Raw genomic sequence first — 115343 nt, 5'->3', positions numbered from 1 at the left:
TATCAAAACAAGCAGTAGAACTTGATATAAAAAGCCTAATACAAAATTTACCTACATCTTCAAATGTAACAAAAGAAAACATAAAAATAAGCTCAGAACTTGTTAATTCTTTTGAAAATGCAAGAGGCTATATGGCAAATTTAGGAGATAGTTTTATAGCTGTTGATACTTGGCTTTTAGCGAATTTAAACAACTCTCCTATAAAAGATGTATTATCAAAATTTTCAGATTTAACAGACATAAAAAAAGAACTTACTATAATAAGAGGAGATAGAAAAATAGACTCTCAAACTAGCGATGAGACCCTTGATAGTCTTGCTAAATTTGGTATAGACATAACACAAAAAGCTAGCGAAGAAAAACTTGATCCTGTTATAGGGAGAGATGAGGAAATTCAAAGAATGATGCAAATTCTCATAAGAAAGACTAAAAACAACCCTATATTACTTGGCGAGCCAGGCGTTGGTAAAACTGCTATAGTAGAAGGTTTTGCACAAATGATAGTAAAAAATGAAGTTCCAACAAGCCTTGCAAACAAACGAGTTGTAGCACTTGATATGAGTGCATTAATCGCTGGTTCAAAATACAGAGGTGAGTTTGAAGATAGATTAAAAGCGGTGATAAATGAAGTTATCAAAGCTAAAAATATTATACTTTTTATAGATGAAATTCACACCATAGTAGGAGCTGGTGCAAGCGAAGGGTCAATGGACGCTGCAAATATACTAAAACCAGCCCTTGCAAGAGGCGAACTTCATACCATAGGTGCAACAACTCTAAAAGAATATAGAAAATATTTTGAAAAAGATGCCGCCCTTCAAAGGAGATTTCAGCCTGTAAATGTACCTGAGCCAACCGTGAATGAAGCATTGCAAATTTTACGCGGTATAAAAGAAAAACTAGAAGTCCATCATAATGTTACAATAACAGATAGTGCTTTGGTTGCAGCTGCAAAACTAAGCAATAGATACATAAGTGGAAGATTCTTGCCAGATAAAGCAATAGATCTCATAGACGAAGCAGCAGCAGAGCTTAAAATGCAAATAGAAAGTGAACCTTATGAGCTAGCAAAGGTTAAGCGTGACATAATGACGCTTCAAGTTGAAAATGAAGCTTTGAAAATGGAAAACAATCCAAAAAATGACGAAAGACTAGCAGAAATTCAAAAAGAGATAGCAAATTTAAATGAAAAGAAAAATGCATTAAATTCACAATTTGAAAACGAAAAAGCCGTTTTTGATGAAATTTCATCATCTAAAAAAAGTATAGACTCACTAAAAAATGAAGCAAATTTAGCAAAAAGAAATGGTGAGTTAAACAAAGCTGCAGAGATAGAATATGGCAAAATTCCAGAAGCACAAGCTAAGATAAAAGAACTTGAAGAAAAATGGGAACATATGAAAGAGAATGGCACTTTACTAAAAAACCAAGTTGATGAAGATTTAGTAGCTGGAATTTTAAGTAAATGGACTGGTATAGATGTATCAAAAATGCTTACAAGCGATAAAGAAAAATATCTAAATGTTGATAAATATTTAAAACAGAGCGTTGTTGGTCAAGATGAAGCTATTTTTGCTCTTTCAAGGGCTATTAAAAGAAATAAAGCTGGTCTTTCTAATGAAAATCGCCCAATAGGTAGTTTCCTTTTTCTAGGACCAACAGGTGTTGGAAAAACACAGAGTGCAAAAGCTTTGGCTAAATTTTTATTTGACGATGAAAAAGCTTTGATCCGTTTTGATATGAGCGAATATATGGAAAAACACAGCGTTTCAAGATTGCTTGGTGCGCCTCCTGGATATGTTGGGTATGATGAAGGCGGACAACTTAGCGAAGCAGTTAGAAGAAAACCTTATAGTGTTTTGCTTTTTGATGAGATAGAAAAAGCTCATAAAGATGTTTTTAATATTTTACTTGGAATATTAGATGATGGTAGAGCTACTGATAATAAGGGCGTTACTGTTGATTTTAAAAATACAATCATTATCTTGACATCAAATATAGGCTCAAATTTCATAATGGATTTACAAGGAAATGATAGAGATAAAGCTATAAAAAATGAGCTAAAAAACTATTTTAAACCTGAGTTTTTAAATAGGCTTGATGATATAATAATATTTAATCCACTAAGCGAGGATAATCTAATTGATATTGTAGATATAATGTTTAAGTCTTTAGAAAAAACACTAGAAAATCGCTCAATCAAATCAAGCATTACAAATGATGCAAAAAAACTCATTGCTTCAGCTGGATATGATAGGGATTATGGCGCAAGACCATTAAGAAGGGCTCTTTATGATTTAGTAGAAGATGAAATAGCTGAGCAAATTTTAAAAGATGAGATAAGAAGCGGTGATGAGATTGTCATAGATGCAAAAGGCGAAGATATAATCATAAAAAAGTATAAATAATGGTAAGTAGTATAGATTTAGGATCAAATACGCTTAGAATTTGCGTTATGGATGAAAATACAAATATCATTAGCTCAAGTGAGGCTATAGTTGGCTCAGCAAGAAATCTAAAAAAAGATGGAAAACTTGATAATGAAGCAAAAAAGCGTATAATATCAGCACTTGAGAAATTTACACATAAATACGATCTTTGCAAAAGCAAAGCCGTAGCAACTGAAGCTTTTAGAATGGCAAGCGATAGCGATGAGTTTTTTAGGGAAATTTATGCTAAATTTGGCATTAAATTTGAAATAATTTCAGGCGAAACCGAGGCAAAACTTACTGGGCTTGCCATAAAAAATAGATTAGAAAAACTTCAAATTTATGATAAAAATGCACTTTTTATAGATTTGGGTGGTGGAAGCAGTGAGATATCTTTTGGGGATAATTTTAAGAGTTTTAAATTTGGTATAGTTACATTTTTTAATGAGTTTAATTCTTTAGAAAAAATGCAAGAAAATGCCGGTTTTGTCGTAAAAGATGCTACTAAATTTATACAAAAATTTAATTTTGACAAAGTTGTTTTAACTTCTGGAGTTCCTACAACTTTGGCTGCATTAAAGCTTAAAATGGACTATGAAAGTTATGACGCAAATTTAGTAAATGGAACAAAATTAAGCTACGAAGAGATAAAAAACGCTATCAATGAAATATCGCTTTTAGATGTAAATTTAGCAACAAAACTGCTAGGAAAAGATAGGCAAATTCTTATGATAGCTGGATGTATTTTACTTACAAATATGCTTAAAATTTGTCAAGATAAAGAATTTATAGTTATAGATGATGGGCTTAGAGAAGGAGTTTGCTTATATCAACTTGCGAAACGCTAATAGCAATTTTAGATTTTTGTAGTATAATCCTTGCTTAATTAAAGGAAGTATAATATGAAAAAATCGTATTTTATAACAGCAACAGATACAGATGTAGGAAAAACATTTGTTACCACATTATTATTAGCAAAACTTATATCTCTTGGCATAAAAACAAGAGCAATAAAGCCAATTGAAACAGGCTTTGAAAGTAGCGGGGAAATACCACAAACTAGCGATATAGCTTCATATATGAGCGTTGATAAAAATAGTTGTTTTATACCAGCTTATACTTTTAAATATCCAGCTTCTCCGGATTTTGCAGCAAATTTGGAAAAAAGAAGCATTGATATAAATAAAGTTTATGATTATTGTATAAAACATATGCAAAGTGCGGATATTACGCTTATCGAGGGAGCTGGAGGTATTTTGGTACCGCTTAATAAAGAACAAAATTTCTCTCACCTTATCAAAATGCTAGGAATTAGCGTAATTTTAGTAGTTGAAAATAAGCTTGGGGCCATAAACAATACTGTTTTAAATATTGAATTTTGTCAAAATAATGGTATAGATATAGCTTGTATTGTTATGAATAAAACAAATTTAAATGATAAAATCGCTCTTAGTAATATAAATTTCATAAAAGAAAAATACGAAACTCCAGTTATAATCGTGCAAAAATATCAAAATAATGCTTTTAAAAATATCATAAAAGATGTGGATTTTAGTGAGTTTTTAAACGATTTAAACATACAAAAAGATGAGTATAAGTTTGATAGTAAATTTGATAAAAACCATATTTGGCACCCATATACTTCTATGCTAGAGCCACTAAAAACATATTTTGTTAATTATGCTTACGATAAATATATTTTTACAAATCAAGGCAAACTAATAGACGCGATGAGTTCATGGTGGGCTGTGTGGTATGGCTACAATAAGGAAAATATCAACAAAGCTGCAATTTCACAAATAAATAAATTTTCTCATGTGATGTTTGGTGGCATTACGCACGAACCTGCCATAAATTTAGGAAAAAAGCTAATTGAGATATTGCCATCGAGCTTAGAGCATATTTTTTATAGCGACTCAGGTTCAGTTAGTGTAGAAGTTGCTATAAAAATGGCACTTCAATATCAGCATAACAAAAACCCTAAGAAAACAAAAATTTTAACCCCTTTTGGCGGTTATCATGGCGACACATTTGGAGCTATGAGCGTTTGCGACCCTATAAATGGTATGCACTCACTTTTTAAAAATACACTTGCAAAACAGATATTTTTTGAAAAACCAAAATGTGCTTATGATGAGCAGTTTAAAGATAGTTTTTTAGATGATTTAAAAATAAAACTAAAAGAGCATAAAGATGAAATAGCTGCTATAATACTTGAGCCTATAGTTCAAGGTGCTGGTGGAATGTGGTTTTACAATAAAGAATATCTTAAATTTATAAGGGATATTTGCGACAAAGAAGATATTGTTTTGATATTTGACGAAATTGCAACTGGTTTTGGTAGAACTGGGGAAATGTTTGCTATGGATTTAGCAAAAGTAACGCCTGATATAGTATGTCTTGGCAAAGCTATAACAGCAGGATTTATGAGTTTTGGCGTAACCATAGCAAATAAAAAAATAGCTCATGGTGTATCAGAAAATAATCTACCTTTTATGCACGGACCAACATTTATGGCAAATGCAATGGCTTGTAATGTGGCACTAGAAAGTATCAATACTCTCCTTAGCTCAAATTGGAAAGAAAATGTGCGAAATATAAGCATATGGCTAAAAAATTCTCTTGAAAAATGCAAAGAATTTGATATAGTAAAAGATGTTAGAGTTCTTGGAGCAATCGGTGTTGTTGAGCTAAAAACGGATGTAAATATAAAACACATTCAAGAATTTTTTGTTAAAGAAGGTGTTTGGTTAAGACCTTTTGGAAAGCTAATTTACACAATGCCACACTTTAACTTCGATAAAAACGATATAGAAAAAATTTCTAATGCTATTTATAAATGTATAAAAAAAGAGGCTTATTTATGATTTTACGATATTTGAAATTTTATAAAAAAGATTAAAAACTTCATCTCTTTTTATGATATAGCTAGTTTTATTTGCTATAAGATGGGCTGAGCTATCCATTATAGTTTCAGCCACTTTAAGACCATTTTGCTTCATCGTAGTTCCAGTTTCCACAACATCTACTATAATATCAGCAAGTCCTACAAGTGGAGCTAATTCAATAGATCCATAAAGTTTGATTATATTTGCAGCAATTGCTTTTTTAGCAAAATATGTTTTTGATATATTTGGCATTTTTGTCGCTACTTTTATCTCAGGAAGTGAGTAATTAAGCTCTTCGTTTTGTCTTATACCAACACAAACTCTACATTTTCCAATGCCTAAATCTAAAAGTCTAACAACTTCTGGCTTATGCTCTTCTAGTACATCAAGACCAACAACGCCAATATCCGCAGCCCCGTTTGTAACATAAACTGGAATATCTTGATTTCTTACCATAAGAAATTTAAAATTTCCTTTTTGAAGTATAAGCTTTCTGTCTTCAAATAAAAAATCATCACTAAAAATTTCGCTAAAAATTTTCAAAGTGTCATCAGCTATTCTGCCCTTTGGAAGTGCAACTGTTAACATTACAATCCTTTTTCTCTTATAATTTTTAACATTCCTCGAAATGAAGCGGTTTTATCATATATAGCTTTGTCAAAAAATTTTATAAAAAACTCGCCGTCTCCGCCTGTAAAAAATACTTTTTTACCTTTTGACATATATTCTACAATTAAAACTATAGGCAATATTGTGCCATAACTAACAGCATTTAATGTATTTTGCGGAAAAGAATCTAAGCTTATTTGTGTATTTAATCCAACATTAAGCCTTGGAGAAATTGAACTATAAGCTTTTTGCAAAAAAGAAAGACCCGGAAGTATAGTGCCACCAAGATGAACGCCTTGATACATAATATCGATAGTAATAGCACTTCCAGCATCCACTATAGCTCCATCGCTTATAGCATAGCAATTTGCTATCCTATCCACACCAAGTCCAACATAATCACACTCTAACTCAAAATATGGTTCTAAGTCTATAAAATTTGAATTTGAAATAATTTTATCTTTTACAGACTCATTTACATTTATGATATATACTTTTTCTTTTGGCACATAAGACATAAAGTTAGCTATATCCATGCTACTTATCTTGCCGTCATCAAAAAAATTTGCGTTTGTATTTCCAATATTACACAAAAGCATAACTTTTCCAACCTTTTTGTTTAAATGCGTTTAGAGTTTTTGAACAAATATCAGAGTTATAAAAACATACAAGTTTTTTGATACTTACACCAGTTTTAATGCAAATTTGAGAATGCAATTCTTCTATAAATTCGAACTCTTTTATTAAAAATCTACTTTTAGCATTTCTGATTAAAACTATGGTATAAAAACTCTTAGTATCTACACCATAATAGCATCTATATGTTCTTTTTTTTGTAAATTTAGAAAGGTCGATATCTTTTAAATTTTTTAAAAGTAACTTTTTATCTTCAAAAAGTTTACAAATTTCTTTTTCCATGATTATTATTTTATTTCTAAATATCTATCATCGTAATATATGCCGTCTTTAGATACAAAACTTCTATTTTCAACTTCATCATCTAGTTTGTAAATTTCTGAATTTTCTAAATTTTCATCAATTTTTATGATATGTCCATTTTTTTCAAGAGCATATAAAAAACCATTTTTTACAACTACATTTGAAAATATAGCAAATGGAAAATCTTTGCTTTTTATTCTTCTTAAATCCAAATCAGCTTTGATTATATTTCCATCTTTTTCAAAAATAAAAACATTGTCATTATATATTTTGATATTTTTTATTTCCCCTCTATGATTTGTTGTTATAGTTGGACTTATCATTATTATTTTTGTTGCAGTTGCAGCAAACATTCTATCTCCTATAACATCTAAATATATAATATTGTTAAAAAATGGCTCATTACTAACAACAACATCTCTTATGATTCTTCCACTTTGTTTTTCTACAACAATAATTTTTCCATCAAGTGTTGGGAAAATTATTAGCGAACTCATAAAATATGGAGGTGCCATACGAGAATCTTGTGCATATGTTATACTAGATTTATAATCTAATAAAATTTCATTTGTATTTATATTTATTAGCTGTATGTCATTTTCGGAGCTAAGAGTAGCAAGCAATTCTCCATCAGTTGCAGCACTAACTATAGCAACTGGAAATTTTTTAGAAAATATAACTTTACCATTATTATCTATAACATAAATTTCGCCATTAAGCTTTGATATGATAAAAGTATTATTTGTATGGTCTAACAAGGATACATTTTTTGAAACTTTTAAATTTTTTTCAATACCATTTAAACTAATAACAGTTCCATCTTCTAAGATGGCTCCATTAATAGTTGTTGAAACTATTTCTGATGGCAATTGAGATGTAAATTTCATTTCACCAGCGACATTTTCTGGTTCAAAATATTGTCTTTTTGTTGTACATCCTGATATAAAAAATGCGCATACAAATACTATTAGTAATAAATTTTTTTTCATTTTCGTGTTCCATTATAGTGTTTTAAATTTTTTATAATTTTTTGTAAGTTTGAATCCATTGGAATTTTTGAAAACTCTATGTCTGCCTTTCCAAAATCACCATTTTTTATAAACTCAAAACCTTTTAACAATGCTGCATAATTAACTAGTAAAGTATCATTATTTTTATTTGTTTTAAATTTAGCCAAATCAATCAAAAATGGGTCAACGCATTTTAAATTTTTTAGCTCTTCTAAATTTGAACTACTATTTGTATCAGATAAAATATACATTGCATACAAAGATGGTGCTTTTTCTTTTAATAGTTCTTTATCGCCTTTTTGCTCTTTATTTTGAAAAAGCCTATTATAAGCTTCATTTGCGCTAATTATATCTGATTCTTTTTTGTATTCAACAAATTTATATATAACAAAAGCACTAAGTGCTACAACTAATATTATGATTATAGATTTAAAATACTTGTGAAAAAATCTCTCACCTTTTATCATATTTTCCAAAAACTGCTCTTCAGAGTTAATTTCTGATTTTATGGACTGTAAATTATCTTTTAAAGCCAATGTCTAATCCTTGCTAATAAAAATTTTGGCTTGATTGTAGCATAAATAATTTTAAAACAGCCATAAGTTAAAGATAAATGTGTTATAATAATTTCAATTTTTTAATATTTAAGGTAAAATATGACTATAAATGACTCTTTATTTACTAAGCTAGAGAAACTAAGCTCTCTTAAAATAAGCGATGATAAACGCCAAGAAATATCAAAACAACTTACTGAAATTGTATCGTTTGTAGAAAATTTAAACGAACTTGATTTAGATAGCGTAGAGCAAACAATAAACAATGTAAACAATGGATTAATACTAAGAAATGACGAACCTAAAAATGATCAAGATACAATAGAAATTATACTAAAAAATAACCCAAATAGTGATGGCAATTTTTTTGTAGTACCAAAAATTATAGAATGACAAGGATTTAAATTTGGAAGAGCTTAACTTAGATTTTGATATAGAAACACTTCTAAGAACAGTTGTAGCACATAGAGCAAGTGATCTACATTTAGTATCTGATAGTGAACCACAAATTAGAGTTGATGGGACATTAAGACCTCTAGATTTGCAAGTATTAAATGGAAAAGATATACAAAGTCTTTGCTATGCATTAATTTCAGATGAACAAAGAAGTATACTTGAAGAACAAAAAGAACTTGATTTTGTCATAGAACTTCCTAATATAGGTAGATTTAGAGGTAATTATTATTATACAGGAAATGGCAATATGGCAGCAGCCTTTCGTATAATCCCATTGGAAATACCTTCTTTGGACGATATAAAAGCACCAAGCATTTTAAAAGATGTCATAAAAAGAGAAAAAGGGCTTATATTGGTTAGTGGACCAACTGGATCTGGAAAATCGACCACACTAGCAGCTATGCTAAATGAGATAAATTTAAAATACCGAAAACATATAATAACTATAGAAGATCCAGTTGAGTTTATACATAAAAACAAAAGAGCTATTTTTTCACATAGAAATATCAGCACAGATACACATAGCTATAAAAATGCTTTAAAATATGCCCTAAGGCAAGATCCAGATATCATTCTAATAGGTGAGCTTAGAGACGAAGAAACTATTTCCATAGCTATAACAGCAGCAGAATCTGGACATCTAGTCCTTGGAACACTACATACAAACTCGGCTATGCAAACAATAAACAGAATAATAGATAGCTTTGAAGCTGGGAAACAAGCTCAAATTAGAAGTATGCTTTCTATATCGCTTACGACTGTAATATCTCAAGCACTAATTCCAAAAATTGGTGAAGGTAGAGCTGTTTGTCATGAAATTCTTATAAATAACTCAGCTATTTCAAATTTGATTAGAGAAAATAAAATTCATCAAATTTATTCTCAAATGCAATTAGGTCAGATTGAAAGCGGAATGGTAACACAAACTCAAAATATGATAAAATTATTAAAAGCAAGACAAATATCAAAAGAGATAGCTTTAAGATACTCAACAAGCCCAAATGAGCTAAAAGCATTAATGGAAAACATATGAGCGTAGTTAATTGGTTTGATGCAATAATACTTGGTATAATTATACTAGTTGGCATAAAAGGTGCTATAAATGGTCTTATAAAAGAAATTTTTGGACTAATTGGTATCATAGGTGGTCTTATATTTGCCACTAGATTTGATGGTGCACAAGAACTTATAAGCACATATTTATATCAAACAGACAATAAACAAATGCTATCATTTATAGCTTTTATAGCCTCTTTTATAGTTTTTTGGTTAGCTTGTTTGATAATTGGAAATATACTTACAAAATTTATAAGAGTAAGTGCCTTAGGCTTTTTTGATAGGCTTGGCGGTCTTGTATTTGGTTGTGCTAAAGTTTTTTTGATATTTTCTGTAATATTTGTGGTTATTACAAACATATATGTGTTAAATTTAAAAATAGAGCCAATTCTTAGAGGAAGTGTAGTATACGAAACAATGCTTGAATGCGGAAAATGGATAATGAACATAAATATAGACAAAATAAAAGATGATTTGAATATTAAAATACAAAATTTAGATGATCAAAATTTAACTCTAGATGATAATATAAGTTTGTATTATGATCAAAACCTAACCAAGGAGAAATAATGTTGATAGAAAATATAGAATACGACACACTTATTGATAATTTCAAAAAAATTTTAAAGGAAAATGGTCTTAAATTTACAAAACAAAGAGAAATTTTAGTAAAAACTCTCTATAAATCCGATGAACACTTCACCCCAGAAAAGATATATTTGCTTATAAAAGAAAAACACCCTGAATTAAACTTGGGCATAGCTACTGTTTATAGAACTTTAAATTTATTAGAAGAAGCTGAAATGGTAACTACAATTACTTTTGGATCGCAGGGTAAAAAATTTGAACTTGCTACAAAACCGCACCATGATCATATGATATGCAAACATTGTGGTCTTATAATAGAATTTGAAGATGCAACCATAGAAAAAAGACAAATTGCTATAGCAAAAGAGCATGGTTTTGAACTTACGGGTCATATTATGCAGTTATATGGAATATGTAAAAACTGCCAAAAAAAGAGAGGTAATAAGTGATTTTTGATACACAATTTGAAGAACAAAGAATACAAAAAATAAAAGATATAAATGATATCGGTATAAATCCATATCCGCATTTTTTAAAAAAAGATATGAATATATGCGAATTTAAAGAAAAATTTATACATATTCAAAATTTAGAAGAAAAAAGAGAGAGTGAAGAAAACTCAGTTACATTAGCTGGAAGAGTAAAACTAAAAAGAGTTGCTGGAAAATCAACTTTTGCAAATATTGAAGATCAAAGCGGAAATATTCAGATCTATTTTTCAAGAGATAGTATTGGCGAGGAAAAATACTCTTTTAGTAAAAAAAATATAGAAGTTGGGGATATAATAACAGTAAAAGGCTATGCATTTATAACTAAAACTGGAGAATTTAGCTTACATGCCAGTGACATAACTTTAGCTTCCAAAAGTATATCGCCACTTCCTGAGAAATTTCATGGCTTAACAGATAAAGAAATGAGATATCGTCAAAGATATCTTGATATGATAATGAACTCAGAAGTTAGGGAAACTTTTGAAAAAAGATCTTTTATCATTAAGATAATTAGAAGATTTTTTGAAGAAAGAGGTTTTTTAGAAGTTGAAACACCTATGATGCACCCTATAGCAGGTGGAGCTAATGCAAAACCTTTTATAACTCATCATAATGCCTTAGATGTAGATAGATACTTAAAAATAGCGCCTGAATTATACTTAAAAAGGCTAGTTGTTGGTGGAATGGAAGCCGTTTTTGAAATAAATCGCTGTTTTAGAAACGAAGGTATGGATTTAACACACAATCCTGAGTTTACTAGCATTGAGTTTTACTGGGCTTGGCACGATTATTTTGAAGTAATGGATTTAACAGAAGAGCTTTTTAAAGAACTTTTAGATAAATTAAATCTAGAAAAAATTATAAAATTCGATGGAAAAGATATTGACTTCTCAAAACCTTTTGCTAGAATTAAATATCTTGATGCACTTAGTAATATTGGCGGAATTTCAAAAGAGATTATAAATGATAAAGAAAAAATACTCCAAAAACTAAGACAAGATGGATTTGAGGCAAATGATAAGCTTGATTTAGGACACTTGCAAGCTGAGCTTTTTGATAACTATGTAGAAGATAAACTTATAAATCCAACATTTATAATTGATTTTCCAATATCCATTAGTCCTCTTTCAAGAAGAAGCGATAAAGATTCAAATATTGCAGAAAGATTTGAGTTATTTATAGCAGGAAGAGAGCTTGCAAATGCATTCAATGAACTTAATGATCCACTTGATCAATACGATAGATTTAAAGCTCAAATTGATGCAAAAAACGCTGGCGATGATGAAGCACATGAGATGGATGAAGATTATGTAAAAGCATTAGGTTATGCCATGCCACCAACAGCTGGTTGGGGGCTTGGAATTGATAGACTTGTTATGTTGTTGTTAGATAAAGTATCTATAAGAGATGTTATACTTTTTCCTGCAATGAAACCAATAAAAAATTTAGATTCAGATTTACAAAAGGAGCAATAATGTCAAATTTAGAGCAATTTGATAAAGAAATTTTTGATCTTGCAAATAAAGAGTTAAAAAGACAGACCTATGGGCTAGAGATGATAGCTAGTGAAAACTTCACTTATCCAGATGTTATGGAAGTTATGGGTTCGATATTTACAAACAAATACGCCGAAGGATATCCAGGAAAGAGATACTATGGTGGTTGTGAATTTGTAGATGGTATCGAAGAAATAGCTATACAAAGATGTAAAAAACTTTTTAATTGCAATTTTGCAAATGTACAACCAAACTCAGGAAGTCAAGCAAATCAAGGAGTTTACGGGGCACTTTTGAAACCAGGCGACAAAATATTAGGAATGGATTTAAGCCATGGCGGACATTTAACACATGGAGCAAAAGTTTCAAGTAGTGGAAAATACTATGAGAGCTTTTTTTACGGCGTTGAGTTAGACGGAAGAATCAATTATGATAAAGTCCAAGAAATAGCACAAATTGTTAAACCAAAAATGATAGTTTGTGGTGCAAGTGCTTATGCAAGAGAGATTGATTTTGCTAAATTTAGAAGTATTGCAGATAGTGTTGGTGCGTATCTTTTTGCAGATGTTGCACACATAGCCGGTTTGGTTGTAGCAGGAGAGCACCAGAGTCCATTCCCACATTGTCATGTTGTAAGTTCAACAACTCATAAAACTTTACGAGGCCCAAGAGGCGGTATAATCATGACAAATGATGAAGAAATAGCAAAAAAAGTAAACTCAAGTATATTTCCAGGAATCCAAGGTGGACCACTTATGCATGTTATAGCAGCAAAAGCGGTTGGTTTCAAACACAACCTTAGCGATGAATGGAAAGTATATGCAAAACAAGTAAAAGCAAATGCTAAAATGCTTGGCAATGTAATGATGAAAAGAGGATATGATTTAGTAAGTGGCGGAACAGACAATCACTTAATCTTGGTAAGCTTTTTAAATAAATCTTTTAGCGGAAAAGATGCTGATCATGCTTTAGGAAATGCTGGAATTACAGTAAATAAAAACACAGTTCCAGGAGAAACAAGAAGTCCATTTGTAACAAGTGGTATCCGCATAGGAAGCCCTGCTCTAACAGCAAGAGGTATGAAAGAAAAAGAATTTGAGTTTATAGCAAATAAAATAGCTGATGTTTTAGATGATATAACAAATGAATCTTTGCAACAAAATATAAGAAAAGAGCTAGAAGAATTGGCTTCTAAATTTATAATATATGACAAGGCTATGTTTTAATGCAAACAATAGATCTTGCGCTTATAAAGATAATAAAAGACCATTATTATATCAAAAGAGATACGATAGTTCAAAAAACAGAATATAAAGGTAGAGTATTTTTTGATAAATTTGAGCGTATTGATGAACCACTTGATTTTAATATCATGCAAAAACATTTAAACAATGAAATCACAGTAGCTCATTCTTTGATAAATAAATTTAATAAAGTTGAAAATATAGTCTTTGATTATAACGGCAGAATGCCAGATAGATTTTGGCACAGAGCGCAGCTTCTTTTTAGAGAAGAAGGATATATGAATTTTACAGCTTATACTACAAAGACACCAGGACATCTACACCTTTATATACACAAAGGACATACTACTTTTGAAGAGGGTTGCCAGATTGCAAATAGACTTTCTATGCTCTTAAATGCCAAAATGATGAAAGAGTGGAAAGTTTTTCCAACTCTTGATGTTCCTAAAGAATTTAATATACTTACACTACCTTATGAGCTTTATCAAAAAGAACGCGGAGCTTCTTGGGCTAAGCATATGTAAAAAGGAGAAAATATGGAAGAAAACAACGAATTAAAAGACTTGGTTTTAGATGACAAAGATGATGGTTCAAATTCTCGTAAAATGAGAAAATTGCTGATTATAATAGCTTCTTTAGTTATTTTATTTTTAATAATTCTTTTTGTTATGAAAATGTTAAATAGCTCAGATAATACAACACAAAATGATAGTAGAATTGTTATACCTCCTGAGATTGAAACAGTTCAAAAAAGCGAACCAAACGATACTATTTTTGAACAAGTTCCAATATTGCAAGATGAAAATTCATCTCAAAAACAAAGTTTTGAAGATATTGTTAAAAATTTAAAAGAAAAAGAAGAATTAAGGCAACAAGCAGCTATAAACAATAAAGATTCATTACCCGCACAACCAGTAGTTCAAAAAGAAGAATCTCCTAAAACACAAGAAACCAAAAAAGATGTAGCTACTAAAACAACAGATGAAAACAAAATAACCACTAAAAAAGATACAACCGCTACAGCTAAAACTGAGGCAAAAAAAGATACTAAACCTATCAAACAATCAGTTAGCATAAACAACAAAACAACAAATACTTCAAAAAGCACTTCTAATGCTAGTGGAGTAAGTGCTGGAACATATATACAAGTTGCATCAGTAACCAAAGTAAATACAAATAGCGAACTTTTTAAGAAATTAAAAAACAACGGATATGATTACAAGGTCTATGAAACAACTATAAATGGTAAAAAAATAAACAAAATTTTAGTTGGATCATATGATAATGCGAAAATAGATGGTGCCTTGAAAGATATACGATCTAAAATAAATCCAAACGCATTTATATTTAGAGTAAAATAATGGATATTTACGCTATATTTGGAAATCCAGTAGATCACTCGATATCTCCTAGACTCCACAATATAGCCTTTTATGATTTAAATATAGATGCTGTTTATACAAGAGTTTGCTTAAATGATGGTTCAAAGCTTATAGAAACTTTCAAATCTTTAAATTTATGTGGAGCAAACATAACAGTTCCACATAAAGAAATAGCTCTATTGCAATGCGATGAGCTCGATAAAATCGCAAAAGCCATAGGCTCAGTAAATACCATTGTCAAACGCTCAAATAAAATCATAGGTTACAATACTGACGCTCCTGGATTTTTGCTATCTATAAAATTTTTTGAAAATTTAAAAAAAGTCCTTATCATAGGCGCTGGAGGGACTGCAAAAGCTATATCTTACATACTAAAAACAAAAAATATAGAAGTTGATATAGTAAATAGAAGCAAAGAAAAATTAGCTAAATTTAGTGATTTTAACTGCTTTACTTGGGATGACTTTAAAATATCAAAGTATGATTTACTGATAAATACGACAAGTGCTGGATTAAAAGAAGATATTTTACCTATGCCAAAAGAACTTTTAGAGCCGCTCATAAAACAAAGCAGATATGCCTACGATGTTATTTACAATAAACAAACCCCATTTTTAAATTTATGCAAAACAAATGAAATAACACATAAAAATGGATTAGACATGTTGCTTTATCAAGCTGTTTTAGCTTTTAATATATTTAATGATGGCAAACTAAACAATGAAAAAATAGAAAAATCTATGAGAAAAGTATTGAATTAAAATGGAGTTACACTTATAACCCCATTTTATTTGGATTTAGTATATTATTTGGATCAAATGCCTTCTTTATAGTCCTAAAAAGCTCCATTTCAGCATCACTAAACGCTAATTTCATATATGGTGCTTTACTTAGCCCTATTCCATGCTCCCCACTAAGTGTTCCGCCAAGCTCTATTGTAGCTTTAAATATCTCTTCTATGGCAGCATAACCTTTTTTAACTTCATCTTCATTATCTTTGTTTACCATCACATTTGTATGAACATTACCATCACCAGTATGACCAAAACAAGGTATTGTTAAACCATATTTTTTAGAAATTTCATAAATTTTAGACAAAAGCTCTGGCAGTTTTGATCTAGGAACGGTTATATCCTCATTTAATTTCAAATTTCCATAGCAAGTTATGGCTTGAGAACAATTTCTTCTAGCAAACCACAAATCAGCACTCTGTTCTTCGTTTTTTGCTATTTTAAAATCTATGCAACCATTTTTACTAAAAACTTCATTTATAACTTTTAAATCATTATCAAGCAAAACTTCTAAATTTCCATCAACATCAGCTATAAGTATAGCTCCCGCTTCTTTTGGCAACCCTTTATTAAATTTATTCTCAACAGCTCTTATACTCAAATTATCTAAAAATTCCATAGCAACAGGAGTAACACCAGCTGCCATTGTTTTATAAACTGCCCTCATTGCGTCATCAACACTTTTAAATACACCCATTGCAGTTTTTTTAAATTTTGGCTTTGCGATAAGCTTTAGCGTAATTTCAGTAATCACAGCCAAAGTCCCCTCGCTTGCTATTAAAATTCCAGCAGTATTATACCCAGCTACATCTTTTATAGTGCGTTTGCCACATCTTATAATATCTCCATTTGGCAAAACTGCCCTTAAAGCCATAACGAAATCTTTTGTTATGCCATATTTTGCAGCTCTCATCCCTCCAGCATTTTCACTGACATTTCCGCCTATTGTAGAGTAATTTTCACTAGCTGGATCTGGCGGATAAAAAAGCCCTACTTTACTTACTTCTTTTTGAAGATTTATATTTATACATCCAGGCTGGACAACTGCTACCATATTTTCCATATCAATTTCTAAAATTTTATTCATATGTTTTTCAAAAGCTAAAATTATCCCACCTTCATGAGCTAAAGCCCCTCCAGTAAATCCACTACCCGCACCACGAGGAATAATTATAATTTTATTTTCATTACAATACTTTAAAATTTTACTTACATCTTCTTCATTTCTTGGAAACAAAACTCCATCTGGCATATATCTTTTTTTAGTCGCGTCGTAACAATACGCAACTCTATGAACATCATCAAAATACGCATTTTCATACCCAACTAAATCTAAAAAATATTTCTTTTGTAAATTAGTTATCATTTTTACTCTTTCAATAAACTTCTATAATAAGCATCATAGTTATTGATCTGTCCACTTGAAAAATCCCAAAAAACAGTATCAATCTTACCAACTCTTGAATAAAAAGGTAAATTATAATAACCTATATGACCGCTATTAAACCTTTTTATAACCTTAAAACTTCCGCAATCTACAAAAACACTCTCATTTTCTAATGCAAAAAATATAAGACCTGCTAAATTTTTATTACACATCTTTCTAAAATCATCTCTGCTTGGATTTGGCTTAAATTCATAGTTTAGATAAGAAGCCAATATGTCTGGGTGTATAAAAGTTAATCTTGTAAAACTATTTGTAACTTCATCATAAATCTCTTTATTTGGAGCTACTATTAAAGATCTGGAATATAAAAAATTCAATTTTACTCGATCTCCAGCCTCAGGTAAAACTCTTGGAAGCGGTAGTGCGTTTTGTTCTAGCATAGAAAAAAGTTCAAACTGAACTTTGGCAGTTAAACCATTTTTTTCTACAACACTAACTCTAGCTATAATGCTTTCATTGTTAGAATCAAAACTATGTATCACAACGCCGCTACTTCCTACAACCAAATCATTACTATCAGCAATGGTGCCATAACCATCCTTTACATCTAGTAAAGTTAAATCAACTTCTTTCATAAAAAAATCAGCACCAAATATAAAATTTACACATAAAATAAGCAAAAATAAAAATTTTTTCAAATTTTTCTCCTAAATAGCATTTTGTATATTATATCTTATTCCTATAAATATTAAAACAAAATATAAAATCTTAGTCTATTGCTTTATTATATATTATGTAAAGTTATGATATACTTAGCTAGTAATTATAAGACTAAATAAAAGGATAAAAATGCATAAAATTATATTTTTTCTTATGCTTTTTTTAACATCAATAAATAGCTTTGCAATAGGATTAAAAGGAATTTATTATACAAATGATCCATATTGTGCAGATAGAAAAGAATTTACAAGAAGAATAGATCCGACTATAGATTTTTTTTGGAACATCAAACCAGCATGTGCTCCTTTTGATAGTATTGGCTCAACAAATGCTGCAAAGAGAAATGACAGTTGGGGTATTGTGTGGAGCGGATATATTAATATACCAAAAAACAAACAATTAATAATTAATCGAGGAACTGTAACCACAAGAGTGGCAGTAGATGAAAATACAAAATTTGATACAAATTCTAATGGTTGTGGTCATCCTTTAGACAATTCAAAAACTTGGTCTTATAATAGCGCATGGGATCCGAATACTAAAAACGGAGTTAAATTAGATAAACTAATTCCAGGATTACATAAAATTAAAATTTATACATATGTAGGAGTACCTGATTGCAACAAAAGATATTTTAGTTTAATGTTTAAAGATATAGATCCAAATGTTCCTATTGAACCTGTCCCAACTGAAAATTTATTTCCATATAAAATGGCAGAAGTATCATTTGAAAAAAATTTTTACTCATTAAATGAACCAAATACAGGTAACAAAATTATAGAAATCCCTATAAATTTAAGCACACAACTAAAAGATGATATAACAATTAAATTTAATACTCAAGATGAAACAGCAACAAACAACATAGACTATAAAATTTTAAACGATACCATTACCATACCAACAAACGAAACAAAAGCGATATTAAAAGTAGAAATTTTGAAAAATTACAAAAATACTAATACTAGAAAAACATTTAATGTCCAAATTTCTCAAATCACGCCATCAAAATCTACAGAAAGCATAACGGGCGAAGAAATAGGAGAAATTTTAAAACAACCATATGATTCAACAAAAATAGAAATAATCAGCAAAATTATGACAGGAGAGTGTCTACAAGAAAATCCGCAAGATAAGTCTCCAGCAGGATTTGGATGGAAAAGAATAAGTGCTTATACATCATCTGGAAAGTATTCTGGTTACAATGATTACGACGCAGAAGCGGATTATAGGAATATAAAAATTGATTGGAATACAGAAGCAAGAAACAACGGCACAAAAAGACTTACTATACATCACGGTGCACCAAGCAAGATTGGGGGAATAGCAAATATAAATTTAGGAGAAGATGGTAAGGGTATAAATATTTCAAAAAATAAAACTGTTATAGAATTTGACTATTATGCTTGGGGCGGAGAAAAAGAACCTTATAGTCCTTATATAGGAGAGATAATACGAAACAAGGTTAGCATTAATACAGAAACAAAAAAGGATGGTGGTTTGGGAATGGCTGTTGTTTTATATGATGCTAGTATAGATGAACCAAGACTAGCTGAGGCTGATTCTATAGATATTCTGCCAGGTCTAGGTTATTTATCTAAAAACACAAAATTTACAAATGGCTTACTAGCAATAGGCATACATCAAGCACAAGATTTCGCACAAAATGCTAATGGTCTAAATGGCGGTCAAAATAATCTTTCAAATTCTATAACTATAAGAGGATCTGTAGATAAAAATGCACCATTTATAATTAGTAAGCAAACAGATAAATTAGGAGATGGTAATCCAAAAACAGATGATTATCATGCTGGTAGATTTAAAATAACACTTGATTCTACCACAGGAAATACACTTATAAGTGTAAGCAGAGATGATAAAATAATTATAGATAAACAAGATATAACATCTTATTTTCCAAAATCTGGAAAATTTAAAGTAGCTTTTGCGGCTTCAACAAAAAGAACTGGATACTCAAATGTTCATCAAATTGCAAATGTAAGCATAAAATCAACCGATTGCTCCTTCTCAAAGCAAGAGACATATACGCTAAAAGTTGTAGAAAGACAATTTGCCCAAGCCCACAAAGCAAATAAGGCAAAATACGACTTTAACTGGCTTTATAATAGCCCCCTTAGAACAAAAATAGCAGGTGGTGCACCACTTCAACCTTATGAAAAAAATAGTAATAAAATTGGATATGAATACTGCGTAATAGGCGCAAAAGTAGAAGAAGGAAATGCATATCCATCTACTCAACCACAAAATGTATATGTAACTTACAGCAAAATAGATGATAAAGAACTTCTTAAATATAAACTAGACAATAAATTTAACGAAGATGATTTAAATAATCTATATTCTAATGAGCAAAATCTTACAACAGGAAACTTTCCAATAAATAATGTTGAAAAAGAAGAATTAGTATATTCTGATGGCAAAGATAACTTGGAGCTAACAACAGATCCAAATGATGTTACTGCAGCTTGCTTTGTTTTGCATAAGAATTTTACATCTAACAACATAACAAGTCATATGTATTTTAACGCTTACGATTTATCTATAAAATCAGAAGATATTTTAAAAGGTATAAAAAGCTCAAACAATCCATTTGCCATAAAACCGGCTGGATTTTATATGACTTTTGAAGAGATAGATTATGCAAATTTTCCACAAAGAACACCAAAACTAGAAATAAAACCAAAGAAAGACTACACGAAAGAACTAATAAAAACAGATGACAATAATAAAATAAATATGCCTATTAAATTTTTTATAAACGATGCAAATATAAGCATATTAGATAGTACAACTATACTAAATTCCAGCAGTATTTATAAAGTAAATGCCACACCTATGGTTTTAAATATATCAAATAAGAAAGACTACAAATATACATACACATTAGCAAATTCGAAAAATACAAACTATTATAATCTCATAGAAGCCACACAAAAAACAGATCCAGTTTATAACTTCACACTTTTAAGGGCTATAACAAACAACTATATGAATTGCGAAAATGATGAAAATTTATCTTTAGGAAAAAATAGCACTATTAATCCCGATATTCTAAGAATAACTTTTAGAGATAGTCAAATAAAATATCAAAATCAAACAGACAGTGTAAAAGAAAATTTAAAAATAAATGGGATATTGATAAATGATAGTAAAGATTTATACCTTAAATATGACAATGTTATGAAATTTGAAAATTTATTCAAAGATCCATACTGGACAGCCATAAATTTCATAGATATTTACAATAACAATAAAAACAAATTAACCGCTGAAGAAAAAATAGCCTTGTCTCAAAACTTAAAAAATTATGGTTATCAATGCAGACCAGACATAGATAGTCAAGATGCATCTAAAGATTTTGTGATAAATAATGAATTTGCAGATGAGCTTGTAGATTGTAGCATACAAGCATTAAATCCAAAATACATTGAATTTATTCCAAACAATTTTGATATATATGTAACTAGAATTTTAAATCAAAGCAATATAAACAAAGAGCCATTAAAAGGTGGTTTTACATACTATAATGACTTAATGCAAGATGTAAATAAAACATATAATAATGATAAAAATAAATTAGATATAGAAAATCAAATGAGTGCAAAACTTCAGCTAATCATAGCAGCATCTGATGAAAACGGAAATTCTTATCCTAATTTTACAAATAGTTGCTATGCAAAAGATATAATTTTAAATTTAAGCTATATTGGGGATAGAAACTTTAAATATAAAGAAAATATCCAAAATAATGATGTAAAAACACTTTCTTCAAAAGAAACATCTCTAATGAAAAATGCCATAACAGCATTTAACACAACTTCTGATAATTACAAAGAAAATGCTCATTTAGAAAAAAATATAAATCAAAAAGATGAATTTAGAAAATACATTAAATATAAAGAAGAAAATTTACTATCCGAAGATATAAAAGATATACTAAAAAAAGAAAGTATATCTTTAGATAAACAAAATTCCCTAGATACTGATAAAATTTCTTTTAATGTGGCTGGCTTTTATAATCAAAAAAGCTCACAAAATTTTTGTAAAGACACAAACGAAACAGAACAATGTTTCATAAAAATCATCTCGCCATATACAACTGATACAGATATAAATAGAGATGAAAAGGAAAATTTTAATACCGATAGAAATTCATATAAAACAAAAAAAGTAAAAAGAGGCGATGTAGAAGAGTGGGATTCTTTCACTTTTGCAGACAAAACCAATGATAAATTTGATGATAAAAGCACTTTAGTACAAATAAGTAAAAATTTCTTTAATGATAACATTGAATTTATAGACAAAGATTACAAAAAACAACCTCTTAAAAGAACTGGAGCAACTTCAGTTATGATAGGATTTAACATAGAAAGAAACGAAACCCCTATGAATCCTACAAAAATTTTTATAAGAGATTTTATACCAAATTCACTTTGGCTTGTATCTGATGAAAATAGATTAGAAATTAAAGATAAAAATGTAGAAGATCCTTTTAATATCCCTACAAAAATTAATATTCATTATTATGACCACGACGATAATGAGAGTGCATTGTTTTACTATGGAAGTGCTTATGCAAAAGATGCAAAAGGGTCACGAGACGGTATAAAACACATCATAGATTATACAGCATATTGCACTAAAAATTGTGATATATTTGATATAAATACAAGCCATAATAACATGGTGCTAATACCACATTGGTATAAAACGCCTGATTATACACCAACCGTAACAACAACTGGTGATATTTATAATTTTACCTCAAAAGAAGGCAGCACAACAACTACAAGCTCGTTAGATAAATACGCACAAAATATAAATATTAAGGCTCCAGATGATAAAAATGTAGATAGTGATACAATAACATTTATAACACCAACATATCTTAAATATCAAAACACATTCGGTGTTGAGTTTATAAAAGACAATGAAAACTTATGGTTTGGAGATGGTTCTGTTGGTTCTGCTGAAAGCGATGAAAGTAAAAATAATGTCGGTAAAGTCTTAGGAACAGATAAAGACAATAAGTTTGATAAAAATTTAAATAAAAACTCAAATAGGATATTTTGGTAATGAAAAGAGCTTTTTCTATAATAGAAGTTGTTTTGGCTGTAGTTATAATGGGATTAAGTATGGTTGCTATTCCAACTATAATCTCTCAAAGCACCATTTCAAATTTACATGCATTAAAACAAGAAGCCATACTTTCATCTAAAATGCAAATGCATTTAATGTTTTCTATGCCATGGGATAGCAACTCAATGGACGAAACAGATGTATTTCCCAGAGTTACATTAACAAATAGCCAAACAGATGGTTTAAAAAATGCTATAGAAGAAAATGGTAATTCTACGCAAGATTACGAAAATAACAAAACTAGACAAAATTTCCCGACTAATGTTTACATAAACAAACAAGCAAGTAAGCCATTAAAAAATAATGACTTAGATGGCTTAAATCATCTTCATGAATACACAACAAATTTAAATATAGAAAGTCCAACCAACAAAAGAGGCATTAGAGATATGATAGTTCCTATAAAAACTAAATTTAATGTTAGCTATATAGATGATAAATTACAAACTGGTAGTTATATAGATGGCACAGATATTAAATTTAACTTTACATCTAATCAAAATACTACAAATACCACAAATATAAAAATGATAGAACTTCACACTTGTTTCATAGAAAATGAAAAAACAGATAAATGCACAGATGATAATAAGAAGATAATCCTAAGAGCTTATAGTTCAAATGTCGCACCATCTCATATCATAACAAGAGAGATAAATTAACATATGAAAAAAGCATTTACTTTAGTAGAAGTTATATTTGTAATAGTTATAATGGCGATTTTAGCTTTAATTAGCTCAGATTTACTAGCAAATGTATATAAAAACTATATACACACTCGCTCTATAAATGAGCTTGAGTATAAAACAGATATATCTTTAGAGCAAATCTCAAAAAGACTAAGCCATAGACTAAAAGGATCTGAAATAGCAAGACTTGTTGACTCAAATAATGACAAATTTACAGATATAATACTATCTATAAAAGATGATAGACCAGAAGATGATAAAAAATACGCACTAGAGTGGATAAGTAAATCATACGAAACGCAAATTTTAACAGATCAAAAAGACAATAAAGTTGGCTGGAGTGGCATTGCTGATTTAAATTTCACCAAACCAACTTCTACAAATGAGACAACTTTCACATCTCCTGGTTCTAAATTTGATGAAACTTTTAAAAATACTTTAAAAAATGTGTATTCTGATAAATTTGGTATATTTTTTATAATAAATCAAAAATCTGATATCAAAAAAGATTTTGGATATATAAATAATTCTCATAATAAAATAGCCTCAGGAGAGATAAAAAATGATAACAATATCACTATAAAAATTCCAGGTAACATGCAAGAAGTAAGCGATATATACTATCTTTTAAATACAGCTTATGCAGTAGTTCCAGAAAACAAGAAAAAGGATGGAATTTACAAAAAAGAAAAAGATAAACAATCAAGAGAAAATTATGATGAAAATATTTTTGATTTATATCTTTACTATGGTTATCAGCCTTGGGAAGGTCAAAATTATACAAATGGAAAAAAAGCTTTATTAGCACAAGATGTTAGTCTATTTAGATTTACACAAACACAAAGTGGAGTTATAGTTATGAAATTATGTATGAGAACTCTTGATACAGATGAGATAGACTTTGCAGTTTGTAAAACAAAGGCGGTTTATTAATGAAAAAAGGTTTTGCACTTATTACAGCTGTAATTTTTGTTGTATTAATAGCAACTATAGGAATACTTAGTTTATCCATAGCAACAAGTAGCGTAAAAAATAGCTCAGATATTTACCTAAGAGAAGAAGCTGAACTTTTAGCCATAAGTGCCGCAGAACATACTGTCTTGGCATTACAAGCTCATGATTTTAATCAAAATTGCATAAATACAATAACCTCAAAATATCCAGATGACAAACAACCGCAATATAATATAAATGTAAGTATAAGATATATAGGAAATAAACTTCCAAAAGAATGCGAAATAGCATACAATGGAGATATAAATATATTTTATAATAATAATTTAATAAGCAAATACCAAGTTGCTATCATTGATGTTATAGTAGAAACTACAGAAAATATAACAAGTGAACCAATAAGATTTCACAGAAGGATTACTCAGCCACTAAATTTTACAGATACAGGTATCAAACTAGAGCCAATTAACAGAAATACTCCATAATTTTTGTCAAATTTATGATATAATCAAATATATCAAATTTAAAGGAGTATAACTATGAATATAAGCATAGTAGGAAGACAGTTTGAACTTACAAAACCCATAAAAGACTATATAGAAAATGCATTTGAGTCTTTAGAAAAATATAATCTTGATATTATCTCAATAAGATGTGTGATTTCCGCAGATGAAAAGAAAAACAAAAAAGGGTTTAATGTAGATTTTGCCATAAATTTAGCAAGGAAAGATACTATCGTTATATCTCAAAAAGATAAAGATTTATACGCAGCCATTGATCTTGCAAGCGAAAGAGCATCAAAAGTTTTAAGAAGAGAACATGACAAAATGACAACTCACAAAAACAAAGATGACCAAAAAGCAAGTATAACGCAAGCAAGTGAAGAAAAGATAGAAGATACAGATGAAATAGTTCCAATGGATCTTGAATTATACAAACCATTAGAGATAGAAGAGGCTTTAGAAAAACTAAAAAATAGCACAGATCAGTTCTTTGTATTCAATGATATGGACGCAAAATTAAGAGTAATGTATAAAAGAAAAGATGGAAAATTTGGACTATACTAATATAAAAGAGTTTGCAATCTCTTGCAAACTCTAAATTTATTATAAAAACAAGCTATTGACACTTTCGTTATTATAAACTCTTCTTATAACTTCAGCAAAAAGCGGTGCAGCCGAAAGAACTTTTATCTTATCACAATCTTGTTTTAAAGGTATTGTATCTGTTATAACAAGTTCATCAAGTTCACCTTTTTCTAATCTCTCATAAGCAGGCCCGCTAAGAACAGCATGTGTACAAAAAGCCATTACGCTAGTTGCACCACGAGCTTTAAGGGCAGATGCAGCTTTTACTATAGTTCCAGCAGTATCTATCATATCATCAACTAAAATGACATCTTTACCATTTACATCCCCTATTATATTCATAACTTCACTTTCATTTGCTTTTTCGCGACGCTTATCAACTATAACTATATCTAAATTTAAGTTTTTTGCTAGTGCTCTTGCTCTTGCAACACCGCCTATATCAGGACTTGCTACTATTGGATTTTTAAAATGTTTATTTTTAACATATTCTGTAAACAAAATAGAACCATATAAGTTATCAACTGGTATATCAAAAAAACCTTGAATTTGTCCAGCGTGCAAATCCATAGTTACAACTCTACTTATGCCGGCTGCTTGCATCATATTTGCAACAAGTTTTGCTGTAATTGGCACTCTAGGAGCTGCTTTTCTATCTTGCCTCGCATAGCCAAAATAAGGCACAATAGCAGTTATAGAATTTGCACTACTTCTTCTTAGTGCATCTGTTAAAACTAAAAGTTCCATTAAATTCACATTTACAGGACTACAAGTTGGCTGTATAACAAACACATCTTTACCCCTTACACTTTCACCAACTTGTACACTTATCTCGCCATCACTAAATTTTTTTATATTAGCTTCACTCAAAGGCAAAGAAAGGTATTTTGAAATCTTTTTAGAAAACTCTAAATTCGCATTGCCAGAAAAAATTTTATAACCGTGCATTTCTACCTTCTATAAATTAAAATTAAACTAAATTCTAACATAATTTTACTTAATTAAATTTTTCATTAAATTTGCTCTTTAAATTCATCAAATTCATTAAGTATTTTTTCTGCCTTTTTTGTTTCTTTATCATGCATAGAATTAAAATAATTAACAATAATTATAGCCAAAATCGAACATATAAAACCAGGAAACAGCTCATATATATATTGACTAAATCCAAAAGCTATCCATAAAATTACAGTAGCTCCGCCAACTATCATACCACTTAATGCAGAAATTGTAGTAGTTTTACTAGAATATAGAGAAAAAAGGAGCGCTGGTCCAAAACTAGCACCAAAACCAGCCCACGCATATCCAACAACTTTTAACACAGTATCATCAAGCATAAATGCTATAAATGTAGCAACAACACCTATAAAAACAACAGCTAGTCGGCTTATAAAAGTTTTAGCTTTGTCGCTTAAATCTTTTTTATAAAATTGAAACAAAAAATCTTGCGTAGCAGAACTAGAACAAACTAAAAGCTGACTAGAAATAGTGCTCATAACTGCAGCAAGAACAGCTGAAATAATAACACCAACTATAAATGGATGAAAAAGAGTAGAACCTAACTGTAAAAATACAGTCTCTGAATCTTGCAAAATAACACCATTTGAACTAAAATATACAAAGCCTATAAGCCCACTAGCAATAGCTCCAATCAAACCTATTACCATCCAAGAAATTCCTACAAATCTTGCTTTTGTAAGTTCATCTATGCTTCTTATTGCCATAAAACGCACTATTATATGAGGCTGCCCAAAATATCCAAGTCCCCAAGCAAGAAGACCAATGATACCTAAAAAACTCTGTCCCTCAAATATATTTAAATGGTTTAAACCCATGTCTGAACTATATTTTTTAATCTCTCCTACAAATGAACTACCATCTGGTATATTTATGTTAAAATAAGCAACACTTGGTATTAAAACAAGTATAGCAAACATAAGAACTCCTTGAAAAGCATCTGTCTCACAAACAGCCTTAAATCCGCCAAAAAATGTATAAACTACAACAACAAAAAGTGTAAATATAGCTCCAAAAGCAAAATTGATACCAAAAAAACTTTCAAATGTTTTTCCCCCGGCTATAATCCCACTACTAACATAAAGAGTGTAAAATACCAAGATTATAATTCCAGATATAAATCTTATTGTTTTTGTGTTATCTCTAAATCTATTTTCGAAAAAATCAGGTATAGTAGAGCTATCTCCAGCAACCTCAGTATATACTCTAAGTCTTTTTGCTAAAATTTTATAATTCGCCCATGCTCCAACGCTTAATCCTATAGCTATCCACACATTACAAAGTCCAGTTGCATATAAAACCCCAGGAAGACCTAATATCATCCATCCACTCATATCAGAAGCTCCGGCTGAAAGAGCTGTTAAAACAGGTCCCAATCCACGATTATCTAAGATAAATTCGTCAACCCCCGCGTCTTTATTGTAATTTCTTTTTCCTATATAAATAAGAATACCTAAGTAAATAACAATAGCTAAATATATATAAAAATCATCCATATTTCTCCTTTTTGTATTTAATTTTTGACAGCTATATTTATACTAGCAAAATAAAAGTTAAATTTTTCTTTATGATAAAATTTACTATTTACTTGAAAACAAGATAAATTAAGCAAAATAATATTAAATTTATTGTAATCTTTTGGTTTATATTCTCTATTGCAAAAAGGCATAAATAATTGAATGAAAAGATTTTAAAATTTATTGTTTTTATACTTATAGCTACACTAGGCGTATACTTTACATATCCAGATGAAATTAGTAGCGACCAAGCATTAAGCTATTTAGAGAGTTACAATACAACGCTCATACTTACAATTGGCGGAATTACTATAGGTATAGTTTTAGGTTTTATTTTAGCTTTTTTAAAATTTATAAATATAAAAATACTAAGTTTTATTATAGATGAATATATAGATATAATAAGAGGAACGCCTGTTTTAATACAGCTTATGGTCTTTAGCTTTGTTGTATTTGCCGCTTGGAGCAACAATATATATGCAGCCATTATAGCTCTTGGATTAAATAGCTCAGCTTATGTTGCCGAAATAGTAAGATCTGGTATAAACAGCGTTGATAACGGACAGATGGAAGCTGCAAGAGCTATGGGACTAGACTATAAAACTTCTATGAAAGAGATTATCTTTCCACAAGCTATAAAAAATATACTTCCAGCACTAGCAAATGAATTTATATCACTTTTTAAAGAAACTTCTGTTGTTGGAATGATAGGAATTTTTGATTTAACTATGAATGCACAAAGCTTGCAAGCTACACTTTTTACAGCAAAACCAATACTTTTTGCTGCGGTGATTTACTATATAAGCGTTAAGATATTCTCTTTTTTAGCAAAAATGCTAGAAACAAGGTTAAATAAGAATGATTAAAATAGAAAATCTTTGTAAAAAATATGGAAATTTATCGGTTTTAAACAATATATCCACAAATATAAAAAAAGGCGAAGTTGTAGCTATAATAGGTCCAAGCGGTGGTGGAAAAAGTACATTTTTAAGATGTATAAACAAGCTTGAAGAGCCAGATAGTGGACATATATTTATTAAAAATCAAGATATAACATTAAAAAGTACAAATATAAACAAAATAAGACAAAAAGTTAGTATGGTTTTTCAACACTTTAACCTTTTTGCAAATAAAAGCGTTTTATCAAATTTAACTCTAGCTCCTATAAAAGCAGGAATTTATAGTAAAGAAGAAGCACAAAGTAAAGCAATAGAACTATTAAGAAAAGTTGGTCTTGAAGACAAAAAAGATGAATTTCCACATAAATTAAGTGGCGGACAAAAACAAAGAATTGCAATAGCAAGAAGTTTGGCAATGAATCCTGATGTTATTTTATTTGATGAACCAACTTCAGCACTTGATCCTGAAATGATAGGTGAAGTTTTACATATAATGCAAGAAGTTGCAAAAGAAGGATTAACAATGCTAGTTGTAACCCACGAAATGGGTTTTGCTAGAAATGTTGCAAATAGGATATTTTTTATGGAAGGTGGAATTATAGCAGTTGATGACACTCCTAAAAATGTTTTTGAAAATCCACAAAATGAAAGATTACAAGAATTTTTAAATAAAATTTTAAACCATTAATAAAGGATGAAAAATGAAAAAGTTGTTTAAATGCTTACTAGCTAGTTTGTTTTTAGCTACATGTATCAATGCTAATGATATTTTAAAAGTTGGAACTAATGCCACATATCCTCCTTTTGAATACATTGATCAAAATTCAAAAATAACTGGTTTTGATATGGATTTAATCGATGAACTAAGCAAAAGAATTGGCTTTAAATATGAGATTGTAAATATGGGCTTTGATGCTTTGATACCAGCTTTAAAAAGCGGTAAAATAGATGCAATAGCTGCTGCGATGAGTGCAACTCCTCAAAGAATTAAAGCTGTAGATTTTACAGATCCTTACTACACAACAGAGAATTTATTTATAAAAAAATCATCTAATGCTGAAATAAATTCAAAAGATGATTTAATAGGTAAAAAAATAGGAGTTCAACTTGGCACAGTTCAAGAAATGGCAGCTAGAGAAATCAAAGGTTCTAAAGTAGTTCCGACAAAAGATATTTTTAACTCAATAATGGCACTTAAAAATAACAAAGTAGACGCAGTTCTTGTTGATAGTTCTATAGGCTATGGATATTTAAATAAAAATGATGATTTGACTGAATTTTTAAAAGAACCAGATGGTAGTGAGGGTTTTTCTATAGCATTTGATAAAAACAAGCGCACAGAATTAATCAAAAAAATAAACAAAGAAGTTGATAAAATGAAACAAGATGGAACATATGAAAAACTTCTTAAACAATATGAATTAAAATAAATTTAAGTATTTTTGTATTAAAAGAACCTGAAGTGTCTGAGATTTATGCAATAACGGATGATATCTTAACTCCAGATGAGACTATAGAAGATCAAGTTTTAGAAATTTTACAAAATGGTATAAAATTTATACAATATAGGAGTAAAAAAAGTATACAAAATGAAGAAATCATCAAAAATCTCATATCGCTTTGCGAAGATTTTAATGCAAAGCTTATCATAAATGATAATGTAAATTTAGCCAAAAAATTAAAAGCTCATGGCGTTCATATAGGAAAAAATGACGCCATGTTAAAAAACACAAAAGAGTTTTTAGGGAGTGAGTTTATAATCGGAGTAAGTTGCTATAATGATATAAATTTAGCCATCAATTCTCAAAATATCGGTGCTAGTTATGTTGCATTTGGCGCTGCTTTTAAAAGCGCGACTAAACCAAATGCCTTGCTTAGCGGCATAGAAATAATCTCTCAAGCAAAAGAAAAAATATCACTACCAATTTGTATAATAGGCGGCATAAACCAAGGCAATATAGCAGATGTTGCAACTAAAAAGCCTGATATGATAGCAATGATAGAGGCTATTTATAAACCAAACTCAATAAAAGAAAATATAACAAATTTAAGAAAGAAAATATATCAATGGACATAATAAGCACAATAATACTTGGCATAGTTGAAGGTTTAACTGAATTTTTACCAGTTAGCTCAACAGGACATTTGATATTAGCCTCAAAGCTTTTAAATTTACAACAAACTCCAACCTTAACATGCTTTGAAGTTTCAATACAACTTGGTTCTATTTTGGCAGTAGTTTTTATATATTTTAGTAAATTAAAACAGGATATAAATATATGGATAAAATTAGCCATAGGTTTTATTCCAACCGGTGCGATAGGTTTTTTACTTCATAAATACATAAAAGAGCTTTTTTCTCCAGATATAGTAGCTTATATGCTTATATTTTGGGGTATTATTTTTATAATAGTTGAAATTTTTAACAAAAAAGAAAAAATAAAAATAACTACAATAACATTAGAGGATGTCAGCTATAAACAATCTTTTTTAATAGGCTTATCACAATGCCTTGCTATGGTGCCAGGCACATCAAGAAGCGGCGCGACAATCATAACTGGACTTTTAGCAGGACTTGATAGAAAAACAGCCGCAACTTTTAGTTTTTTACTAGCAATACCAACAATGTTTGCAGCTACATTTTATGATTCTTATAAAAACAGAGCTATATTTATTGAAAATATGGATAATATTTTTATATTTTTATTAGGTGGAATTGTAGCCTTTATAGTAGCATTATTTGCGATAAAAATATTTCTAAAATTTGTAAGTAAATTTGACTATATACCTTTTGGGATATATAGAATAGTAGTAGGACTAATATTTTTATTATTTATATTATAAATTTCCCAAATTATATCTTTTCTTGCGATATTCTATACCTTTTTGTTCTTCTATCTCTATTCTAGCAGAGTGATGTGGATACAATTTCCTTAAAGTAATGCTCATATAAGCTATAAGTTTTGCATCGGCACTTCTATGACTAGATACTAAAAAAACAAAAAGCATATATTTATTTAGTTCTAGTTCATCTTCTTTTGGTATTTCAAAATTATTTATATAGTATTGCAAAGCTAAAAAAAGATCATTTTTTCTTAAATTATCTTTTGATACAACTGTTATCATATCGTCTATATCTATAGTTTTATCTTTTTTATTTTTAAGAACTTTGTCTAATACATAATATTCATCTTTTTTAATGCTATTTTTGTCATTATCGTTATCAAAAAATGTTATATAAATAACGGCAATGACAAATAAGAATATAATTATAGAAAATATGACAATATAAATAATCGAGTTATTATCATTTTCCAACAACTATCCCTTATAGCTTTTTAGCAAATTTAATGCCTCTTGAAGCAATCAAGGTAATTATAATCATAACCGTAGCTATAATGCCAACAAAATTTGGAACTGGCACAGGATCTCCTGATGCATAAGAGTGCATTCCGCTTAAATAAAAATTTACTCCAAAATATGTCATTATTATAGACCAATATGCAAAAGAAGAAGCAACACCAAAAGCATATTGATTATTTAGCTTAGGAATAAATCTTAAATGCAAAACAACTGCATATACAATTATAGATATTAAAGCCCAAGTTTCTTTTGAATCCCAGCCCCAGTATCTTCCCCAGCTTTCATTTGCCCAAACGCCGCCAAGGAAGTTTCCAAGAGTTAATAAGCTTATACCAAATATCATAGACATCTCATTTATTCTCGTTGCCTCAAGAATATTTCTTGATATTTCTTTATTTTCTTTTTTACCCTGAAAACACATTAAAATCAATGTAAACATACCAAGAAGAGCACAAAGCCCTAAAAATCCGTAACTAGCAGTAATTACAGAAACGTGTATAGTTAACCAATATGAGTTCAAAACAGGAACTAGCGTTGTGATTTGAGGATCAAGCCAACTAAGATGAGCTACAAACAAAGTCACGCCAGTTAAAATAGATGTAAGCGCTATGGTAACTGGGCTTCTTTTTGCAAATATAAGTCCAGATAAAGCCATTGCCCAAGCTACATATATAAGTGACTCATATGCATTTGACCAAGGAGCGTGCTGCGAAACATACCATCTCATGCCAAGTCCGGCAGTAAGTGCTAAAAATAACACTAAATTTAAAAAATATACAAATCTAAAAGGATACAAAACATTTGTTTTTGGTCTTACCATTTTTATAAAAACTACAGCTAGTAAAATAAGTCCGGAAATTAGATAAAAAGGTGACAATCTATCAAATATATTGTATTTATTTAAAAGTAGCTCCATATCTATCTTTTTTTGATCTATAAGAATACTTGCACCATATTTTGATTGATATTCTTTTAATACATTCAGTGCATCATTTGCCTGCTTCCAATCACCAGAGGATTGGGCATCTATTATACTTCTAAAATAATTTTGTAAAATACTAGCAACTTGATTTGATTCTTCTTTAGGAAAACTCATAATAGCGGACGCTGGAGAATACCAAGTATTATTTGGATCATCTATTTTTGGAAAAATTCTAAAAATTTCACCCATAAATACCATATATAATATATTTACCCTTTCATCAACCTTTATCACATCTTTATCAAACATTCCTCTTAATGCTGGGTTTTTTCTATTTGTTAATTCTACAGTTTTAGTTAGCTTATAAGTAAGCTTTCCATCGCTACCCATATTAAAAAAATCACTAAATTTTGCATATTTTGCATTTTCATCAACACCAAGAAGTTTTTTTAATTCTTTATTTGAAATGGCAATCAAAGGAGCTTCTTGCCAATAATCACTATTTAACATCATAGAAAGTATAACTTCTGTTGGACTCATACCATTAAAAGATGAGCTTCTATAAATCTTATTTAAAACTTCATAACCTACAGTATCAAATGGTTTTATTCTACCATCCACACTTTGAACAAGCAAAGATGATAATTCTTTTGCATGATTTTTATCTATACTTGGAACATCAGAAGCTTTTAAATTTACTCCTGCAAATGCCAAAACTATAACAAACATTAAAGAAAGAGTCTTAGTAGCTTCTGAATTTACTAAATTTGCAAGCTTTCTAAACCTACTATAAGGACTTATTAAATTTAAGAAAAAGCCAAGACCTAATAAAAAATAACCTATATAAGTAGGAATTTTACCGGGATCTTTATTTACAGATAGTATAGTTCCTCTTTCGTCCATATCATAAGAACTTTGAAAAAATCTATGCCCATTAAAATCTAAAACATTATTCATATAAATCAAATAATCCATAATTTTATTTCCATTTTTATCGAAGATAGTAATATCACTCGAATAGCTCATAGGAGAATTTGAACCAGGATATCTATCTAGCTTAAATGCGTTTAGATGCATTACAAATGGCATAGTATGTTTTAAAGAGCCAACTTTGGTAACAAACTCAACACCGCCAATATGGGTAGAATAAACCTTTCCATTTGTAAATATAGGAACATCTTGTTTTTCTCCATTAAACTCAAGCTCTCCAATCATAGCATCATTTCCATCATTTGCACTAACAAGCTTTTTTGAAGCGCTTTTAGAAAGAAATTTTGGAGAAAAATTTATATTGGCAACAGTATAAAGCCTCATTTCTTTAAACTCATTTAAAGAGTTGCTTTCAAAATTATCTTTTTTATTTTCGCTCATTATAAAATAAGATACTTTATCGCTTGATGTAAAAAACCATTTATCATCTTTTAATGTAAATTTAACAAACTTATCGCTATTTGGTTCTTTGTTGAATGTAAATTCAACTCCATCAATTATATTTGAAGTATTATTTTCTAAAATAAGTTCATTTGAACTTCCATTTCCAGAAATTATTAAATTTATAATAGGCTTTCCATCTTTACTATCAGTAAAAACAAAATCCGCACTGCGTATATAATCTTTATATTTATATGTAGCTTTTTTGCCATTTATATCTACGCTCATAGAAAAATCATTATCTCCTTTTAGAGATATATGTTTTTCTTCATTATCTTGGTATAAATTCTTTCCATCATCTGCAATCAACTGCAAATAAACAGCGGAAGTCCAAAGCTCGTCAGTACTTTCGCCATTTCTTATGTGAACAACGCCCTCAAAGCCAAAATATCTAGTAATGCCAGCGCCAATTAAAATAATTATAAATGAAAAATGAAAGAGAAAAGATGGCAATTTCTTAAGTGTAATAAGTTTGTATCTAAAAATATTATAAAGCAAATTTACACCAAGTAAAAGTTGCAATAAAGCAAACCAAGTTGCTCCATAAACAGCCGACCAAGCAGTTGGCGTATCGTAATTATTTTCTATTATAGTTGCTGTTCCACAAGATACAGCATAAATAAGAAGCATGGTTATCGCAGATCCCATACCTAAAAAACCAGATATGATTTTATTCATTATATATCCTTAAAATTTGCAAATAAGTTAAGGATAACATTTTTTATTAAATAAAATATAAAACTTGGTAGAAATAAAAAAAGAAATTTGGGAAGATTTAATCTTCCCATAAAGAAAGGAGTTCTAGCTAAACTTCATTTATTGTTCTATTGCACATTGAAATGATACTATTTGAGGATAAACAAACGGCAACCTAAAAAGATATATTCTCACTTTCTGGCACAGGAATAATAATTTTTTTTGAAGAACGATTGCTTTTTTTAACAGCAGGATGTCTTGAATTTGAAGCATTTATCAAATACATTTCAGAAATTCTATTACCTTTTATAATAGCATACACTAAATCTTTTTCATTGTAATAAATTTTTTTAGCATATGCAGTAGCACTTGGCAATTTATTATTTGTAGTATCTATACCTATTATATTATACAGCCAACCTTTATCTGTAAATTGCAAAGACTTGACATAGCCTTTAATCATTTTTGTTTGAATTTGATTTTTTTGAACCTGATTTTGAACGATTGGCTGCTTAACTGGTTTTTGATTGTTTTGTCCAAAAAAGCTACTGCAACCAACCATAAATAATGCTAAAAAAACAGATAAACTAAGCCTGAATATCAAGAGTGTTGCCTCCTAGAGCAGATATTTTTTCATCTATTTTTGCAAGAGCTTTTTGCATTGTCTCTTGTGATATATCTGGAAGTTTTCCACCCCACATTTGTTCTGCTTGCTCGAAACCTCTTAACATACCATCTTTACCTGCTTTTAATTTTTCCAAATCATTTCCTGCACCATTTATAACAAAATCAGCTATTCTCTCAGATGTTTTAGTTATTCCAAAAAAACCATCTTCGCTAACAAGCGCTTTTGCTTCATCTTGGCTTAAAGCGTGGATTGGTTTACCATTATATCCTATTTGAGACAAATCTATACCAGATAAAAGTCCTTTTACTTTATTTGTTGGATTTTGCAAGAAACTTAAAAAATCACCACTATTATCACTGCTTATACCGAATGAAAAACTTTGAAAAGAAAAACTACCGTTTGAAAAACTAAAAGTTTGTGCTTGAAACTGCATAAAATAAGCATTTGAAATGCCTTTTGCACCAATGGAACTTAGCTCACTAAAATGTTTTTTCATCTCTTCTTGTTTTTCTAACTTATGTGAATTTTGCTCTTGTTTATCGACAAGTTTATTCTCTGACTTATTTGTTAAATTTGTAGAAACATCTCTCATATATGAAGCATTTAAATCATTTATTTTCATATCCATTCTCCTTAATGTATTTTATATAAATCGGCTATTTGTAAAATTTATTTAACTAAGCGGTAAAAGCATTTTTTTAAGTATTCTTTTGCCAACTTCAACACCTGGCTGATCGTAGGTATTAATTCCAAGCATAATTCCAGTTGCAGAAGTTAAAAGTTCAAAATAATAAAGCAAATACCCTATATGCCATTCATCTATTTTATCAACCTCAATCAAATCAACGCTTACTCCTTCAGCAATTATAGCTTTTAAACTAGCTTCACATTGCGCATTTAATACATCTTGTAAAGAGTATGAATTTACAAAATCACAATCTTGCAAAAAATCAAATTTAATATTTGGAATGTTAATATTTTGATCATGATTTAAAACTTTTATAAAAGTTACTGTTTTATCTTTTACTCCATCCATAATGAGTTGTAAAAAAGAGTGCTGATCCCTAGAGCCAACTAAACCAACTGGAGTAAGTCCTATGCGTTGATATCCTTTTTTCTTACCAAGCGATTCCGCCCAAAGCTGCACATACCAATCATTAAATTTATCAAATCGATCGCAGTAACTAAACAAAACATTTATAGTTGCATTTTTATGCGTAGCATAGTGATATGCTTTTTGAAGTATTGTGTCATTTTGATCTTCTAAAAAGTTTTTTTTACAAGCTTTGGCACCATCAAGCAAAGAAATAACATCAAAACCACAAAAATACAATGGAACAAGACCTATCATACTAAGCACACTAAATCTTCCACCAACATTTTTTGGTATATAAAAAACAGATATATTATGTTTTTTTGCAAAATTTTCTAGAGGCGATCCTAAATCAGTTATAGCAGCAAAATTGTAACTAAAGTCTTTGACATTAAATTTTTCAACCACACATTTAAAAATAGATATTGGCTCAATTGTAGTGCCAGACTTACTAGAAATTAAAAAGAATGTTTCATCAAAGACTATATCTTTAGTTTTTTTATAAAATTCAAACGGATCTAAATTGTCTAAAAAAATAATTTTCTTTGAACTTTTTAAATTTAGTATCTCATAAACTGTTTGCACACCAAGCGAAGATCCGCCTATCCCCATAAGAACTATTGTTTTAAATTTACTAAATTTATCATCGATTTTTTTTAACACATTTATAGCTTCATAACCAAGTTCTGGCAGATGATAATACCCTATATCTCCAGCATTAAACTCATCATTCATTCTTTTTGAAAATTTATTAATATCTTCTAAGGGAGAAAATTTAAAATAAATTTTATTGTTTACCATATATGTTCTCATAAAAATAGTTTGTAGCTTCTACATAACCTTTCAAAGAACCACAATCAAATCTCTTGCCTTTAAATTTATACGCCAAAATCATTCCATTATTTGCCTGTTTTAAAAGTGCATCAGTTATTTGAATTTCTCCATTTTTCCCAGGCTTTGTTTGCTCTATCATATCAAAAATATCTGGCGTTAGGATATATCTTCCAATTATTGCTAGATTATTTGGTGCTTCTTGTGGTGTTGGTTTTTCAACCATATTCGAAACCATTATCAGATCATCTTCTATAAATTTACCATCTACAATACCATATTTATCAACTTCATCTTTCTCAACTTCCATAACTGCAACTATAGAACAGCGGTATTTTTCGTAAATTTTAACCATCTGAGATAACACACCATCGCCATTTTCATTTATACATAAATCATCTGCTAAAATAACACCAAATGGCTCACTTTTGACGAGTGTTTTCCCAGTATATATCGCATCTCCAAGACCTTTCATATTTTCTTGTCTAGTAAAAGTAAAAGAACAAGCACTCATTAAATTTCGAATCTCTGTTAAAAGGTGCTCTTTGCTTGTCCCTGCTATTTGATGTTCAAGCTCATAACTAATATCAAAATAATCTTCTAAAGCTCTTTTTCCTCTTCCTGTTACAAATGCCATATTATTCATATTTGCCTCAAGTGCTTCATCAACACCATAATGTATAAGTGGTTTTGTTAAAATAGGCAACATTTCTTTTGGAAGTGATTTTGTAGCTGGTAAAAATCTAGTTCCATAGCCAGCTGCTGGAAAAAGACAAGTTTGAATCATTTTAACTCCTTAGTATAATAAGGAATTATAATGAAATTTAGCAAATTTTTTAATTAAATTTAGTTAAAAAGTGTTTTGTAGTAATAAATTTAAATTTAGAGTTTTTTTGGTGCAAATGCACCAAAAAAACTATCCAAGAAATTCTCTTTTGAAGTATTCTTTTGGTGCCTTGCAAAGAGGACAGGCTCCTGGTGCTTTTTTGCCACGATGTACATGACCACAAACTTCACAAACCCAAACATCTTCTTCATCACTTTGGAAAAATCCATCAGCTTCTAGCATTTTTTTAAGTTCTAAATACTCTCTTTCATGCTCAACTTCAACTTTTGCAATAGCATTAAAAAGTCTAGCTATATCTTTTTTACCTTCATCTTCCGCTATTTTTGCAAAATCTGGATACATAGTTGTATGCTCATATCTCTCACCATCAGCAGCAGATATAAGATTTTTATCCATTTTATCTAGTGATAAACCTTGAATTTCATTGTATTTTTTAAATTCCGCTCTAGCGTGCCATTTTTCATTTTCTGCTGCTTCATAAAAATGCTTTGCTATAGCATGATATCCGGCTTCTTTTGCTATATCGCCATACAAATCATATTTATTTCTAGCCATTGATTCTCCGGCAAAAGCTTTCATCAAATTTACAGATGTTAAGTCTTTTGTAACAAGTTCCATTTCTATACCACAACAGGTTAATGGACCTCCACCAACTTCTTGTATTTCTATAACATTTCCACATTTTGGGCATCTATAAGTTTCATACTGTCTCATTAAGTCTCCTTGTAAATAAAATATGCTTTATTATACTAAAATAACCTAAAAACATATTAATTTAATTAGACAAAAACTCTTGTTTTATTTCATCATTGCTCTTTACAACAAGACCTGATCCATGTATGACATTTGGCATACAAGATGTGCAAATATCTACTTTTTCACCATTTTTAGTAGCCAAAATATAAACTATATCGCTTTCTTTATCGCTTCTAACACCACAAACATTGCATATAACTACACCATTTTCTACCATTTAAATTCCTTTATATAAATTTCGCGTAATTTTAATATCTAAAATCAAATTTTTAAATGATTTAAATCAATTTTTATAATTAAATATATTTAATTGTGCTTTTTGTATATCAAATTTGAAAGAAAAATAACAAAAAATAGTTGTAAAAAAAGCCCTAAAAGCGGCACTAAACTAACTATATAAAATACCAAGCAAGATAATTTAAATTCATTTCCACCATCTCTTAACCATAGAATCTCAAAATCATTTTTATTTAATGAATTTGAGCCTACATCTAGTAGCATAAATTTATAATATAGATAAAAAAATGGAATATTTACAACAATAACATTTATCACAGGGATAAATAAAAATGGAATACTGATAAGTAAAAAAATGCAAAATTTAAGTAGTATAATCATCATTAACTTTGAAGTTTTAAAAAAACTAATTCCTTGCAATCTATCATAATGATAGTATTTTTTATTTAAATGATTTGTTGCAATGGGCGTGAGAAATCCAGCAACAATAAGTGCTATAACTACAGAAATAATAACAACAAAAAAAACACCTATCATATAAAATATGGCTATGATAAGCCATTTTGTCAAAGCAAAAGCCAAAATGGAAGTCAAAAGCGGATATTGTGCCTCATCAATGAAAGAAAAATCTCCGCTTTTAGCCCCATCATTTAGCATACTAAAAAATTCTATACCGCCAAAAATCAAAAATCCACCGAGTATTAAAACTGAAACAATAAGCGGCAATGTAGAAAGTAAAATAAATTTCTTAGTTAAAAACTCTCTTAGACTTATTTGAAAAATTTTAATCATTATGATTTTTGATACTCTTTTTCAAGAGCGTTGTAAATTTCACCCTCTTCGATAATTCCACTGTCTAATATAACATTCATTATCTCGTTGTCTTCTTTGCCATTCCAATATTTTTTATATTTTCCCTCTTTATAACCATGTTCTTGTCTGAAACGATTTAAAACATTTTTGCCTATATAAAGCTTAAATAAGACATTTAAATTTACACCGCAACTAAGTGCTATTCTAAAATAATTTGTTAAAATATCTTCTAGTTTATAACTAAATCCGCTACATTTATGAATCAAAGACTCTATATCATTTACTATTTCATAATCAGAATGTGAACCATCAATATAAGATCCATTGCAAAATTTACTAAATCCGCTAACGCTTGATATATGCTCACTTAAAACATCTTTATTTCCAATACTATTAGATGTGTAATATTCAAGCATTAAACTCATTATAAAATGCCAAATATCAACAACTTCTATTCTAGCGTTTTGCATATCAGCACTTTGAGAAATATTTTTCCAATGCTTCCAAGAAAAGCTATTTATCAGTTCTGCACACTCCATATAAATACATCTTTTCCAACTTATGAGTTTTCCATCTTTAGTATATCCGCTCTCCCAATTTATACCACAAGTTTGGTCGTTTAAACACTGCTGCATATCAAGCATAGTTTTTAGCATTTTAATGTAATCCATATTATACAAATCTCCATTTTTTATAAAATTATAACAATTAAATATGAATATTTATATAAATTTAAACATATAAACTAAAACTATCAAATCTTTGTAATAAATTTTCAAAAAGTTTATTTGCATTTTTTAGCATATTTTCATCAGCTTTATTTTGTTTTAGCAACTCATCAAATAGCTTTAAAACATTATCACTAACCATATTTTTATGATTTTCATTTTTTATTTCTGGTAGCATATTTTTAATCTCATTTGCTAAATTTGTATAACTTGAATTACCAAATTTTTCGCCATCTTTAACATTTTGCAAAAACTTTTCCATAATAGGCTTAATCTTACTTAAAGCCTCATTAATCTCTTTTATATCATTTTGATCTATACCATTGTCTTCATACTTAAAATTATATCCATATTCATGGGTTAATGTAAGCTCAGTGAGTTGAGAATTGCCATTATTAGAGCTTTTGAGATTCATAGACTTATTATCATACATAGATAAAGATATATTATCCCCTGAGCTTGTTTTGAAATTAAAATCAAAATTATTCATTGATAGATTTGACATTTTATTGGTTTGCATTTAGAACTCCTTGCTTGCTATGTAAATCGTCAAAAGCTAGTTTTTATTAAGCAAATTTAGTGCCAAAATTTGATAAATTTACAAAAAATATTAAAGAAAAATTATGGATGAAAAAATAGTAAAATTTTTACATAAAATGCAACTACTCACACTTGGCGTGATAATTGAAAATAAGCCATATTTGTGTAGTGCATTTTATGCCTATGATGAAAAAAATTATAAGATAATAATAGCTAGTAACGAACAAACAGCACACATAAAAGCAACAAATTTAAATCAAAATGTATCAATATGTATAGCGCTAGATACAAAAATAGTTGGAAAAATAAAAGGAATTCAAGCTTTAGGTATCATAAAAAAAACATCTAACGAAAATAAACAAATTTACTACAAAAAATTTCCTTATGCCATAGCTTATCCAAGCGATATGTATGAAATAAACCTAACTTGGATTAAATTTACAGACAACACGCTTGGATTTGGCAAAAAACTTATTTGGCAAATTTGACATAAAAACTAAAAATATTAAATTTAAATAAATATACTAATGCAAAGCTATTGTTGTGGCAAAGCATCTTTAATAATCTCTTTTACTTCTTTCATGGCATCTTCATCTTTTTTGATGGCCTCTCTTAATATAAAACTCGCCTCTATAATAGCATAAAGCTCAGGTTTGGTAATCCGCCACCTTTGAAGCGTTCTTGTAGTTATTCTTAAAATTCTTGCTTTGTCTCTTTGTGTATATTTCATAAATTTACCTTTTTTCAAGCAAATTTATCTTTTAAGCAATAAACAATTAACAACGAAATAAAATCGTAAATTTATAAAATATTTAGACTTTATTTCGTATAATAAAAAAATTAATTTAAATAAAAGGTTTTAATATGAGAAATGATTTAGAAATAATAACTCAATTTTATAGGGCGTTAGAGACATTAGAGAAAGGTAATTTACAGAATTATCCAGTTGTATACATATATAGTACTAAAATATTTGTTGAGCTTATGAATAATAAAATGTTTAAAATTTTAGGAGCAAACTCTATAAATGACATGTTTGATAAAATTATAAATATCAATGAAAATAATATTTATTTAAACAAACAAATAACTGATTGCAAGAATTTATATAAAATTTTAGAAGCTTTAAATGATGATTTGACACAATATAATATAGTTAGAAAACTAGATTTTGACATAAGCGAAATAAAACAACAAATAGATAGCTATATGTCAATTTTAAGCCATATTGAAACATTAGAAGAATACTAGGAATTTAAAATGTGGTGGATTATAGGAATAATAATAGTTTTAGTGTTTATTGTATACATTTTAATTTTTAGTAAAGAGCATGAGATATCCAATAACAACAATAATTTATTAGATATTTTAGATAATAAAGAGGATGAATTTATTAATGACATTAAAAGATTACTATCATCGGGTTTTAATATCAAAAATAATTCTAACGAATTTATAAAATTTATATATAAGTTCTTAACAAAGCGCCTTGAGTCATATATTTTAAATCAGAATCATAATAACAATGTAAAAAGCAAGGAAGAATTATCTTTAATAACAATCGGTTGTATCATAGCAATATTATTAATTAATGATATATATGGCAATGAATTAGCTATTAAATACTGCAAAAAATTAGTAGCTAATTTTAAAAATGGGATACTAACAGTAGATGATTTAAAAATTATTGTCGGTAATACTCTAAGCTTAGAAAAAGACTCATCTCCAACTAGAAAAAAAGAGATTTGTTCTCTAATATGCAAACATATAGATGAAGGATTATAAAACTATGCAATTTATATCAGAAAATGATTTTAATATAGATATATCAAATTATCCAAATTTACCAAATGATTACTTAAGTAGAAGTACGGTCTATAGATATATTTGCCAAATGATATTTAATATAGATAAAAACTATGAATTTAAGCGTCAATTTTTTTTAGAATCAGGTGAAAATCGCACAAGAACAATGGGAGAAATTGCTAATATAGCTATCAAAAAATGTAGTGTAAAATATGATAATATAAAAGAAAATCAAATCAGAAATGTTTTTCCAAATTCAAAAATTATAAGTATATTTGATTTTAAAAATAAAATGGATAGTGGCGAAATTATATTTAAAATTTGGGATGAATTTCCATTATTTGTTAAAGAATTTTTGCATAATCAAGTAAATCCTTATCCATATGAAATTACTCCATTTAAGATTTATGCTATATATGAATGTGCAAAATATACTCTTGGCTGCATAAACAATTTATTTAACCATACTGATTTTGAAAGCCTAGCAAAAGATGCAGTTTTTGTAATGAATAATGCACAAAACAAAATATCTAAAAAGTTTATTATAGATTCTGGTTTAGAAATTCCAAGAGAAATTTCAAATATAGAAGAAATAAAAAACTTGTTTGCAATTTCTAGTTCATCGTCATATGTAATTTTAAAAATTTGCGATGAACTAGATGGAATAGACTTTTATACCCCATTAATATTAACACTAATTACGGCAAACGCTATATTAAAATCTAAGATTGGAAATTACAAAAATTTTATCAATCAAATGTTAATTTAAAGGATATAAATATGGATAGAAAATATTTGGATATACTTACATTAGAGCTTTATGACTACCCTTTGCACAATACGATTATGGTTTAGAATTTGTAGATTTTAATGGCGATCCATTAAATGGATACTATATTAAAACATATAAAGAAGAAGGATTAAGAAGATTTTTTGATATAAATACATTTCCTAATCAAATGCAATCCTTAAAACAATTTAATAATATGCTATTGTCAAAAGAAAAAGGAAATTTAGTCACAGTAGATGAATATATAGAAATATTTAAAATAGCTATAATATTTAGTAACCTAGATTTTAAAGATAAGAAAAAAACATTGATAAATAAAATGGGTTTTTATTATAAAGGACATGCTATAGTGGATAAAATAATGCAGGCAGGCATTTGTTCATTTATAAATTTAATCCAAATCTGGAAAATGGGCAATTTGAAATTTATTTAAATGATAAAACACATGGTGTTGATAAAATAATAAGATATAATCAATCAAATTTTACTGAAACTTTGGCACCATTAACACTTCATGGCCTAAATTATCTTTTTTATCAAATTTATGGAGATATAACTGGCAAATATTTTGTAAATATTTTTGAAAATAATATATTATCATTAAAAATTGAAGAATATAAAAAATATTATTTACTCAAATTTGATGAAAAAGAATTTAAAAATAAAAACATATATGATATTCCAAATTGGCTAGATTGACTTATGGATTGTGATATAGATATAGATGAAATTTCTAAAATTTTAAAATGCGATGATAGTTTTATAAAATATGTAGAAAATGATAATGTAAATTATGGAAATTTATCAAATAATTTAAAAAGGTAAAATAAAATGTACGATGGTTCAGACGACAAAGTAAATCTTGTATTAAGTTTATGTTTTAAAAATGATTCTGTAAAAGGTATTTATAAAAAAGTTACGGAAACTTTTTGTACACAAGATGATGCAAAAGAATTTGTTTACGAACAGTTAAATTGCTACTATCACTCAGGAGAGCGAGCTATTGTTGATTTTTTAAATATTCCAAAAGAAAATTTTTTATCAGATTCAATATTAAATCCCAGATTTAACACGGAAGCTGGCACAATAGTGTTATTTGAATGCATGGCTTTGAATGAAAATGAAGGAATAGTAGTATCAATGCTTGTAACTATAATTGTAATTATAAACTATGAAATTGGGGATTATAAAAACTTTTGTTACAAATTCTTAAATTTTACTTTTGATAAAATTAAATTTAAAACAAATAATACTTCAAATAAAAACATAACATTAAAAACAATTTTAACTATATTTTTTGTAATACTTATCATTTTTCTAGTTTTCTAGGAAATTTTGTAGTGCATCATAAGGATAAGATTTACTTTACAATCCCATTCTAATATAATATTATATTAGCAAAATTTAAAATTATAAATTTACAATAAACTCTTTATAATCATAAAAGCATTATAAAGACTTATTTATCCTTCTTATCTTCTTTTTTATTTTTGTTGTTATTAGCTTTATTTACACTCATACTATTTTTATTATCATTATAAATCTTATCACCTATACCTTTGACATTTTTTATATCTTCAACACTATTAAATTTATTAGTTTTTCTATACTCTATGATAGCCTCTGCTTTAGATTCTCCAACACCTTTTAATGTCATAAGTTCGTCTTTAGAAGCTGTATTTAAATCTATAGCTCCAAATACATAAGAACAAACAAGCATTAATAATAAAAGTAACTTTTTCATATATTTTCCTTTAAATTTAGTATATTTTTTATCTTTCTTATATATAATGATTAATTAATAATATATTAGGATAAATCAGATTTTACATTTTTTGTACTTAAAATTTTATAAATTTATATAAAAATTAACAAATGGAAACAAACAATAACAAAAGCAAATTATATTTAATTTAATATGAATTATTATATAAAAAATACTAAATTTATTTAATTATTTTAATATAAATAAATGTGAATAAATTAAGAAAGATTTGTAGAATAAATTATTAACACGCTTTGCAGCGACTTACTTTTCCACATCCCAGTAAGGGAGAGTATCATCAGCCATGATATGCTTAGCTTCTTGGTTCGAGATGGGGCAAGGCGTTTCCATATCTGTATAGCCACAAAGCAGTGTTAAATAAAAATACTTTCTCTTTTTATTTATACTGCGTCAAGATTAAAAAGTATGCTTATTATTCGCTTTCCTTATCTAAATTAAAAATAGTCGTATTTTAAGCAAACCACGAACTTATAAAAGTATTCTTATTAAACACTGTTAGATAAATTGTTAAAAGTCTAAGTTTTAATTATAAAACTTTTTACTTATTAAGGATTAAAGATATTTCACTTTTATATCTTTCTAGCAAACTTGATTTGTGATTAGATGTAAGGCTTGTAAAAAGTTTGATTAGTTTTAAGTGAGTTACCTTAAAGGTAATGAATGCAAAAATCTAATCAAGCTTTCGTGCAATTGTTCTTACACTAAACTAAATCATTATTAATTTTATCCTTAACAAGGAAGTGATGCTTAATTTTAACTATTTATTTGTATAGTTATTATGTATTTTTGGAGGTATTTTTTCGCTAAACAAGGAAGACAAATGAGTTCAAGGGAGTTACCATATAGGTAATGACCGCAGAACTATATGAAGTCTGACGCAGTTTAGTAGAAAAAAGACAAACAAAAAAAATAAAAGATAAGCAAACGAGCTATTAGTACTGGTCAGCTAAATGACTTACATCACTTACACATCCAGCCTATCAAACTTATAGTCTATAAGAGCTCTTAAAAGAAGATTCATCTTGGAGTTGGCTTCGAGCTTAGATGCTTTCAGCTCTTATCACATCCCAACTTAGCTACTGGGCGATGCTCTTGGCAGAACAACCCATACACCAGTGGTTGGTTCGACCCGGTCCTCTCGTACTAGGGTCAACTCTCCTCAATCTTCTTACGCCCACGGCAGATAGGGACCGAACTGTCTCACGACGTTCTGAACCCAGCTCGCGTACCGCTTTAAATGGCGAACAGCCATACCCTTGGGACCTGCTCCAGCCCCAGGATGCGATGAGCCGACATCGAGGTGCCAAACCTCCCCGTCGATGTGAGCTCTTGGGGGAGATCAGCCTGTTATCCCCGGGGTACCTTTTATCCTTTGAGCGATGGCCCTTCCACACAGAACCACCGGATCACTAAGACCGACTTTCGTCTCTGCTCGGCTTGTATGCCTCACAGTTAAGCTAGTTTATGCCTTTATACTCTACAAACGATTTCCAACCGTTCTGAACTAACCTTTGTAAGCCTCCGTTACATTTTGGGAGGCGACCGCCCCAGTCAAACTACCCACCAGACATTGTCCTACATGAGGATAACTCATGCTAGTTAGCTACCCAAATAAAAAAGAGTGGTATCTCAACAATGGCTCACCATAAACCAAAATCTATGGATCAAAGCCTCCCACCTATCCTGCGCATTTTTATCCAAGTAGCAGTGTCAAGCTATAGTAAAGGTCCACGGGGTCTTTCCGTCTTGCCGCGGGTAGGAGGAATTTTCACCTCCACTACAATTTCACTGGATCCCTCTTTGAGACAGCTCCCATCTCGTTACGCCATTCATGCAGGTCGGTATTTAACCGACAAGGAATTTCGCTACCTTAGGACCGTTATAGTTACGGCCGCCGTTTACTCGGGCTTCGATCAAGAGCTTCGCTAATGCTAACCCCATCAATTAACCTTCGAGCACCGGGCAGGCGTCACACCCTATACATCCACTTACGTGTTAGCAGAGTGCTGTGTTTTTGGTAAACAGTCGGGAGGGACTCTTTGTTGTAACCTCTAGGGCTTTAACACCCTGGTAGGCACACCTTATACCGAAGATACGGTGCTATTTTGCAGAGTTCCTTAAAGAGAGTTCTTCCACGCGCCTTAGAATACTCATCCCACCCACCTGTGTCGGTTTACGGTACGGGCTTTGATTACTAAACTTAGAAACTTTTCTTGGCTCTATAGCATCATGGGTTCTTACGCTACTCCGAAGAGTTTTGTAAGCCTTTAAGATTTCAGATAAAGAGTTACGGATTTGCCTATAACTCAACCTACATCCTTAGACTAACTATTCCATCAGTTAGCCCCACTAGCTTTAAGCGTCCTTCCATCGCACATAATCAAAGGTATTGGAATATTAACCAATTTTCCATCGCATACCCCTTTCGGACTTTGCTTAGGACCCGACTAACCCTACGATGACGAGCATCGCGTAGGAAACCTTGGGTTTACGGCGTTAATGATTCTCACATTAATTATCGCTACTCATGCCTGCATGCTCACTTGCATCCGCTCCAGCGCTCCTTACCGGTACACCTTCAACGCTGAATGCAACGCTCTCCTACCAGACGGAATACAGATGACAGAATACGGATTACGGAATTTAAAGTTAATTATTTAATACTACTTGTAAATACAGATAATCTTCTAACTAAGATTTTATACTCTTTTATTAATTTATTAGATATTTTTTCATCAATGTAACCTAAATCTTTTGAAACTCTTATCCATAAGATAGTTTCATCTGTACTTCCTATTGAATAAACTAGCATTCTTTTAAACTCATCTTTATAGAATCTATGTTTAGCATAACCTTCTACCATATTAGCAGTTATACTTTTACTTGATCTTCTTAATTGATCAGCTATACCACCAAATTGTTCTATCTTTGGATAAGATAGTGTTAATTTGTGAATTTCTAACATAAGATTATAAGATGATTTATAAATTTCTAAATCAGTTACATCTAGTTTTTTATTATTTGTATTCACTCTGTTTTATTTCTTTAAACTCTGTAATCTGTATTCTGTAATCTGTATTCCGAATCTACGACTTCGGTACTTATTTTAGCCCCGTTATATTTTCCGCGCAAAATCACTAGACCAGTGAGCTATTACGCTATCTTTAAAGGATGGCTGCTTCTAAGCCAACCTCCTGGTTGTTTCAGTAACTTCACATCGTTTTCCACTTAAATAAGATTTGGGGACCTTAGTCGGTAGTCTGGGTTGTTCCCCTCTTGACGACGGATTTTATCACTCGCCGCCTGACTGCTGTGATTACACTATAAGTATTCGGAGTTTGATAGGGTTTGGTACATTGGTATACGCCCTAGCCCATTCAGTGCTCTACCCCTTATAGTTACGACACAACGCTATACCTCAATATATTTCGGAGAGAACCAGCTATCACGATGTTTGATTGGCCTTTCACCCCTATCCACAAGTCATCCGAAAGCTTTTCAACGCTTGCCAGTTCGGTCCTCCGCCGGTTTTTACACCGGTTTCAACCTGCTCATGGATAGATCACATCGTTTCGGGTCTGCAGCATCTGACTAAACGCCCTATTAAGACTCGCTTTCGCTACGGCTCCGGGTTTCCTTAACCTTGCCAGACACCACAACTCGCAGGCTCATTATGCAAAAGGCAGTCCATCACACGTCATAAAGAATCGTGCTCTGAATGATTGTAAGCAAATGGTTTCAGGTTCTATTTCACTCTGATCACCTCAGTTCTTTTCACCTTTCCCTCACGGTACTTGTGCACTATCGGTCTAGTAGTAGTATTTAGGGTTGGAAAGTGGTCTTCCCAGATTCAGACAAGGTTTCACGTGCCTCGCCCTACTCAGGATACTGCTAAGTAAAAAGATGATTTCGTATACGGGAGTATCACCCTCTATGCTCAATCTTTCCAGATTGTTTTACTATCATGTTTTAGTCTTTTATGCAGTCCTACAACCCCACTAGTAAACTAGTGGTTTGCCCTCTTACGCGTTCGCTCGCCGCTACTAGCGTAATCTCTTTTGATTTCTTTTCCTGTGGGTACTAAGATGTTTCAATTCCCCACGTTCGCCTACGGATTACAGACAACAGATAACTATATACAGAAATTTTAGTTTTTAGTTTATTATAATTAATCTTTATGAAGTAAAAAATATTTTTATCTATTCTATTTATTACTCTTTTATAGTTATTTCTAAACTATGATTTATAGACTAAGAAATAATTTAAAAGTTAATCATAATAAATTTAATAATAAAATTTGGTATTTAATCTATTCTCTGTAACCCGTATAATGTATATTACTATACACTGGGTTGCCCCATTCGGAAATACACGGATCAAAGCTTCTTGACAGCTCCCCGTGTCTTATCGCAGTCTAGTACGTCCTTCATCGCCTCTACCAGCCAAGGCATCCACCATTTGCTCTTAGTAGCTTACCTTTTTTTAATTCCGCAGACGAATAAAATTCGTCTTTACGGTGGGGAGTGCAAGCACTCTCTCAACCCACCTAAAGTTATAAAGATTTACAACAAAAACATAAATTCACCGATTGTAAGTAAATTTAATTTTATTGTCTTTGGAATTTATTAGAATTGTTTATTATGTTTATATTCTAATTCGCATCACTTCCTTGTTAAAGATAAATAGTAATAAAAATATTTTAAATAATTAAATATTAATAATTGATATTTAAACTCTATAGCTAATAAAGTTATAAATAAGAACTATATTTTTATTATTTAATTAATAAAAAGTTACCTTTTAAACTTTTAAATGTCTAAAAAATTCTCTCTTTATTTTTATCTTACTTTATTTACAATGTTTAATTATATATGATTTAAGACGGAAAGAGATTAATAATATATAAAGATAAGTTTTTAACTCTTTATATACCGTGACATAATCTTTAAACTTTTAAATTTAGATAACAGATAAATCTAAAAGCTTGCTTTTTTGTAATCAATATAATTAAAGCTTTAACAAGGTCCTGTAAAATTGTTTTATTTTATTAAAACTTGTTTGTGACTTTTAACAATAGTAAGTTAAATAACATCGCTTCGTTTATTTTTCTTTTTCTGCGAAACGGAAATGTAATTATACTAATTTAAGCTTAAATATTTATTAAAACATACATTACTATTTACTACTTATACTAATTAAACTTCACTCTCATTTACAACTTGATTTCTGCCATTTTCTTTAGCTTTATAAAGTGCTTTATCTGCACGATCAACCATTTGTTCTACCTTCTCGCCTTGTTTGTATATAGACACACCAAAACTTGCAGTTTTTTTGTGAATTATTGAAAAATCATGTTCTTCGATAAGTTTTTTAAATTTGTTTGCTATTTTAGTTAAAATTTCCAAATTTACATCTACGCAAATTATCATAAATTCTTCACCACCCCAACGACCAAAAGTATCAGTTGAACGAACATTTCTTTTAATAATAGATGCAAATTCCTTAAGTACAATATCTCCTGTGTTATGACCATATGTATCATTAACAGCTTTAAAATGATCTATATCTATCATTATTAAACCAAAGTTAACACCAAAATCATTTGCATTTTCCATATGTTGCTCTAAAACTTCATCAATTTTAATACGATTGAAAATCCCAGTAAGTCTATCAGTAATCGAAAGAATTTGCAACTCGTTATTTTTCTCTTCTAATTGCTCTGTTCTTTGGCGAATTTTGCTCTCTAAATTTGTTTGATAATCATGAATTGAATCAGCCATATCTGTAAGAGAACTTACAAGCTGTGAAATTTCTTTTACTCTAGAATTTATAGTTTTTATTTCGTTAAATTTATGCTCTTTGATTAAAATAGTGTTTTTAACTAAAGCAATAATAGGTTTTGAAATAAGCATTGACATATAAAAAATAAAAGGCAAAAGTAGTAAAATAACACCAATTGTTATATAAATCATATATTTAAATTTATCAGAATATTCGCTTTTTGCTTCGTTTAAATTAACTAATAAAATTATGTATGTTTGATTTAAATTTAAAATCTTGTATATAAATGTCTCACCATTTTTATCCGTATAAAGATAGTCATTTTTGTTTTTTAAAATATCATTTAATACAATGTTGGAACTAGCATTTTGTGATTTTATTATAAGTTGTTTATCGTTTGATGAATACATATAAAACTCAGTATTAAAAACTTTAGAGCTTTCTTTTAAATAATTTTTTATATCATCTATTAGTAAATCTATTGCCAAAACAGTATTTTCGTTAATTTTTTTAGTATAAGTCATACCCATAACACCTTGAATTAAAGCTGCTGTAAATTCATACGGAGATATTTTTGTAACGCTTACATTTGCTTCTTTAAACCAAGGACGAGCACTTACAAGATAATTATCTTGTAATCTTAATTCCCTAGTTTTGTGTAAATTTTTATCATAAAAACTAATATACTTATAACCAATATCGTTTTCTTTAACCTCGATAAGTGCCCACTTCTCGTTACTTGTGGTGTTGTATTTTTCATCATCAAAGGGTGTAAGTTTGATAACTTCAAAATAATTATTATCTTTATCGCCAATATAAATAGCATAAAACCTAGTTTTGTTATTTAAAATAGCACTAAAAACATCAAGCAATTTATATTTATTATTTTGAGTATCTTTTGCGTTATTAATATTGTAATATTCCATAATCTTAGCAAGTTGTTCAATAGAATCAATATTTGTCTCATGTCTATTAATAGCACCTGCTTCAATTTGATTTACCATTGTTTCAAATTTTTCAAGAGTTATATTTTTAGCAAGTTTTTCACTAAAAATATACTGGAAGCCAAACATTATCATAATAATAAACAATGATAAAAAGCTAAAAATCATTATAATCGTAAAACGAAAAGAAATTTCCTTATTCATTTTAATTGCACTTTATATAAATATTTATTTATAATTATATCAAAACACACTTAAGACTATTTTTCTCTTTATAACTTTTTAAAATTTGTGTATTATTAAAATATCTAAAATTATAAGTAGTTTTAGAAGAAAATCTTTAAAAATAGCAATAAGTTTTAAAACCAATACAGGGTATAAAAAATATTTTATAAAACATATAAATAAAATCATAAATTGTTATTTATATTTTGATTGGATAATAACAGAAGTTATTAAGTCTTAATAATAAATATTTACATAAGACAGTGCTAAAACTAAATAATACACAAAATTTAGTTTTTTTAATATTCATCATTATATATGATTACTCTAGATATTAAATTTATCTTAATAATAACAGTTAAATAGTATCTCGTTATAATACAAGCAACTATAAAAACAAATTTAAGATTTAAAGCTATTTTAAATTTAGCATTTGAATAAAATGAATACTAGAAGTTTTTTTGGATTAAATAATATTATATTATAAACATTTTTATTATAACAATGCACTAAAAACTAATTAATGATATAATGGTGGGCCTAATAAGACTTGAACTTATGACCTCACCCTTATCAGGGGTGCACTCTAACCAGCTGAGCTATAGGCCCTCTTACCAAATACGGATGTCTGAGTGCAGATAACGGATATTTTCTTTAATCTGTTTTCCATATTCAGTTCTGTATTATCTAAATGGTGGAGAATAGCGGGATCGAACCGCTGACCTCCTGCGTGCAAAGCAGGCGCTCTCCCAGCTGAGCTAATTCCCCATATTTATATATTTTCTTATGCAAATAAACTCAAATGCACGCAGTATGCTTACTGGTTCGCTTTGCTCACAACAGTAATCAATTAAAAAGCAAAGCAGTTTGCTTTTTATTGTGCAAAGCAGGCGCTCTCCCAGCTGAGCTAATTCCCCATATTTATATATTTTCTTATGCAAATAAACTCAAATGCACGCAGTATGCTTACTGGTTCGCTTTGCTCACAACAGTAATCAATTAAAAAGCAAAGCAGTTTGCTTTTTATTGTGCAAAGCTCACATATTCTGTTTTAGATAGCTTTAAACAATAAAATAAATTATTTTTTATTTAAGTAAAATCTAAATTATATAATTTCTTTTTAGCACTATATATCTTTATTAAGATCAATCTCTGAAAACTAAACAAGGATGATTGAGTAGATTAGTTTATATATACTAATCTAAAATTTTCCTTTGATGAATATTTTGTGAGAAATATTCATTGTACTCTAGAAAGGAGGTGATCCAACCGCAGGTTCTCCTACGGTTACCTTGTTACGACTTCACCCCAGTCGCTGATTCCACTGTGGACCATAACCAATTTGGTATTTGGGCTTCGAGTGAAATCAACTCCCATGGTGTGACGGGCGGTGAGTACAAGACCCGGGAACGTATTCACCGTAGCATGGCTGATCTACGATTACTAGCGATTCCGGCTTCATGGAGTCGAGTTGCAGACTCCAATCCGAACTGGGACATATTTTATAGATTTGCTCCATCTCGCGATATTGCGTCTTATTGTATATGCCATTGTAGCACGTGTGTCGCCCCGGACATAAGGGCCATGATGACTTGACGTCGTCCACACCTTCCTCCTCCTTACGAAGGCAGTCTGTTTAGAGTGCTCAGCCTAACTGTTAGCAACTAAACACGTGGGTTGCGCTCGTTGCGGGACTTAACCCAACATCTCACGACACGAGCTGACGACAGCCGTGCAGCACCTGTCTTAACATTTCTGCAAGCAGACACTCTTCTATCTCTAGATGATTTGTTAGATATCAAGTCCGGGTAAGGTTCTTCGCGTATCTTCGAATTAAACCACATGCTCCACCGCTTGTGCGGGTCCCCGTCTATTCCTTTGAGTTTTAATCTTGCGACCGTACTCCCCAGGCGGTATACTTAATCCGTTAGGTGGATTACTGCCATGACTAGCATAGCAACAACCAGTATACATCGTTTAGGGCGTGGACTACCAGGGTATCTAATCCTGTTTGCTCCCCACGCTTTCACGCATTAGTGTCAGTTAAGTTCTAGCAGATCGCCTTCGCAATAAGTATTCCTCTTGATATCTACGGATTTTACCCCTACACCAAGAATTCCATCTGCCTCTCCCTTACTCTAGATAGATAGTTTCCCAAGCAGTTTAGTAGTTAAGCTACTAGATTTCACAAGAGACTTATCTATCCACCTACGCGTCCTTTACGCCCAGTGATTCCGAGTAACGCTTGCACCCTCCGTATTACCGCGGCTGCTGGCACGGAGTTAGCCGGTGCTTATTCCTTTGGTACCGTCATTATTCTTCCCAAAGAAAAGGAGTTTACGCTCCGAAAAGTGTCATCCTCCACGCGGCGTTGCTGCTTCAGGGTTTCCCCCATTGAGCAATATTCCCTACTGCTGCCTCCCGTAGGAGTCTGGACCGTGTCTCAGTTCCAGTGTGACTGATCATCCTCTCAGACCAGTTATGCGTCATAGCCTTGGTAAGCCATTACCTTACCAACTAGCTGATACAATATAGCCTCATCCCATAGCGAAAGCTCTTAATAATATATATTAAGATATTTCTAAATGATGGTTTAGAAATTTAGTGATAATTTAAATTTAATTATTATGATTAAATTTGTTTATGTTTAAAAATATTTAAAAACTAAATAAATCTAACTACTTTGCTTTTTTTGCTTTATTAATATAAAGCTTTAAAAAAACTCATTGTTATATTTATGATTTTTTATTTATAAATTATCTTTGATATATATTATTAAGAGCTACTTTTCCCAATTAAACTTATGTATAATTGGAGTATGAGGTATTAGCACTCATTTCTAAGTGTTGTTCCTCTCTATGGGGCAGATTAGCTATACATTACTCACCCGTGCGCCACTAATCCATCCTAGCAAGCTAGGACTTCATCGTTCGACTTGCATGTATTAGGCACGCCGCCAGCGTTCACTCTGAGCCAGGATCAAACTCTCCATATTTATTACTTAAACGAACAAAGTCCGTTCTGCGTGTAGGAGTTTTACTCTCTTACACCCACCTAAAGTTACATACATTTACGAAAAACTTAGTTTTTCATATAATGATAAATCTAAGGTGTTTGTATAAATTTCTAAATAACTTAAAGAAATTTAATCACGCTTTTATATGAAGTTTTAATCTAAAAACTTTTTATTTTTTAATAATTTGATATTTTAATCTTTATTATTAATAATTATATTTTTTACTACTTTTTACTTTCCAAAGAAAGCCTAAAAATAGATGGCTCAATCGATCACTTGTTTAGATTTCAAAGATTGACTAAAAATGTTTAACAATATTAATTTAAAAAACACACTTAACAACAAAAAAGATCTTTTTAAAAGGTTTTTCTGCGAAGCGGAAATTGAATTGTATAGAAATATTGCTTAAAGTGAGCTGAAAAGATGTGAAAGTTATGGGGAAAATTAAAATTTATTTTTTATCATTGCAAATTTTATCAGAATACTTCTCCACATCTCCTATATCTACATCTGGTGGTAAAATAAAAGCGTAACCCGTTTCATTACACACAGTAATTGATTTATTTTTACCACTATTATCAATTAATGTAATAATGCAAGGCTCTTTTAATATTTTATCAGTAGAATTTATAGAATTTTGAACTGCACTATATGGTCTTCCTATTTCATCAAAAACTATTCTAGTAGCACCATTTAATCTTTTAAATTTTATATCTTTTATATCAAAAAATTTACCAATTCTTAAATTTTTACTTACTCTTTCGTCGTAAAATTCAATTGCACCACTATATCCTCCAGTAAGCAATTTTTTAGGATTTGCAAAATCTTGTGCAATCTCTTCTAAATTTGGAAATCCGCTTTTTTTGTCTATATAATCCGAAAAAACTGTATAAGAGTATTCATCTCCAGTTTCTTTTGTTTTGGCAAAAAATATCTGCCATCTTGCTTTATACCAAGTCTCATCATTTGGATCAAATTTATTATCTAGCATTGCAAGTTGTTGTGTATAGCGAATATGTGAAAGAATTTGATCGGCTGCTTCTTGCAGATTATCTCTTTGAAATCTAGGTACTGCAACAATTGCAATTATACCAACTATGACTACAACCATTACAAGTTCAATCAAAGAAAAAGCTTTTTTCATATCATATCCAAATTTATTTTTTAAAATTATAGCATTATTTTTCTTTAATAACATTATACTGCGATATCAAAGTATTTACTTTATATAGTTTAAATTTAGAAACAATCTCATCGTTTTTAGAAGTATATTTTTGCTCTTCGAGAAAAATAATGGATTTTTTATCATTATTTATACCATAAAATTTAAGTCTTAATGCCATTTTTTTATCTTTAATATATAAATTATTAAAGTTATTTTGTTTAAGAAAAATTGATAGTTCTTTTGCTATATGATAATTATAAGCAAAGTGTTTTTGAGGATTATCTTTAAAGCTTATTGTATATAAAATAGGATTTAAAACTATAAGCATGCTAAAAAAAAGTAAAGAAAAAAGAGCAAAAGTCGTAGCAACTTTGTATTTCATTCTAAATTTAGGAAGTCTTGCTCTGTATGAATTAAAAAAAACTCTTACCATAAGCGGGAGTGCAATAATACTAAATGGCAAAAAATCTTCTAAATAAAGTTTTTGTCTTATAGAAAACAAAGCACAAATCACAAAAGAACCGGCACTTACAAACCAAACTATGTTTTTATCTTCTTCTTTTATAGCTATTCTATAAATCGTATATATAAAATACAAAAACAAAAAAGGCGAAAAAACTGCAGCAAAAATTCCTATCGTATCTAGTAAATATCCTTTTGGTTTTCCATCTATTTCAAAGCCAAAAAAAGATATAGAAACTATAAAACAAAAAAGTGCTAAAAATGAAATTCTTCTATGTTTTATGTAGATACCAAACATCAAAACACATACATAAAAAAGCATAAATGAATTTGATAAAAACGCACAAATAAACATTGAAATATAAAAAGATTTTAAAAAATTATTTTGATATAAATATATCATAAAAATTGTTAGTAAAAGAACTAATCCAGCTTCATTTACCAAAATAGCACTAGCTAAAATTCCAGGCAAAAATATAAATAAAATCACGCAAATATATCTATCATTTTTTCTCTTTAGTATATGTTTTGAAATTTTATAAAACAATATCAGTGATAAAAAATGAAAAATTAAAAACGGGAGTCTTAAAGCATAATCATTTTGTCCAAAAATTTGACAACTAAATCTCACAATATGCGACAATAAAGAATTTTCTACATAAAAAATTCTTGCCTCATCGTAACTAATACTCAAATTTGAAACACAATAAAACAAAATAAACAGATCCAAAAAACATATAAAAAAAAGTATGTAAAATGGGGTTTTATCAATTTGTTTAGTCATTTTAGTATTAAATTTTTATATCCCAAAAAAACTCGACCCATTCGTTTGCTTCTTTGACCGTAAAATCTGGAAGCAAAAGTGCTTTTGATTTATAGTAAATTGTTGCTATTTTTATCTCTAAATGTGGATAAATTTCAAGTAGTCTCTTTTTTACAGCTACCATACTTTCACCACTATCTATAATATCTTCAGATATCAAAACTCTTTTAAATTTACTTAAATCAGGGATATTAAAAATTTCAATGGTATCTAATTTCGTCTTACCATCATAATGCACCGAATTTAAGGCAAATAAATTTCTATTTTCTAAAGCAACAGAAAGTGAGTGTCCCAGCGTCATACCGCCTCTTGCTATAGCTAAAATCACCTCTGGATCAAACTCGTTTCTGATCTTTCTTGCCATAGCGGGTACATCTTTTGCAAATTCTTCATATGTATAATAAAGCATAAAAAATCCTTTAATAAACTAAAAAAGCTATCAAACTTATGAGAGATAAGGTAATAATACCTAAATTTATATCTTTAAATTCTTTTTTTATAAGTTTTATGAAAAGATATACCAAAAATCCACACGCTAATCCGTTTGTAATAGAATAAGTAAGCGGCATAAGCATAACTATCAAAAAAGAAGCCACACTTGTTGCTTGATCTTTAAAATTAATCCTACCAAGCTCGCTAAACATTAAAATTCCAACCATTACTAAAACAGGATATATTGCATTTGCAGGAATTGACTTAAAAAATGGAAGCATAAAAAGTGTTAATATAAAAAACAGTCCAGTAAATACAGCACATAAACCGGTTCTACCGCCAGCTTCAACACCACTTGCACTCTCTGCAAAAGCTGTTATAGTTGAAAGTCCAAAACAAGAGCCAACTACAGCCATTCCAGAATCTGCTTGAAGTGTTTTTTCTAACTTTACTAATCCATCTTTATTATCAAAAATTCCAGCCCTATTTCCAACACCAGAAAGTGTTCCAAGAGAATCAAAAAGATGTGTGATAAAAAATGTGATTATAACAGGAACTAAAGATAACTTTAAAGCACCCATTATATCAAGCTCTAAAAAAATTGGAGATATTGATGAAGGCATAGAAAAAATAGTATTTGGAGCTTCATTAAAACCAAAAATCCAAGCAACTATAGAAGTTGCAATAACAGCAAGTATAAACCCACCCTTTATTTTAAAAGCCCAAGATGCTATAACAAAAAATAGTCCAATGATACCTAAAATCACATTTTTATCACTAAAATTTCCCAAAGCTACAAGAGTTTCTGGATTTGAGCTTATAAAACCCATTTGTTTCAAGCCAATAAATGCTATAAATGCACCAATTCCTGCACTTATTGCCCTTCTTAAATCCATAGGAATGCTTTTTAAAATCCATATACGAAAATTAGTAAAAGATAGTATAAAAAATATAAAAGCAGATATAAAAACTATGCCAAGTGAAGTTTGCCAACTAGCCTTTCCGGCTAATACTATACCAAATGCAAAGTAAGCATTTAAGCCCATTCCAACACTCATAGCTATTGGCGTGTTTGCCCAAAATCCATTTACTATAGTAGCTATCATTGTTAAAAGCGCAGTTGCCGTTAATACAGCATCCACTGGCATTCCAGCTTTACTCATTATGATTGCATTTACAGGGACGATATAAACCATTGTAAGAAATGTTGTAAGTCCAGCATTAAGCTCTTGTTTTATGGATGTATTGTTTTCTTTTAATTTAAAAAAATTCATTTTATTTTCCAAAATTTAATAAGTTTTAATTTCATTATATAAACTATCACGCTGAACAGGAATTAAATTTGATGATTTTATAAGGTCTATAAAATCTTTTATACTCTCACCATTCCTACTATTTGCACCCGCACTACTTTGAATGCTTTCTTTTTCTATAGTTCCATCCAAATCATCACAACCAAATTCTTGAGCCACCATAGCAAGTTTTAAACTCATCGTAGCCCAGTAAGCTTTTATGTGCTTTATATTATCTAACAAAATTCTACTAATGGCAACTGTTTTTAAAATTTCCTCAGCACCAAGATAATCGTCAATTTTAAGATAGTTATTTTCCCTTTGATAAACAAGCGGTATAAAGGCGTTAAAACCGCCTTTTTCATTTTTCAATGCTTCATCTTGCAAATCTCTAATGCGAAAAATATGATCTATTCTATGAATTCTATCTTCTATGTGACCAAAAAGCATAGTTGCATTGCTTTCTCTGCCTTTTTTGTGCCATAATCTATGTATATTGAGCCAATCTTGAGAACTAACTTTTGTTTTGCATATTTTTTTTCTAACTTCTTCATCAAAAATTTCAGCCCCGCCACCAGGCATAGAATCAACGCCATATTCTATCATCTTATCTAACACTTCTTCGTAACTAAATCCATATTTTCTATGCAAATAATCAACCTCTGCAGCTGTCATCGCTTTAATATGCAAAAATGGATATTTTTGTTTAATTTTTTTAAAAATTTCCAAATACCACTGCCATGAAACATTTGGATTATGTGCTGAAACTATATGAATCTCTTTTGTTCCTCTAGCAACTGTTTCATCAACTATTTGCATTATTTCTTCGTGACTCATTGTGTAGGCATATTCATTTTTCCTATGTGAAGAAAATGCACAAAATTGACAAACATCTGCACATAAATTTGTAGGATTTATGTGTCTATTTACATTAAAATATACTTTTTTTCCATTAAATTTCTGCCTTATATTATTTGCAATGTGCCCTAGCTCAAAAAGATCCATTTCATAAAGCAATAAAGCTTCATCAAAACCCAACCTTTTACCATTTTTTATTTTGTCTATTAAATTCATAACTATACTTACTATCCTTGGTATTTACATTAACAAAAATGATTTATAATTATATGATTTTTAACTTAAAATAAAGTTTTTTAAATTTAAAAAAACTTAAGTATAATAACAAAAAATGTTTAAAGGATAGATATGTGTGGAATTGTAGGTTACATTGGCGAAAAAGAGAAAAAAGACATAATTTTAAATGGGCTTAGCGAATTAGAATATCGAGGATACGATAGTGCCGGAATGGTTGTTATGGATAATAATAAAATAAATTATTTTAAAGCAGTTGGAAAACTTGAAAACTTAAAACACAAAACCAAAGATTATGAAAGTAATGGATTTGGAATTGCAATAGGTCATACGCGTTGGGCAACTCATGGAAAACCAACTGAAATCAATGCTCATCCACATTTAGGCGAATTTAGCTTTGTTATACATAATGGTATTATAGAAAACTATAAAGAGCTAAAAGAAGAATTAGAAAAAAATGGAGTTAAATTTCTTAGTCAAACAGATACAGAGGTTATAGTTCATCTATTTGAACAATTTACTAAAACCAAAAGCTCAAATTTTGAAGCTTTTAAGAGCACTATAAAAAAATTAAAAGGATCTTTTGCAATACTCCTTATCACAAAATCAGCCCCAGATACAATATTTTTTGCAAAAAATGCAGTTCCTTTAATAGTTGGAAAAAATAGCAGTTCAAAAGAGATATTTTTTGCATCATCTGATGCACCACTAATCACACTAGCAACAGATGCCATGTATCTTGAAGACATGATGTATGGATATGCAAAATATGGCGAAGTTAATATATATAAAGATGAAAAAGAGATTTCAAAAAACTTTGTAGCTCTTCCAAAAGATAAAACCTATGCTCAAAAGGAGGGTTATAGGTTTTTTATGGAAAAAGAAATTTATGAACAAGCTGGGGTTGTGAGTGAAACTTTAATGGGAAGAGTAAAAAATGGAAAAATTACATTAGATGAGTTAAATCCAGCTATTTTTGAAAATATAGATGAAATTACAATTTGTGCTTGCGGCACAAGCTATCATGCTGGATTAGTTGCGAGTTATCTTTTTGAAAGGATAGCAAAAATTCGCACAAAAGTAGAATATGCAAGTGAATTTAGATATAAAAATCCCCTTTTAAATCAAAAATCGCTATTTATAGTAATATCGCAAAGTGGTGAAACAGCAGACACTTTAGAAGCTCTAAAAATGGCAAAAGAAGCTGGATTAAAAATTCTAGCTATTTGCAATGTTGATAATAGCTCTATAGTAAGAGCTGCTGATGGGGTGCTTCTAACAAGAGCAGGCATAGAAAAAGGGGTGGCAAGTACAAAGGCTTTTGCAACACAAGTTATGGTTTTATGGATGTGCGTTTTATATATTGCAAATCAAAAAAATGTGATTAATGATGAAATTTATAATAACGAAGTAAAAGCACTTATACATATACCACAAGTTTTAAACATAAAAGACAGCTTACAAGATAAAATTTATAGACTAGCAAAAAGATATCTAAAAGGACATGGATTCTTCTTCATAGGAAGAGATGTATTTTATCCACTTGCACTTGAAGGGGCTTTAAAACTAAAAGAAATAAGCTATCTACACGCCGAGGGTTACCCTGCAGGAGAGATGAAACATGGTCCTATAGCGCTAGCAGATGACGGCTTAACTGTTGTTGCCCTTATGCCACAAAATATACTTTATGAAAAAACAAAAAGCAATGTTGAAGAACTTGCTGCAAGAGATGCCACGATACTTGCTATAAGCCCTTTAGAATTTGATTTAAGTGATGATTTTATCAAAACATCTAATCAAGAACATATTATGTGTGAGTTTTTTGAAATGATGATAATACTACAAATTTTAGCTCTTCAAATTTCAATAAGACTTGGAAATGATGTTGATATGCCAAGAAATTTAGCAAAAAGCGTTACAGTAGAATAAAAATATAATTTTATTTTTATAACATCGCCCTTGACAACGGGGGGGGGGAGTGATATAATTTATCATTTAAAATTACTAACTAAAAAATTATTAATTTATAAGGAGTATTTTTATGTTGAGTAAAGTTTCAAGCAAGGTTTCGCTTATTATTCTTTTTTTGTTAGCCGTTTCTTTTACAGTTTTTTCTTTTATAAACTATAATTCGACTAAAAATGTTGTTTTAAGCGAATCTATGAGCAATAAAAAAACTATAACTAAATCAGTAGAAATGTATGTTGAACAATATATTAAAACACGCGTTTTTGCTATAAATAATTTTGCCAAGTATTTAGGAGCAAATCCTTATCTTTTAGATGATAAGGATGCTATTAGGTCTAGATTAGAAAGTATAGGTCCTGTACTTGATTTTCAAGAATTTTATGTTGGCTTTGCAGATACTGGAGAGGTTTATAGTATAATTTTTAATGGTGATGGAACTACAAAATTCGAAATACATGGTAAACAGATAAATTATGATGCTAGAAATACAGATTGGTATAAAGGCGCATCTAGTGATACTTCTAGAGCATATGTTTCAAAGATATATATAGAGAATAACAAAATTGTTGTTAGTCTTGCAAGAGCAATTGTTGTAGATGGAAAAGTAGTTGGTGCTGTAGGAACAGATATACATACAGAAATATTGTCTAATGCAGCAAATAGTTTAAAACCTACAAAAACATCCCTAGTAAATATAATGGATTTAAATTCCAATCAAATATTAGCACATCCAAATAAAGAATTTGTAATGTCGAATTCAAAAGATGCCGTAGATGCTTTTAATACATTTACAAGTAAATTTAAAGAATTTGGAAACAAACCTTTTGAATATGACTTTATGGGAGATCATAAAGTTGGTGCTTGCGAAAAATACGAAGCTGCTAACTGGCTTATTTGTTCAGCAAACTCAATGAGTGATTATGATAGCACACTAAGTTATATAATTAAAAGTCAAAGTGTAACTTCAACTATATTTATTATACTTATAGTATCTATCTTAACTTTCATAATAACAAGAGCTTTAAAACCAATCTCTATAATCCAATCAGGTCTAAACAATGTATTTAAATTTATAAATCATGAATCAAAAGATGCTAATACAATAAATGTAAAAACAAAAGATGAATTTGGAGCTATGGCTAAAGCTATTAATGAAAACATTGAAAAAACTAAAAAGAATTTATCTGATGAAGAAGTATTTATAAAACAAGCTAATACATTTGTAGATGAGATAAAAGAAGGTAACTTCTTAGTATCATTTGAAGCAAATTCTTCAAATCCAGCACTTAATAATCTAAAAGAAGCATTTAAAGAGTTACAAACAACATTAGTCTCACTTATAGCAGATAATGGACATAATATACTAAATTTATTAAAATCTTTCCAAAACAAAGACTTTACAACTTCTATAGAAGATAAAGGTGTTATTGCTCAAGGTATAAATACTTTAGGCATTGAAATATCAAATATGCTTAAACAAAATCTATCTCAAGCAGAGAGCTTACAACAAAAATCAGATCTATTATCTAAAGCAGTAGATCAAATAACAGCTTCAGCTAAAAAACAAGCTAGTTCACTTGAAGAAAGTGCAGCTGCAGTTGAAGAGATGTCTAGCTCAATGAACTCAATTAATCAAAAAACAACAGAAGTTATAGCTCAAAGTGAAGAGATTAAAAATGTTATAACTATTATAAAAGATATATCAGAACAAACTAATCTTCTAGCACTTAATGCTGCTATAGAAGCAGCAAGAGCTGGAGAAGCAGGAAGAGGATTTGCAGTTGTTGCTGATGAAGTTAGAAAACTTGCTGAAAAAACAGGTAAATCTTTAACTGAGATAGAAGCTAATGTAAATGTTTTAACTCAATCAATAAATGAGATGAGTGAAAGCATTAGAGAACAAACTGAAGCAATATCTATGATAAATAACTCTGTAGCTGATGTAGATGCTTTAACAAAAGAAAATGTTAATATTGCAAACAATACAAACAGCATTACAAAAGAACTTGATACTATGTCTAAAGATATAGTTGAGAGTGTAAGGAAGAATAGGTTTTAAATTTAAAAAGTCAAACTAGCAAGACTAGTTTGACTTGAATTTATTTAAAAAGATCTGTTGAAAGATATCTTTCCCCAGTATCATTTAACATAGTTATAATTGTTTTTCCTTTGTTTTCTTTTGCAATTTGCGAAGCTATGAATACATTTGCACCACTTGAAATTCCAACCAATAAACCCTCTTTTGTTGCAAGCTGTTTTGAAGTATTAAACGAGTCTTCATTACTAACACAAACAAACTCATCAACTACATCTTGATTTAAATTTTTTGGTATGAAATTTGCACCTATTCCTTGGATTTTATGACTTCCTGCGTATCCTTTTGTAAGCAAAGGGGAATCTTCTGGCTCAACCCCTATAACTTTTAAATTTGGGATATTTTGTTTTAAAATTTCAGCAGTTCCGCTTAGCGTTCCGCCAGTGCCAAAAGACGCAACAAAAAAGTCTATTTTACCTTCTGTGTCTCTTAAAATTTCCATTGCTGTAGTTTTTTTATGTGCTTCACGATTTGATAAATTCTCAAACTGCATAGGTATAAAAGAATTTGAAATTTCACTTGCTAACTTATTTGCTTCATCAACTGCACCTTTCATACCAAATTTAGGATCAGTTAAAACTATTTTTGCTCCAAATGCCGATAAAAGCTTTTGTCTTTCTATACTCATAGAGCTTGGCATAGTAAGTATCATTTTAAGATTATAATGAGCAGCTAACATCGCCAAGGCAACACCGGTATTTCCACTAGTTGGTTCTATAATTGTAGTTTTTTCGTTTATTAATCCTTTGTCCATTGCATCTTTTAACATAAAAAAAGCTGCTCTATCTTTTACGGAGTGGCTTGGATTTAAAAACTCACACTTTGCCAAAATAGTTGCATCTTTTGAAAAACTATTTATTTTAACAATAGGAGTATTTCCTATAAGTTCAGTTACATTATTTGCTATATTCATATTTTCCCTTTTATATTATAAAATTTAAATACTCTTTACTTTTATCTTCAAAATCATTTAGTTTAGAAAGTTGCATATCAAATATACCTTTAAATTTCGCTTCGCAATCTTCTAAAAAATGTGCAATAGCGCTATTTTTTGTATATACATTACTAATCATAAAATTTGTTTCTAGGGCACTAAATGCATCCAAAAAGCTTATCTCATCAGGCGATTTTGCCATAAAATATCCACCATTTTTACCCTTTATACTAGAAATAATTCCAGCATTTCTAAGAGAGTTTAAAATTTGCTCAAAATAGTTTTTAGAAATACCAGTTTTTTTAGCTATTTCTTTTATTGTTATTGGCGAAACCTCACTAGCTTTCATTATCTCAAAAAGTGCTAAAAGACCATAAATTCCCTTAGTTGATAAAACAGCCATTATTTAAGTGCCTCACTTAAATCATTTATAAGATCATCTACATCTTCTAATCCTATACTAAGTCTTATAAGACCTTGTGAAATTCCTGCACTTTTTAGCTCTTCTTCGCTAAGCTGAGAATGAGTTGTACTTGCAGGATGAGTTATTATAGATTTACTATCGCCTATATTTACAACAACTTTAAAAAGTTTTGTTGAGTTTAAAATTTTTTTAGCAAACTCGAAATCCCCAACATCAAAACTCAATAAACCACTTGCAAGACCATTTTCAAGGTATTTTTGTGCTCTTTCGTAAGTATTACAACTTTTTAATCCTGGATAATTAACGCTTTTAACTTTTGGGTGTTTTTCAAGCCAAGAAGCTATCTTTAAAGCACTATTTGAATGCTGTTTTATGCGTAAATCCAAAGTTTCTAAACCTTGAAGCAATATCCATGAATTAAAAGGAGCTAGGGTTGCACCTATATCTCTTAACAATGCAAGGCGTATTCTTAGTGTAAAAATAGGAAAAGAAGGTGGTAATTCACTATAAACAAGTCCATGATAACTATCATCTGGCTCATTAAAATGTGCATATCTTGGATTTGATTTTATATATTCATTTAAACCTTTTCTTTCTATTATAACGCCAGCTATTGCACTTCCTTGTCCATTTATATACTTACTAGCACTATGAATTACAACATCAAAACCATGCTCAAACGGATTAAAAAGTATCGGTGTGGCCACAGTATTATCAACTATTGTTATTATTTTATATTTTTTAGCAACTTGTGTTATTTTTTCTAAATTTGGTATAGCGATTTGCGGATTTGAAAGAGATTCAAAGAAAATTGCCTTAGTTTTATTATCTATTAAGGATTCTAAATCATCTGCAGTGTCTGAATCAAAAACCCTAGCTTCTATGCCAAATCTTTTCATAGTGTGTTTAAAAAGAGAAACAGAGCCACCATAAATTTTATTTGATATTATAATATTTTCTCCATTAGATGCTAAATTTGCAACAGCAAAAAAAGTAGCAGCTTGCCCACTTGAAACACCAATGGCCGCTTCTCCTTCTTCTAATGCTGCCATTTTTGCCTCAAATATATCTGTAGTTGGATTTGTCAAACGGGTATATATCTGACCCAAACTTTTTAGGTTAAATCTATTAGCTGCTTCTTCAGCAGAACCAAAATCATAAGCAGTTGTTTGATGTATTGGAATATTTACGCTTCCATAACCTTCTTTTGAATCATAACCAAATTGTGTTGCAATTGTACTTTTTTTCATAGCATACCTTTCTAGTTTAAAAATTAAAATAAGTATATCCGAAAAAAAATATAATGTCAAGTAAATTTATATATTTAATATATAATTATATATCGCTATATTTATGATATTAAAAAACATTTTTTTATATATAAATTTAATAAATATATTTAATTACTATATAAATTAAATACTAGTTCTTCCTTCAATTGCTTTAAGCAAAGAAAGCATATCAACATTTTCTAAACTAACTCCAGTTGGTATGCCTTGGGCAATTTTTGTAAATTTAAGATTAAAATTCGATAACTTGTCTTCTAAAAACATTATAAGTGCATCACTATTTATGCTTGGAGTAAAAGCAAAAATCAACTCTTTAGAGCTATTTTTTTCTATACATTTTTTTAAATTTAAAATATTTTCTTCGTTAATATCATCTAAAACAAAATAAAGTCCATCATAAATACCATTTTGTTCAAAAACTAAAATATCTTTTGGATTTTCAACAACACACAGCAAATCGCTATTTCTATCATCATCTGCACAAATATCACAAATTTCATTTTCACTCAAACCATTACATATAGAACATCTTCTAAGTTTTCTAGAAGCATCTTCTATGCGGTGAGCTAAAGATAGTCCAGCTGAAATATCTTTAATACTTACAAAATAAGCATATCTTAGTGCAGATTTTTTGCCAACTCCAGGAAGTTTTTCAAAGGCTTCCACAAGTTCATTAAATTTTTCAAGCCCTTTTTTCACTAGAAGCTTCTTTACTAAACCATATTATAAACTCGTGATATCCATCTTTATACCTATAATCAAACTTAAATTTATGCATTTCACAAATATGATCAATTATATAAAGACCAAGCCCCATTCCACTTACTTTACTATCTTTTTCCCTAATAAATGCTTGTTTATAATAATCAAAAGTATTATCAAGAGGATTACCAAGATTTTTAACAATCAATCTATCTTCATCATAATAAAGTTCTGATTTGCCATTTTGAGAGTATTTTAATGAATTATCAAGAAGATTTTTTATCGCTAAAGACAAAAGTTGAAAATCAGCTTTTAAGATAGGATTTTGCTTGGCATTTATACTTATTTTATTTTCAAAATTATCAAGCATTAATATATCAAGCGCTTGATCCACTACTTCACTAATATGGTATTTTGAGTAATTAAAAGAGTAACTTTTAGAAAGAAGTTGTTCGACTTTTGCAAACTCATTTATCAGCATTTCAAGTCTTTCAAAAATAGTAGAAAGTCTTTTTTTTTGAATTTCATCATCAAGCAGTTCGCAAACTATCCTACCCTTTCCAATAGGCGTTTTAAGTTCATGCATAATAGCTCGTAAAAAAAGTTGTCTTGAGCGAATAAGCTCTCTTATCTTTATAACAGCTTTTCCAAATTCTCTTCCAAGTTCTGCTATCTCATCATTTGAACTGCTTTCAAAACATACTACATCTAAATTTCCAGTAGCAAAGTTTTTAATATTTCTGTTTAATTTTTTAAGAGGAGCTAAATTTTTCATAACAGATATATAAAGTGAAATCAAAAGCGTAGCACTCAAAATAAATCCTATCCACAATGAATCACTAATTTTATCATCATCTATATTTTTTAAAAGAATATCAAAAGATGGGTTCTTAAGATATAAATATAGATTATCTCCATATGATATAGACTCAAAAACTCCAAGCTCTGTTGGAACAACAAAAAGCTGAGTTTTTGAATTTAGTATAGAATCATTAAGTTTTTCATCATCAACATATTTTAAACCAAAATTTTTAAAATACACACCAAAATCATCTGGAATACTTCCTCTTGAATATAAAACAGTCAGATAATTTATAGCACTTATTTGTCTATCTTTTGTTTTTTCTATAAAAATATTTTTTTGCATATCAGAAAATGTCAAAAATAACAAACAAACAACGGAAAATGCTATACAAAAAATAATAGTTATTTTTGTGCTAATTGAGTGCATCATCCTACTAACTTATATCCTATCCCGCGAACAGAAAATATATGTTTTGGTGATTTTGAGTTATCGCCAATTTTATTTCTAAGTCTGCCTATGATAACATCTAAACTTTTAGAATCTTTATCTTTTAAACTTTTGCAATTATATACAAGTTGTTCTCTTGATACTGAAAAACTATGTTGTTTTATAAGATATGCTAGAATTTCAAACTCTGCTGGTGTTAAAGTAAGCGGTTGCCCGTGAAATAAAATTTCATGCCTTAACTCATCAATTTTGAACACAGAATCACTTTCTTGCTCAGTAAGTTCTGCTGATTTTTTATATCTTCTAATAAGACTCATTATCCTTGCATGCATCTCTTTTGGATCATATGGTTTTGGCAAATAATCATCCGCACCTATTTGAAGCCCTACAACTTTATCGCTTAAATCACTTCTAGCAGAAGAAATAATGATAGGAATATCATATTTTTCTCTTATCTCTTTACAAACTTCCAAACCATCCATACCAGGTAAAGTTAAATCTAATATAAGCAAATCATAGTTTTTAACACCAGCACTTAAACCTAAATACGGGTCGTCATAATTTGTAATTTGTATATTAAATTTTGCCAAATATTCAGATAAAATTTGAGCAAATTCGGTATCATCTTCTATCATTAATACATTTATCATTATCTATCCTTTTACTAAATTTTGTATGATTATAACAAATTTTTTCTAATACTTTAATTTAATTTTTGATACAATTACAATTTTTTAAACAAACAAAATATTATCAATCATATAAATTTAATTAGGACGGTGTATGGAAGAAGATTATTATGAAATTTTAGGTATTAGTAAATCCGCTAGCGGTGATGAGATAAAAAGTGCATTTAGGAAACTTGCTCTAAAATACCATCCAGACAGAAATCAAGGCGATAAAGAAGCCGAGGAAAAATTTAAAAAAATAAATGAAGCATACCAGGTTTTAAGTGACAGCGAAAAACGCTCTATGTATGATAGATATGGAAAAAGCGGATTAAACGGAATGGGTGGAGGTTTTGGCGGATTTGAAGATTTTGATTTAGGAGATATATTTAGTTCATTTTTTGGAGGTGGCTTTTCAAGAGGTGAAAGAAATCGCAAAAAAAATATAGATAATTATGAACTAGATATAGAAATTCCAGTTACATTAACATTTAAAGAGGCTGTTTTTGGTGTAAAAAAAGAGATAAACTATAAGATAAAAATACCTTGTGAAGTTTGTAATGGAACAGGTGCAAAAGATGGCAAAAAAACCGTATGTTCGCATTGTCATGGAACCGGAAAAATATCACAAAGGCAAGGTTTTATGAGCTTTATTCAAACCTGCCCATATTGTAACGGAACAGGAGAGGTAGTAAAAGACAAATGCAGCGCATGTAATGGTAAAGGCTACGAGGAAGAATCAACATCTACAACCATAAATATACCAGCAGGCGTTGATAATGGAACAAAAATAAGGGTAAGCTCTAAGGGAAATCTCTCAGCAAGTGGAGTTAGCGGGGATATGTATATTAGAATTTCAGTAAAAGAAGATAAATACTTCATTAGACACAATGACGATATATATATTGAAGTTCCAGTATTTTTCACTCAAGCAGTTCTTGGTGCAACACTTAGCATTCCAAATTTAAAAGATGAAAAACTAGAATTAAGACTTCCAATAGGGGCACACGATAAACAACAATTTGTATTTGATAATGAAGGTGTGGTAAATTTAAAGGATGGATCAAAAGGAAGGTTGATAGCTCAAATTTCTATGAAAATGCCTAAAAAATTATCTCTTGAACAAATAGACTTACTAGAAAAATTAGAAGCAACTTTTGATGTAAAAAGCGAACATGATAGCAACGGCGAAGATAGTATATTGGATAAGATAAAAAACTGGTTTAAATAAGAAAGATTAGTTTTGCAAGATATAATAAATTTCATAGTTCAAACCGTTGGTACTTGGGGATATGTGGGTATATTTTTTATGATGTTTTTAGAAAGCTCTTTTTTTCCTTTTCCAAGCGAAGTTGTTATGATACCTGCTGGATATCTTGCACAAAAAGGAGAGATGAGCTTTTTTATAGCTTTTTTTATGGGAGTTGCTGGATCGCTAAGTGGAGCAATTTTTAACTACTACTTATGTTACTTCTTTGGAAGAAATTTAATAATAAAATATGGAAAATACATAGGAGTAAACGAAGAAAAAATGCAAAAATTTGAAGCATTTTTTAATAAACACGGAGAAGTTTCTACTTTTACTTGCAGATTAATCCCTGGAATTAGACAATACATAAGCCTTCCTGCTGGACTAGCAAAAATGAATATGTTTAGATTTTGCTTATATACAACCATTGGAGCGGCTATTTGGGTTTTTATACTTATGGTTTTGGGATATTATGTTGGAGAAAATGAAGAACTTATAAAAGAGTATTTACATATCATAACAATTATGCTTTTAATAGCAGTTGCTATAATAATTAGTATTTATCTTTACATAATAAAAAGAAAAAATGCCTCTAAGTAAGTTAAACAAAGAGCAATATGCTGCAGCAACTGCCCCAAGTGGAAATTCTCTAATAATAGCAAGTGCAGGAACAGGTAAAACTTCAACTATAGTTGCAAGAATAGCTCATCTTTTAAATTTAGGCATAAAGCCAGAAAAAATACTACTTTTAACATTTACAAACAAAGCCTCAAAGGAGATGATAGAAAGGTTAAATAAATATTTTAATAAAAGCATTACATCAAAAATACTTGCAGGAACTTTTCACAGCGTTTCATATAATCTTTTAAAGTCTCTTGATAAAAATATTGTATTAAAACAACCAAATGAACTAAAAATACTATTAAAAAGCATTGTTGATAGACGCAAATTTGACCATATAAGCGACACAAAACCATATAGCGGTGCGTATTTATATGATGTATATTCGCTATATCAAAATAAAGTTCTTGATGATGATTTTTGCCAGTGGTTTTGCAAAAATTACGAAGATCAATCTGCGTATGCTGAAATTTATGAAGATATATTAAAAGAATTTGAAGATGAAAAAAAGAAATTTGGATATGTTGATTTTAACGATTTATTAATAAAATTTAGAAATGAACTAAAAAAAGGAGCTAAGATATATTTTGAAGAAGTTTTGGTTGATGAGTATCAAGACACAAACACACTTCAAAGCTCACTAATAAACGCAATAAACAAAAAAAGTCTTTTTTGTGTTGGGGATTTTGATCAAAGCATTTATGCGTTTAATGGAGCAAATATTGAGATAATAGGCGGTTTTAAAGATAACTACAAAAATGCACAAATTTACACGCTAAATACAAATTACCGCTCAAGCTCATCGATACTTTCATTAGCAAATAAAGTAATATCAAATAATCCACGACTTTATGAGAAAAATCTAAGCGTAAGCAGGGATGGTAAATTTAAGCCCCCTACTTTGCTAGTTTATGAAGAGCTTTTTGCACAATATAGCAATATTGCTGAGATTATTTGCAATAGTAAATTTTCACACGAAAATATAGCTATAATTTTTAGAAATAACTCAAGTGCAGATGGATTAGAAGTTGCGCTAAAAGAGCGCGGAATAAAATCAAAAAGAAAAGGCGGCATTAGCTTTTTTGAAAGCAAAGAGATAAAAGCTCTAATTGATATCATCTCCATTTTTGTAAATCCAAAAGATGTTATGGCTTTTATAAATCTTTTTGAGTATGCAAAAGGCGTAGGAAATGCATATAGCAAAAAAATATTTGACACTTTGTTAAAATTAGGTCATGGAAGTGTAGTAAATGGGCTTTTAAATCCAGATACTAATGTAAATTTAAAAACTGGGAAAATTCAAAATAAACAACTTGGACTTTTTGATGATGTAGATGAATATAACGATAAATCAAAATTTAGTAAATTTAATTTCGATGATAAATTTATAAATAACCCAATCTTGAATGATGCAAAAATGAGCGAAAGTGGTGCTGTGTTTTTATATGAGCTAAGACAATGTTTTATCGATTTGCATAACTCAAACAACGCTTTTATGGCTATTAATACAATTATAAAATCAAAAATTTACTCTATCATAGTTGAGCTGTTATCAACAAAAAGAGCAACGCTAAAAAACGGAAGCATAGATAAAGAATTAAAAGATAATGCAAAAAGCAAAATTTACTCAAAAACAGAAGTTTTAGTAGAGCTTTCAAAAACATACACAAGTATTGATAAACTTCATAATTTCATAACCCTTGGATCAAAAGAAATGAGTGAAGGAGAAGGCGTAAATTTACTCACTATACACGCAAGCAAAGGGCTTGAGTTTAATCTTGTTTTTGTGGTTGATTTAGCACAAAACCGCTTTCCAAATTTAAAACTTATGAATATGAGCGGAAGTTTGGAAGAAGAAAGAAGACTATTTTATGTAGCCGTAACTAGAGCTAGAGACGAACTCTACTTAAGTTATGCTAAATTTGATAAAATTCGTAAAATCGAATACAAACCAAGCCAATTCTTAATAGAAGCTGGAATGGTTAGACAATATTAATATTTTAAATTTAATCCACCAATAATTTATCAAAATCATAAAAGCAGAAAATATTCATATTATTTTTGTATTTATAACCAAGTTTTATTCCATGAGCTTTTAGTATGCTATCTACTATATATAGTCCCAAACCAAAACTTTTTGTGGCATTGTTTCCTTGTGTAAATGCTTCTAAATAATATTCTATGGAATTATCAAGTCGTTTTCCGTCATTGCAAAATTTGATAGTATTTTTATTTACAATGATATTTACATGTTTATTTGTTGAATACTTTATAGCATTATCTATCATATTTTTTACAGCAGTAGTAATAAGCTTAAAATCAACATTTATAGTTATATCATCTAATATATTAAGAGTATAGTTTTCTTTATCAATCATCGCCATATCAATAGCTTCATCCATTATATCATCTATCTTAAAAGGATTTAAGTTACCTATACTTGAAGTAGATGCAGCTCTTTCAACAGCAGCAAATTCATTTATCAAATTTTCTAGCTTTTCAAACACATTTATAAGTCTTTCTTGATACTTATCCTTTTGTATCATTTCAGCAGTAATCCTACCTTTTGTGATAGGTGTTTTTAACTCATGCATAATATTTCTTAAAAAAAGTTGCCTTGATGAGTTTAATTTTTTTATCTGCATAACAGCCATATAAAAAGCATCTGCAACTTCGGAAATTTCATCGTTTCCAGTTTTGACATTTTTTATGTCAAGATCACCTTTTGCAAATTTATCTATTTGCCTTTTTAATTTTCTTAAAGGTTTAATTTTTCTTAAAATAAAAGTATAAGCTATCAAAAGTATAAGTATAACAGCACCTAAAATCAGTTTTACTATCACATATCTATAAGGTTGATAATCATCATCTTGCAATAAAAAAGTTTTATCATTCACAATGATTTTTAAAAAATTTCTCTTTTCATATACTAAAATCGCAGCAGTCCCTAGATCTTCTGAAATTTCTTGCAAAACATTTGCATTTTTTATGATATCATCTACTAATTTTTGATCTTCCATCATAGGCATATCTATATTTGACATCTGTTTTTCATAATCTTGTTTAGAAATCATATTGTTAAGATAAAAAATTGTTACTCTTGTAACATAAGAATATTTATTATTAAGTTCTCTTGTATAATTTTGTTTATCATAGTTTATAAGCCACAAAAACAGCACTAATATACAAATTATTGATAAAATATAAACAAAAGTAATAGCGTAAAATATAGAAGAGCGATTTTTCATTGAACCAACTTATAACCAATACCTCTAACAGAATGGATATATTTTGGCTCTTTATGGCTATCTCCAAGCTTTGTTCTTATTCTACCGATTATAACATTTATACTTTTATTTGTTGAGTCTTCGCTTATAGCATCGCAGTTATAAACAAGCTCTTCTCTTGTTATAGCCCCTCCTTCTTTTTTTATAAGATACGCTAAAATATCATACTCTGCATTCGTAAGATCAAGTTCTTTTCCTTTAAAAAGTATAACATGCTCAAATTCTTTTAAAACAATATCTTTATCTATATTTTCTTTTGAGTTTTCTTGTAAATTTACACTTTGTCTTCTTAAATGACTTTTTATTCTAGCACACAATTCTTGTGGATTATATGGTTTTGGTAAATAATCATCTGCTCCATTTTCAAGTGCTACAACTTTATCTGTGATATCATGTCTTGCACTTGAGATAATAATAGGAATATTATGATTTTTCCTGATATCTTTACAAACATCAAGTCCATCAATTCCAGGTAAAGTTAAGTCCAAAATAAGTAGGTCAAATTTAGATACATTTAGCGTTGATATGCCAAGATATGGGTCGTCTATCGTTACAACCTCCATATCATATTGAGCTAGATACTCTGTTAAAATTTCAGCTAACTCTAAATCATCTTCAATCATAAGTATTTTTATCATTATCAACCCTTTTTTTTGATATAAATTATATCAAAATTGGATTAATAACTGTTTATAAGGGCGAATTTTTCGCCCTTAATTTTAGTACATTTTAAACATCTCTTGTATTTTATTTACATCGTTTGTTTTTGTTAATGCAAGCATTAAAAGAACTCTAGATTTTTGTGGATTTAAGCTATCAGCTGTAACAAAACCTAATTTTTTATCATCAACTTCTGCGCCAACACTAGTTGAACCAGAGCCAACCCTAGAACTTCTTACAACTACAACCCCTTGTTTTGCTGCATTTGCTAGAGCATCTTGAACCCCTGTTGAAGGATTTCCATTTCCCATGCCTGCCAAAATTATACCTTTTGCACCATTTTTAACAGCTAAATTTACGAAATCAGCACTATCATTTGCATAAGCATAAACAATCTCTACTTTTGGTAATTTATCTAATTTTGATACATCAAATTCGCTATCAACGCTGTGTTTTCTAGCAGGAGTTAAAAGATAATCAACTATACCATAATTTACTGAGCCTATTTTACCTGAGTTTGGAGATTTAAATGTAGCAACATTTGTAGTATTTGTTTTTGTTACTTCTCTTGCAGCATGAATCTCATCATTCATAGCAACCAAAGCACCTTTATTCATACTAGCTTTGTCCATAGCAACATTTACAGCATTATAGATATTTAATGGACCATCAGCACTTAGTGAAGTTCCTGATCTCATAGCACCAACAAAAACAACAGGTTTTTTGCTCTTCAAAGTTAAACTTAAAAAGTATGAAGTTGCTTCCATAGTATCAGTTCCATGCGTAATAACAATACCATCAACATCATTTGTTTTCAATAATTCATTTACTCTTTTTGAAAGCTTTAGCCAAATTTCATTATTCATATCTTGAGAACCTATGTTTGAAATTTGCTCACCTTTTATATTTGCTATTTCATTTATCTGAGGAACTGCAGCTATTAGTTTATCAACTGTAACAGTTCCTGATTTATAATTACCAGATAGTGCACTATCACCACCTCCTGCTATAGTTCCACCTGTAGCAAGTATATAAATTGTAGGTTTTGCAAAAACCATAGAAACTCCTAAGCACGCAACAAGCGCGGCAACTCTAAGTAATTTCATAATTACACTCCTAAATTTAAGATATTATTAGTAATTAAAACTAATTCTTGAGCATAATTATAACATAAAATTTAAATTTTTAATTTAATTTTCAAAATTTATTTTACTTCTCTATCTCAAACATAAAAGGCACACCTTTTACAAGTCCTTTTGAGAAAATTTTCTTAGCATCAAAAAATACTTTTTGCACCTGTTCATCACTAGCCATATCATCAGTTACAGTAGTATTCGTATCATAATATTTACTTATTAAATCTATAAAAGCTTTTTGGTTTGATGGATCAATATTTTTTGATTTCTCAAGCATAATAGCTGATTTTATAAAAGCACTTTTTCCATGAACTGGAGCAAAAATCATCTTTAAATTTGCATTTCTAAGATATTTTACAAGCCTGTCAATTTCTTTTTTACAATACGGACACTCTGGGTCTGTTATCATATAAATTGTTTTTTTATTGTCTTTATAAAAAGAATTTATGCTTATAAACCTATCTTGTGGGATAGTTTTTAGTATCTCAAAAACTTCTTTTTGAACCTTATCTTCTATAAATTCAACTTTTTGATCATACAACTTTTTATCATTTTTATCTTTTAAAAAAGCATTTTTTACATAAAAGAAATTTTTACCACTATCATCGCTTATTATGATATCTTTTTGATTACTATTTTTATCCATCAAAACTACTAAATTTGATTTAGGTATGGAATTTAGTCTGTCAACAGAAACTATGTCATAAGTTGGAAAAAGATTTTTTAAATTTTTTTCCAATTCACCTCCATTTAAAATCACACTTAAACATAAAATAAAAAATATATTTTTCATAACAAGCCCTTATAAATTTAATCATAAGGGCTATTTTAGCATAATTTGAGTTTTTTATAAAGCTTTTAGTATTACTTTTGAAAGTGTTTTAGCAAATTCATTTGGATTTGATATATTCATACCTTCACTAACCTTAGCCATATTTAAAAGTAAATTTGAGATATCATTTATCATGATTTGATTTTCCTTAAGTTTTAAAAATATTTCATGATTTGGATTTATTTCAAGTATAGGTTTTATTTCAGGCACATTTTGCCCCATTTGTTTTAACATCTGTTGTGTTGCAAAATCTGGATCATTTTTATCATAAACCAAACAAGCTGGAGAATCTTTAAGTCTTGAGGTTACTTTTACATCTTTAATTTCATCTTTTAAGCATTCTTTTAGTTTTACTACAAGTTCTGCGTATTTACTCTCATCAATCTTCTCATCTAAACTAACCTCATCATCAGCATTTTGTACAGGTTTTATAGGTGTTTTATCATATTCATATACCATTGGCATAACAATGCTATCTATCTCATCATCACAAATCAATACCTCTATATTTTTTTCATTAAATGCTTCAAGAAGTGGTGAGTTTTTAAGCATTTTATCATCTTTACCTGTTATGAAATATATAGATTTTTGATTTTCTTTCATAGAATCTTTGTATTCTTTAAGAGTGATATATCCATCTCTTGAGCTTGATTTAAACAGAGTTAAATTTAATATATCATCTTTGTTTGCACCAAATCCATATAACCCCTCTTTTAAAACTTTACCAAAAAGTTTATAAAATTTAATGTATTTTTCTCTATCATTTTTAAGAAGTTTTTCTAACTCGCTATAAATTTTCTTAACACTCGCCTCTTTTACACTTCTCATTATAATGTTGTCTTGTAAAATTTCGCGACTTACATTTAAAGGCAAATCTTCAACATCAATTATGCCTTTTACAAATCTTAAATGTGTAGGTAAAAGCTCTTTTTCATCATCTGTTATAAAAACTCTTTTTACATATAACTTCACACCACTTTGATAATCAACCCTAAACAGATCAAAAGGCTCAACACTTGGAACATAAAATAGCGTTGTGTATTCTATCTTTCCTTCTGCTTTTGTATGAATATACATAAGTGGATCTGTACTATCGTGAGAAATTTGTTTATAAAACTCATTATAATCTTCATCTTTTAATGAACTTTTGCTCATTTGCCAAAGAGCACTAGCTTTGTTTATTTGAGTATTTTTGCTCTCATAATGACCTTCTTTTTCACCGTCTTTTGGTGCTATCCATTCTTCTTTATCCATAAAAATAGGATAAGGAATGTGGTTTGAGTATTTCTTTATAATACCCTCTAATCTATATGTTTCTAAAAACTCATCATCGTTTAAATATAGTTTTATAGATGTTCCATGCGTTTCTTTTGAAGATTTTTTTATCTCATAATTTTTAGCATCACTACTCCATTCATAAGCTTCATCGTTTAATGCTTTTTTGCTAGTTACTTCTATTTTAGAAGCCACCATAAAAGCTGAGTAAAAACCTACACCAAACTGACCTATGAGATTTGAATCTTTTTTAGCATCACCACTTATTTGACTTAAAAAACCTTTAGTTCCACTTCTTGCAATGGTTCCAAGGTTATTTATAAGCTCATTTTCATCCATTCCTATACCATTATCACTTATGATTAGAGTTTTCGCCTCTTTATCTATAGAAATTTCTATCTTTGAAGTATAGTTAAGAGATTTATATTTATCGTCTGTTAAAGTTAAGTAATTTAGCTTATCTAAAGCGTCACTTGCATTTGATATAAGCTCTCTTAAAAATATCTCTTTGTTTGAGTAAAGAGAGTGAATCATCAAATTTAAAAGATCATTTACTTCTGTTTGAAATTCGTGTTTTGACATTTGTATTCCTTTTGAAATTTTTAGCAGATTATAACAAAGATTGACAAAAATTGCAATATAATGAGAAAATATATTTAGAAAACTTGATAGTAACTATATCAATTTAAAAAATATTTATTTAATTTTTGCCAGTTAATGCTAAATTTATTAAAAAATGCTAAATTTATATATTATTTTTTAGTAGGATACAAATTTTGAAAAGCATACTTTTTACACTAACTATTTTATTATTAGGTTTTTGGCATTATGGAGCTAATTTCTTAGCAACTATACTAATAATCTCATTTTTGATATTTTTTCATGAGCTTGGGCATTTTTTAGCAGCAAAAAAGCTTGGTGTTCATATAAATGTTTTTAGTATAGGTTTTGGAGAAAAGATATTTTCAAAAAAAATCAAAGACACTACTTATTGTATAAGCGCAATACCGCTTGGTGGATATGTGCAATTAAAAGGTCAAGATGATACAAATCCAAACAAAAGAAGCGATGATCCAGATAGCTATAACTCTCTTTCTCCACTTGAGCGAATTTTTATACTAGTTGCGGGTCCATTTTTTAACATATTTTTAGCATTCTTATTATACATAGCATTAGGACATATTGGTGTGCAAAAATTAGCCCCAGTTGTAGGCAATGTCCTTGAAAACTCAGCAGCACTTAGTGCAAATATACAAAAAGGCGATAAAATATTAGCCATAGATGGCATAGAAGTTAAAGAGTGGGATGATATTAGCAAACTAGTCTCGTCAAATCCTATGCATATAAATATACAAAGAAATGGTGTTATTTTAGATGTTTTATTAACACCAAAGATAGGCAAAACCTACACTATATTTAAAGAAGAAATTCAAAAACCACTCATTGGTATTTCTCCAAGTGGCGAACTTACTACACTTTATCACACTGATTTAAGTTCACTAAGTTACGCACTAGATGAAACTCTGCAAGCATCAAAGCTTATTTTTGTTAGCCTAGAAAAACTTATAATAGGCGTTGTTCCAATCAAAGAACTAGGTGGCATAGTTGCAATGAGTGATATTACTTCAAAAGCTGCTAGCATTAGCCTTTCGGCACTACTTATAATAACCGCACTAATATCTGTAAATTTAGGCATATTAAATCTTTTTCCAATTCCAGCACTTGATGGCGGACATATACTTTTTAATACCTACGAACTTATATTTAAAAAACCAGTTTCACAAAAAGTATTTTCAATGCTAACTTATGGCGGGATGGCTTTTTTGTTTGCACTTATGGCATTTACAATCATGAATGATATTTTTCGCTTGGCTGGAGGTTATAACTGATGAATTACCAAGAAATTTTAGAAAAAATTCAAAATACAAAAGATAAATTTAGCCAACATAACGAAATAAAATTAATAGCAGTAAGCAAATATGTAACATCAAATGAAATTATAAATTTATATAATCAAGGTCAAATTGAATTTGGCGAAAACAAAGTTCAAGATTTAAACAAAAAGATGAGTGAACTTGAAAAATATGATATAAAATGGCATTTCATAGGCTCGCTTCAAAGCAATAAAATAAATCAACTCATTTCGCTCCGCCCTACGCTTTGGCAAAGTTGTAATTCGCTTGAACTTGCAAAAAAAGTTGATAAAAGATTAGATTACAAACTAGATACACTTCTTGAGATAAATGTAGCAAACGAAGATACTAAAAGTGGGATTGATACAAATAAAGCACTCGAAGAATATTTGCAAATTCAACAAGAATGCAAAAATCTAAATATGTGCGGTGTCATGAGTATAGGCGCAAATAGCGATGATTTAAATTTAGTAAGAAAAAGTTTTGAAGATACTTATAAAATTTATGAAAAACTAAAATCAAACGGGGCTAAAATTTGCTCAATGGGAATGAGTAGTGATTTTGAACTAGCTATAAAATGCGGCTCAAATATGTTAAGACTTGGAACAATACTTTTTAAAGATATGAGATGAAAAGTGAATTAAATTTAGCCATAAAAGCAGCAAAACTAGCTTCACAAAAAATTATGTGGTACAGACAAAATGGATTTAGCAAATATAAAAAAACAGATGGAAGCATAGTAACTGATGCAGATATTGCAGCAAACGAAATTATAGTAAAAATGTTAGAACAAACAGGCATTGACATCTGTTCTGAAGAGATTGATAATACAAATAAAAATAACAACACTTTTTGGTTAATTGATCCTCTTGATGGCACATCTCATTTTGTAAAAGGCGAAAACGAGTTTTGTATATTAATAACACTTATAAAAAACAATAGGCCTATCTTAGGTGTGATTTATTTGCCAATGTATGATAATTTTATGAGTTGTGATGGAAAAGAAGTTTATATAAATGATGAAAAATTAAATAAATTTAGAGTTGATATATCTCCAAATATTATGCTTTTAGGTAGCCAAAAAGAGCGTATAACAACAATAAAACAAGATATCATAGAAAAATTTAAAACAGAAATCATTCATATTGGCTCTGGCATTAAGTTTTATAAACTTGCACTTGGAAATGCCGGAATGTTTTTGAGAAATAGAATTTCGCATTCTTGGGATATAGCAGCAGGTGATTTGATGGTAAATGCAAGTGGCGGCATAATGGTAAATTCAAAAACTGGGGAACTTTTGAAATATAACGCACCAAAATTAAAAAATGAACCATATATGGCACTAAGCAGAGAAAATGCCCATAATATAGAGCATTTTCTAAAAATTTTAAAAACTATTTAATGTTTTCCATCATAGTATCAAAAGCTTTTTTAGTTCCTTCTCTTGCTGGTTGAGTTAAACTAACAAGGACTATAACCACACTAGCTGCTAAAAATCCAGGAATTATCTCATAAAGAGGTAAATTTAAAGCTTCAGATAAGTAATTTTTCCATACAACTACAACCACAGCCCCAGTAATCATACCAAATATCGCACCAAGTCTTGTCATTCTTCTCCAAAACAAAGAAAACACTATAACACTACCAAAACTTGCACCAAATCCAGCCCAAGCATAAGAAACTATATTTAAGATACTTGAGTTTTTATCAAAAGATATGATAAAAGCAATTAGTGAAACTAGCAAAACTCCGCCTCTACTTAGTATCATAACTTGTTTTTCAGATGCATCTTTTTTAAATACTCTTCTATAAAAATCTTCTGCTATTGTCGAACTTGACACCAGAAGCTGAGAACTTGCAGTGCTCATAATAGCTGCTAAGATAGCACTTAAAAGCACTCCAGCTACCCATGGATTAAAAAGAAGTTGGCTCATTACGATAAATATTTTTTCGGGATCTTGCAAACTGATGTTAAATTTATTTATATAAGCAATTCCCAAAAGCCCCATTACACAAGTTGCAAATAAACTAATAAACATCCAAGAAATACCAACACTTGTTGCTACTTTTATATCTTTTACCGAGCGAATTGACATAAATCTAACCAATATATGAGGTTGACCAAAATATCCAAGACCCCAAGCAAAAGCTGAAATTATGCTAATTACAGAAACTCCATCAAACAAAGTAAGTCTATTTTGTGTAATTTTTTGTTTTTTTAATAAATCCAAAAGATTTTTTAAAGCAACTTTATCGTTTGAATTTACTGCATTATCTAAATTTTGTATAAACTCTTTTACATCTATATTTTTACCTTTATTTACTATTTGCATATCTTTTGCATTTAAAAATGCTGATTTTATACCATCTATATCTGTTTTTATGGTGTTTATATCACTATCTTCCATTTTTTGTATAATTTGAGGTATATTTTTTTGATATAGTGCTATTTGAGTTCTAGAATCATCGGAATTTTTTATGTATTTCATAGCTTCACCAAAACCGCCTATTTGATAAAGCATTACAATAGCTACAACAATCAAAGCACCCATCATCAAAAGTCCTTGCACAAGATCTGTCCAACAAACAGCTTTATACCCACCAAAAAATGTATAAATAACTATAATGACCGTTCCTGTTATCAATGCGTTGTAATACTCAAGACCAAATGTTGCCTCAAAAAGTTTTGCCCCTCCAACTAATCCACTTGATATATAAATTGTAAAAAATATAAGTATAACAATAGCACATATAACTCTTAAAATATGACTATCATCACTAAATCTAGTCTCAAAATAATCAGGAATGGTAATAGAATTATCAATCACACTAGTATAAACCCTTAGTCTTTTTGCTACAAACATCCAGTTTAATGTCGCACCAACAGTTAATCCTATGGCTATATTTGCTTCTATTAAACCACCTGCATATAAAGCCCCTGGTAACCCCATCAAAAGCCAGCCACTCATATCGCTAGCTCCAGCACTAAGTGCTGAAACTACTGGACCCATAGAGCGACTTCCTAAAAAATAATCCTCTGCTGTTTTATTTTGATTATAAAAATAAAAACCTATTGCTAACATTCCCAAAGAATATATAACAAAAGTTACAGCTATTGGTAAGTTTATATCTACTGATTCCATATTTTTCCTTTTTGATTATTTTATGCTTATTTAAAATCTAGTGCTCTAACACCTAAATTTCCATATCTATGAAACGACACGCTTGTTGATTTTTCATTATAATAATAAAGCAACTCAAAGCGACCATTTAAAAGAGGTTTATTTCTTATAATAATCTTTGCCAAAGCACTTGCTTTTTTATAAATTTCATTACAATCTCCATGATATCTAATTCGTTCATAATCTTTAAAATCAGCCTCTTTTACAAACTCAATGTCAAAAATATCTTTATGTTGTTTTATAAATTTGATATCTTCATTTTCATATTTATAGCTTATAGCTGTTTTTACGCCCGAAACCTTGGCAGCAATTAAAACAAGAAGCATATCTTTTAAACTATCATTTTCATCAACTATATATAAAAGTGATTTTATATTTTTATAAGCAAATAAATTATCCTCTCCTCTTACAGAAATATACTCTTTTTCTTTACTAAACTCATTTTCATAGTGATAAACATAGCTTTTTGCAACATCTAAGATATCTTTATCTATACTTAAAGATGCAAGAGTAGTTGTAAATTCATTTTCTTTTAAATTTACATCTACTTCGTCTTGCGATATATCTAAAAACTGAGTTATATAGTTATAAATTCCAACCTTCCTACCATATCCTATAGCTGATTTTTTAATACCACCAAAAGGTTGGCGAAGAACTATAGCTCCTGTTGTAGGCTTATTTATATAGATATTTCCAACTTCAATATTTTCTTTATAATACTCCCACTCTTTTTCATCAAGACTTTCTAACGCTCCTGTTAAACCATAGCCAGTTGAGTTTGCTATATCGATGGCATCTTTTAAATCATTTGCTCTCATAACGGTTAAAATAGGTGTGAAAAGCTCACTCATATGAGTAAAATCTCCTTTTTTTGTGCCATATTTTATGCAAGGCTTCATTATAAACTCATTATTGTTTATAAACTCAGGTTTTAACGCCCATGATTCATAATCTTTTAATTCACTTAAAGCTTTTTTAACTTTACTACTTGGCTTATCTGCGAGTGTACCAATTTTATTTTTAAACTCAAATGGATCTCCAGTAGCCATCGAAGAAGCTGCATCAACCAAAGTATTTTTAAAATTCTCATCATCATAAACTTCATTTTCAAGTATAAGAAGAGATGTAGCTGAGCACTTTTGCCCAGAGTTTGAAAAAGCTGAGTGAATTATATTTTTTATAGCACTATCTCTATCTGCTGCTTTTGTTACTATAGTTGCATTTTTACCGCCAGTTTCAGCACTCAAAATAATTTTAGGATTTTCTTTTAAGATATTATAAGCTGTATCTTCGCCACCAGTTAACACACAAAATTTAACCAAATCATCTTTTAACAAACACTCACTTACCATTTTACCTTTTGTTGGCAAGTATATAAGTGCGTCTTTTGGAATGCCAGCTTCCCAAAATATCTTACAAATTTCATATCCGGTTACACTACTTAATGAAGATGGTTTAAATACCACTCTATTTCCAGCAGCAAGCGGTCCAACTATTGTTCCAACAGGAATTCCTATAGGAAAATTCCAAGGAGATATGGTTACACTAATGCCTTTTGGTTTAAATTTAGTTTTTGGATTTTGCTTTTGAAGAACTCTAAGAGAGTGTGGATAAAACTCTATAAAATCTATCGCTTCACTTATCTCAGGATCAATTTCTCCAAAAGTTTTACCAACTTCAAGAGCTGCTATACCTAAAAGCTCGCCTCTTTTTGCTCTAAAAATTTCAGCCGCCCTACTTAAAATTTGATATATTTCCTCAAAACTAAGCTCACTATATTTAGAGTTTTTAGCCATATCTAAAGCCTCATATATACCTTGTTTGCTAGCTAAACTTATCTTTGCTATGAGTTTATCGTTGATTTTATTTCTTACTTCTAAAATCTCATCACTATGTAAAGGTTTATTTCCCATAGCAGCTATCTCTACTGCGTCTAAATTTGTATATTTTTCTTTTATCAAATTTGCTAATTTTCTATTATTTTGCAAAATAAAATCAGTATCTAATTCATTAACAAAAATATCAGTTTTCGATATTTCACTTTTTATCACAGGCTCTAATCTATTTTGTTTTCTTCTAGTGGTATTATCTAATGCTTCAATACCTTTGAGAGAATTTAAAAATATCTCTTTTTGAATTTCCCAGTTTTCATCACCAACCTTAAGATCAAAAAAGTATCTCATGAAATTATCTTTGGCGGTATTTTCATCAAGTCTTCTCACAAGGTAGGCTATGGCATTATTAAAATGCTCTTTATCACAAACTGGTGCGTATAATATAAGCTCGTGAAGTTTGCTAAGCTCAAAACTTGTTTGCAAACTCATACCCTCTAACATCTCAAAAGTAAAACTATCAATAGCATTTGATTGAGATATAAGCGTATAAGCGTGAGCTATTTCAAATATATTATGACTTGCAATACCAATATTTATATATTTATAACGCTCATTTTCTAATATAAAATAAAGCATTTTTTTATAATTTGAATCAGTATCTACTTTTTTATCAAATGTAGGAAGAGCCCAGCCTTTTTGAGATGCAACAGTTTCTTCTGCTTCCATATTTGCACCTTTTACAAAGCGAATTTTTATAGGCTTACCACCATTTTCAACTCTTTGTTTTGAAAACTCGAAAAGATCTTGCAAATATTTAAAACTATCTGGAATGTAAGCTTGCAAAACAATACCCGCTTGATAATCTGGATATTTTGATATAGCCTCTTTAAAAGCCTCTGAAGTTAGCTCAAGATCTCTATACTCCTCCATATCTAAGTTTATAAATTTAGACATATTTTGTCGTTTTTGCTCACTTATAGCTAATTCATATAAATGTGATAATCTTTTTACTATCTCTTTTTTAGAATAATCAAAATCAATAATGTTTATTTGAGAAAATATGGTTGTTATTTTTATAGAAATATAACTTATAAAATCAGATTTTATCGCTTCTTCATACTTTTTAATTCTAAAAGCAGCCTCACCTTCTCCCAAAACTTCTTCGCCGATGAAATTTACATTTAAAGTGATATTTTCTCTTCTTCTATTTTGTATATGTGGTTTTAAAACGCTAATATTTGCATCTAAAACCATATCTTTTGTATCTTGCCTTATATGATCTATAAAAAATGGTACACTTATGCTAGGTACTAACTTTCCAAAATTTAAAAAAGAAAATAACAAAAACTTCTCATAAGGACTAAAAAAGTCAGCAACTCCGTATTTATCAAAAGTTTTCTTTATCAAATCAAAACATTTTGATGGATCTTTTGATCTAAAACTTCTATCAAGAAGTTCAATGAGCATAACTTTATTTTTGGGATTTACAAGTAGTTTCTTCATTTTTTCATGAAAAGATTTTTCTTTTTGGCTTATGCTGCTATTTACTTTATTTTGAAGTTCTTGTGCTAATTTTAAAGAATTTAAAACAACATTTTGTTTCATATTTTTTTCCTTTTAAACTAAATTTTAAAAAATATAGCAAAAGGAATTTTAAAAATATTATAAGTTTTTATATTAATATTTTTTTAAAAGTAAACTTATAAAATAGATTTTAAGCCATTTAGATAGTTAATATTATCTAAATTCTTATTTTTTAGTGAATTTATGTAATCTAAATTTTTATTATTGATGATTACAAATTTACTCATTAAATCATCTACATTCTTTTTTATAAAAGTTTTATTTCCTATAAGATCGTTTTCAAACTCAAAATAGTTCAAATTTATCAAAATTCTAGATAAAATTTCATCTTTTTTTGGATAATAAAGACTAAAAGTAACTGGGTCACTTTCATAATCAGATATAAATCTTTGAATTTTATCAGATAAAAACCAAACGCTTTGTTTTATAGCACTCTCGTAATTCGTAGCTATTTTTATGGTGATTTTATCAAAAAATAGATCATTTTTTTCATTAAATTCAAAAACAGCTTTTTGATAATCATTAAAAAACAAAGATACAACTTCGCTTGCAAATTTTCTTATATAAGCAAATTCTACATCTGAGTGCAAATTATGATTTTTTCTTATGCTTTCAAATTCTCCCTTATACATTAGTATCTCGTTTTTAAACTCATCAAGCAAAATATCGATATCAGATTTTATTTTCTCATGAAAAGAGTTTAGTTTTAATCTCAATTTTTTAAAAATTTTACTTAGCTTATCATCTGAATATATAAGAGAAGATAAGACTTTATCGCTATTTAAAGTTGGAGCTGTATAGACAATTTTTCTAATTTTTGAACCAATTATATTTTTTTCTTCTACAAAATAAGCTCTTTTTTCATCTTCTATATAAGTTGAAATTTCATCACTTACCAAGTTTGCGATATCTTTTACTTGTGCATAAAAACTCATAAATTCTTTTAAATAGTCTATTAAAAATGTCTGTATTTTTTTATCAAAATTGTATAAAAAATCATTTAAAATAGATGAAAGCTTTTCATAAATTTTAATAAAATACTCATACTGCTCTTGTAAATTTACATTGATTAACTCAAGTTCATTTTTTATAAAATTCTCTTTTTTATTTTCGATATCTTTACTCAAAAACTCTTTTACTTCTACAAAACCAGAGCTCTTTTCATTTTTTAACTCCATTTTTGCAGATATTGCTAAAATTGTATCAAATACTTTACCATAAATGGATTTTGAGTGCATTAATACATTTTCTATCTCTTCTTTTGTTAATTTATCCTTTTGATTTAGCAAACAAATAGAATTTTTTCTTAAATTTTGTGGTATAAGATTTAGCTCTTCAAGCTCACTTTTTCTGCCGGCATTGTCAATCAAAGTTATCCATATAATAGCTCCAACTTTATTTAAAATATCCATTGTTTCACTAGTATCTGCATCACTTATAGAATTAAGTCCTGGTGTATCTACAAAAGTAATGTATTTTAAAATTTCACTATTTGAGTAAATGCTTAAAAATTTCACATCTCTCATCTCTTTTCTTTGATCTACAAATTCTCCTAAAACACTTACATCCATATACTCTTCTCTATTATCATTATATGTTGCTTTTAACATAGGAAAAGAGTTATATTTTATAAAAGTTGGCTTTGCGGTTACTGGCACAACTCCTGTTGGTAAAATGTCAAACCCAAGAAGTGTATTTAAAAAAGTAGATTTTCCGCTACTAAACTGACCTATTACGGCTATTTGCATAGGCTCATATAAAAGTGCGTTAAGAGAGTTTAGCTTTAAACAAAGCTCAGAACTTGGGTGTAGTTTTGGCTCAAGCAAATGTGCTTTGTAATTTTTAAATTTTCCTTCAAAATCACTTTTAAAACTTAGAATATAACGCTGTTTATACTCTTTTATAAATTCTTCTAACACCCGTTTATCCTTGCACTAATCATATTTATCAAATCAAGATTTTGCTTTATTTTTTGCATATCATAAAGCGAATTTTTAGATGTATTATTTATGTTAGAAATTCTATCTTTTAATAATAAAATTTTTTCTTCTAAAGAATTTTTTTTGATATTTATAGCATTTTCGAAATATATCTTAAAATCTTTTGTATAGTTATCAATGAGTTTTAATAAAGATTTTTTTATATCCAAAAAAGATAAAAACTCATCAAAAAGGCTTTGGATATCATTTTGCATATTTAAACTTTTTGTTTTTATTATTTTTGAAAGCTTGGAATTTAATAAAATATAATCAGGTTTTATAAAGTTTTCATCAAGATAATTTTTTATATCAAAAAAGCCTATTTTACTATCATCAAAAGAGTTTATTTTAAGTGAAATTTGCTTAGAAATACTTTCCATATCTTTTGCTACATTAAATTTAATATCCCTAAAAAGATCTAAGAGCAAATCATCAAACCCGCCTTTTACTATGTTAAAAATACGATCAAAATCCACCTTTTTTCTATTTTTATTTGAGTATTGTATATCACTTATAACTCTATCTTTTAAAATAATTGAAATATTTTTTATGTGTGAAAATGCTGATAAATTTGAATAATCAAGCTTTTTAAGATTTTCATTTAATAGTAAATTTACCTGTTTTATATCATTATTTAAAATATCTGTTTCTTGCTCTAGTTGTAAAATTTCTTCACTAAATTTAGCATCATCACAACTAATCATACTAAACTCACGCTCAAGTTCATCTTTTATATATGAGATTGCATTATTTAACTCTTTTTTATAATTAGATAAAATCATATTTGATTTTAAGCTTTTTTCTCCAAAAAGCATTGTATAAAGATAATTTTTTATATCTTCTATGCCATTTTTGTTTATACCATTAATAGCGAAAAATTTGATATTATTTACCAAAGATAAATCATAACCATCATCTTGAAGTTCTTTTGTAACACTATCTTTTGTATATTTGATAACATCATTTAACTCATATTTGTCAAGCAAATCAATATGAGTTAAAACTATCATGAAATTATTTGCTTTACCATAAGCTAAAAAGTTTTTTATAAAACTAATATCTTTTTTTGTAACGCTTTGAGCTGCATTCATAAGGTGAATAACAAAATCACTCTCATGCATAAATTTTTTAGTTAGCTCCTCTCTAAGCACTATAGCATCATCAAGACCAGGGGTATCTACTATACAAATACCATCTTTTAAAATATCAGCACAAACCCCAATTTCTACCATCTTTACAAATTTACTAATATTTTCTTTCGCAGTTGTATAATTTTTAAGCTCATCAATACTAACACACAAATCTTGCCTTGCTTTACCATGCTCAAATCCTAGCTCTTTTAACTCATTTTCATTCCAAAATTTAACTTTTGCATAAGGCTCGTTAGAAAATTTTAAAAAACTAAGATTGGCGGTTTCTGGTATATTTGCTGTTCCTAAAACATTAAAATCTAGCAAAGAATTTAGCATAGTGGATTTTCCGGCATTTATAATACCAGTTACTGATATAAAAAATTGTGCTTCGTTTGCATTTTTAAAAGCATTTTCAAGTAAATTTATCAAATTTTTGTTTTTAGTAATGTTTTTCATCTCATAAAAACATTCATTTAAAACGCTAATATTATTATGAAAAATATCACTTTTTTGCGTAAATTTAAATATATTTTCATCGTTTATAAGTTTTAATGATTTTAAAAAATGAGTAATCTTATCTAAATAATCTATATTTATAATGCCGTTTTCATAGAGTTGTTTTAAATTTAAAATAACTTCATTTCTTGATATTTTTAAATTTTTTATAGAATTTATGATGCCTATTTGTGCAAATTGAATATCATAAAGATTTGTTTTTAAATTTGAATTTTTTAAAATTGTGCAAAAAGATTTTAAAGAAAGATATCTATCATAATTTTTATCACTGCAAGATAAAAGCACAGCGCTCTCTTTTGAATTAAAACTAAGTTCTACTGAGTTATCTATATAAAGCTTATTTATACCCCAAATTTCGCTTAAAAAAGCATCCATAAAATTCCCTGTCAATATAAATATGGTTATTTTATCAAAAGATACTCAGTATGTAGCTTAAGCAAGGATAAATCCTTGCTTAAAAGTAGTTATTTTACGCTAGCTAGTTTTCTTCTCATATAAGCTATTTTACTTTGAAGAGGAAGGTGTTTAGGGCAGTTATCTTCACAACCAAGTAAAGTCATACAACCAAAAATACCATTATCATCACCAACTAATTCATAAAAATCCTCATCAGTTCTTTCATCTAAAGGATCTAGTTTAAATCTTGCAATCCTATTTAATCCAACAGCACCTATAAAATCTTTTCTCATTATAGCAGTTCCACAACTCGCAACACAAATTCCACACTCTACACATCTATCTAATTCAAATGTCTCTTGTGCAGCTACTGGATCAACTTTTTCTTCCATTTTTGATATATCAGTTGTCTTACTTGAATGTATCCAACTCTCAACTCTTTTATTCATAGCAGCCATCCACTCTCCTGTATTTACACTCAAATCTTTTATGAGTTTAAAAGCAGGCATTGGCATAAGCTCTATAACGCCATCTGGATAATCTTTTGTAAGAGTTCTACAAGCAAGTTTGGGAACACCATTTACAACCATTCCACAACTTCCACAAATTCCGGCTCTACATACAAAATCAAAACTAAGATCAGGATCAAATTTCTCTCTTATTACATTTAAGGCTACATATAGCGTCATTCCACTTGTTTCTTCAAGCTCATATGTAGCAAAATGAGGTTTTGAAATTTTACTAAGTGGATTGTATTTAAATGCTTTTATTGTTATTTTTCTACTCATTGCCAACTCCTACTCTTTGGTTTGGTTGTTTAAATTTAGGTTGAAGTTCATAATGCATCAATGCTTCTTGAATTTCTTGACGAGATTTGCCTTGTGCTTGCATATCTTCTTTGATTTTATCAACTTGTGCTTGTCTTTGTTCGCTAAGTGGATTTTCTATGATATTTCCTTTTGCACCATAGCCTCTAAATGCTGGCGGCATCTCCATTTTCATGATATCTAGTTCTTCATAACTTATAGTTGGCATTGTATCGCCCTCTTTCCAAGTTGCTAAAGTTCTTTTTAGCCAATTTAAATCATCTCTTTTTGGATAATCCTCTCTATAATGTGCCCCCCTACTTTCTGTTCTAAGAAGTGCACCATACGCAACACAAAGAGCAAGTTTTATCATCTTTGGAGTTCTGTAAGCATCTTCAAGCTCTGGGTTTCCAAATTTTTCTTTATTTTTTACATTTATATCTAAAGATTGTTTATAAAGCTCTTCAAGTTCATTTACAGCCTTTTGTAATCCTTCACCTGTTCTAAAAATAGCAACATGTTCCCACATTATCTCTTTCATTTTATTTTTTATCTCATAAACACCATACTTGCCATCTTTACTTAAAAGTTCATTTATATAATTTTCTTCTTTTGTTACAAAAGATTGAACAAACTCTGTATTTATATCTATTTCATGGCTTTTACAAAAATCAGCAAAATAATCTCCCACTATCATTCCAGCGACAACTGTTTCTGAAACAGAATTTCCACCAAGTCTGTTAAATCCATGCATATCCCAACAAGCTGCCTCACCAGCACTAAATAAACCTTTTAATGTTTGGCTCTCTCCTGTTGGTTTTACTCTAATTCCACCCATTGAATAATGCTGCATTGGTAAAATAGGCGCCCATCCTTTTGGTCCTTCATCAGCTGGATCAATGCCGTTAAAAATTTGACAAATCTCTTGCACATCTCTTAAATTTGTCTCAATGTGTTCTCTTCCAAGTATTGAAATATCAAGCCAAACATGTTCTCCATAAGGACTTTTTACACCTTTTCCATTTCTAATATGCTCCATTATACGCCTACTTACAACATCTCTGCTTGCAAGTTCTTTTTTCTCAGGCTCATAATCAGGCATAAAACGATACCCATCAACATCTCTTAATATACCACCATCGCCACGGCAACCCTCAGTTAACAAAATTCCGCTTGGGACAATAGGAGTTGGGTGAAATTGAACTGCTTCCATATTTCCAAGCTGAGCTATACCAGTTTCTAATGCAATGGCAACTCCGGTTCCTTCGCATATAACAGCATTTGTTGTATGTTTATAAATTCTTCCATATCCACCTGTTGCTATTAGTGTTCCACGAGCCACATATGCTTCTATTCTACCATCTATAAGATCTCTTACTATAGCACCATAACAGCGATTATCTTTGTGTATTAAGGCAATAGCTTCTTTTCTATCTCTTATATCAACATTATGTTTTACACACTCATTTGCAACACCAAATAACATTGTATGTCCTGTAGCATCAGCTGTATAACATGTTCTCCATTTTTTTGTTCCACCAAAATCTCTTGAGTGTATAAGTCCATGAACTTCATCTTTTTCTTCAATAGTAGTTTTTTGTGCATTTATAACCGCACTTCTTTTTCCTTTTGTGATTCTTGTCCAAGGAACACCCCAACTAGCAAGTTCACGAATAGCCTTTGGAGCTGTTTGACAAAACATTCTAGCAACTTCTTGGTCGCATCCCCAGTCGCTTCCTTTTACGGTATCAGCAAAATGCACATCTTCATTATCACCTTCACTCATTTTAGAATTTCCTAAACTTGCTTGCATACCACCTTGTGCAGCAGCTGAGTGGGATCTTCTAACAGGGCACAAACTTAAAACTATAGTACTATTGCCTTTATCGGCTGCTGCAACTGCCGCCCTAAGTCCAGCAAGTCCACCACCAATAACCAACGCATCACAATATATTATTTTCATATCATATTTCCTTTATTCGCCTAAAGATAGCCAAACAATATCAGCAACTATTGAAAGCACAACAAACGCACCCCAAACTATAAAATTCAAAGTTTTGACTTTTTTTCTTGTTGCAGCTGCTTCTACTTTTGTTCCATCAATACTAATCCATTTTACAAAAAGCCTATATGTGCCTATACTAGCATGCAAAACAGTAACAAGCAATAACAACAAATAAAAAATATGTAGTTGAGAAAAACGACCAATTGAAAGATCAGCTGTAATTTTATCACCAAAAATTATGGTAATAATATGGGCACTAGCAAAGAAAAATAGCAAAAATCCACTTAAAAACTGCATCCACCAAAGCGTTGTGTCGCAATGTTTCATACGAATTTTATGAGCTTTATAAGCCCTATAAGCACTATAGTTTGCAGGAAACTTTCTCATAGCTAAAAACGCATGAATTACAAAGATTATAAATATAATCAATGCAACTAAATTTGTAACTTGATATATTCCAAAAGGTTCAGCAAAATGAACAACACCTTCAAAAGCACCTTTGCCAAACATAATTGTGCTTGTAAAAATCATATGACACATCATGAATATTGCAAGTACCAAACCGCTTAAACTTTGCAATTTATCTTGTAAAGCTGGCAAGCGACTTTTTTTACCATCTATAGATTTTCCAAGAAAACCCTCTATACGGCTTACCATACAGAACTCCTTTAATATTAAGTATTTGAACTATTAATTATATATCAGCTAGACTTATTTGATGCTGAAAATATTGATAAAATATTAATAAAAAATATAAGTTTATTTGTTAAAGGAATTTTTAATAAATAAACTCACTTAGATTATTAAAACTCGTTAAAAACGATACTAAATAGTAATTATTAATTATTAATGTAAAATCTCACTTGGGTGATGAGACATAAATTTACTTCTACGCTCTTTTGGCACAACATCAACAAAATACGCAACTAAAAACAAAATTATTAATCCAATCAAATATACAAAAATAAAACCATTTTCATTAAATTTTTGCATAAAATATCCAATAATAATAGGTCCTAAAAGTGATCCAATTGAGTAATTTAGTAACAAAGTTGCACTTATTTTAGCCGCTTCACCTTTACTGCCTAGCACATCATTTGCTCTAGCAACGCTAAGAGCATAAAGACAAAATATACCAAATCCTATGAAGAAAACAAAAAATTTATAAAATAATATATTTTTACTAAACAATAGCATTGCTAAAATAGATACAAAAGGTATCGCACAAGCTAACATAATTGAAAATTTTCTTCCAAATTTATCTGAAAAATACCCAAAAAACAGATGCCCAAAGAAGCCACCAGCCATAGCAATAAGTAAAAATAATGAAGCATCTCTTATATCGCCTCCTGCTGATAATATAAAAACACCTGCCATAGAAAAAAATCCATTTATCAAAATACCGCCTATAAAACTTGTTACTAAGGCTAACGGAACTAAGCCAAAAATATTTGGTATGAAAATTTTCTTTTTTGGAGGAAGCTGCGGTTCTTTTATCCGAATTATATTTAAAGGAATAGATCCAATCATTATAAAAAGTGCCGAAAGAACAAAAACCTGAGATGAGCCAAGTTCCAAAGACAACAAAATCATACCAAATGATGAAGATATGTAATATATAGCAGTATAAAAACTAAAAACTCTTGAGCGAATTTCATTTCTTGATCTAGCATTTATCCAACTTTCTACAACCATACATATACTATAATATGAAAAACCAAGCATAAATCTAAGCACAGCCCATAAAATTATATTATTAGCAATGTTGTGTAGTATTGCAGATATGGCAAACAATGCAGTAAATACAGCATAAGATCTAATATATCCATAAATGCTAATAAATTTGTATCCAAAAATCGAACTAAAAATAGCTCCAAGAAAAAAACAAGATGTTATAATGCCTATATGAAAATCATCTATATTTATATTTTTTAACATCATACCAGCTGAATTTAAAGCTAGTGAATTTCCAACAAATATAAAAATTATAGCAACAAAAAGTGCTGTTAAAATTCTTATAGTTCTTTTTGGACTTATCACATATCTCCTTTATGTATGATTTTTATAAGTTTTATTTTTTAGATAAAAATACAAAAACACTCCAAGAAAAAGCATTAAAAAAGATAAAATTTGCCCCATATTAAGACCAAATAAAACCTTCCCTATCTGAACATCTGGTTGCCTAAAAATCTCACTAACAAAACGCATTATAGAATATAAAATAACATATAATGAAATAAGTTCTCCATCAAATTTTTTATATTTTCTATAAATAAAAAGCATAATAAATACTAAAATTCCTTCTAAAAATGCTTCATAAAGCTGACTAGGATGTCTTAAAACACCATCAACATTTATAGCCCAAGGAACATCAGTAACAACACCCACTAACTCTTTGTTTAAAAAATTTCCAACTCTTCCAAAAATATACCCCAAAGGAACACAAATAGCAACCAAATCTAGTAATTTCCAACTATTTTGATTATATTTTTTACAAAACCAAAATGTAGCTATAATAAATCCAATCACAGCTCCATGATAACTCATTCCGCTAATTCCTACAAATTTTCCATTATAAAAAGGATTGAAAATTTCCCAAGGATGAGTTAGATAAAACATTTGAGCTTGCGAATAAATAAAAATAAAACCAAGTCTTGCCCCAAAGATGACGCCAATTTCAACCCATATAAAGTAATTATCTAATGTTTTATCACTAAAACCAAGATAATCTTTTTTTACAAAATACTTTGCAGCCCAAAGTGCAACCAAAAGAGCTAAAACATACATTATCCCATACCAATGAACATTTAGCCCAAAAACACTAAATGCCACTGGATCAAATTTAGAATATATTTCGCTCCACCAGTTCATTTTAAGCCTTTAAGCCAAGAGAAGTTTTTAAAAGATGACAAAAATCAGCTAAAAAGTAGCCCATAGCTTTATAATAATTGCTATTAGCATTTTTTTGTAAATGCAAAGATAGCTCCCTTGCTGGATAAATAAAATACTCGCTTAAATAATATCCTAAAAGAGTGTGAGATTTTTCGTCTTTATCTTGTTTTAAAATAGCAGACAAAAGTGCAAGTATATTTGACATATGTGAGCTACTTAATTCATCAAAGGGTTTTTTAAATTTAATATTTCCAAAAAATTCATTAACTTTTTTTTCATCATTAAATTTAAAATACGCTGTATCAAAACTATCTTTTAGACTTTCAAAATCTTTTTTTATCATTTCTAAACTCTCATTTTCAAGTGCATTTCCCCAGCACTCATGTCCTTTTATATTATCAACATTATCATTTTTTACTATCCAATTTTTTGACATTTTAGAAAAATGCTCTTTGTCTATAACATTTCTAAAATTTGTAGCAAAAATCACGCATATCACAGAGTATAGTTCGGCAACTTTCATATCATTCCTTAAATTTTTTAAAACTAATATCGTATCAAAATTTAGTTTAATCTATATTGATAACTAAATTTCACTTGCTTTTTTTATTTTATCTATACCAAATTTAGACCAAATTTTGCTAAAAGTTTTATCTAAATTTTTTTGTTTTATATCATCGTCATAACTAAATAGCGTTGAACAAAACTCTAAATTTGAAGAAAAATTTGATAAATTTATGCCTATATAAATTATGCTCCCAAAGCTATATTTGTCTATCTTAGTGAAAAGTTCAGTGCTAATATTATTTAGCAAATCCATACAAAAAGGCTTATTTGGAGTATATCTTTTAGAAAACTCGTATCTATTGCTATATCTTATCTTTAACTCATAACTCATAGGATTTAAATCATTTTTAAGAACTTCAAAGCCCAAATATCTACACATAATGGAAATTTTACGCCTAATTTCATCTCTATTTAATGTTGGAGAAAAGGTTCTTCCAAGACCTATGCTTTTTGCATTTCTTTGATTTGATATTTTATCATCACTTATACCACAAATTCTATTATAAATTTTGACACCATTTTTACCCATTTTTTCAAAAATAGTCCTACTTTCCAAAGCTTGAGAAATGGTTTTTATACAGTGAGAATATAAAAATTTCTGAGTGCTTTTTCCAATGCCAGGAAACTTAGCGATATTTACATCTTTAAGTTCTTCTTTTAAATTTTTTATATCTAAAAATTTTATACCAAATGGCTTTTTTAAATCAGTTGCAAGTTTTGCTAAAAATTTACCTTCACAAAGCCCAATACTACAAGGAAGTTTAAATTTATCAAGTATATTTTGTTGCAAAAATTTAGCAAAGCTTATATAATCATCTTGATATTTTGTACCTTTTAAATTTAAAAAGAATTCGTCTATGCTAAATCGCTCTATTTCTGGCGTAAAGATATAAAGAAAATTATAAATTTGCGTAGAAATACTTTTGTTAAGCTTCATATCATTTGGAATTAATTTTAACTTCGGACATAACTTCAAAGCCTCATTTACGCTCATAGCAGAATGTATGCCAAATTTTCTAGCTTCATAACTTGAGCTTAAAATCACGCCTTTGTTTGAATTTGCTATCATTTCATCGCCAAATATATTGCTTGATTTATCGCCAATTACAGCAACTATTTGTCCATTTAAACTGCTATCTTTTATCCTAGCAACCGATACAAAAAAACAATCAAGATCAATATGTAAAATCATATTTTATTTTAAAATTTTATAAACCTAAGCTTTATGGAATTTAGCACTACACTTACAGAACTTATACTCATAGCTATAGCTCCATACATTGGCATTAAAATAAATCCAAATGGATACAAAATTCCAGTTGCAATAGGTATACAAATAGCATTATAAATAAAAGCCCAAAATAAATTTTGCTTTATAGTTTTCATTGTTTCTTTAGTTAATTTTATAAAAGCCAAAATTGATTTTAAATCGCTATTTACAACAACTATATCGCCGCTTTCTTTTGCTATATCACTTCCACTACTCATAGCAACCGAGATATCAGCACTTTTTAAAGAAGGTGCATCGTTTATACCATCACCCACAAAAAGCACTTTACCTTTTTGCTTAAGTTTTTCAACAAATTCATATTTATCTTGCGGTAAAAGTTCTGCATGAACTTCTTGTATGTCTATTTGATTTGCTATATATTTTGCCACATTTAAACTATCGCCTGTTAGCATAATAGGAGTTATATCCATTTTCTTAAGCTCTAAAATCAGCTCTTTTGCTCCATCTTTTAGACTATCACTTAAAACCAAATATCCACTAAAATTTGAATTATAAGCAACCATAACAACACCAAAACCATCGTTTGTTATTTTATTTATCTCTTCTAAAATATCATCTCTTATATAAACACTATTTTCTTGCATTAAAGCAAGATTTCCTATCATTACATTTATATTGCCTTGTGATGCGATAATTCCTTTTCCAGGTATATTTTTATACTCACCGTTAAATTTAGTAGCACACATACAATTATTTTTTGCATACTCTACAATTGCTTTTGATATTGGGTGTTCGCTTCTTTCTTCTATACCGGCAACAAAAGATAAAATTTGATCGCTTAAAAAAGATTTTTTAACACTAATTTCTCCTTTGCTGAGCGTTCCAGTTTTATCAAAAACACCAAATTTAATATCTTGCATATTTTCTAAAACTTCAGGATTTTTTATCAAAATTCCTCTCTTTGCACCAGCTCCAAGAGCACAAACTATGGCTATTGGCGTAGCCAAACCAAGAGCACAAGGACAAGATATGATAAGTACGCTAGCTGCCAGTATAAGACCCAAAGATAAATCTTTATTTAGCGACCAAAAAATAAAAGTAAAAATAGCAATCAAAATAACACTAGGAACAAAGATATTTGCTACCTTATCAGCAAGTCTTGCTATTGGCATTTTTTTACTACTTGCTTCGCTCATTAAATTTAAAATTTGATAAAGCATAGTATCACTTTGTTCCTTTGCAACCTCGATAGTCATATAACCGTCTAAATTTACACATCCAGCATATACATTATCGCCTTTTGAATGATACACAGGCAAGCTTTCACCGCTTAAAAATGATTTATCAATATCGCCGCCACCCTCTATGATAACGCCATCGCAAGGGATATTAAAACCACTTTTTACTATTACTATATCGCCTTTTTTAAGTTCATCGGCATTAACTTCTTCAAGTTGAGCTCCTTTTGAAACTTTTAATGCTTTTTTAGGTGCTAAATCCATTAAATTTTTTAAATAATCGCTAGCTTTTAACTTAGATCTTTCTTCTAAAAATTTTCCAAGTGTTACAAAAGTTATTATCATTGCACTGCTACTAAAATACAAATATCTTAAATTTTGAGGTATAAAATCAGGCACGACAACGACAAACAAAGAGTATAGATAAGCCACCATAACACCAAGAGATATTAAAACATTCATATCAAAATTTAAATTTTGAAGAGATTTTTTTGCGTGAATAAAAAAATGCCCGCCGCAGTAAAAAACCACAACGCTACTTAATGTTAACATAATTAAATTTAGCCACAAATTTGGTGCTAAAAACATCTCAATAAACATTATCACACACGATAAAATAGCAGATATAACAAATTTAAAAAGCATATTTTTTATGTGTAATTTTCTATAATGCTCGAGTTCTTGATAATTTTTTACAACGCCAAATCCAAGAGATTTTATCTTTTTAATCACATCTTCTAAAACATCACTACTATCTAAAACAAACTCGCCACTTGAGTTTGCAAAACTAACATTTGCGGATTTAACTCCCTTAATTTTTTTGACACTTTTTTCTATGCCGGATGAACAATTAACGCAGTTCATTCCGCTTATGTTAAGTCTTATTTTTTGAGACATATCAAATTTCCTTTATTATAGGAAATCCTATATCTTTTAATGTTTCAAAAAGAAGTTTTTCCTTATTTTTTACATCTAAAACAATGGTTTTATTTTCAACATCAACCTCAACTTTTCCAAAATCATCCCTTAATGCATTTTTTACTAAATTTGCACAATTATTACATTTAACATTTTCTAACTCAAATTTTCTCATTTTATATCCTTTAACATATGAAAATATCTGCCTCCTGCTATATCTACAACGCAGTTTTGATAAAATCCCAAAGATTCGTAAAAACTTTTAGTTTTTGGTTTTAAAATATCTACAACTAGTGAGCACTTTTTTATATCTAGTTTTTTTGCCTCTAAAAAAGCGTGTTCGAACATTTTTGTAGCAATCCCTCTTTTTCTAAATTTCTCATTTACAGCAATAGTATCTATATAATACTCATTTTCAAAGCACTCTTTGTCTATTTTATGGTTTTTATTTATCATTTTTAATCTTGATATTATAGGTTCTAAAAGTTTATCTCTTAAATTTGAATCATAAACACACATTGCACCTACGACTAAACCATTAATCTCATAAACAAAAACATTTTCAAAACTATATAAATTTTGTTTACTAACAAAAAACTCTCTTAAAACACTCTTTGCTTTTTCTTTATTTTCTTCCCCTGTTAGAACAGAACTTATATTCTCAAGAGCTAAGTCTATAAGATCAATAGCCACTAAAGCATCGGAAATTTTGGCACTTCTAACCATTGAAAACAAACCTTAAGTATTAATTCTAAAAAAGATTATAATAAATTTTGTTAAATTTATAATTACAAATTTATTAACATACAAATAAAGCTATGAATAAATTTATAAAGAAATTGATATAATTTATAAAAAATTTAATTTTATAAGGAAGTGTAATGCCAAAAATAACAGTTATTCAAGGTCCAAATATCAATATGCTCGGAAAAAGAGATCAAAATTTATATGGCGTAATGAGTATGGATGATATTCATAAACAAATGAAAATCGTAGCAGATCAAGCAAATGTTGAAATAGAATTTTTTCAAAGCAATTTAGAGGGCGAAATCGTTGATAAAATTCAAGAATGCTACGGAGATAGCGATGGTATAATCATAAATCCAGCCGCATACTCTCATACATCAATAGCCATAAGAGATGCCATAGAAGCAGTTAGATTGCCAGCAATTGAAGTTCATATAACAAATATTTATAAAAGAGATGATTTTAGACAAAAAAGTATGATTAGTCCAGTAAGTGCAGGATGTATCGTAGGTTTTGGACCACTTGGTTATCATCTTGCAATGGTAGCGATGTTACAAAGATTTGAACAAATAAAGGCTTACGAAGAGGCTCAAAAACAACAAAATGAGCAGTAATTTCATACTAAAAAACGAAAATGCAATTTTTTACGAGTGCGGATATAGTTGCGATAATGCACTATATCTTAGCCTAAAAGATGAGTGCTTTTTCATAACAGATGCAAGATATAGCATAGAAGCAAGAGAAAATATAAAAAATGCTACCGTAATAGAATCAAATTCTCTTATAAAAGATGCAAAAAAACTTATAAAAAAATTTAACATTAAAAAGATAAGTTTTGACCCATTAAGCTTTAGCGTTAGTGAATTTAAAAATCTATCTTCATCTTTAAACTTAAACTTTAAATCATCACCAAATTTTTCTCAAAAAAAACGAGAAATAAAATCTCAGCGTGAGATAAATTTACTAAAAGAAGCTGCAAAACTTGGCGAAAAATGCTTTTATGATTTAGCTAAATTTATAAATGAAAGCAAAAATTTAAACGAAGAAGAGATAAATTTTAACGCACAAATGATATTTAGACAAAATGGGGCATTAAATCTCAGTTTTGAACCAATCACAGCAATAAATGCAAATGCTGCAAAAGCTCATGCTTTACCAACCAAAACCAAGCTAAAAAATGGTGATTTGCTATTAGTTGATGGGGGAATAAAATTTAAAAGATATTGCTCTGATAGGACTAGAACCGCATTTTTTGATAATAAACTAAATTTCTTAAAAGATCAAATTTATAAAAACCAAAAACATCAAGAAATTTACGATATAGTAAAAGAAGCACAATATCAAGCCATAAAAGCTATTAAGCCTGGAATTTTAGCTTGTGAAGTAGATAGTATCGCAAGAGATTTCATAGCAAAAAATGGTTATGAGAAAGAATTTTTTCACTCAACAGGGCACGGCGTAGGGCTTGATATACACGAATTACCGATAATTAGTCCAAAAAGCAAAACAAAATTAAAAGAAGGTATGGTTTTTAGCGTTGAGCCTGGAATTTACCTAGAAAACGAGTTTGGAGTTAGAATAGAAGATGTGGTAGTGGTAACAAAAAATGGATGTGAAATACTCTAAAAACGGCTTTTTTGAACTAAAAGACGCTATAAAATTTATAAAAAGTGATTTTTTTCCTTTTTGTAGAAAAATAAAAAACTACAAATACAGCATTATATTGGGGCTTGGAGGAAATGTAGGAAAAGTTAAACAAAGATTTGATAAAATATTTCAAATTTTATCAAAAGACAGGCGTTTTTACATAGCACAGAGTTCGCCAATTGTTTTAAATAAAGCATTTGGTTTTACAAAGCAAGATGATTTTTTAAATGCTATTTTGTTTTTACAAACAAATTTGCATCCAAAAGAAGTTTTAAAAATAATGCTAAATTTAGAACTTAAATTTAAAAGAAAACGACCTTTTAAAAACGCACCTAGAACAATAGATTTGGATATTTTATATACAAATATAAAAATAAAAAGCAAAAGGCTCATAGTGCCACATCCTGGCGTAAATGAGCGAATAAGTGTCATTTTGCCACTTGGTTTAATGAGATTATAAAAGGAGATTTTTTGGCTACTAAGTTTCATACATTTACTGGCAATAGTCCTATAGAAGCATTAAGAAAAGCTCAAGAAAAATGTGGTGATAAAGCTATGCTTGTTACAACCAAACAAATTCAACCAAAAACTTTAAATAAAGAAGCATTGTTTGAAATTTTAGTCAGTGTTGAAGAAGACGAAATACCACAAAAACCAATGCAATCGCATAAAAAACAAAATCCTTATTTAAATCAAGCAAATGCAAAATCAAATTTTATTTCAGATACAAAAACTACTAAAAATTCATCCGATGATGTGCTTTTAAATATATCACAAGCAACACAAAATATAAAAAATGTAACAACAAGCACAAATGAAATTAAATCTGTAAATAACGAGCATTATAATAAACAAATAGACAATGTCTCAAAAAAAGTAAATGATATAAATGATAAAATCACAATGATAGCTGATATGTTTTGGGATGAAAGAGCAGGTGCAAGAAATAATCTTATAATACCGCCTGAATTTTCTAGCATTTACAAAGCAGCAAGCAAAAGTGGCATGAAAGATGAACATCTAGAATCAATTATGAAAGCTACGATAGAATGTATGCCAACAAACATAAAAACAAATCCAACTGCTGTGAAAAATTTCTTTTACACATTTTTAAGAAAAATGTTACCTTGTAGAGTTAATCAAAAGCATGACTTAAAAAAACAAAAAATTATGATGTTAGTAGGTCCAACTGGTGTTGGAAAAACGACTACTTTAGCAAAGCTTGCAGCACGCTTTGCATATATTGGAGATGTAAGATATAAAACTGGAATTATAACACTTGATACATATAGAATTGGTGCAGTTGAGCAACTTTTTCAATATGCAAAATTGATGAAACTGCCTATTTTAGATGTTATTCAAATACAAGATTTTAAAAATGCTATAAAAAATTTAAGACAGTGTGATGTTATTTTGATAGACACAATTGGAAGTAGCCAGTATGATAAAGAAAAACTCAACAAACTCGATAGTTTTTTGAAAAATAGCGATGCAGATATAGATGTAACACTAGTTATGTCTGCTGGATCTAAAGTTGAGGATATGCTAGAAATTTATGATAATTTCTCTTTTTTACATATTGATACTATGATTATTACTAAATTTGATGAGACAAAAGTGTTTGGAAATGTATTTTCTTTGGTTTATGAAACAAAAACTCCTGTTAGTTATTTTTCTATCGGACAAGAAGTTCCAGACGATTTAATGGAAGCTAGAAGTGAATTTTTAATAGAATGTGTTTTAGAAGGTTTTAATAAAAAGGACTCTGATGATAAATCAAGCAAATAAACTTCAAAACCTAGTTTCAAAAGAGCAAAAAAAACAAAAAACGACACATTTTATAGCTATAACAAGTGGAAAAGGTGGTGTTGGAAAAAGCACAATAAGTGCAAATTTAGGAAATATCCTTGCAAATAATGGGTATAAAGTTGGGCTTTTTGACGCTGATATTGGGTTAGCAAATTTAGATGTTATTCTTAATGTTAAAATGAATAAAAATTTATTAAATGTCTTAAAAGGCGAATGTTCTCTAAGCGATATTATAATTCCAGTTAAAAAAAATTTGGTTTTAATCCCTGGAGATAGTGGCGATGAAATACTAAAATACAATGATCATTTCTTATATGATAGATTTTTAGGCGAAGTTAGCGATCTTGATTATCTTGATTTTTTGATTATTGATACAGGTGCAGGTATAGGAGATCATATACAAGTTTTTTTACAAGCAAGCGATGAGGTTATAGTTGTAACAGTTCCTGATCCTGCGGCTATTACAGATGCTTATGCAACTATAAAAGTAACATCAAAAATAAAAAATGATCTTTTAATGATTATAAATATGGCAAAAGATGAAAAAGAAGCAATAAAAATATTTGAAAATATACAAAAAGTAGCACTAAACAACATTACAAATTTAAATCTTTCTATGCTTGGATACATTCAAAATGACAAAAATGTAGCAAAAAGCATAAAACAAAGAACTTTATTTACCCAAGATGTGCCATTTGGAGTTTCTAGTAGTGAAATCAAACAGATGGCATCTAAGCTTCTTTATAGATTGGAACGAAAAGTGCTTGTAGATGATGGTAGGAGAAGTATTAGTAATTTTTTTAAACAACTAATGGATCAATTTTAACTAAGGAAAGTTTATTTTGAAAGCCGATAATTTTATAGCATTTTTTACAACTTGTGGATTTTTTATAGGAGTTATGTTCGTAATTATAAAAATACAAGACCCCGTAGAAATAGTTGTATATACACTGCTTATTACATTTTTCTTTTATTTAGTGATACATTTGGCTATAATGAACTATATAAAAGTTAGCAAACAAACATTTAATATTTTTTTCAATAAAGAAAAACATGAAGAGATAAATGAAAAGCTAATAGCAGAACTATCCATGAGAGAAAGAAAAATGGAAAACATTTTGTATAAGCTATCATCAGAAAAGCTAAGAGCCAAAGAGTTGGATAAAAAATATGGTAGAAAAACAGCAAAAAAAGCAGCATAATGCTTATACAAACGCCATAAAACAAGAGCAAGATTCGCTTGTTTTACAATACATGCCTGCACTACGCTCAATGGCATTTAGACTAAAAGAAAGGCTTCCTGCTAGTATAGATGTAAATGATTTAATAAGCATTGGTGCTACACAAATGATAAAAATGTCTAGAAAGTATGATAAAAGCCAAAATGACTCATTTTGGGGATATTGTCAAAAAAGAGTATATGGCTCAATGCTAGACTATCTTAGATCACTTGATACTGTTAGTAGATCAAATAGAAAACTCATAAAACAAGTAGAAATAGAAATAGATAATTATTTTAACAAACACGAACAAGAACCAGATGATGCATATTTAGCCAAAGTTTTAAATGAAAGCGAAGATAAAATAAAAGAAGCAAGAATGGCTAGTAGTATATGCTCGGTAATGCCGATAGATGATCAGCTTATAAACCCCGAACAAGAAAATACAGAAGATAGAGTTATTAGAGATGATTTACTTGAAAAAATAGAAGAAGTTTTAGCAACTTTTGAAAAAAGAGATCAACTTATAGTTCAATTGTATTATTATGAAGAGTTATCTTTAGCTGAGATTAGTGAAATTTTAAACATTTCTCAATCAAGAATTTCTCAAATTCACAAAAAACTAATAAATAAAATAAAAGAAAGATTTGGAGCCTAGATGGCTGATATACTTACACAAGAAGAAATTGATGCACTACTTGAAGTAGTAGACGAAGATACAGATGAGAATATAGATACTCCTCGTAGAAAAGAAGAGCAAGAAGAGCGAGAAATCATTATATATGATTTTAAAAGACCAAATAGAGTTAGCAAAGAACAACTTCGTGCTATAAAAGGCATTCATGACAAACTAGCTAGAAATTTAGCCTCTCAAATTTCTAGCATAATGAGAAGCATTGTAGAAATAAGACTTCACTCAGTTGATCAAATGACTTATGGAGAGTTTTTAATGTCTCTACCAAGTCCAACAAGCTTTAATGTTTTTTCTATAAAACCACTTGATGGAAATTGCGTTTTAGAGATAAATCCAAGCATTGCGTTTCCTATGATAGATAGACTTCTTGGTGGAAATGGAGAAGGCTTTGAAGAAAATAGAGAATTAACAGAGATAGAAATAAATTTACTAGATGCAATTCTTCGTATAATAATGCAAAGACTTAGAGAATCTTGGAGTTTAATAACAGATATATATCCAAATATAGAAACCAAAGAAAGCTCTCCAAATGTAGTGCAAATAGTCTCACAAAATGAGATTGTCATTATGCTTGTTATGGAGATAATTATAGGAAACTCAAGCGGAATGATAAACATATGCTATCCCGTTATATATTTAGAGCCTATCTTATCACGCCTTGCAAATAGAGATGTAATGCTTGGCGAAACTTCAGCTAAAAAAAGTAGAAATAAGGAACTAAAAACATTAGTTGGTAGAGCTGAGGTTATATATGAAGCAATCTTAGGCAAAGCTATGATAAGTGTTAATGAGTTTTTAAATTTAGAAGTTGGGGATATACTAAGACTAGATAGACCAGCTGATGATAAAGCTATAGTAACAATAGACAAAAAAGATGTTTTTTTGGCACAAATTGGACTTCACAGATTTAGAAAAACCATAAAAATAGAACAGCTCATAAAAACAGATAAAGATGAGATAAAATCCATCTTAGAAGAGTTTGAAGAAGAAAGAAAAGCAAAAGCACTAGCTTTTCAAAACGAGCAAGAAAACGATGAAAATGAAGAGTATATGGAAGAAGAGGATAATATATGATAGATCAATTTTTAAATTTTTTTACCAAAGAAGTAGTTGCAACCATAGAAGGGCTTACAGGAAAACAAGCTGTATTTTCAAATAAAACCGAAGATAATGCCAATGAACAAACTACAATAAAACCACCAGTAGTAGTTGCAACTATAAATGTTAGCGGTGCAACTACAGCAAAACTTCTACTTTTATCAACTCCTATTTTTATGACAGCCATTGGTGAATGGATGATAGGAGAAGAAGAAATCACAAATACTGCTTCTTTAGGAGCTGATGAGATAGATGCTGCAAAAGAAGTATTTTCAAATATATTAGGAGCATTTTCTACCACACTTGGAGCACAAAAAGATCTTCCAAAACTAAATTTTGAAGTATCAAAAGTAGTATTTTTAGATGAAAACCAAGCACTTGATCTAAGTTCGTATGAAAAATCATATATATATGAAGTGAAAATAGACGCTTTAGACGAACATTTTGGTCTTGTAACTGATCTTGTTTTAAATAAGCTTCTTAATCCAAACGCTCAAAAATCACATCAGGAAAAACCGGAATCTTCAGTTAAATCATCATTTACAAGTGATGAGATGAGAAATATAAATCTTATTATGGATGTAAGGCTTCCAATAAGAGTAAGAATTGGGTCAAAAAAAATGCTTTTAAAAGATGTTTTAAGCATGGATATAGGCTCAGTTATAGAGCTCAATCAACTAGCAAATGATCCACTTGAGATACTAATAGGCGATAAGCCAATAGCCCTTGGAGAAGTTGTTATAATAGATGGAAATTTTGGCATACAAATAACTGAAATTGGAACAAAAAAAGAGAGGCTAGAACAACTTAGATGATAGAGAATATATTTAGCGAAATTGCTTTACTAGATGGTATTTTTGAAAAAGAAAACAGATATATAACTTTTTTTGGCTCAGCAAGATTACAAAATGATAATATTTATTGCAAAAAAGCTTACGAATTAGCAAAAAAACTAGCAAATAATGGTTTTTCTATAGTAACAGGAGGCGGAGATGGTATTATGCAAGCTGCAAATAAAGGTGCTTATGATGCTGGAAAAAATAGCATTGGTATAAATATACAACTCCCATTTGAACAAAATTCAAATCCATATATAAATAAAGGCACAAAACTAAAAAATTTACCACTTAGAAAATATGCTCTTATAGAACACTCAAAAGCATTCATAGTCTTTCCAGGAGGTTTTGGAACACTAGATGAACTGTTTGAAATCTTATGCTTAGTTCAAACAAAATTTAGAGAAGACAATAAAATATATCTTATTGGTATAGATTTTTGGTCAAAACTAGATGAATTTATAAGAGATACTTTAGTTGAAAATATGACTATTACACCAAATGATACAAACTTATATACTATAGAAGATGATACAGATATAGTATTTAACTATATTATAAATTCAGCAAAATAAAATATAAATTTAAATACAATTCTCCCTAATCATAAAATAAGGAATATCATGAAAATTATGATGGCAATGAGCGGAGGAATAGATTCTTCGTATAGTGCAAAGCTTTTAAAAGACTGCGGGCATGAAGTTATTGGTTGTTATATGTTACTTCACAACAAACCAGGATATCATGAGGAAAATATACAAAAAGTTAAAGAAGTTGGCAAATTTCTCGGCATACAAACAGAAATTTTAGATTTGCAAGATGTTTTTAAAAAAGAGGTTTATAATCCATTTGTACAAATTTATAAAGACGGCAAAACGCCAAATCCATGTGCCCTTTGTAACAAACAGATAAAACTAGGATCACTTCTTGAGTATGCAAAGAGCTTAGGATGTGATAAACTTGCTACGGGACATTATGTAAGGATAGAAGATAATCTTTTAAAAGTTGCAAAAGATTTAAGCAAAGATCAAAGCTATTTCCTTGCAAACATAGATCCAAAAGCCTTGGAGTATATGCTTTTCCCACTTGGAAATATGTTTAAAAAAGATATAAAAGAAGAAGCGTTAAAAATAGAAATTTTAAACAACATTGCAACTAGTAAAGAAAGTAGCGAAATATGTTTTGTTGAAAAAACATATATTGATGTTTTAAAAGAGCACTTCAACACGGAAATTCCAGGAATCGTAAAAGATAAATTTGGAAATAAAATCGGGACACATAAAGGATATATGCACTATACCATAGGAAAAAGAAGCGGCTTTAGAATATATGGTGCACATGATCCACATTATGTTATAAAAATAGATTCAAAAAATAATGAAATCATAGTTGGAAGCAAGGAAGATTTATCGCAAAATAAATTTGAGACTACAAATTTCAATGCATTTGTAAATTTAAAAGAATTTATAGCAGGTATTAAAATAAGATATAGAAGTCCAAAAATAAATGGAAGCGTTAAGATAACTCAAAATGGCGCTATGATAAAACTTGATGATCCAGCATATGGTATAGCCAGTGGACAACTTGCAGTATTTTATGATGATAAAGATAGAGTTTTAGGGAGCGGATTTATAAAATAAATTTATAAATTTAAGCTATTATCTAGCATAAAAACTAAAAGAATAAAAATGGTTTTTTGCAAATTGCTTTTGATTATAATGGTATATATGACAATAAAATGTATGAAGAGTGCAAAAACTTAGCACAAAGTACAACAGCTGAAAAATAATTTTTGTTGAAAATATGGACAGTAAATAATAAAAAATATAGCTGGCGGAATTTATGCATTTAATAACAAGCAAAACGCACAAAATTACGCTAATATGCATATAAAAAGGTCGAAAACTTTAAAGTTGCTAAAAATTTCAAGTATGAAATTCTAAACACAAATGAAAAACTATCTAAAATAACACATTTTGAAATACAATAACAATTTAAAGCAACTTAAATCAAAGTTGCTTTAAAATTTATAAATGTTTTTCTAAAAAGTTAATTCTTAATGATTCTAAATACTCTTTTTCATCAAAATTATTAATACCAGCAACACCATCATTAAATGCAGCCTTAGCAACCTCTGGCGCAACAGCAAAAAGCACTCTTTTATCAAAAGGATTTGGTATGATATAATCTTTTCCAAAGGTTAAATTTGGATTTTTAGTTAAATCTAAAATTTCCTTACTTACAGGCTCTCTTGCAAGCATTGCAAGAGCTTTTGCTGCAGCCATTTTCATATTTGATGTTATTTTTCTTGCATGCACATCAAGTGCTCCTCTAAAAATATATGGGAAACCTAAAACATTATTTATTTGATTTGGAAAATCGCTTCTTCCAGTGCCAATCATAGCATCATCTCTAACTTCCATTATTTCATTAGGAAAAATTTCAGGAACAGGATTTGCAAGTGCAAATATTATAGGATTTTTTGCCATAGATTTAACCATGTCTTTGCTAACAGCTCCTCCTCTGCTAAGTCCTAAAAACATATCTGCACCATTCATAGCATCTTGCAAAGTTCTAAAATCTGTATGAATTGCAAATTCCTTTTTTTGCTCATTTAAATCATTTCTACCATCATGAATAACGCCTTTTGAATCAAGCATTATTATATTTTGTACACCAAGCTCTTTATACATTTTTGCACAAGCTATGCCAGACGCACCACTTCCATTTACAACAACTCGTATATTTTTGATATCTTTTTTTGAAATTTCAAGTGCATTTATAAGACCTGCAGTTGTTATCATTGCAGTTCCATGTTGATCATCGTGCATTATAGGGATATTAACTGCTTTTTGAAGCTCTTTTTCTATCTCAAAACATTCAGGTGCTTTTATATCTTCTAAATTTATACCACCAAATCCAACTGAGATAGCTTTACAAATTTCAACTATTTTTTTAGGATCTCTTTCGTCTATTTCTATATCAAAAGCATCAATATTTGCAAATTTTTTAAATAAAACAGCCTTTCCTTCCATTACTGGCTTACTTGCTGCTGCACCTATATCTCCAAGTCCTAAAACCGCGGTTCCATTGCTTATTACAGCTACTAAATTTGATTTTGATGTATATTTATAAACCAAATTTTCATCTCTTTGAATCTCTTTGCAAGGCTCAGCAACACCCGGACTATAAGCAAGAGAGAGATCTTTTGAATTTACGCAAGGTTTTGTAACATCAATAGCCACCTTTCCACCTAAATGGTATTCTAAAGCCTGATTTTGTAAAGTTTTTTCCATAATATAAATTATTCCTTTTTATGATAATCACATTATAATATCACTTTTTAGTAAAAAATAGCTTATAATTATATAATTCTTAAAAAAACTCGCATTTTATTTTACCAAAAGTAACAATAATACGATAAAATATTATTAAGTTCATTTTTGATAAAATACATTTGGCATGATAAACGGTCGCTTTGGCATCTCACGCCAAAGAGGAAAGTCCGAGCTGCTATAAGACATGGTTCCATCTAACAGATGGCTAAGGAAACTTAAGGGATAGTGCAACAGAAAGTAAACTTCCGCAAATGCGGTAAAGGTGAAACGGTAAGGTAAGAGCTTACCAGCATTATTGGTAACAATGATGGCTTTGTAAACCCAACCTGCAGCAAGAAGGGATGGTTTTAGTCTTATATTAAAACCCTTCGCTTGAGCTAAATTGCGAAATTTAGCCTAGATAAATGACCGTTCTAGACAGAACTCGGCTTATCGTCATGCCTTTTTGCATATTACACTTAAAAATTTATAAGTTAACGAAAAATTATTTTGAAAGTGATTTTCCAATTCCAAAATGTTACTTTTAGTAAGTTTAAAATTTCCATTTATATTATTAACACCGGTTTGTTTTAAATGATTTAAAAGCTGTTTTAGATTATCAAATTTAGCAATGTATTTATCATTTATAAAGTTTAAAATTTTAAACTCTGACAATAATAATAAAATTTCTTTGTCTGTTTTATAATTAAGTCCTTGTCTTGTAAAACTACTTAACTCATAAAGCGTTCCGCTTGTAAACATGCAAAAAGCAAATATCCCGCCATTATTTAAAGATAGATAAATTTTATCTATAAGTTTTTTAAACTCTCCACTTTTATCAAACCATTGAAAAACTGAACTTGATACAATCAAATCTAAATTTGAAGGCATTTTAATATCTCTAATATCTCCTATTTGTGTTGAAAAATTTCCATTCATAAAATCACTTTTATAAATATCATTTAAAATAATATCTTTAAAATCCAGCTCTTTTAAAATAAATTTTGTTAAAATCCCGCAACCACAGCCTATCTCATATATATTTTTATAATATAATGAATGTTTTTTTATCTCATTTATGAGATTTTTTGCTGCAAATTTTTGAGCATATGCAAAATCTTCATAGTTTTTTGCTATCTCAAATTTCAAAAATTTCTCCAAAGTTTTTAAAATAAAAAAATGGAAAATGCGGAGCATTTATAAACTCTTTTTTGCAAGTTAAATTTCTATAAGAAGTAGTTGGAAATATAAAATCTCTTTTAGAAATTATGGTTTTATCGATATCTAAACTATATTTTATTTTGTTATTTTGTTGCGAAAAAATATAAATTTGTTCTAACTCATTTTTAGGATTTTTACCAAATTCAAAATCAACTTTGTCTAAATCTTTTAAAAAACAGAGTCTTTTAAAATTTTCAAAATCAAACTCATCTATACTTTTTTTAAATACAGATTTTGGTATACCACGCTCATTATCAATTCCATGGATTGTTCCATTTATAGCCACTTTTTTGACTAAATTTAT

103 protein-coding genes, 2 tRNA genes, 3 rRNA genes, 1 other RNA gene and 4 pseudogenes (2 of these 113 only partly in view) are annotated in these 115343 nt (G+C 29.3%); 51 read left to right on the top strand and 62 right to left on the bottom strand.

Annotated features, from left to right (window positions below):
* The 3 genes in view from CSPB_RS03230 to bioA are tightly spaced (at most 54 nt apart) and all read left to right on the top strand, a layout consistent with a single transcriptional unit that may run on beyond the window.
* On the top strand, nucleotides 1-2408 hold the 3' portion of the coding sequence (locus CSPB_RS03230) for an ATP-dependent Clp protease ATP-binding subunit (RefSeq protein WP_089193125.1). Its footprint begins 169 nt before the window's first position; the window shows 2408 of its 2577 coding nt (coding positions 170-2577); its start codon lies off the left edge, out of view; it ends in the stop codon at nucleotides 2406-2408.
* Complete coding sequence (locus CSPB_RS03225; RefSeq protein WP_089193124.1) at nucleotides 2408-3277, top strand: Ppx/GppA phosphatase family protein; 870 nt, start codon at nucleotides 2408-2410, stop codon at nucleotides 3275-3277. The genes CSPB_RS03230 and CSPB_RS03225 overlap by 1 nt, the downstream gene beginning before the upstream one ends.
* 54 nt (nucleotides 3278-3331) lie before the next feature.
* A complete protein-coding gene (gene bioA, locus CSPB_RS03220) occupies nucleotides 3332-5296 on the top strand; it encodes an adenosylmethionine--8-amino-7-oxononanoate transaminase (RefSeq protein ID WP_089193123.1) in 1965 nt (654 codons plus the stop codon).
* On the opposite strand, the gene hisG is transcribed toward bioA, so the two are convergent.
* From hisG to CSPB_RS03195, 5 genes are read right to left on the bottom strand one after another with little or no spacing between them, the layout of a single operon-like run.
* Nucleotides 5291-5905: an ATP phosphoribosyltransferase gene (gene hisG, locus CSPB_RS03215; protein WP_089193122.1), complete on the bottom strand. Its 615-nt coding sequence runs from the start codon at nucleotides 5903-5905 to the stop codon at nucleotides 5291-5293. The genes bioA and hisG overlap by 6 nt on opposite strands.
* Nucleotides 5905-6525, bottom strand: coding sequence for a type III pantothenate kinase (locus CSPB_RS03210; protein WP_089193121.1), 621 nt, complete (start codon nucleotides 6523-6525; stop codon nucleotides 5905-5907). Before CSPB_RS03210 ends, hisG begins: the two co-directional genes overlap by 1 nt.
* Nucleotides 6512-6844: a hypothetical protein gene (locus CSPB_RS03205; protein WP_089193120.1), complete on the bottom strand. Its 333-nt coding sequence runs from the start codon at nucleotides 6842-6844 to the stop codon at nucleotides 6512-6514. Before CSPB_RS03205 ends, CSPB_RS03210 begins: the two co-directional genes overlap by 14 nt.
* A gap of 5 nt (nucleotides 6845-6849) precedes the next feature.
* Complete coding sequence (locus tag CSPB_RS03200) at nucleotides 6850-7854, bottom strand: L-seryl-tRNA selenium transferase (protein WP_089193119.1); 1005 nt, start codon at nucleotides 7852-7854, stop codon at nucleotides 6850-6852.
* Nucleotides 7851-8411 (bottom strand): hypothetical protein, encoded by a 561-nt coding sequence (locus CSPB_RS03195; protein ID WP_089193118.1) that lies wholly within the window; start codon nucleotides 8409-8411, stop codon nucleotides 7851-7853. Before CSPB_RS03195 ends, CSPB_RS03200 begins: the two co-directional genes overlap by 4 nt.
* A 120-nt stretch (nucleotides 8412-8531) precedes the next feature.
* On the opposite strand from CSPB_RS03195, the gene gatC reads away from it, so the two are divergent.
* The 9 genes from gatC to CSPB_RS03150 are packed head-to-tail and all read left to right on the top strand — an operon-like array spanning nucleotide 8532 to nucleotide 15903.
* Nucleotides 8532-8822 (top strand): Asp-tRNA(Asn)/Glu-tRNA(Gln) amidotransferase subunit GatC, encoded by a 291-nt coding sequence (gene gatC / locus CSPB_RS03190; protein WP_089193117.1) that lies wholly within the window; start codon nucleotides 8532-8534, stop codon nucleotides 8820-8822.
* A 13-nt stretch (nucleotides 8823-8835) separates the two neighbouring features.
* Nucleotides 8836-9918: a type IV pilus twitching motility protein PilT gene (locus CSPB_RS03185; protein WP_089193116.1), complete on the top strand. Its 1083-nt coding sequence runs from the start codon at nucleotides 8836-8838 to the stop codon at nucleotides 9916-9918.
* Entirely contained in the window at nucleotides 9915-10511 is a 597-nt protein-coding gene (locus tag CSPB_RS03180) for a CvpA family protein (protein ID WP_089193115.1), read from the top strand. The genes CSPB_RS03185 and CSPB_RS03180 overlap by 4 nt, the downstream gene beginning before the upstream one ends.
* Nucleotides 10511-10978 (top strand): Fur family transcriptional regulator, encoded by a 468-nt coding sequence (locus CSPB_RS03175; protein WP_193625261.1) that lies wholly within the window; start codon nucleotides 10511-10513, stop codon nucleotides 10976-10978. Before CSPB_RS03180 ends, CSPB_RS03175 begins: the two co-directional genes overlap by 1 nt.
* Entirely contained in the window at nucleotides 10978-12495 is a 1518-nt protein-coding gene (gene lysS, locus CSPB_RS03170) for a lysine--tRNA ligase (RefSeq protein WP_195180540.1), read from the top strand. Before CSPB_RS03175 ends, lysS begins: the two co-directional genes overlap by 1 nt.
* Nucleotides 12495-13742, top strand: a complete 1248-nt coding sequence (locus tag CSPB_RS03165; protein WP_089193113.1) for a serine hydroxymethyltransferase — start codon at nucleotides 12495-12497, stop codon at nucleotides 13740-13742. The genes lysS and CSPB_RS03165 overlap by 1 nt, the downstream gene beginning before the upstream one ends.
* Nucleotides 13742-14284 (top strand): DUF1882 domain-containing protein, encoded by a 543-nt coding sequence (locus CSPB_RS03160; RefSeq protein ID WP_089193112.1) that lies wholly within the window; start codon nucleotides 13742-13744, stop codon nucleotides 14282-14284. Before CSPB_RS03165 ends, CSPB_RS03160 begins: the two co-directional genes overlap by 1 nt.
* Nucleotides 14285-14296: 12 nt before the next feature.
* Nucleotides 14297-15121, top strand: coding sequence for an SPOR domain-containing protein (locus CSPB_RS03155; RefSeq protein WP_089193111.1), 825 nt, complete (start codon nucleotides 14297-14299; stop codon nucleotides 15119-15121).
* Nucleotides 15121-15903, top strand: a complete 783-nt coding sequence (locus tag CSPB_RS03150) for a shikimate dehydrogenase (RefSeq protein ID WP_089193110.1) — start codon at nucleotides 15121-15123, stop codon at nucleotides 15901-15903. Before CSPB_RS03155 ends, CSPB_RS03150 begins: the two co-directional genes overlap by 1 nt.
* A 13-nt stretch (nucleotides 15904-15916) precedes the next feature.
* Here the strand turns inward: CSPB_RS03150 and CSPB_RS03145 are convergent, their stop codons facing one another.
* Nucleotides 15917-17299 carry an FAD-linked oxidase C-terminal domain-containing protein gene (locus CSPB_RS03145; protein ID WP_089193109.1) on the bottom strand — a complete coding sequence of 461 codons (1383 nt, stop codon included), beginning with the start codon at nucleotides 17297-17299 and terminating at the stop codon, nucleotides 15917-15919.
* Between the two features lie 2 nt (nucleotides 17300-17301).
* On the bottom strand, nucleotides 17302-18018 hold the full coding sequence (locus CSPB_RS03140; protein ID WP_089193108.1) for a plasminogen-binding N-terminal domain-containing protein: 717 nt from the start codon (nucleotides 18016-18018) through the stop codon (nucleotides 17302-17304).
* A 151-nt stretch (nucleotides 18019-18169) separates the two neighbouring features.
* Here CSPB_RS03140 and CSPB_RS03135 point away from each other — a divergent pair, with 151 nt between their 5' ends.
* The 5 genes from CSPB_RS03135 to hpf are packed head-to-tail and all read left to right on the top strand — an operon-like array spanning nucleotide 18170 to nucleotide 25910.
* On the top strand, nucleotides 18170-23137 hold the full coding sequence (locus tag CSPB_RS03135) for a Calx-beta domain-containing protein (protein ID WP_089193107.1): 4968 nt from the start codon (nucleotides 18170-18172) through the stop codon (nucleotides 23135-23137).
* Complete coding sequence (locus CSPB_RS03130; protein ID WP_089193106.1) at nucleotides 23137-23862, top strand: type II secretion system protein; 726 nt, start codon at nucleotides 23137-23139, stop codon at nucleotides 23860-23862. The genes CSPB_RS03135 and CSPB_RS03130 overlap by 1 nt, the downstream gene beginning before the upstream one ends.
* A gap of 3 nt (nucleotides 23863-23865) precedes the next feature.
* On the top strand, nucleotides 23866-24822 hold the full coding sequence (locus CSPB_RS03125; protein WP_089193105.1) for a prepilin-type N-terminal cleavage/methylation domain-containing protein: 957 nt from the start codon (nucleotides 23866-23868) through the stop codon (nucleotides 24820-24822).
* Nucleotides 24822-25328 (top strand): hypothetical protein, encoded by a 507-nt coding sequence (locus CSPB_RS03120; protein WP_089193104.1) that lies wholly within the window; start codon nucleotides 24822-24824, stop codon nucleotides 25326-25328. Before CSPB_RS03125 ends, CSPB_RS03120 begins: the two co-directional genes overlap by 1 nt.
* A 54-nt stretch (nucleotides 25329-25382) precedes the next feature.
* Nucleotides 25383-25910: a ribosome hibernation-promoting factor, HPF/YfiA family gene (gene hpf / locus CSPB_RS03115; RefSeq protein ID WP_033915584.1), complete on the top strand. Its 528-nt coding sequence runs from the start codon at nucleotides 25383-25385 to the stop codon at nucleotides 25908-25910.
* Between the two features lie 39 nt (nucleotides 25911-25949).
* Here hpf and CSPB_RS03110 read toward each other — a convergent pair whose 3' ends face one another.
* Both CSPB_RS03110 and putP read right to left on the bottom strand, forming a co-directional pair.
* Nucleotides 25950-26879 carry a ribose-phosphate pyrophosphokinase gene (locus tag CSPB_RS03110; RefSeq protein WP_033915585.1) on the bottom strand — a complete coding sequence of 310 codons (930 nt, stop codon included), beginning with the start codon at nucleotides 26877-26879 and terminating at the stop codon, nucleotides 25950-25952.
* Nucleotides 26880-26944: 65 nt separating this feature from the next.
* Entirely contained in the window at nucleotides 26945-28444 is a 1500-nt protein-coding gene (gene putP, locus CSPB_RS03105; protein ID WP_089193103.1) for a sodium/proline symporter PutP, read from the bottom strand.
* 179 nt (nucleotides 28445-28623) lie between these two features.
* Here putP and CSPB_RS03100 point away from each other — a divergent pair, with 179 nt between their 5' ends.
* Genes CSPB_RS03100 through CSPB_RS03080 form a run of 5 tightly spaced genes read left to right on the top strand, consistent with a single transcriptional unit; the run spans nucleotide 28624 to nucleotide 32208 of the window.
* On the top strand, nucleotides 28624-29331 hold the full coding sequence (locus tag CSPB_RS03100; RefSeq protein WP_089193102.1) for an amino acid ABC transporter permease: 708 nt from the start codon (nucleotides 28624-28626) through the stop codon (nucleotides 29329-29331).
* Nucleotides 29324-30052: an amino acid ABC transporter ATP-binding protein gene (locus CSPB_RS03095; RefSeq protein ID WP_033915588.1), complete on the top strand. Its 729-nt coding sequence runs from the start codon at nucleotides 29324-29326 to the stop codon at nucleotides 30050-30052. Before CSPB_RS03100 ends, CSPB_RS03095 begins: the two co-directional genes overlap by 8 nt.
* A gap of 13 nt (nucleotides 30053-30065) precedes the next feature.
* Nucleotides 30066-30794 carry a basic amino acid ABC transporter substrate-binding protein gene (locus CSPB_RS03090; protein ID WP_089193101.1) on the top strand — a complete coding sequence of 243 codons (729 nt, stop codon included), beginning with the start codon at nucleotides 30066-30068 and terminating at the stop codon, nucleotides 30792-30794.
* A gap of 32 nt (nucleotides 30795-30826) precedes the next feature.
* Nucleotides 30827-31441 carry a thiamine phosphate synthase gene (thiE, locus tag CSPB_RS03085; protein WP_033915590.1) on the top strand — a complete coding sequence of 205 codons (615 nt, stop codon included), beginning with the start codon at nucleotides 30827-30829 and terminating at the stop codon, nucleotides 31439-31441.
* A complete protein-coding gene (locus CSPB_RS03080; protein ID WP_033915591.1) occupies nucleotides 31432-32208 on the top strand; it encodes an undecaprenyl-diphosphate phosphatase in 777 nt (258 codons plus the stop codon). Before thiE ends, CSPB_RS03080 begins: the two co-directional genes overlap by 10 nt.
* Here the strand turns inward: CSPB_RS03080 and CSPB_RS03075 are convergent.
* The 11 genes from CSPB_RS03075 to CSPB_RS03025 all read right to left on the bottom strand — a co-directional run bounded on the left by CSPB_RS03075 (nucleotide 32203) and on the right by CSPB_RS03025 (nucleotide 42229).
* Complete coding sequence (locus CSPB_RS03075; protein ID WP_089193100.1) at nucleotides 32203-32682, bottom strand: hypothetical protein; 480 nt, start codon at nucleotides 32680-32682, stop codon at nucleotides 32203-32205. The genes CSPB_RS03080 and CSPB_RS03075 overlap by 6 nt on opposite strands.
* Before the next feature lie 10 nt (nucleotides 32683-32692).
* Entirely contained in the window at nucleotides 32693-35758 is a 3066-nt protein-coding gene (locus tag CSPB_RS03070) for a cytochrome c biogenesis protein (protein ID WP_089193099.1), read from the bottom strand.
* Between the two features lie 193 nt (nucleotides 35759-35951).
* Nucleotides 35952-36338: a hypothetical protein gene (locus CSPB_RS03065; RefSeq protein ID WP_151899136.1), complete on the bottom strand. Its 387-nt coding sequence runs from the start codon at nucleotides 36336-36338 to the stop codon at nucleotides 35952-35954.
* Between the two features lie 25 nt (nucleotides 36339-36363).
* Nucleotides 36364-37026 carry a hypothetical protein gene (locus tag CSPB_RS03060; protein WP_089193097.1) on the bottom strand — a complete coding sequence of 221 codons (663 nt, stop codon included), beginning with the start codon at nucleotides 37024-37026 and terminating at the stop codon, nucleotides 36364-36366.
* Between the two features lie 51 nt (nucleotides 37027-37077).
* On the bottom strand, nucleotides 37078-38298 hold the full coding sequence (locus tag CSPB_RS03055) for a glucose-6-phosphate isomerase (RefSeq protein WP_089193910.1): 1221 nt from the start codon (nucleotides 38296-38298) through the stop codon (nucleotides 37078-37080).
* Nucleotides 38285-39115 (bottom strand): UTP--glucose-1-phosphate uridylyltransferase GalU, encoded by an 831-nt coding sequence (gene galU / locus CSPB_RS03050; RefSeq protein WP_089193096.1) that lies wholly within the window; start codon nucleotides 39113-39115, stop codon nucleotides 38285-38287. Before galU ends, CSPB_RS03055 begins: the two co-directional genes overlap by 14 nt.
* 129 nt (nucleotides 39116-39244) lie before the next feature.
* A complete protein-coding gene (locus CSPB_RS03045) occupies nucleotides 39245-39889 on the bottom strand; it encodes a ferritin family protein (protein WP_089193095.1) in 645 nt (214 codons plus the stop codon).
* Nucleotides 39890-39950: 61 nt separating this feature from the next.
* On the bottom strand, nucleotides 39951-40148 hold the full coding sequence (locus CSPB_RS03040) for a hypothetical protein (RefSeq protein WP_033915597.1): 198 nt from the start codon (nucleotides 40146-40148) through the stop codon (nucleotides 39951-39953).
* 89 nt (nucleotides 40149-40237) lie between these two features.
* Nucleotides 40238-40960, bottom strand: a complete 723-nt coding sequence (locus tag CSPB_RS03035) for an EI24 domain-containing protein (protein ID WP_033915598.1) — start codon at nucleotides 40958-40960, stop codon at nucleotides 40238-40240.
* A complete protein-coding gene (dut, locus tag CSPB_RS03030; RefSeq protein ID WP_089193094.1) occupies nucleotides 40960-41652 on the bottom strand; it encodes a dUTPase in 693 nt (230 codons plus the stop codon). The genes CSPB_RS03035 and dut overlap by 1 nt, the downstream gene beginning before the upstream one ends.
* Nucleotides 41653-41713: 61 nt before the next feature.
* Complete coding sequence (locus CSPB_RS03025; protein WP_089193093.1) at nucleotides 41714-42229, bottom strand: ATP/GTP-binding protein; 516 nt, start codon at nucleotides 42227-42229, stop codon at nucleotides 41714-41716.
* 103 nt (nucleotides 42230-42332) lie between these two features.
* Between CSPB_RS03025 and CSPB_RS03020 the strand changes: the two genes are divergently transcribed.
* Entirely contained in the window at nucleotides 42333-42737 is a 405-nt protein-coding gene (locus CSPB_RS03020; protein WP_089193092.1) for a hypothetical protein, read from the top strand.
* A gap of 47 nt (nucleotides 42738-42784) precedes the next feature.
* On the opposite strand, the gene CSPB_RS03015 is transcribed toward CSPB_RS03020, so the two are convergent.
* Nucleotides 42785-42979 carry a hypothetical protein gene (locus tag CSPB_RS03015; protein ID WP_033915602.1) on the bottom strand — a complete coding sequence of 65 codons (195 nt, stop codon included), beginning with the start codon at nucleotides 42977-42979 and terminating at the stop codon, nucleotides 42785-42787.
* A gap of 134 nt (nucleotides 42980-43113) precedes the next feature.
* Here CSPB_RS03015 and CSPB_RS03010 point away from each other — a divergent pair, with 134 nt between their 5' ends.
* From CSPB_RS03010 to CSPB_RS02985, 6 genes are all read left to right on the top strand, one after another.
* Nucleotides 43114-43500 carry a hypothetical protein gene (locus CSPB_RS03010; RefSeq protein WP_089193091.1) on the top strand — a complete coding sequence of 129 codons (387 nt, stop codon included), beginning with the start codon at nucleotides 43114-43116 and terminating at the stop codon, nucleotides 43498-43500.
* A 9-nt stretch (nucleotides 43501-43509) separates the two neighbouring features.
* On the top strand, nucleotides 43510-44034 hold the full coding sequence (locus tag CSPB_RS03005; RefSeq protein ID WP_089193090.1) for a hypothetical protein: 525 nt from the start codon (nucleotides 43510-43512) through the stop codon (nucleotides 44032-44034).
* 4 nt (nucleotides 44035-44038) lie between these two features.
* The gene (locus CSPB_RS03000; protein WP_151899135.1) at nucleotides 44039-44824 is read left to right on the top strand and encodes a hypothetical protein; all 786 of its coding nucleotides are present in this window, start codon (nucleotides 44039-44041) and stop codon (nucleotides 44822-44824) included.
* 396 nt (nucleotides 44825-45220) lie between these two features.
* Nucleotides 45221-45544: a hypothetical protein gene (locus CSPB_RS02990; RefSeq protein ID WP_089193087.1), complete on the top strand. Its 324-nt coding sequence runs from the start codon at nucleotides 45221-45223 to the stop codon at nucleotides 45542-45544.
* Nucleotides 45545-45547: 3 nt separating this feature from the next.
* Nucleotides 45548-45670: a hypothetical protein gene (locus CSPB_RS08915; RefSeq protein WP_256363470.1), complete on the top strand. Its 123-nt coding sequence runs from the start codon at nucleotides 45548-45550 to the stop codon at nucleotides 45668-45670.
* Nucleotides 45671-45676: 6 nt separating this feature from the next.
* Nucleotides 45677-46174 (top strand): hypothetical protein, encoded by a 498-nt coding sequence (locus CSPB_RS02985; RefSeq protein ID WP_089193086.1) that lies wholly within the window; start codon nucleotides 45677-45679, stop codon nucleotides 46172-46174.
* 130 nt (nucleotides 46175-46304) lie between these two features.
* Here the strand turns inward: CSPB_RS02985 and CSPB_RS02980 are convergent, their stop codons facing one another.
* From CSPB_RS02980 to mqnE, 12 genes are all read right to left on the bottom strand, one after another.
* Nucleotides 46305-46589, bottom strand: a complete 285-nt coding sequence (locus CSPB_RS02980) for a ComEA family DNA-binding protein (protein ID WP_089193085.1) — start codon at nucleotides 46587-46589, stop codon at nucleotides 46305-46307.
* A gap of 272 nt (nucleotides 46590-46861) precedes the next feature.
* Nucleotides 46862-46979: ribosomal RNA gene (rrf, locus tag CSPB_RS02975) — 5S ribosomal RNA — on the bottom strand.
* Between the two features lie 564 nt (nucleotides 46980-47543).
* A 23S ribosomal RNA gene (locus CSPB_RS02970) occupies nucleotides 47544-51109 on the bottom strand.
* Between the two features lie 717 nt (nucleotides 51110-51826).
* Nucleotides 51827-53560: a GGDEF domain-containing protein gene (locus CSPB_RS02965; protein ID WP_089193084.1), complete on the bottom strand. Its 1734-nt coding sequence runs from the start codon at nucleotides 53558-53560 to the stop codon at nucleotides 51827-51829.
* A 553-nt stretch (nucleotides 53561-54113) separates the two neighbouring features.
* Nucleotides 54114-54190 (bottom strand) — tRNA-Ile (locus CSPB_RS02960).
* A gap of 83 nt (nucleotides 54191-54273) precedes the next feature.
* Nucleotides 54274-54349, bottom strand: a tRNA-Ala gene (locus CSPB_RS02955).
* A 485-nt stretch (nucleotides 54350-54834) separates the two neighbouring features.
* Nucleotides 54835-56576 (bottom strand): 16S ribosomal RNA (locus CSPB_RS02950).
* A 472-nt stretch (nucleotides 56577-57048) separates the two neighbouring features.
* Nucleotides 57049-57741, bottom strand: coding sequence for a prepilin-type N-terminal cleavage/methylation domain-containing protein (locus CSPB_RS02945; protein ID WP_161492180.1), 693 nt, complete (start codon nucleotides 57739-57741; stop codon nucleotides 57049-57051).
* Nucleotides 57742-57775: 34 nt separating this feature from the next.
* On the bottom strand, nucleotides 57776-58939 hold the full coding sequence (locus CSPB_RS02940) for a glycosyltransferase family protein (protein ID WP_161492179.1): 1164 nt from the start codon (nucleotides 58937-58939) through the stop codon (nucleotides 57776-57778).
* A gap of 76 nt (nucleotides 58940-59015) precedes the next feature.
* On the bottom strand, nucleotides 59016-59456 hold the full coding sequence (locus tag CSPB_RS02935) for a phosphoribosyltransferase (RefSeq protein WP_033916239.1): 441 nt from the start codon (nucleotides 59454-59456) through the stop codon (nucleotides 59016-59018).
* 10 nt (nucleotides 59457-59466) lie between these two features.
* Complete coding sequence (locus CSPB_RS02930) at nucleotides 59467-60753, bottom strand: NCS2 family permease (RefSeq protein WP_089193081.1); 1287 nt, start codon at nucleotides 60751-60753, stop codon at nucleotides 59467-59469.
* Between the two features lie 15 nt (nucleotides 60754-60768).
* On the bottom strand, nucleotides 60769-61845 hold the full coding sequence (mqnE, locus tag CSPB_RS02925) for an aminofutalosine synthase MqnE (protein ID WP_089193080.1): 1077 nt from the start codon (nucleotides 61843-61845) through the stop codon (nucleotides 60769-60771).
* A 132-nt stretch (nucleotides 61846-61977) separates the two neighbouring features.
* Here mqnE and glmS point away from each other — a divergent pair, with 132 nt between their 5' ends.
* The 3 genes and pseudogenes from glmS to CSPB_RS09045 all read left to right on the top strand — a co-directional run.
* Nucleotides 61978-63792, top strand: coding sequence for a glutamine--fructose-6-phosphate transaminase (isomerizing) (glmS, locus tag CSPB_RS02920; RefSeq protein ID WP_089193079.1), 1815 nt, complete (start codon nucleotides 61978-61980; stop codon nucleotides 63790-63792).
* A 112-nt stretch (nucleotides 63793-63904) separates the two neighbouring features.
* Nucleotides 63905-64468 (top strand): annotated as a pseudogene (locus CSPB_RS09050) (PDC sensor domain-containing protein); the annotation flags it as partial.
* Nucleotides 64469-65488: 1020 nt separating this feature from the next.
* A pseudogene (locus CSPB_RS09045) lies at nucleotides 65489-65890 on the top strand (methyl-accepting chemotaxis protein); the annotation flags it as partial.
* Between the two features lie 40 nt (nucleotides 65891-65930).
* On the opposite strand, the gene cysK reads toward CSPB_RS09045, so the two are convergent.
* From cysK to CSPB_RS02885, 6 genes are all read right to left on the bottom strand, one after another.
* Nucleotides 65931-66839 (bottom strand): cysteine synthase A, encoded by a 909-nt coding sequence (cysK, locus tag CSPB_RS02910; RefSeq protein ID WP_089193077.1) that lies wholly within the window; start codon nucleotides 66837-66839, stop codon nucleotides 65931-65933.
* A gap of 10 nt (nucleotides 66840-66849) precedes the next feature.
* Nucleotides 66850-67263: an RrF2 family transcriptional regulator gene (locus CSPB_RS02905; RefSeq protein ID WP_033916379.1), complete on the bottom strand. Its 414-nt coding sequence runs from the start codon at nucleotides 67261-67263 to the stop codon at nucleotides 66850-66852.
* The gene (locus CSPB_RS02900; protein WP_089193076.1) at nucleotides 67263-68534 is read right to left on the bottom strand and encodes an O-acetylhomoserine aminocarboxypropyltransferase/cysteine synthase family protein; all 1272 of its coding nucleotides are present in this window, start codon (nucleotides 68532-68534) and stop codon (nucleotides 67263-67265) included. Before CSPB_RS02900 ends, CSPB_RS02905 begins: the two co-directional genes overlap by 1 nt.
* A 165-nt stretch (nucleotides 68535-68699) precedes the next feature.
* Nucleotides 68700-69272 carry a recombination mediator RecR gene (recR, locus tag CSPB_RS02895; protein ID WP_033916381.1) on the bottom strand — a complete coding sequence of 191 codons (573 nt, stop codon included), beginning with the start codon at nucleotides 69270-69272 and terminating at the stop codon, nucleotides 68700-68702.
* Complete coding sequence (locus CSPB_RS02890) at nucleotides 69256-70509, bottom strand: ArsS family sensor histidine kinase (RefSeq protein ID WP_033916382.1); 1254 nt, start codon at nucleotides 70507-70509, stop codon at nucleotides 69256-69258. The genes recR and CSPB_RS02890 overlap by 17 nt, the downstream gene beginning before the upstream one ends.
* Nucleotides 70506-71177 carry a response regulator transcription factor gene (locus CSPB_RS02885; RefSeq protein WP_089193075.1) on the bottom strand — a complete coding sequence of 224 codons (672 nt, stop codon included), beginning with the start codon at nucleotides 71175-71177 and terminating at the stop codon, nucleotides 70506-70508. The genes CSPB_RS02890 and CSPB_RS02885 overlap by 4 nt, the downstream gene beginning before the upstream one ends.
* Nucleotides 71178-71310: 133 nt before the next feature.
* Between CSPB_RS02885 and dnaJ the strand changes: the two genes are divergently transcribed.
* Genes dnaJ through CSPB_RS02870 form a run of 3 tightly spaced genes read left to right on the top strand, consistent with a single transcriptional unit; the run spans nucleotide 71311 to nucleotide 75061 of the window.
* Entirely contained in the window at nucleotides 71311-72426 is a 1116-nt protein-coding gene (gene dnaJ, locus CSPB_RS02880; protein ID WP_089193074.1) for a molecular chaperone DnaJ, read from the top strand.
* 12 nt (nucleotides 72427-72438) lie between these two features.
* The gene (locus CSPB_RS02875) at nucleotides 72439-73044 is read left to right on the top strand and encodes a DedA family protein (RefSeq protein ID WP_089193073.1); all 606 of its coding nucleotides are present in this window, start codon (nucleotides 72439-72441) and stop codon (nucleotides 73042-73044) included.
* Nucleotides 73031-75061 (top strand): ATP-dependent helicase, encoded by a 2031-nt coding sequence (locus tag CSPB_RS02870; protein ID WP_033916386.1) that lies wholly within the window; start codon nucleotides 73031-73033, stop codon nucleotides 75059-75061. Before CSPB_RS02875 ends, CSPB_RS02870 begins: the two co-directional genes overlap by 14 nt.
* Nucleotides 75062-75071: 10 nt before the next feature.
* On the opposite strand, the gene CSPB_RS02865 is transcribed toward CSPB_RS02870, so the two are convergent.
* The 5 genes from CSPB_RS02865 to htpG form a co-directional block, all read right to left on the bottom strand.
* The gene (locus tag CSPB_RS02865) at nucleotides 75072-76313 is read right to left on the bottom strand and encodes an ArsS family sensor histidine kinase (RefSeq protein WP_089193072.1); all 1242 of its coding nucleotides are present in this window, start codon (nucleotides 76311-76313) and stop codon (nucleotides 75072-75074) included.
* On the bottom strand, nucleotides 76310-76990 hold the full coding sequence (locus CSPB_RS02860; RefSeq protein ID WP_033916388.1) for a response regulator transcription factor: 681 nt from the start codon (nucleotides 76988-76990) through the stop codon (nucleotides 76310-76312). Before CSPB_RS02860 ends, CSPB_RS02865 begins: the two co-directional genes overlap by 4 nt.
* 81 nt (nucleotides 76991-77071) lie before the next feature.
* The gene (locus CSPB_RS02855; protein ID WP_404813382.1) at nucleotides 77072-78121 is read right to left on the bottom strand and encodes a type II asparaginase; all 1050 of its coding nucleotides are present in this window, start codon (nucleotides 78119-78121) and stop codon (nucleotides 77072-77074) included.
* A 100-nt stretch (nucleotides 78122-78221) separates the two neighbouring features.
* A complete protein-coding gene (locus CSPB_RS02850) occupies nucleotides 78222-78941 on the bottom strand; it encodes a thioredoxin domain-containing protein (RefSeq protein WP_089193070.1) in 720 nt (239 codons plus the stop codon).
* Between the two features lie 54 nt (nucleotides 78942-78995).
* On the bottom strand, nucleotides 78996-80837 hold the full coding sequence (gene htpG, locus CSPB_RS02845; RefSeq protein WP_089193069.1) for a molecular chaperone HtpG: 1842 nt from the start codon (nucleotides 80835-80837) through the stop codon (nucleotides 78996-78998).
* Between the two features lie 194 nt (nucleotides 80838-81031).
* On the opposite strand from htpG, the gene rseP reads away from it, so the two are divergent.
* The 3 genes from rseP to CSPB_RS02830 are packed head-to-tail and all read left to right on the top strand — an operon-like array spanning nucleotide 81032 to nucleotide 83570.
* Nucleotides 81032-82144: an RIP metalloprotease RseP gene (gene rseP / locus CSPB_RS02840; RefSeq protein WP_089193068.1), complete on the top strand. Its 1113-nt coding sequence runs from the start codon at nucleotides 81032-81034 to the stop codon at nucleotides 82142-82144.
* The gene (locus CSPB_RS02835; protein ID WP_089193067.1) at nucleotides 82144-82800 is read left to right on the top strand and encodes a YggS family pyridoxal phosphate-dependent enzyme; all 657 of its coding nucleotides are present in this window, start codon (nucleotides 82144-82146) and stop codon (nucleotides 82798-82800) included. The genes rseP and CSPB_RS02835 overlap by 1 nt, the downstream gene beginning before the upstream one ends.
* A complete protein-coding gene (locus tag CSPB_RS02830; RefSeq protein WP_089193066.1) occupies nucleotides 82797-83570 on the top strand; it encodes a 3'(2'),5'-bisphosphate nucleotidase CysQ family protein in 774 nt (257 codons plus the stop codon). The genes CSPB_RS02835 and CSPB_RS02830 overlap by 4 nt, the downstream gene beginning before the upstream one ends.
* Here CSPB_RS02830 and CSPB_RS08980 read toward each other — a convergent pair.
* From CSPB_RS08980 to CSPB_RS02760, 15 genes and pseudogenes are all read right to left on the bottom strand, one after another.
* Nucleotides 83563-84330, bottom strand: a pseudogene (locus CSPB_RS08980) (sodium:solute symporter family transporter); the annotation flags it as partial. The gene CSPB_RS02830 and the pseudogene CSPB_RS08980 overlap by 8 nt on opposite strands.
* 279 nt (nucleotides 84331-84609) lie before the next feature.
* A pseudogene (locus CSPB_RS08975) lies at nucleotides 84610-85251 on the bottom strand (sodium:solute symporter family transporter); the annotation flags it as partial.
* Between the two features lie 86 nt (nucleotides 85252-85337).
* Complete coding sequence (locus tag CSPB_RS02820) at nucleotides 85338-88790, bottom strand: bifunctional proline dehydrogenase/L-glutamate gamma-semialdehyde dehydrogenase (protein WP_089193064.1); 3453 nt, start codon at nucleotides 88788-88790, stop codon at nucleotides 85338-85340.
* A 95-nt stretch (nucleotides 88791-88885) separates the two neighbouring features.
* Nucleotides 88886-90688, bottom strand: coding sequence for a dynamin family protein (locus tag CSPB_RS02815; protein WP_089193063.1), 1803 nt, complete (start codon nucleotides 90686-90688; stop codon nucleotides 88886-88888).
* Nucleotides 90682-92772 carry a dynamin family protein gene (locus tag CSPB_RS02810; protein WP_089193062.1) on the bottom strand — a complete coding sequence of 697 codons (2091 nt, stop codon included), beginning with the start codon at nucleotides 92770-92772 and terminating at the stop codon, nucleotides 90682-90684. Before CSPB_RS02810 ends, CSPB_RS02815 begins: the two co-directional genes overlap by 7 nt.
* Nucleotides 92773-92861: 89 nt before the next feature.
* Nucleotides 92862-93581, bottom strand: a complete 720-nt coding sequence (locus CSPB_RS02805) for a fumarate reductase iron-sulfur subunit (RefSeq protein WP_089189176.1) — start codon at nucleotides 93579-93581, stop codon at nucleotides 92862-92864.
* Complete coding sequence (locus CSPB_RS02800; protein ID WP_033916398.1) at nucleotides 93574-95562, bottom strand: fumarate reductase flavoprotein subunit; 1989 nt, start codon at nucleotides 95560-95562, stop codon at nucleotides 93574-93576. Before CSPB_RS02800 ends, CSPB_RS02805 begins: the two co-directional genes overlap by 8 nt.
* A gap of 12 nt (nucleotides 95563-95574) precedes the next feature.
* A complete protein-coding gene (locus tag CSPB_RS02795; protein WP_033916399.1) occupies nucleotides 95575-96261 on the bottom strand; it encodes a fumarate reductase cytochrome b subunit in 687 nt (228 codons plus the stop codon).
* Nucleotides 96262-96450: 189 nt separating this feature from the next.
* Nucleotides 96451-97644 carry an MFS transporter gene (locus CSPB_RS02790; protein WP_052137662.1) on the bottom strand — a complete coding sequence of 398 codons (1194 nt, stop codon included), beginning with the start codon at nucleotides 97642-97644 and terminating at the stop codon, nucleotides 96451-96453.
* A 9-nt stretch (nucleotides 97645-97653) separates the two neighbouring features.
* Complete coding sequence (gene lgt / locus CSPB_RS02785) at nucleotides 97654-98475, bottom strand: prolipoprotein diacylglyceryl transferase (protein WP_089193061.1); 822 nt, start codon at nucleotides 98473-98475, stop codon at nucleotides 97654-97656.
* 1 nt (nucleotide 98476) lies between these two features.
* Nucleotides 98477-99019, bottom strand: a complete 543-nt coding sequence (locus tag CSPB_RS02780; protein ID WP_089193060.1) for a hypothetical protein — start codon at nucleotides 99017-99019, stop codon at nucleotides 98477-98479.
* Nucleotides 99020-99082: 63 nt separating this feature from the next.
* Complete coding sequence (locus tag CSPB_RS02775) at nucleotides 99083-100255, bottom strand: Y-family DNA polymerase (protein WP_089193059.1); 1173 nt, start codon at nucleotides 100253-100255, stop codon at nucleotides 99083-99085.
* Between the two features lie 8 nt (nucleotides 100256-100263).
* On the bottom strand, nucleotides 100264-102429 hold the full coding sequence (locus tag CSPB_RS02770) for a heavy metal translocating P-type ATPase (protein WP_089193058.1): 2166 nt from the start codon (nucleotides 102427-102429) through the stop codon (nucleotides 100264-100266).
* Between the two features lies 1 nt (nucleotide 102430).
* On the bottom strand, nucleotides 102431-102625 hold the full coding sequence (locus CSPB_RS02765; RefSeq protein ID WP_089193057.1) for a cation transporter: 195 nt from the start codon (nucleotides 102623-102625) through the stop codon (nucleotides 102431-102433).
* Complete coding sequence (locus CSPB_RS02760) at nucleotides 102622-103176, bottom strand: GNAT family N-acetyltransferase (RefSeq protein WP_089182208.1); 555 nt, start codon at nucleotides 103174-103176, stop codon at nucleotides 102622-102624. The genes CSPB_RS02765 and CSPB_RS02760 overlap by 4 nt, the downstream gene beginning before the upstream one ends.
* Nucleotides 103177-103331: 155 nt before the next feature.
* Here CSPB_RS02760 and aroQ point away from each other — a divergent pair, with 155 nt between their 5' ends.
* The 12 genes from aroQ to CSPB_RS09040 all read left to right on the top strand — a co-directional run bounded on the left by aroQ (nucleotide 103332) and on the right by CSPB_RS09040 (nucleotide 112444).
* A complete protein-coding gene (aroQ, locus tag CSPB_RS02755) occupies nucleotides 103332-103811 on the top strand; it encodes a type II 3-dehydroquinate dehydratase (protein WP_089182207.1) in 480 nt (159 codons plus the stop codon).
* The gene (locus CSPB_RS02750) at nucleotides 103801-104823 is read left to right on the top strand and encodes an aminopeptidase P family protein (RefSeq protein WP_089193056.1); all 1023 of its coding nucleotides are present in this window, start codon (nucleotides 103801-103803) and stop codon (nucleotides 104821-104823) included. Before aroQ ends, CSPB_RS02750 begins: the two co-directional genes overlap by 11 nt.
* A complete protein-coding gene (gene folK, locus CSPB_RS02745) occupies nucleotides 104804-105304 on the top strand; it encodes a 2-amino-4-hydroxy-6-hydroxymethyldihydropteridine diphosphokinase (protein WP_052137663.1) in 501 nt (166 codons plus the stop codon). Before CSPB_RS02750 ends, folK begins: the two co-directional genes overlap by 20 nt.
* Before the next feature lie 11 nt (nucleotides 105305-105315).
* On the top strand, nucleotides 105316-106632 hold the full coding sequence (flhF, locus tag CSPB_RS02740) for a flagellar biosynthesis GTPase FlhF (RefSeq protein WP_089193055.1): 1317 nt from the start codon (nucleotides 105316-105318) through the stop codon (nucleotides 106630-106632).
* Nucleotides 106613-107479 carry a P-loop NTPase gene (locus CSPB_RS02735; protein ID WP_033916409.1) on the top strand — a complete coding sequence of 289 codons (867 nt, stop codon included), beginning with the start codon at nucleotides 106613-106615 and terminating at the stop codon, nucleotides 107477-107479. Before flhF ends, CSPB_RS02735 begins: the two co-directional genes overlap by 20 nt.
* A gap of 16 nt (nucleotides 107480-107495) precedes the next feature.
* Complete coding sequence (locus CSPB_RS02730) at nucleotides 107496-107855, top strand: hypothetical protein (protein WP_033916410.1); 360 nt, start codon at nucleotides 107496-107498, stop codon at nucleotides 107853-107855.
* Nucleotides 107824-108531: an RNA polymerase sigma factor FliA gene (locus CSPB_RS02725; protein WP_033916411.1), complete on the top strand. Its 708-nt coding sequence runs from the start codon at nucleotides 107824-107826 to the stop codon at nucleotides 108529-108531. The genes CSPB_RS02730 and CSPB_RS02725 overlap by 32 nt, the downstream gene beginning before the upstream one ends.
* A complete protein-coding gene (fliM, locus tag CSPB_RS02720; RefSeq protein WP_089193054.1) occupies nucleotides 108532-109641 on the top strand; it encodes a flagellar motor switch protein FliM in 1110 nt (369 codons plus the stop codon).
* Entirely contained in the window at nucleotides 109638-110480 is an 843-nt protein-coding gene (gene fliY, locus CSPB_RS02715) for a flagellar motor switch protein FliY (protein WP_089193053.1), read from the top strand. The genes fliM and fliY overlap by 4 nt, the downstream gene beginning before the upstream one ends.
* Nucleotides 110477-111076: an LOG family protein gene (locus CSPB_RS02710; RefSeq protein ID WP_089193052.1), complete on the top strand. Its 600-nt coding sequence runs from the start codon at nucleotides 110477-110479 to the stop codon at nucleotides 111074-111076. The genes fliY and CSPB_RS02710 overlap by 4 nt, the downstream gene beginning before the upstream one ends.
* A gap of 48 nt (nucleotides 111077-111124) precedes the next feature.
* On the top strand, nucleotides 111125-112141 hold the full coding sequence (gene mnmA, locus CSPB_RS02705) for a tRNA 2-thiouridine(34) synthase MnmA (RefSeq protein ID WP_089193051.1): 1017 nt from the start codon (nucleotides 111125-111127) through the stop codon (nucleotides 112139-112141).
* Between the two features lie 174 nt (nucleotides 112142-112315).
* Nucleotides 112316-112444, top strand: coding sequence for a YdhR family protein (locus tag CSPB_RS09040; RefSeq protein ID WP_193625311.1), 129 nt, complete (start codon nucleotides 112316-112318; stop codon nucleotides 112442-112444).
* Between the two features lie 84 nt (nucleotides 112445-112528).
* Here CSPB_RS09040 and CSPB_RS02695 read toward each other — a convergent pair whose 3' ends face one another.
* The gene (locus tag CSPB_RS02695; RefSeq protein ID WP_089193050.1) at nucleotides 112529-113797 is read right to left on the bottom strand and encodes a malic enzyme-like NAD(P)-binding protein; all 1269 of its coding nucleotides are present in this window, start codon (nucleotides 113795-113797) and stop codon (nucleotides 112529-112531) included.
* A gap of 161 nt (nucleotides 113798-113958) precedes the next feature.
* Between CSPB_RS02695 and rnpB the strand changes: the two genes are divergently transcribed.
* An RNA gene (gene rnpB, locus CSPB_RS02690) (RNase P RNA component class A) lies at nucleotides 113959-114287 on the top strand.
* On the opposite strand, the gene CSPB_RS02685 is transcribed toward rnpB, so the two are convergent.
* Nucleotides 114275-114967, bottom strand: a complete 693-nt coding sequence (locus CSPB_RS02685; RefSeq protein ID WP_089193049.1) for a methyltransferase domain-containing protein — start codon at nucleotides 114965-114967, stop codon at nucleotides 114275-114277. The two genes, rnpB and CSPB_RS02685, sit on opposite strands and share 13 nt — an antisense overlap.
* Nucleotides 114957-115343, bottom strand: partial view of a pimeloyl-ACP methyl esterase BioG family protein gene (locus CSPB_RS02680; RefSeq protein WP_089193048.1) — the 3' portion only. 267 nt of this gene lie beyond the right edge of the window; 387 of the gene's 654 nt are visible here — the last part of the coding sequence; the start codon falls outside the window, past its right edge; it ends in the stop codon at nucleotides 114957-114959. The genes CSPB_RS02685 and CSPB_RS02680 overlap by 11 nt, the downstream gene beginning before the upstream one ends.

The organism is Campylobacter sputorum (assembly GCF_002220775.1).
Taxonomy (GTDB): domain Bacteria; phylum Campylobacterota; class Campylobacteria; order Campylobacterales; family Campylobacteraceae; genus Campylobacter_F; species Campylobacter_F bovis.
This window is presented reverse-complemented; position numbering and strand designations above follow the sequence as displayed.

What these genes read in the sequence shown, in the direction of transcription:
- CSPB_RS03225 (WP_089193124.1), top strand. Translation starts at nt 2,408, where the DNA reads ATGGTAAGTAGTATAGATTTAGGATCAAATACGCTTAGAATTTGCGTT.
- bioA (WP_089193123.1), top strand. Translation starts at nt 3,332, where the DNA reads ATGAAAAAATCGTATTTTATAACAGCAACAGATACAGATGTAGGAAAA.
- hisG (WP_089193122.1), bottom strand. Translation starts at nt 5,905, where the DNA reads ATGTTAACAGTTGCACTTCCAAAGGGCAGAATAGCTGATGACACTTTG.
- CSPB_RS03210 (WP_089193121.1), bottom strand. Translation starts at nt 6,525, where the DNA reads ATGCTTTTGTGTAATATTGGAAATACAAACGCAAATTTTTTTGATGAC.
- CSPB_RS03205 (WP_089193120.1), bottom strand. Translation starts at nt 6,844, where the DNA reads ATGGAAAAAGAAATTTGTAAACTTTTTGAAGATAAAAAGTTACTTTTA.
- CSPB_RS03200 (WP_089193119.1), bottom strand. Translation starts at nt 7,854, where the DNA reads ATGAAAAAAAATTTATTACTAATAGTATTTGTATGCGCATTTTTTATA.
- gatC (WP_089193117.1), top strand. Translation starts at nt 8,532, where the DNA reads ATGACTATAAATGACTCTTTATTTACTAAGCTAGAGAAACTAAGCTCT.
- CSPB_RS03180 (WP_089193115.1), top strand. Translation starts at nt 9,915, where the DNA reads ATGAGCGTAGTTAATTGGTTTGATGCAATAATACTTGGTATAATTATA.
- CSPB_RS03175 (WP_193625261.1), top strand. Translation starts at nt 10,511, where the DNA reads ATGTTGATAGAAAATATAGAATACGACACACTTATTGATAATTTCAAA.
- CSPB_RS03165 (WP_089193113.1), top strand. Translation starts at nt 12,495, where the DNA reads ATGTCAAATTTAGAGCAATTTGATAAAGAAATTTTTGATCTTGCAAAT.
- CSPB_RS03160 (WP_089193112.1), top strand. Translation starts at nt 13,742, where the DNA reads ATGCAAACAATAGATCTTGCGCTTATAAAGATAATAAAAGACCATTAT.
- CSPB_RS03155 (WP_089193111.1), top strand. Translation starts at nt 14,297, where the DNA reads ATGGAAGAAAACAACGAATTAAAAGACTTGGTTTTAGATGACAAAGAT.
- CSPB_RS03150 (WP_089193110.1), top strand. Translation starts at nt 15,121, where the DNA reads ATGGATATTTACGCTATATTTGGAAATCCAGTAGATCACTCGATATCT.
- CSPB_RS03145 (WP_089193109.1), bottom strand. Translation starts at nt 17,299, where the DNA reads ATGATAACTAATTTACAAAAGAAATATTTTTTAGATTTAGTTGGGTAT.
- CSPB_RS03135 (WP_089193107.1), top strand. Translation starts at nt 18,170, where the DNA reads ATGCATAAAATTATATTTTTTCTTATGCTTTTTTTAACATCAATAAAT.
- CSPB_RS03130 (WP_089193106.1), top strand. Translation starts at nt 23,137, where the DNA reads ATGAAAAGAGCTTTTTCTATAATAGAAGTTGTTTTGGCTGTAGTTATA.
- CSPB_RS03125 (WP_089193105.1), top strand. Translation starts at nt 23,866, where the DNA reads ATGAAAAAAGCATTTACTTTAGTAGAAGTTATATTTGTAATAGTTATA.
- CSPB_RS03120 (WP_089193104.1), top strand. Translation starts at nt 24,822, where the DNA reads ATGAAAAAAGGTTTTGCACTTATTACAGCTGTAATTTTTGTTGTATTA.
- hpf (WP_033915584.1), top strand. Translation starts at nt 25,383, where the DNA reads ATGAATATAAGCATAGTAGGAAGACAGTTTGAACTTACAAAACCCATA.
- CSPB_RS03110 (WP_033915585.1), bottom strand. Translation starts at nt 26,879, where the DNA reads ATGCACGGTTATAAAATTTTTTCTGGCAATGCGAATTTAGAGTTTTCT.
- putP (WP_089193103.1), bottom strand. Translation starts at nt 28,444, where the DNA reads ATGGATGATTTTTATATATATTTAGCTATTGTTATTTACTTAGGTATT.
- CSPB_RS03095 (WP_033915588.1), top strand. Translation starts at nt 29,324, where the DNA reads ATGATTAAAATAGAAAATCTTTGTAAAAAATATGGAAATTTATCGGTT.
- CSPB_RS03090 (WP_089193101.1), top strand. Translation starts at nt 30,066, where the DNA reads ATGAAAAAGTTGTTTAAATGCTTACTAGCTAGTTTGTTTTTAGCTACA.
- CSPB_RS03080 (WP_033915591.1), top strand. Translation starts at nt 31,432, where the DNA reads ATGGACATAATAAGCACAATAATACTTGGCATAGTTGAAGGTTTAACT.
- CSPB_RS03070 (WP_089193099.1), bottom strand. Translation starts at nt 35,758, where the DNA reads ATGAATAAAATCATATCTGGTTTTTTAGGTATGGGATCTGCGATAACC.
- CSPB_RS03065 (WP_151899136.1), bottom strand. Translation starts at nt 36,338, where the DNA reads ATGGTTGGTTGCAGTAGCTTTTTTGGACAAAACAATCAAAAACCAGTT.
- CSPB_RS03060 (WP_089193097.1), bottom strand. Translation starts at nt 37,026, where the DNA reads ATGAAAATAAATGATTTAAATGCTTCATATATGAGAGATGTTTCTACA.
- CSPB_RS03055 (WP_089193910.1), bottom strand. Translation starts at nt 38,298, where the DNA reads ATGGTAAACAATAAAATTTATTTTAAATTTTCTCCCTTAGAAGATATT.
- galU (WP_089193096.1), bottom strand. Translation starts at nt 39,115, where the DNA reads ATGATTCAAACTTGTCTTTTTCCAGCAGCTGGCTATGGAACTAGATTT.
- CSPB_RS03045 (WP_089193095.1), bottom strand. Translation starts at nt 39,889, where the DNA reads ATGAGACAGTATGAAACTTATAGATGCCCAAAATGTGGAAATGTTATA.
- CSPB_RS03040 (WP_033915597.1), bottom strand. Translation starts at nt 40,148, where the DNA reads ATGGTAGAAAATGGTGTAGTTATATGCAATGTTTGTGGTGTTAGAAGC.
- CSPB_RS03035 (WP_033915598.1), bottom strand. Translation starts at nt 40,960, where the DNA reads ATGATTAAAATTTTTCAAATAAGTCTAAGAGAGTTTTTAACTAAGAAA.
- dut (WP_089193094.1), bottom strand. Translation starts at nt 41,652, where the DNA reads ATGGATTACATTAAAATGCTAAAAACTATGCTTGATATGCAGCAGTGT.
- CSPB_RS03025 (WP_089193093.1), bottom strand. Translation starts at nt 42,229, where the DNA reads ATGCAAACCAATAAAATGTCAAATCTATCAATGAATAATTTTGATTTT.
- CSPB_RS03020 (WP_089193092.1), top strand. Translation starts at nt 42,333, where the DNA reads ATGGATGAAAAAATAGTAAAATTTTTACATAAAATGCAACTACTCACA.
- CSPB_RS03015 (WP_033915602.1), bottom strand. Translation starts at nt 42,979, where the DNA reads ATGAAATATACACAAAGAGACAAAGCAAGAATTTTAAGAATAACTACA.
- CSPB_RS03010 (WP_089193091.1), top strand. Translation starts at nt 43,114, where the DNA reads ATGAGAAATGATTTAGAAATAATAACTCAATTTTATAGGGCGTTAGAG.
- CSPB_RS03005 (WP_089193090.1), top strand. Translation starts at nt 43,510, where the DNA reads ATGTGGTGGATTATAGGAATAATAATAGTTTTAGTGTTTATTGTATAC.
- CSPB_RS03000 (WP_151899135.1), top strand. Translation starts at nt 44,039, where the DNA reads ATGCAATTTATATCAGAAAATGATTTTAATATAGATATATCAAATTAT.
- CSPB_RS08915 (WP_256363470.1), top strand. Translation starts at nt 45,548, where the DNA reads ATGGATTGTGATATAGATATAGATGAAATTTCTAAAATTTTAAAATGC.
- CSPB_RS02985 (WP_089193086.1), top strand. Translation starts at nt 45,677, where the DNA reads ATGTACGATGGTTCAGACGACAAAGTAAATCTTGTATTAAGTTTATGT.
- CSPB_RS02980 (WP_089193085.1), bottom strand. Translation starts at nt 46,589, where the DNA reads ATGAAAAAGTTACTTTTATTATTAATGCTTGTTTGTTCTTATGTATTT.
- CSPB_RS02965 (WP_089193084.1), bottom strand. Translation starts at nt 53,560, where the DNA reads ATGAATAAGGAAATTTCTTTTCGTTTTACGATTATAATGATTTTTAGC.
- CSPB_RS02945 (WP_161492180.1), bottom strand. Translation starts at nt 57,741, where the DNA reads ATGAAAAAAGCTTTTTCTTTGATTGAACTTGTAATGGTTGTAGTCATA.
- CSPB_RS02935 (WP_033916239.1), bottom strand. Translation starts at nt 59,456, where the DNA reads ATGCTTTATTATACATATGAAGAATTTGCAAAAGATGTACCCGCTATG.
- CSPB_RS02930 (WP_089193081.1), bottom strand. Translation starts at nt 60,753, where the DNA reads ATGAATTTTTTTAAATTAAAAGAAAACAATACATCCATAAAACAAGAG.
- mqnE (WP_089193080.1), bottom strand. Translation starts at nt 61,845, where the DNA reads ATGAATTTAATAGACAAAATAAAAAATGGTAAAAGGTTGGGTTTTGAT.
- glmS (WP_089193079.1), top strand. Translation starts at nt 61,978, where the DNA reads ATGTGTGGAATTGTAGGTTACATTGGCGAAAAAGAGAAAAAAGACATA.
- cysK (WP_089193077.1), bottom strand. Translation starts at nt 66,839, where the DNA reads ATGAATATAGCAAATAATGTAACTGAACTTATAGGAAATACTCCTATT.
- CSPB_RS02905 (WP_033916379.1), bottom strand. Translation starts at nt 67,263, where the DNA reads ATGGCTGTTTTATCAACTAAGGGAATTTATGGTCTTTTAGCACTTTTT.
- CSPB_RS02900 (WP_089193076.1), bottom strand. Translation starts at nt 68,534, where the DNA reads ATGAAAAAAAGTACAATTGCAACACAATTTGGTTATGATTCAAAAGAA.
- CSPB_RS02890 (WP_033916382.1), bottom strand. Translation starts at nt 70,509, where the DNA reads ATGATGCACTCAATTAGCACAAAAATAACTATTATTTTTTGTATAGCA.
- CSPB_RS02885 (WP_089193075.1), bottom strand. Translation starts at nt 71,177, where the DNA reads ATGATAAATGTATTAATGATAGAAGATGATACCGAATTTGCTCAAATT.
- dnaJ (WP_089193074.1), top strand. Translation starts at nt 71,311, where the DNA reads ATGGAAGAAGATTATTATGAAATTTTAGGTATTAGTAAATCCGCTAGC.
- CSPB_RS02870 (WP_033916386.1), top strand. Translation starts at nt 73,031, where the DNA reads ATGCCTCTAAGTAAGTTAAACAAAGAGCAATATGCTGCAGCAACTGCC.
- CSPB_RS02865 (WP_089193072.1), bottom strand. Translation starts at nt 76,313, where the DNA reads ATGAAAAATCGCTCTTCTATATTTTACGCTATTACTTTTGTTTATATT.
- CSPB_RS02860 (WP_033916388.1), bottom strand. Translation starts at nt 76,990, where the DNA reads ATGATAAAAATACTTATGATTGAAGATGATTTAGAGTTAGCTGAAATT.
- CSPB_RS02850 (WP_089193070.1), bottom strand. Translation starts at nt 78,941, where the DNA reads ATGAAAAATATATTTTTTATTTTATGTTTAAGTGTGATTTTAAATGGA.
- htpG (WP_089193069.1), bottom strand. Translation starts at nt 80,837, where the DNA reads ATGTCAAAACACGAATTTCAAACAGAAGTAAATGATCTTTTAAATTTG.
- CSPB_RS02835 (WP_089193067.1), top strand. Translation starts at nt 82,144, where the DNA reads ATGAATTACCAAGAAATTTTAGAAAAAATTCAAAATACAAAAGATAAA.
- CSPB_RS02830 (WP_089193066.1), top strand. Translation starts at nt 82,797, where the DNA reads ATGAAAAGTGAATTAAATTTAGCCATAAAAGCAGCAAAACTAGCTTCA.
- CSPB_RS02820 (WP_089193064.1), bottom strand. Translation starts at nt 88,790, where the DNA reads ATGAAACAAAATGTTGTTTTAAATTCTTTAAAATTAGCACAAGAACTT.
- CSPB_RS02810 (WP_089193062.1), bottom strand. Translation starts at nt 92,772, where the DNA reads ATGGATGCTTTTTTAAGCGAAATTTGGGGTATAAATAAGCTTTATATA.
- CSPB_RS02805 (WP_089189176.1), bottom strand. Translation starts at nt 93,581, where the DNA reads ATGAGTAGAAAAATAACAATAAAAGCATTTAAATACAATCCACTTAGT.
- CSPB_RS02800 (WP_033916398.1), bottom strand. Translation starts at nt 95,562, where the DNA reads ATGAAAATAATATATTGTGATGCGTTGGTTATTGGTGGTGGACTTGCT.
- CSPB_RS02795 (WP_033916399.1), bottom strand. Translation starts at nt 96,261, where the DNA reads ATGGTAAGCCGTATAGAGGGTTTTCTTGGAAAATCTATAGATGGTAAA.
- lgt (WP_089193061.1), bottom strand. Translation starts at nt 98,475, where the DNA reads ATGAACTGGTGGAGCGAAATATATTCTAAATTTGATCCAGTGGCATTT.
- CSPB_RS02780 (WP_089193060.1), bottom strand. Translation starts at nt 99,019, where the DNA reads ATGAAAGTTGCCGAACTATACTCTGTGATATGCGTGATTTTTGCTACA.
- CSPB_RS02775 (WP_089193059.1), bottom strand. Translation starts at nt 100,255, where the DNA reads ATGATTTTACATATTGATCTTGATTGTTTTTTTGTATCGGTTGCTAGG.
- CSPB_RS02770 (WP_089193058.1), bottom strand. Translation starts at nt 102,429, where the DNA reads ATGTCTCAAAAAATAAGACTTAACATAAGCGGAATGAACTGCGTTAAT.
- CSPB_RS02765 (WP_089193057.1), bottom strand. Translation starts at nt 102,625, where the DNA reads ATGAGAAAATTTGAGTTAGAAAATGTTAAATGTAATAATTGTGCAAAT.
- CSPB_RS02760 (WP_089182208.1), bottom strand. Translation starts at nt 103,176, where the DNA reads ATGGTTAGAAGTGCCAAAATTTCCGATGCTTTAGTGGCTATTGATCTT.
- aroQ (WP_089182207.1), top strand. Translation starts at nt 103,332, where the DNA reads ATGCCAAAAATAACAGTTATTCAAGGTCCAAATATCAATATGCTCGGA.
- CSPB_RS02750 (WP_089193056.1), top strand. Translation starts at nt 103,801, where the DNA reads ATGAGCAGTAATTTCATACTAAAAAACGAAAATGCAATTTTTTACGAG.
- folK (WP_052137663.1), top strand. Translation starts at nt 104,804, where the DNA reads ATGGATGTGAAATACTCTAAAAACGGCTTTTTTGAACTAAAAGACGCT.
- CSPB_RS02735 (WP_033916409.1), top strand. Translation starts at nt 106,613, where the DNA reads ATGATAAATCAAGCAAATAAACTTCAAAACCTAGTTTCAAAAGAGCAA.
- CSPB_RS02725 (WP_033916411.1), top strand. Translation starts at nt 107,824, where the DNA reads ATGGTAGAAAAACAGCAAAAAAAGCAGCATAATGCTTATACAAACGCC.
- fliM (WP_089193054.1), top strand. Translation starts at nt 108,532, where the DNA reads ATGGCTGATATACTTACACAAGAAGAAATTGATGCACTACTTGAAGTA.
- fliY (WP_089193053.1), top strand. Translation starts at nt 109,638, where the DNA reads ATGATAGATCAATTTTTAAATTTTTTTACCAAAGAAGTAGTTGCAACC.
- CSPB_RS02710 (WP_089193052.1), top strand. Translation starts at nt 110,477, where the DNA reads ATGATAGAGAATATATTTAGCGAAATTGCTTTACTAGATGGTATTTTT.
- mnmA (WP_089193051.1), top strand. Translation starts at nt 111,125, where the DNA reads ATGAAAATTATGATGGCAATGAGCGGAGGAATAGATTCTTCGTATAGT.
- CSPB_RS02695 (WP_089193050.1), bottom strand. Translation starts at nt 113,797, where the DNA reads ATGGAAAAAACTTTACAAAATCAGGCTTTAGAATACCATTTAGGTGGA.